The organism is Natrialba magadii ATCC 43099 (assembly GCF_000025625.1).
Taxonomy (GTDB): Archaea; Halobacteriota; Halobacteria; order Halobacteriales; family Natrialbaceae; genus Natrialba; species Natrialba magadii.
Map to the genome: position 1 here is coordinate 567,586 of NC_013922.1, position 112,597 is coordinate 680,182.

Sequence of the window (112,597 nt, forward strand, 5' to 3'; positions counted from 1 at the left end):
GGAAAATGGCGACGCCGTCGACCGTGAGAATCGGGCCGAGAAAATCCGGACCATCCCCGTGATGATCGATTTCTCGGCGGACCTGTGGGCGGTCGGTACTATCGCCCTCCTCGACGTACGCCCGATTCTGTGCATCCCGTCTGGGTTGTGTCCAGTCTGTGAGTTCGTCGGACTCGAGTGCAACGCCTTCCAGTTCGGTTTCGCCGTCACTGTTGCTGGGGGCACGTAGGTAAGAGCTACAGCCGCTAACTAGTGTCGCGCCGGCTGTTGCGAGGACCAATCGCCGTTTCATAGCCCTGTATTCTTCCTGACTATGAATATGTTTTACCACTATATTGAACGAATATAGTGGTGTTCGAATTGTTGACTACCGCTATTTCCGTAGTCCCGTCGATAGATATAAGTCACTACCAGTCAACAATTAGAGCGGAAGACATCACTGGACGCGAAAGTGTCCCGGGTGCTAGAGACACCCGAAACGTGGCTTCCAACTTGCGGCGCTCGAAGCCATGATTGCGTACATTCTCACGGGATATAAACATCCCGCACGACTGACGCATTGCCCAATACAACCAGCAGCAGCGCTCTCCTGCCGAGCCACGAACTCACGGCGGTGCCACCCCGCATGAGCCACGACAGTGATCCAGAGCCAGCGTCTGCGACTGGCTCCACTGGCGACTCCGCACTCGAGTTACCCCCGTGCCCGCGCTGTGGCACCCCGGTCACCCGCACCACCGTCATCGGCCCCACCGACGCTATCGCCGGCCCCTGTGGCTGTCGCGTTGCACCTGGGATTACCAAGCGGGGCCGCGATGGGAACCACGGCAACGACCACGACCGTGACCGTGAGCGTGAGCACGAGCACGACACCAGCGACAACGGGGACAATCGGGACAACGGGGACAACCGGGACAACCGGGACAATCGGGACAACAGGGACACCAACACCTAACCCCTCAAACGGAACGGCGTACTCGAGTACCCTACAATCCCATCACCCATCTCGACGCGCCACGTCGGACTGTCGTGGTCTGGGAGGTGGCGGGAAGGGAGGGCTGCGGGAAACCCACAGCCCCATTCCCATTCCCATTCCTACTCCCACTCTCACCCCCGACACCACAACAACCAGCGCACTCGAGTACCGGGCCAGCCGACGGGGGACTGGGACACGTCTCTCGCACTACTCACAGCAGCGCCGATACGTCGGCACCCGTACTCGAGGTCGTGTTCGAATGTGGGGTTGGCTGGATTCAAATCCGAGTCGGACTCCGACTCCGAGGTCGAGTCTATCCCGACACCGTGGTCAAACATCCACACTCTCAACTCGACAAATCCGGCAAACTCGACCAACTCGACCAACCCACCCTACCAACCAACTCGAACCACTGCCAGATCGTACTCGAGGACACTCGAACGTGTGGATGAAAATTGTGAGTCACAACACAGCCGTTCGAATCGCCTTACCGACCGACAACTGAGCCTCCGGTATGATTTTCTACCACGGGTGAGAGTGTCACCCATAATGAACGATATCGGCCACCAGGGGAACGACCTCCCCGAGAATCCCGAAGCGTGCCTGCGGTCGACAACCGACGACCGAGTACCGCCGTCGGGAGAGGGTGAGGGCGAGGGCGAGGGCGAGGGCGAGGTGACAGTCGTAGACTCAGCACCCGAGTCAGCGACTGCCAGTACCGACATTGGCGAGTCGATTACCCGGACAGATCCCGACGTCGTCGCGGTGGAACTCGACGACCTTCGCTACGAGGAACTCGTCGGAGAGACGGACACTGACGTCGATCGCGAGGATGTCGTGAGCGGGACGACGTCGGCGCAGTTACTCGGACACTGGCTGCTCTCTGGGGCGCGAACACGACTCGAGAACCGGTCCGACACTAATTCGGATACCCACAGTGCGGAGGCGGTATCGGCTGCGGAGGCTCGAGACCGACCCGTCGCACTCGTGGATCGGCCGGTCGAGGACACCGTCGCGGATCTCTGGGGGCGACTTTCGCGACGAGCGAAGCTGGCAACCGGAGGTGCTCTCGCCGCCGAGTTCGGCGGGCCGCTGAAAGCCGGCCTCGGGCTGGGGGTGTTCTGGGGGCTGTTGATCGGGGCAACCCTCCGTCTCGTACAGGACCCTCTGCTCGTCCCTGTCGATGCGCTCTCGAGCGACGGCTCCGGGACCGTCGGCGCATTTCTGGGACCGCTGCTATCGGTTCTCGACGCGGTTCTCCTGATCGTCCTGCTGGGCCTCGCGTTCGGCGTGCCGCTCTGGCTGTTGCTGGCGCGAGCGACTCGGTGGTTCGAGAACGGTGACGCTGACCGGGTAGCCGCCCAAGACGCCGTTGGAACACTGATCGCGGACCACAGTCCGTCGGTGACTGACGCCGACGCACTTGCCGAACGTCGCGATGGAGTGACTGCGCGACGGCTACTCGCATTGCGCGAGGCGGGGTACGACGTCCTCGCAGTCGTCAGCGCCGGTCGTCGACCACGAATCGAACGGTTCCTCGAGGAGCCGGCGTCGGTCCCGCCGACCGCCGTCGAGGAGCCGTCCGGATCCAGTCGGCTTCGATCGGTCCTCTACCGGGTCGTCGGCTACGCCTTTACGATCGGGTTCCTCTCACTGTTCGGTCTGATGGCCCTTGGCGGCGCACAGGACTGGTTCGTGGTGCAGCTGTTTGCGGCGTGGTTCCTCGTGAACTTCGTCGCTGCGGCGGGCGTCGCCTGGCTCGCGGGGGCTCACTGGACCAGCGCTGGCGCTGGCGGTGCGGTTGCCTGGCTCACCAGCGTCAACCCCATTATTACGCCAGGGTTGTTCATCGCCTACGTCGAACTGCAGTACACGAGTGTCAAGCTTGCCGATATCTTCCGAATCAAAGACACGCTCGCGAAACGAGAACGAGGGCTGCTCGAACGACTGCGCGGACTTCACGCCGAGGTGGGACTCTTTCGGCTGCTGGCGATCATGACGGTCGCAAACCTCGCAAGCTTCATCGCGAGCGTGCTGTTCGTCGTCGCCGTCCTCCCGTATCTCGCCGCCGATATCGGCGGCCTCGAGGGGGTCGGCGAGACGCTACTCGAGGGCATTCGTGAGGGGATCCGCATCGTCGAAACCGTCAGCCCGCTGTTCGTCCGCTGAATTCGGGCGGGACGGGACGACAGGACGAGACCAACCACCCGAAGCGACAATCGAGCCTATTCGTCTCCACGAGCCGCTTCGAACATGTCGAGCGCCGCCTCGCGGCGCGCCGCGTGATCGACGATCGGGTCCGGATACTCGGGTGCAACGCTCGCCCGCTCATCGGGTTCGAGAGCAACCCACTCGTGGATCGTCTCGGCGGGAACGTCCGCGAGTTCCGGGACGTAGGTTCGAATGTACTCGGCGTCGGGGTCGTGGCGCTCTCCCTGGGTCATCGGGTTGAAGATCCGGAAGTACGGTTGTGCGTCGGTACCGGTTCCGGACGCCCACTGCCAGCCGCCGACGTCGCTTGCGGTGTCGTGATCCGCGAGCTTCTCGCGGAACCAGGCGTACCCCTCGCGCCAGTCGAGCATGAGGTCCTTCGTCAGGAACGACGCGACGATCATGCGCAGGCGATTGTGCATGAACGCCTCGGCTCGAAGCTGACGCATGCCAGCGTCGACGATCGGATAGCCCGTTTTCCCGTCCTTCCAGGCCTGGAGTGCAGCAGCATCGGTCTGCCACTGAATCGGGTTCTCGTAGGATCGGTAGTTCGCCGTGACGGTGTGTGGATTCGTGTCGAGTACGTGGGCGTAGAACGCTCGCCAGGCGAGTTGGGATTCGAACTCCTCGCAGGAGTCGGCCGCTGCCTCGTCCGGAGCCTCCGATTTCGCACGGTCGAGCGCCTCGTACACCGTGCGGATGCCGATGGTTCCCCACTTGAGGTGCGGTGAGAGACCGGAAGTGGCGTCGGCCGCAGGGTCGTCTCGCTGGTCTGCGTACCGATAGATAGGGTCAGCACAGAACGTCTCGAGCCGACGGCGTGCTGCCTCCATCCCGGCGTCGGGAATCGTCGCCTCTGGGTCGTCGAATCCGAGGGCTTCCTGAGACGGAAGCGAGTCCCCGGAGACTGACGCCAGTTGCTCGCCGTCCGGTGCCGAGACGGGAGACTCCTTCTCGCGATCACGCCACTTCTTCCAGAAGTACGAGTAAACGGCGTACGTCTCGCCTTGCTGGGTGGTAATCGAGCCTGGTTCGAACAGAAGCGCATCGTCGACGGACGTGGCCTCGATTCCGGCATCAGTCAGCGCCTCACGGACCTCCTCGTCTCGCTTGCTCGCAAGCCCGGAGTAGTCTCGATTCCACGAGACGCGCTCTGCGCCGTGCTCACGGGCGATCCGCGGCAGTTCCTCTCGAGGGTCACCCGTGGCAACCACGAGATCGCCGCCGCGCTCGCGATACCAGGCCCGGAGTTCCGAGAGCGACTCGAGCATGAACGCCACCCTGGGCGGCGAGGCGAACTCGAGGACCGCCGGGTCGAAAATGAATGCGGGTATCACCGAGCCCGTTTCCGCCGCGGCGGAAAGTGAGTGGTTGTCCGTGGCTCGAAGATCTCGGCGGTGCCAATGAACGTGAACGCTCATAACGCGGTAAGGCTGCCGTTCGGGATCGTAGTCCTCTCGATAATCGTCCCACCGGGGTTCGATCGTATACCCACAGACCGGGCTGTGTGTCGATGGCTCATAGTGTGACGTCTCCTGCTCACGAGTTATCGATTGCCCCTAACAATCCACTTCTCTAACGAGACGACAGCCGCTCCACGGTCAAATCCGCCTATCGCAAGCGACTACGTGGGGGGCGACGATAGAGCGTCGCACACACCGAATTGTTTTTGACAACTCGAACACACGGCTAGGGCATGTCAGATGGGTCCGCGGCAGAACGTATCAGGGAGCGTCGACGGAACGCGATCGACCCCGAAGCGTTTCTCCTCGACATCGACGCGATTGAGCCGACCGACGAGGACGAAGGACTCCAGTTCACACCTGCGTTCACCGACCGCGTCGAGGAGCATCTCGAGAAGCTCCAGACCGACGGTGTTGAACCAACCGATATTGGCGCTATCTTCGCCGTTTCAGACGACAACGTTTCCAAAGCTGACCGGTCGTTCCCGGCCTACAAGACTGGTAGCACCGTCCGAAGCTGGCCCTCCGAGGGGGCAGTCCAGCTCGACGTTGCCGTCGACAAGAGCATCCGCGAGGTGACCGACGAGTGGAATGACGTCCCCTCCAGGCAGCGTTACCGCATCCTCCAGTCGCTTCGATCCTTCCAGGAGGAGTGTCTGTTCTGTTCGGGAGCAATCTCGATCAGCGACCAGACGGTCGAATCATGCTGTAGCAACGTTGAGGTCGTAACGGTCTCGTGTACCGGCTGCGAGCGACGATTTCTGGAGTTCACACCGGGTTCGGTCCCGGGAATGTGACTCTCCAGCACAACAGTTATCGATGGCCAAGCGACTAGGTGACCGGGTGACCGGGTGACCGGGTGGCCGAGTGACCGAGTGACCAGGTGAGCAACACTCTTATCGATTCGAACACAAATCGGGAGCGATGGCGTTTCCTGGGCCGATCGACCGGCTTCACCAGCCCGAGTACACCGGTGAAAACCGCTGTCTCCCATGCACTGCCGGTAACATCGTTCTCGCAGTTCTTCTCAGTGCCACAGCGGCCGCACTAGCGTGGTTCGGTGCCGGTCCGGTGGTCGCACTGGGTGTTGGAATCGGTATCCTCTCGTGCTCAGTCGGTGCGATTGCCATCCGCGGCTACCTCGTTCCGGGAACGCCCGAACTCACGAAACAGTACCTCCCTGATCGGCTTCGCCAACGATTCCACGACCGCGAGCCGGGACTCGACGACGGTGCGGATCTCGACCTGGCGATGAAAGGAATCGGAACCATACAAACGCAATCCGACGAACGAAGCGACGGCGACGAGTCCGAGACAGCGGACGAGACCAATACGAACTAGTCACGTTCGAGCGCAAGCACTGCCAGGACTGGCGACTACAGTCCGGAGCCAGAAGTACGAAACCCGGAGTACGGAACCTGGAATCGGAGCCTACTACTCCTGAACGACGGTCCCGTCGTACTCTTCGCTGGCCCGAGTCGGCTCGAGTGCCTCATCAACGTAGCGTTCGTCGTGCAACAGACACGCGATTTCGTGTGTCGGTGAGTGCTCGATGTAGTCCGGCACTGTCGACTCACACGGTGAGACGAACGCGTCCTCGAGTGTCGCTGCACACGCATCCGGTCCCTGCTCCCGGAGTTCAGTAATCGCGTTCGTGACCACTGATTCGGCTGCAGTATCCGACAGCGTGGGCGGGAGACCGAACTCATCGCGGATGAGCTCGTCCAGCCGCTCGTGCGAGAGCTTCGACTGGTCGTCGCGAACGTCCTTATCCGACTTGGTCAGCGTCACAAGCTGTGTAACCTCCTCCGCTTCGCGCACCTGTAACTTGAACGTCAGGAGCGATCGCCACTCTGCCTGCTCGAGATCGAACTCTGCCGGCGGAATCACACGGGGGCACCGTGTGTGGAACTGACAACCCGATGGCGGATTGATCGGCGACGGGACCTGACCCTCGAGGAATATCTGGTCCCCCTCCCAGAGTGGATCCGGCTCCGGAATTGCCGAGAGCAACGCCTCAGTGTAGGGGTGGTGTGGCTCGGAGAAAATCTCCTCAGTTGTCCCGACCTCGGCGAACTCGCCGAGATACATTACGGCGATCCGATCCGAGATGTGTTCGACGACGCTCAGGTCGTGTGCGATAAAGATGTAGGCCAGATTGAACTCCTCCTGGAGATCCTCGAGCAGGTTGAGAATCTGGGCCTGGACACTCACGTCGAGTGCTGACACCGGCTCGTCACAGACGATCACTTCCGGATCGACCGCCAGCGCCCTGGCAATACCGATCCGCTGTCGCTGCCCGCCGGAGAACTCGTGTGGATATCGGTGCGCGTGGCTCGGGTTCAGGCCAACGGTGTCGAGAAGCTCGTTCACTCGATCAATGCGTTCCTCACCGTCAGCGATGCCATGGATATCGAGCGGTTCGCCGATGATATCACCGACGGTAAGCCGCGGATTCAGACTCGAGAACGGATCCTGGAAGATATACTGCAGGTCCGTCCGGAGGTCTCGAAGCCGACTACTCGAGAGGCCTGTCAGTTCGATTGCTTCGCGCTCGGCGTTCGGGCTGTCGTCTAGCTGCTGTCTATAGTAAGCACTACCCTCGGTCGGTTCGATGAGTCGCAAGAGCGCCCGTCCGAGCGTCGTCTTTCCGCACCCACTTTCACCGACGACGCCGAGCGTTTCGCCCGGATACAGTTCGAGGTTGATGTCGTTGACCGCTTTCACGGTTTGCTTTCGACCGAGGAGGTTATCGATGAACCCTCCTTCCGTCGTGTAGTGTTTCGTCAGGCCGTCGGTCCAGAGGATTGGCTCTTCGTTGTTACTCATGCTTCTCACCTCGCACTCGCTCGCTCAGATCGTCGTCAATCGTGACGTCGAATCCGAGTCCGTGCTGCAGATCGTTGGTGTACTCCAGACACCGCGCCGACTGTTGGGCGCCGTTGGATCCGTCGCCAGTGGTGATCATGCCCGGCTCCGTTCGGGTACAGGCTTCCTCCGCGTACGGACAGCGGGGATGGAAACTACACCCGGTCGGTGTATCGATCAGGTCGGGCATTGCTCCCGGAATTGTCCGCAACCGGTCGCTGTCATCCCCGACGCGCGGGATCGAACTCATGAGTCCGACGGTGTAGGGGTGTTTTGGATCGTAGTACAGATCCTCGACGGGTGCTTTTTCGACGGCCTGACCGGCGTACATGACCATCACGCGGTCACAGAGTTCGGCGACGACGCCGAGGTCGTGTGTGATGAGCTGAATCGCCGTATCGAACTCGTCGGTGAGATCCTCGAGCAGGTCGAGAATTTTCGCTTCGGTCGTTACGTCGAGTGCGGTCGTTGGTTCGTCTGCGATCAGTACGTCGGGATCGCACGACAGCGCCATTGCGATCACCGCTCGCTGTTGCATCCCACCGGAGAACTCGTGAGGGTAGTCAGAGTAGCGGTTCTCGGCGTCCGGAATGCCGACCTGGTCGAGCAGTTCGATGCTGCGCTCTCGTGCGTCTTCCTCGTCGTAATCGAGGTGGTGCCTGATCGCTTCGGCGATCTGCTCACCGACCGTGTACACGGGGTTGAGCGCGGTTTGGGCATCCTGGAAGATCATTCCGATCCGGTTCCCGCGGACCTGACGGATCTCCTCATCGTTCATCTGCAAGAGGTCTTCACCGTCGAGCAGGATCTCACCGCTCTCGATCTCGCCTGGGCTCTCGATGAGTCGCAGTAGCGAGAGGGCAGTGACGCTCTTTCCAGCACCGCTCTCTCCGACGACGCCGAACTTCTCGCCGCGTTCGATCGTGTAGGAGAGGTCGTCGACGGCGGTGACGACTCCTTCCGCCGTGTAGAACGACACCGTCAGGTCGTTGACTTCGAGGAGTGCCATTATCCACCACCTCCGATGTCGTCGACCTGCGCATCGAGTGCGTCGTTGACTGCGTCACCGATGATGTTCATCGACATAACGAACAGGAAGATCATCAGCCCCGGGAAGACGGTCGCCCACCAGAACCACGTGCCACCGTCACCCGTCGCAAGCGTGTCAGATTCGGCGTCGAGGATCGTCCCCCACTCGGGCGTCCCGGGATCGAATCCGAGCCCGAGGAAACCGAGTGCTGCAACACCGATAACGACGGTCCCGATACTGAGCGTTGCCTGCACGATAACCGGCGCAATGGCGTTCGGAATCACGTGGCGGAAGATAACCGACCGGTCTCGAGCGCCAAGGGCTTTCGCTGCCATTACGTACTCGTTTTGCTTCACCTTCAGAATCTCACCGCGAATGATACGCGCGTAGGTTGCCCAGCCGACGAGCGCGAACGCGCCGACCAGTGGCCAGAAACCGCCGCCGAAGAGGGCGACGAGGATAAGTGCCAGCACGAGTCCAGGGAACGCGAAGACAACGTCGAGAATCCGCATGAGCACTTCGTCGACCCGACCGCCGAAGTAGCCGGAGACACTACCGTAGATGACGCCGAACGTTGCCGCAAGTGCGGTGACGACGAGACCGATCGAAATACTGTAACGGCCGCCAGCGACCACTCGAGAGAACATGTCTCGTCCGAGCCGGTCAGTACCCATCGGATGCGATATCGATGGCGAGGCGTATCGTGCGCCGACACCCGTCGCGGTTGGATCGTACGGGACGATCGAGAACGGCTGAACGGTGACTCCACCCACCGAAATCGGCTGGGAAAGCAACGCAGCGACTGTCATCACGCAAATGACTGCAAAGCCACCCAGCGCGAGCCGGTCATGAACAATGTTCGATACGATCTTTCGCCACCGGCTCTCTAACTCGTCAGCCTCCTCCTCGCTCCAGGTATCCAGTGAGTCCTGCTCCTCGATACCATCGGTATCGAAGCCCGAAATCTGTATTCGTCCTCTTTCTGTTGACATTGTTGTGATCAGTATTCGTCTCTAATTCGTGGGTCGAGCAGTGCGTAGACGATGTCCGCGAGCAGGTTTGCGAGCACGATGAAGAAGCCAGTAAACAGGGTGATCGCCAGAATGAGGTTGATCTCCCTGAGGTGGACTGCATCGATGAGTTCTCGTCCGAGACCGGGCCATCCGAACACCGTCTCGACGACGACCGAACCGGCGACAATACTCGCAGTTAGGAACGCGGCGACCGTCGTGACCGAGATGAGCGAGTTCCGCAGCACGTGCTTGAGAATAACGGTGCGCTCCGGGAGTCCCTTTGCACGAGCGGCGGTGACGTACTCTTTGTTCAACTCCTCGGCCATCGACGTACGCATAATTCGCATCATGTTCGCTGCAGCTGCCGTCCCGATCGTGACACCGGGTAGGATCAGCCACCAGAGCATCGATGGAGAGAGCAACGATGTCTGCGGATCAAGCGTTGGGAACCAATCGAGCTGAACGGCGAACACTGCCATCAGCATCAGTCCCAGCCAGAAGTTCGGGATCGAAATGCCCGAGAGGGCGACGAATCGGCTGACGTCGTCACCGAGCTGGTCCTTGTTGACCGCGGCGTAGATCCCGCCTGGGATAGCGATCAGGAGTGCAAACACCCAGCCGAACAGACCGAGTGCAATCGTCTCGGGAAGCCGAGCCAGCACGACGGCACTAACGTCGCGACTGGTCGAGTACACCTCGCCAAAGTCGCCAGTCAATACCCCCTGCATCCAATCGAGATACTGCACCCAGACCGGTTGGTCGAGACCGAACTCGCGTCGAAGACGAGCCGCCTCATGTGATGGCACGTTGGGATTCGCCGCAACCAGCTGGTCGACGATGTCTCCCGGTGTGATGTGCATAAGCGCGAACGTAACTACTGAAACACCGAACAGTACCGGGACCGAGGCGAGTATCCGTTTAAGAATGAACTTTTGTAAACTCATACCTTGTACGTGTGGAAATGGGTTGAAGGTGGTCGGGTGGTCGGTTAGTTAGTCGCGATCCAGATAGATGATCTGCTCGTCAGCAGGTGCGTACACTGCATAGCTCAGGATCGCCTGCGTCTGTGGGTGGACGTTGAAACCGACCACGTCGTCGTTGGTCGTCCCGGTGTTCAGCGAGTAGTCGACGATGGTGTTTGCCGACAGTTCGGTCAGTTCGGGCCACAGCTCATCGTAGCGCTCTCTGCGAGTGTCTTCGTCCTCAGCGACGTCCGTCGCGAAGCGACAGCTCCGGAGCAGGTCGACGAAGTCATCCGGCAGTGCTCCTTCCGGGAAGAAGAAGTTACAGCAGCCGTTCCAGTTGTCCGGATCGTGAATCGTCTCCGGGAAGCCGTGTGGTTCCGGCGTGCCGGCGAGACCGATGACAGCCGCAGCGTTGTCTTCTGCAAATTCCTCACGGGCACCGTCGGAGTAGAGATCAGGCGTCCAGTCACCGAGTGCGGCCGGCGTCTCGAGTTCAGCCTCGAAGAGACCGCTCTGGTTCAACTGGTCGACAGTGAGCTGCATCTTGTCGATACGCTCGTCGTCGTCGGAGTTCGTCCGGATAATAATCTCGACCGGTGCCTCCTGGCTTGACTCCTCGATAAGCTGTTCGGCCAGTTCCTCATCGGGCTCGGCCGGGTAGGACCAATCCTCTTCGAACAGATCTTCGTAGTCGTCGGCGGTCGTTGCCAGGTCGGCGGCTGGTTCCGGGAACGGAACTCGTGCCGGGTCACCCCAGCCCTGTTCGATGAGGTCGACGATCTGCTGGCGCGGGATCAGCGCGCTGACTGCCCGGCGGATCTCTGGTTCGGAGAAGGCACCGCCAGTGTCGGTCTCCTCGACAGGGAACTGCATAAACTTGAAGCCGAACGCCTCCGTCGCGGAGACGACGAAGTTGTCCGACTCGTAGAAACTGTTCCGTGCGTCAGACGGCAGTTCGTACGCGATGTCGACGTCGCCGTCCTCGAGTGCAGAACTCCGCTGGACGGACTCGTCGACGAATCGGATGTTGATTTCGTCGATAACCGGACCCTCGGGGAACTCGTCGGGACCATCCCACCACGGAATGTTGTCGAGACCGACTTCCTCGACCCAGTAGTTTTCGTTTCGGGAGAGAAGCAACTGCGAGCCTTCCTCGAACTCTTCGACCTGGTATGGGCCCGTACCGATCGGGACCATGTCTTCGTCGTCCCGTGGATCGAGCTCTCCCGCCGGAACGTCGGCGTGCTCGGCCGGGTAGACATACGGGTTCATCTCTACGAACGCTGCGGCGTCAGGTTCCTGCGAGTACAGCGCGTACGTGTAGCCGTCGTCGCCGTCGAGGGCCTCAGCGTACAGGAACGTGTCGAACATCTGACCCTCGTTGTCAGAGCCGACGTATCTGTCGTAGGACCGGACGAGGTCTTCGGCCGTCAGTTCATCGCCGTTGTGGAACTCGATACCTTCGTGCAGACGCCCTTCGACTCTGGTTCCGTAGACGCCGTCATCGACGGCGTCGCCGGCTTCTTCTCGGGTCAACACTCGGACCGTGTCGCCCTCTTCAGCCGGCAGGTCGTCAGGGTGATGCATCAGGACGAGGTTGTTGTCGTCTTCCAGATCAAAGAACGGGAAGCCGTCGTCCGCGTCGTCGGCTTCCATCTCGACCATGTAGTCCTCGTAGTCCGTGACGTCAACATCGTTTGCTTCCTCGGCCTCGTGTTCTGCGGCCATCCACGGCAGATATTCTCCGCTGCTGTCGACCGTAGTCAGACCGTCGTAGACCGCGTCGAACACCACCGAGTCCTCTGCAGCGGTACTCTGTGCCTGGTCGTAGTCGGAGATGCTGTTACGTGGGATTGCGAACTCGAGTCTGCCGCCCTCCTGAATCTCATCGAGGTCGACTTCGTTTCGCTCTAACGCGTCGCTAACGTCGAGAACTTCATCTTCCTCATCGTCACCATTGCCCATGCAACCGGCGATACCGATTGCACCGGTAGCTGCGATACCCTGCAGCAGTCGACGGCGATCAAGACTCGAACTTCGTGATTTCGTTGATTTCGACATTGTATTTAAACCACCATTGCGTTGGATGCGGTCACTCTCCGCCACCAGCGTCGGCGAGACTCATCGACGAGTCCAACGACCTTTGGGTAGGGCAACCACATCCCATTTGCCAACACTACAACCTGTCCATCTAAGTGAGGCCATAAATAGGTTTTGATCACGAATTATAATGACACGGTTGCAGAAGTAATAATTGTAGGTTTAGTCTCTCACTAGGACATATTGCCCTACAACTGGCCAAAGATGTGTTCAACAATGTACGTTCCCACACATTAGATAGCCGACATAGACGCGAACAACTCGTCTTTGAAAACCACCTCGTTTCGAACACCACTAACCGGTCGGATAGGACCGAGATCTATAGTAGCCACTGCAAGTCAGTGCACACCTGATCGCCAGCCTGCTCGGCGAGCAGTGTGTAACTAGTTGCAGTTGTTACTATAGTAGTCACTGTAAGACACTGCGCACCCGTCCCACGACGAACGTGTGGTTCGGAGCAAGCGCGGTCTGCAACGAGCACGGTTCGGAGCAAGCGCGGTTTGCAACGAGCAAAGTGAGTGAGAACCGCGGGAAAGCACGGAGCGCGGGATCGTAGATCCCGCGGCCCATGCGAGCGGGCCGTCGGCCCGCGAGCAGACGGCGAACACCGTGACCCCTGCTGGATCGCGAGCGGAGTGAGTATTCCGACCGCCCGTCAGTAGGCACACGAGAGCTGTTTTCAGACACACCTCCGAAACTGGAACCGGTTCTTGCACCTGAACCCGATCACACACAGACTGGTTGCCAAATAGCCACCCATCAACGCGACCACGCACCTGACTCAGTCGGTCGCAGTCTCGACGGACTCGAGTTCCCCCTTCTGGTCGACCCAGACAGAAACGCCCCAGCAGGTGGTGAACTCGCGGGTTCCTCCCGATCGGCCGCTTCGGCACGGATTTTGTCAAGGTCGCCATCCGTCAGGAGGGTATCACCCTGCTCGGTCTCGTCAGGTTCGAGAGCGAACGTCTCTGTGACTGTCTCGTCCGTATAGCGGCCGATAACTGAGACGTCGATTCACGTCTGCTGTTGGGTTGAGCGGCTGTAACGCTTTTTTGGCGGTTGACTGGACGCTGAAGGAGAACAGCGACGGTCACCGCCCACAACTCACTGCACTGCTGACCGGTACGGCAACTCGAGTGTGTAGGATACTGGAGGGTACAGACACGACGAATGCGGGGGTACACTTACTATCCAGTAGCCACTTATAGAACAGTAATGGAGACATCGGATGGAGGTGACGTCAGAGATCAGTGGGACCAGTTGCTCCGCGTGTTGTCGGCCCAGCCACGCCGGCAGATCATCGTTTCGCTGCTGGATGCACCCGCCGATCAGCGTCTGCCGCTGCCAGCGGCAGCACTCACGTCACACTCCGCAGAAGACTCCGAACGACTTGTGATCGAACTCCAGCACTCTCATCTCCCTGTGCTGGCTAGAGCGGGCTACATTCGCTGGGAACAAGAGCCGCTCTCCGTCCAGCGCGGCCCGCGATTTTCCGAACCGGCCGCAGTAATGGGGCTCTTGCAGGGATCGGCTGACAGACTGCCAGACACGCTAGCACGTGAAGGGCTCGTTGAATCGTATGAGTCGGAGTAACGAAATCATATACAAGGTGGTCGCAGCGCTCGCCGCTGCGGATGGGACTGATCCAGGCTCGTTAGAATATACGCTGGCAGATTACGTCGATCCAACGATGATCGAACGTCTCGTCATGAGTGAGACGACCTCAGAGCTCTCATTTGAAGTTCCCGGTCACAACGTAACGGTGACCGCTGACAGCAACGTCTTCGTCGACGGCGTCAAGTACCGGGCCGGCACCCAGTCACGGGGTGCGTCTGGCGAACAAACGATCGCATCGCCACCAGCACCGGAAAACCCGCTACAACTCCAGCGGTTTTTCGCCAACCTTCCCTGTACGGTCTACCAGTCGCGTAACGAGGAAGGGTGGCCGATCGAGTTTATCAGCGGCAACTGCCGTGATCTGACTGGCTACGAACCGAACGCGTTCGTCATCGGCGGCGTCAACTTTGGCTTCGATCTGATCCATCCGGACGACTGTGACCGTGTGGGTGAGGCGGTTGATGAAGCCATCGAGACCGAATCTCCGTTTTCGGTCATGTACCGGCTACAGCGAGCAGACAGTACGGAACGATGGGTTCTCGAGATCGGGATGCCGCTCTTTGATGGCACTGAACCGCTCTCGATCGTCGGTGCAATCGTTGATTTATCCGAGGTAAATCGGAAGCAGGGGCAGTCGATTTCGTCCCCTGAACAGGCCAATCCGAGCGGGTAAGTTCATTTCACCAGCGGTCCAGGCAGAGACCCTGACCCTTGAGATTGGGTTGTTGACCCGTGTAGATGAACCGTCTCGACTTATTCGTCTGGACTGATGTGAACGGTCGTTTCGGCGGTCAGTCCCTTCTCCTCGGCGTTGGGAACGTTAATCTGGACGGAGATCGTGTGTTCGCCGGTTGCAGCCTCTTCCCACTCGCTGTCAGAAACTTTGAACAGCTGATGCCATACCTTTCGGAACCGCTTGCGTTCGCCGCGCTGGAAGTTGAACTCGCCGCTCTTGTCTGGTGGGTCGTAGCGTGCAACGTGTGTCGCTTCCGTGACGCCGTCGATATCCCAGGTCCACAGCAGGGGTGACTCCGTCGACAGCGTGACTGGAAGTGGAAGCGAGTTGCGCATCGTGACGGTGAACGGTATCGGTTCGCCCGCTGAGAACGTCGTTTGAGGAGTTACAATGTCGACCGAAATTGCCCGTTGGCGAAGCCCCGTCGGAACGAAGAGTTTGCTTAGCGTCGACGAATTTACGGAGCGAAAGGACTGGACCGTCGTAGACGACTCTCTCTCGTGAGGAGTAAACGGCTCGTCGTCGCGTTCGATGGCATCCGACTCGTAGATCCGACGCATAGCCGTCGTGAAGCACTGACTCGCCTAAAGCGTTCGGGTGCCCCGTGGAAGAGTACCAGCTGCAACCAGTTTCACACTGATCGTACAGCCCACACAGGTTACTGTGCTTTCCGCGGTTCTCACTCACTTTGCTCGTTCCGAACCGTGTTCGTTCCGAACCGTGCTCGTTCCGGACCGCGCTTGCTCCGAACCGCGCTTGCTCCGAACCGTGCTCGTTCCGAACCGCGCGTTCGTCGTGCGACGGATGCACAGTGACTTGCAGTTGCTACGATAGTGTCGCGAGAGACAATTGGTCCTCCCCGGTCGTGTTCACACTTGACTCCGCTTTCCGCATGTACCCGAGAACAGGCACGTCTCGCGCTGTTCGATAACGCTCTCGTTCAGAAACTCAGCGGTTCACGAACGCAACGACTCAGTGCACAATCAGGACGCATCACGTTCCCGAAGCTGCTCGAGTACCTCGCGAGCGTTCTCGAGTGCCTGCTCTTTTTTCGCCGGATAGGCCTCGACCTTCGCGCGGAGCATGATGCCGTCACCGACACGGATCGTGCCTTCGAAGGCGGCCTGTTTGTCCAGGCTGAGGAACAGTTCGGTGTTCTCGGTCACGCGGTCGTCGAGTTCGTCGAGTAGCGTGTCGAACGACTCGAGATCGGTAAGCCGCGAGAGCACGTGTCGAACGTCGTCTGCGTTCTCGGCGCGGGCCGAGAGGACGAGGATGCGGTCGCCGTAGTGGCCTTCGGATTCGACGCGGTCGAGTTCGAACTCCTCGGGGAGGAAGGTTCGAAGGGCCTCCTCGACGCGCTTTTCGTCCTCTGTGGCGTAGCAGAACGTTCGGATGTCGACGTAGTGAAGCGGAATCTGTGGCATCTGTGGTGTCGTATACGGCCGCCGAACTCTCACATAGGTGGCCCCGGTTTCGGGGAGCGCCTGTCAGTCGGTGTCGGAAGGTGCCGCTCGTTGTGGGTGTCGTTAGTTTTCGGTTTCGGTTTCGGCTTCGTTTTCGTCTTCGTCGTCCCCATCCTCGTCGACGTCAGCCGCCTCGAGGTCTTCCTCCGGAATGCCCGTCTCTTGGCCGTCCTCGAAGCTCACGGTGTAGGTCACGTCGCCGAACATCGATTCCATGGTCTGGGTGACTGTCCCGACTTCGCCGTTGAACTCGCTGTGCTTGTCCGTCAGGACAACCTTGTCGTCTTCCTCGAAGCTCATAGTCGCAGTTCCCCGCCATCGCGTAAAAAGGGACTGATTCACCGGTCTCCTGAATGGTTCCTCGGTGCTCGAGTGGCATCTTCGGTCATGGTTCTCTTCGCCTGAACGAGGTGCCTGAACGAGGCGCCTGTACGAGGATCCCCAACAAGACACCTGATCGAGGGTCGGTCAGACTGACTCGCCACGTCAGTTGTCTGAATCGCCGCTCCCTGTGGTCGACCGGTCTGTTCCTGTGTGACCGTCGATAGCACCAACAGTCGCTCGTCGAGCACGAAGCCATTCGTACCCAGCACCGACGCTGACCGCGATTCCGTAACACCCCCCGAGGAACGGGAGCCAGTAGACCCAGAACTCGAACCGCGGCGCAATAGCGTTTCCAATAGCCGTCCCGATGCTGTAGATGACGTATCCCGGCAACGCCAGCGGCGAGAACAGTTCCGTCCGGAGCCACCCCAGCGCGAACGGCACGACCAAGACGATTGCAGTCGCCACCGTCACTGGACTCGTAAGCGCTCGCCGACCAATCTCGGACCATCTCACAGACTGGCCCGTCAACGCCGATTCGGTCTTCGAACCTGTGTCAGGTCGAGTTCCGGTCATTCGCTCTTGTCACCTCTTGATTCGGTCTCTGTCTCGGTTTCGGTCTCAATCTCCGCTTCAGTCTCCCGCCCCACCGCTCCCGCACCTGCCACACCAATGCCCGTGTCGTACTCGAGTACCCCATGAGCCGCGAGGACGTGTGCGATCACGAGCCGAGACTGTGCAGTCATGGTCGCGTGGTCCAGGAGGAACTCGGTGGTCTCGAAGAGGTAGGCGGTCGCGTCGAGTTCGGCGGCGGCCTTCTGGAAGAGCAACGGGCCGCCAGCGGTGCTCTCCTGGGGTGTGAACCGGTGGAACGGCAGGTACCAGGGAACGGTGTCCGCGGTGAGCGCGTCGGCGATTGCAGGGCCATGGGAGTCCATGGAGTGAAAGAGAGCCTGTCCGACGTACTCCCGGTGGAAGCCGTAGATCCCAAGCGAGCGATGGAGGTCGAGAACGACAGCCGGCTCGTACCGTTCGACGGCATCCCAGATGCCGCGTGCGAGTTCGCTGGTTGGCTCCTGGTTGGCCGGGAAGTGGCGGTTCAGGTCGCCGTCGATCCCACCGCGTTCGTCGTTCTCCACGGCGACGCGGTCGGTCTCTGGGACGACGACAAGTCGGCCAGCATCGGGTGCCCACTCGGTGGCGTCGCGGGCGGCTTCGATACCGCTGTATTCGTCGCCGTGGACGCCGCCGAAGACCATCACCGTCGGGCCCGAGTCGGGAGCCGAAATCTCGTACAGCGTCGTTTCGTGGACTGTCTCGGGGAGCAGTTGTACTGTCTCGCGGGTGACCGCGTCGGTACCCGCTCGCGCTACCGTGAGCAGTTGGTCGTTTCCGTCCGGTCGACTCGCGACGCCTGCGATAGCTGTCCCTGCGAGTGTTGCCATCGCGGCGAGCGCACTCCGACGCCTCATCGGTTGATGTGACTAGATCCGCCTTCAAACACCTTCCCATTGAAGCCGCGAATGTCATCGAAAGTGGCTGTTCCGTCATTTCTCGATTTCCGCCAAGTCACGGACAGACGTGTTCGCTTCTGGCATGCCAGCCAGCACCTGTTGCGAGTCTAACCCGTGGTCCACTTCACCAATGATGATCAATAGTTTTGGATGATGGAAGAATAGTTCCGAGTACGTAAATGCGTGGGCCACCTACCGATTGTATGGAACGCCGAGATCCGATTACGAACGTCCCGATCGACGACGGTGATGTCCCTGTGTACCTGCCCGGAACGCCCACGCTCTCGTTCGTCCGAACGATCGAACGAGTGATCGACATGGTTCGTCGGTAAGCAGCCGGCTGGCTGAACACATACCTCCCACCTCTCAGACATTTCCTCCCTTTCCCCTGATCTTACATGTCCGAGACACCGAGTTCATCGAGCAGCGTCTCCGCCGCCGCACTCGAGGACCCAGGTCCGCGAGCGGTGAGGAGATCGCCATCGACAGTGACGCTCGTGTCCTGATCGAGTTCGGCGTCCCAGTTGCCGCCGGCGGCCTCGACCTCGTCTTCGACCCAGTAGGGAAGCTTGCGGCCGGTCGGCATGACGTCGTTCTCGTCGACGATTTCTTCTTCCCACTCGTTCGGGAAGCCGGTCACGTCGCGACCCTCGACGATGAAGCCACCGTCGCTGTCACGGGCGAACGCGAGCAGGCCGACCGCGTGACAGACGACCAGCGCCTTGCCGTCACCCTCGACTGCGTCTCGCAGGAGTCGGCGAGCATCGCTGTCCTGATTTACGTCCCATTCAGTGCCGTGCCCACCGGGGAAGACGACAGCGTCGTACTCCGCGGCGTCTGCTTCGGCTGTCGGAATCGGATCGTTGAGCCGCTCATCGTTTTCGTGGACCTCACGGACGTGCTCGGCGGTCTCCTCGCCGACCTCGTCCGGATCCGCCGACGTCTCATCGAGTTCCGGCGGCCCGCCCGAGGGCGTTGTGACTGTGATTTCGACGCCCGCATCCGAGAGCGTCTCGAGTGGCTCGATGCATTCTTCTCCCCAGTAGCCTTCCTCGCTGACGACGAATAGTGCGCGCGTCATGGAGACAGACCTACGCTGAGCAGCCTCAAAACTCCCTCACCACCCGAGGGTGCTGCCGCGACCGTGTGACCTTTTCCGGTTTCGGTTGGCGATGTTGTCGCCGGTACTGTTCTGGCTGCTCGGTGCTATTGCTATTGCTATTGCTATTGCTATTGCGACTGCTGTCGGTGTTGGTAGTGCTGTGTCGGCTACGTGAACTCGAGTCACTGCTGTGCGTTGTTCCATTCCCTACGGCCGGCGCTACCATGCCACAACACGTTATCGTCACTGACGGTCAGACGGACCTGAAGTGGCCTTTTTCGGTATCGATAGCGTACGTCGTACTGACTATGTCAGACAGATCGAGTCCGTTCGACGGCATTGAGGAACTGCTCGACAAGCTCAACCGGCAACTCGAGACGGCTGCTCGATCCTGGGAGCAGAGCGTGGACGGGGGAGGTCAGGGCCGAGACCGACGCCAATTCAATTTCTCGATGGATGTGGGGAGCGGTTCGACCAGCCTCGATATCGCAGACGAGGACGAGGAGTTCATCGTCACTGTCGACGTTCCAGGCTACGAGGCTGACGACCTCGATATTCGACTGGCTGGCGAGTTGCTCACGATCGAGGGCGAGCGCGAGCACGCGGAGGGCCACGACGACGAGGAACGCGGCGTCTACATCCGACGGGAGCGAGAGGTACAGTCGTTTAGTCGCAAGGTGACGCTGCCGGCTGCTGTCGATTCTGACGGCGTCGATGCGACGATTAACAACGGGATTCTGACGATTCGGCTTCCAAAGCGTGAACCGGACAGTGAATCCCACCGGATCGATATCGACTGAGTTCCAGTCGATCACAGTCACGCCAGTTTACCGTCTTCTGTGCTTCCCACTCTGGACCCTGCGCCCAACACCTTGCACTCTGCACCCTGCGCCCAACACCTTGCACTCTGCACCCTACGCCCAACACCTTGCACTCTGCACCCTGCGCCCAACACCTTGCACTCTGCACCCTACTCCTCACACCCTCGCCGTTAGTCGTCGAGATTCAGCGCCTCGAAAAAACGACTCGAAATTCGGCCACTGACGAAGTCCAGAAGCTGTTCCGCGTCGCCTGCCTCGTCCGCGAAAATGCCGAGTTCGATGTGACCACCGGCCATATCGTGGTGGCCGCCCGCCGATCCCAGATCACCGAATCCATCGTCGAGCGTTTCGCCCATGTTGATCCGCGGATCGATCGAGCGACCACTGATTCGAATCGCGTCGCCGACGATGCCGTAGACGAGTACCGTATCGACGCCCTCGAGATTGAGCAGGTAATCTGCCGCCTGAGGTAGTGCGTCCGTCTCAGCCGTTTTACCGACATTCGCGACCATCGAGGACGCCCGGCGCTCGCGGGTGTCGATTGCCCGGCCAATTGCGTCGAGCGTGCCCGGCGAAAACGCACTTCCATACAACTGTTCGAGAACCTCGAGTTCGGCGTCAGCGTAGACCGAAAGTGCAGCCTCATACTCTCGTCGCGTCGGCTCGCGGACGAAATCGAGGCGCTCACGATGGAGTGCAAACAACAGTGCCGAGGCGAGTCGGCTCGTCAACTCGATGTCGAGTTCCCCGAGGTACTCGACGAAGATGGTCGCTGTCGCGCCGTACTCGGTCCGGATATCTGTGAATTCCGCCCCGTCATCACCGCCGGGGTGATGATCAACGACGATATCCGGTTCGATCTCCGTATCGAGTGACGTGTTCTGTCCACTCGTGTGATCGACGAATGCGAGACAGTCGAACTCCTCGAACGTCACGCCGTCGAGTGGGACGACAGTGAGTGCGAGCATGTTGACGAACGCTCGATTCTGCTGGTGTGAAATATCACCGCCGTACGTGATCACCACCTCCTCGACATCGTGTTCACCTGCGATCGTCTCGAGTGCGAGTGCGCTGGCCAGACAGTCGGGGTCCGGATTGTCGTGACAGACGACGACGAGCGAGGAGGCGGACTCGAGAACCGAGACGAGGTCGGCCGCGCGTGACATGTCGTCATCCAGTACGAGAAACAGCCGTTTGAACCCAGTGACGGTACGGAGTGCCATCGCCGACCGTCTCGCGACCCAATGACTCGTTGACCGGGGGTACTCGAGTCGGTTGGCATCGGTGCGATATGGTATGGTGCTGGTATGGTGCTGTATGATGCCGTATACTGTCGTATGGTGTCGATATGTGATGAGATCATGTCGTCCGTTCCCGTATGGTTCCAGTACCGCTCGGGACAGTCGTCGTACGGATGATCGAATCGATGGTCGTTTCTGCAACCGAAAATCGTCGTCGCCACGCGTAGCCCCGTCTCGAGTAGTCTGATAACAGCCGAGGAATCGCCGGGAGAGCTGTCAGTACTGATGCCATGCGAACCATTGACGAAATCTATTTCATACCGGGCACTCCGTTCACGAGTATGCGAGATGCCTACCTCGTCGGTGCGGGGCAGTCGGCCTACGGGGCTTTTCCATCCGAGAGCTACCGCTCATTGTTCCGAACGGCGTTCGAAGACGCAGTAGCGAGCGTTCCGAACGGAGTCGAGACGGACGACGTCGACGAAGCCTTCATCGGCACGCTCGGCGTCGGTGGCCGCCAGCTCGGACTCTCGGGGCCGGCAGTAACCGAACACGTCGGTCTCGATGGCGTTCCGTGCACGCGCGTCGAAAACGCCTGCGCAGCGAGTGGCTTTGCGACTCGCCAGGCCGTCCAGGCAGTCAAGTCCGGCATGGCGGACGTCGTCCTCGCGGGCGGCTTCGAGATCATGACTGACATGAGTTCGGACGCGACGAAATACTGGCTCGGCGTCTCCGGTGAAACCGAGTGGGAGCGCCTCTCTGGCACCACCTTTTCCGGGGTGTACGCCCAGATGGCAAGCGCCCACATGGAGGAGTACGGCACCACGCGCGAACAGCTCTCGCGCGTCGCCGTCAAGAACCACGCCAACGGCGCGAAGAACCCGCACGCGCAACTGGGATTCGAGTGTTCACTCGAGGACGCCCAGTCGGCACCGGTCGTCGCGGATCCGCTCAATCTCTATCACTGCTGTCCGACCTCCGACGGCGCGGCCTGTGCACTGATCGTCAGCGAGGATGTCGTCGACGACTATACGGACGATCCGATCCGCGTCGCCGGCGTCGGTGCTGGCAGCGACAGTGTTGGCCTCTTCCAGCGCGATTCCTACACGGGCGTCCCGGCGAGCCAGCGTGCCGCCGAGACGGCCTACGAGATGGCCGACATCGGCCCCGAGGAACTCGATTTCGCGGAGGTCCACGACTGCTTTGCAATCGCCGAACTGCTGGCCTACGAGGATCTCGGCTTCTGTGAGAAGGGCGAGGCTGGCGAGTTCATTGAATCCGGCGCGACCGAACTCGGCGGTGATCTCCCCGTCAATACATCGGGCGGGCTCAAGTCGAAGGGCCACCCGATCGGCGCAACCGGTTCCGGTCAGGTCGTCGAGGCGTTCAAACAGCTCTCGGGCAAGGCCGGCGATCGACAGGTCGAGAACCCCACCCGTGGGCTCACCCACAACGTTGGGGGCAGCGGCGGTGCATCTGTCATTCATATTTTCGAGAAGGAAACGGAGGTGAGCGCCTGATGGTCGCTATTACTGCTGTCGGCGCGTACGCACCGCGATTCCGTATTATGGCCGAAGAATTCGCAGACGCCTGGGGTCACTTCCAGGCCTCCGGTATCTCCGAGAAGGCCGTTCCCGCAGCCGACGAGGATGCTCTGACGATGGGCTACGAGGCCGCGACGCGTGCACTCGAGTCAGCCGACCTTACTGGCGAGGCTATCGACTGGCTCGGCTTCGCATCCTCTCGCCCACCGCTCGCAGAGGAGGACTTGACGGCCCGTCTGGGCGCGATGCTCGCCGTCAGCGAGGCGGCTACCCGTCACGTCTTCACCGGCAGCACGCGAGCCGGCACCCGCGCGCTCTGGGCCGGCATAGACGCCGTCGCTGCTGACGAGACCACGACGGGGCTCGTCGTCGCCGCCGACGCACCGGTCGGTGAACCCGACAGCGAACTCGACCACGCCGCCGGCGCAGGCAGCGCTGCGTTCGTCCTCGAATCGAGCGGTCCCGCCAACATCGTCGACCGCGCCGAGTACTCCCGCCCCTACCCCGGCACCCGCTTCCGGAACACCGGCGAGGAGGAGACTCAGGGCCTCGGCGTCACCCAGTACGACCGCCAGGCGTTCACCGAAACCATCGCTGGCGCTGTGGCTGCACTCGAGTCCAATTCCAACGACGACCTCGAGCCAGCGGCCGCTGCTATCCAGGCACCGAACGGGAAACTCCCCTACCGCGCCGCCGGCGCGGCCGGCGTGGGCACCGACGAGATCCAGGCCGCTGCAACGGTTCACGACCTTGGCGACCTCGGTGCCGCGAGCGTCCCCGTCTCGCTCGCCAGCGCGCTCGCAGAGGGTCACGAGTCGATTCTGGGCGTCTCATTCGGTAGTGGAGCCGGTGCTGACGCGCTGGTACTCGAGTGCAGTGGGAGCGTTCCGGCACAGGTTGACTTGGATGGAGATAGCGAAGACGACGAGCAGACACTCTCGTACGCCGAGTACCTCCGCCAGCGCAGCGTCGTCACGGCAGGACCACCGTCGGGCGGCGGTGCGTACGTCAGCGTTCCGTCGTGGCGGCGGTCGATCCCACAGCGGTACCGACTCGAGGCGGGCCGCTGTCCGGAGTGTGGCGCGCTCGCGTTCCCGCCGGAGGGTGCCTGTGATGAGTGTGGGTCGCTTGCCGAGTACGAGGCAGTCGAACTCGCAGATACGGGTCGAATTGAGGCTGTGACGACGATTTCACAGGGTGGTGCGCCGCCGGAGTTCGCGCCACAGCAGTCGCAAGCGGGAGATTACGCGGCGGCGATCGTCGAACTTCCGGTTGCAGAGAGTTCGAGAACGGAGACAGGTGAGGGGACCGTGAGCCTCCCTGCGATGGGGACCGACGCTGCACCTGACGCCTTTGCAGTCGACGATGAAATCGAGACGACAATTCGGCGAATCTACACGCAGGAGGGCGTGACGCGGTACGGATTCAAAGTTCGACCAGCCACGTAACGAAGGCTGTCAGCGTTAGCACCTCGCGTTGTGAATGAACGCGAACGCTTTTGTCCAGGGGTCAAACGGCTATTACGAACTCCGTGCGGAAAGCGGTCGAAAAACCGACTGAGCCGGAGTTTGAACGGGCTAAACCATGATTCGACGATCGATCACCGGGGCCCGTTACACCGATCCGTATACGTCGTGATTCGGGGTCGACAGCTCAGTTTGCTTGCGCAGGTGTCTCCGCTTCGATGGCTGCCGGACCGTCCGGCGTGAGCAACACCTCGAACGCCCGATCTTCCAGATCTGCCGGCGGTTCGAGGTAGCCGGTCGCAAACGCCGTGTACGGTGTCGCGAGTTCGAGGGTGACGTCTACGGCGGCGACGACCGTCTCCTGATCGCCCGCCGGGGAGATTTCGAGTGTGTAATCGCCAGCAGGTACGGCAATGTAATCAGACGCCTCGCCGAAGGCGACGTTCTCGAAAAGCGGCTGGCCGGCAGCGCTGACGTCGACAGCCGGGGCGTCCGGTGACGCGTGGACGAGCCGTACCACAGCGGAGCCGGCGTCGGTCAATACGAGGACCTCGAACGTGTTGGCCTCGAGTTCACCGATGGCGGCGAGCGTATAGAAGGCGTCCTCGACGCTCACCTGCTCGTCGTAGACGATCGCGTCCGGATCGTCAGCTGCCGTAATCTGGACGCGATAGGTGCCCGGCTCGAGCTCGAGATACGGCGAAATATCGCCGTAAGGGACGTCTGCGAGTACCCGTTGGTCGTCGACGAATACGTCTACGTTCGGCGCGTCCGGAGAGAGGTGAGCGACGCGGACACCGCCTGTTGGCGGTTCCATCGGTGGCTCGTCGTTTTTCTTCTTCTCGTCTGGTTTCTCGTTCCGTTTCTTCTCGCGTTCGTCGTCTTCGTGCTCGCCGCGTGCATACACCGTCCCAGGGATCGCTGCGAGACCACTTGCGACACCAACACTTTTGATCGCCGTTCGTCTGGTCGGAGACATTGCACCTGCAGGCTCGAGAAAGACGGATAAATAGGGTGTAGTCAGTACGACTGATTGAATTCGAGGTTGTACAGCTCGGCGAGTCGTAGCTGACGCCTACCGACTGTCCAGATTGCTGTAACTCTGTATCGGTGCAATGCAGAACGATCGCGGTATTGCAGCAGAAACGGAAAACGGTTCGTACGCACAGTGAATCAAAGATGGTCCCCTGGCCAGCGTCCCCCTCAAACCATAGTAACAACTGAAACTGTTTGCACACCAATCGCACTTCCGCGGTTCTCACTCGTTCCACTCGCTCCGAACCGCGCTGCCTCCGTGCGGCTTGGTGTGCACTGACTGTCAGTGGTTACCATAGCTTACCCATTTCCATACAGCTATCCCTGACAGCTCTCGTCCCTGCGAGTAACGTTGTTTCCGTCAGGACGCAACGCTCAGGAGGACGCTATCAGCTGCTGTGCGTCCGCTTTTGTCGTCTGTGGGTAGTGACCGCTGACACTGACTGCCCGCAGTGTGGTAGAAGGGAGGGGGTGGGAGTGAATTCCAACTCGAGATTTGAGGAGAGAAAGGGAGAGAAAGAGAAGGAGAAGGAAAGTGACTGGAGTGAACGACTAGTCCGCGTTGAGCGGTGGCTTGGCGGAACGGGCTTCATCGGAGGCGTCGGCCGGCGTGTTGACGAACATCGCGTGGCCGATGATCCCCATCGCGGTGAATGCGCCGATCGGGACGGCTGCGGTCAACGAAACGCCGACGAACGTCAGGGCTGCGGTGATTCCAAGCAGTGCGACTGGGATGAGGCCAAGAACAATGTCGTAATATCCAGTCATAATCTATCCAATAGTACGTGAAATGCGTATATAAGTGTTTCCCATAATCGCTTGATATTGGACCGGTTTCTAATCCATATTTGGGGTGCTGGATACTCATAACTTATGAGTTGCTTATCAGAGAGCAGATATGGATAAGAATAATCATGCGATAGCAGAGAGATTCTTCGGTGAGGCACTGAAACGAGATATCACGACGAAAAAACGCACGAGGAGAGGACTGTGTTTAGTGTTGGCACTAGTCATAGAAACGATTGAAGGGATAGTTCAGAATATGAGACTGCTACCAGCGCCAGAATAGTGTTTACCATCTATGATATGTTTGATGCCGGAGATGACAGAGGATCGAAACGCTATCGTCGGGTGATCACAGCATACCCGACACGCCAGCCGACGAGGGCGACCAGTCCGAAACCGGTGATGACAAGGCCGAACGGCCAGGCAGCCGAGCCATCGAGAAACGGCGATACACGGAGTGACAGTCCGATATTCGCCGCTGCGATCCAGGTCAGTGCCGTCAGTCGCGCCGTTCCGATCACCGACGCCGTACTGTTACGAGTGTACAACCCCGACAACGCCGTCATCGCGACCCAGCCGAGCAGGAACGGGGCCAACGCCTCGAGCAGGGCGGGAATGCCGTCGACCAGCCCGTGTGAGTACTGACCGTACAGGATCAACGCCGTCAACAGAGCAATGTCGACGGTACCGACCAGCAGCGTTTCGCGATCGAAGACCGATGTGCGCTCATCCGCCTGCACTGCAGTGTCCATACGCGCTGGTCGGGACCGTATCCCTATTGGTGTCCCGATTTCAGCCGCAGCATCGGCTCGTCACGAAGCCGGCTCGACGCAGGAATTGACAGGGGAGGAGGAACCCGGCGACTGGCATCGCCGAGTTGCCGCATGTCGTCCCAACGGACGAAGCGTCTCCGTGCGAGGGCGTCCTCGCACGTCTCCTCGAACACACGAATGGAGCTTTGTTATCGGGTCCATTCACTGACCGCCCATCGGTTCGGAAACCTACCTGTCCGGTATATGCTGTCCATACCGACTCGAGTGCCTGCCGTATGGAGTCCCAAACCGGGACACTGCGTGATCAACTGGCCTCTTGTTCAGGTACCGTCCCAGCTGCTACCGCACAGCCATATACATTACCGTGCTCTTGATCCACTACTGCCGTCCTCACGACGCAAGTACCCGATCGTCCCTGGATCGAAGTAATAGCGCGAGCCGCAGTTTCCACAGTCCGCAGACAGGGCCTGGCCGTGCTGGTGGAGTTTCCAGAGTTTCGTTTGATTGCGTTCGATATCGAGTGTCACCGACTGGTCACAGTTCGGCACGGTACACGGGAACCGGACGTACCAGTTCGGCACCGAGAGCGCGCCGAGCGGGGCGAGTTCGCTCCGGAGTCGACACAGCAGATTGAAAATCGTCACCGAGGGGTTCTCGCGGTCGATCACGACGCCTTCGACATCGCTGATGAAGCCACCACGGCGACACTCGTCATCGTACAGCGGCAACACGGGGATTCCCTTCGCGAGGGCGTAACCGATCTCCTGGTTGATCCACTGGCTGGTCGTCGCTCGCTTGGTGAGCACCGCGACGACCACGTCGCTGTTCGCCAATCGGCCCTCGAGACGCGCTCGTGAGCCGCCGGATTCGACCTCCTCGAGCGCGATGTGGACACCAAAGGGGAAGTTCTTCACCGTCGAGAACAGATCCTGGACGAGCTCGAGATCACCTGGCGCGTGCGAGACGAAGACCTGTTCTCCGGACATACGTTCTCGTCGAGATGATGGTTCGTGAGCTATTATGAAGGTACCTACTCTCGACAGGAGCACACGGCGGCCGCTGCAGACGCTATGCCTGCGAAATCGTCTCGAGTACCCGCTGTGAGAATTCGACCTGCGAGAGGTCGTCCGAGAGCCGCTCGAACCACGCAGCTTCGACGTGCCAGCTTCCACGACGAACTCCATCAGTCGTCAGCGACGTCACCTCGAGTCGTCCCGGCTGCCACTCGCGCTCCTCGGCGACCGCCAGCAGTGTCCGGAGTACTGCACCGACCTCGTTGCTCGTCACACCCGGTGCCTCCGAGACGGTTTCGTACTCGAGTACGATCGGAGCCAGTTGCTCGTCGCCGGTGGTCTCGCTCTCGTGTCGGTTTCCGTCCACGTTCGCGTCTCCGTCCCCATCCTCATCCTCAGCCTCATCCCCATCTCTGTCCCCCTGTTCGAGTTCGAACGCCGTCACGTAGATGCCGTGGCTCATGAGCCGATTCTCGAGTGCGACAGCCACGGGCCGCTCGTCGCTCATACGAGATGTGTTGTCGTGTTGTGAGAAAAGGTGTTTGGTCGGGTGTCTACTGTGCCGGCATTGTGAACACCCGTGGTGAGAAATCGCGGGAACGGCCGAGCAAAAGCCCGCTCAGAGCGGGTCGACCAGATCCTCAAGTGCAGCCGTCGGATCGTCAGCCTTCGCGACGCCGCTTGCGAGCAGGACGCCCTCGGAGCCGAGGTCGCTGGCAGCGACCACGTCGTCGCCCGTGCTGATACCCGCACCGCAGAGCACGGACACATCGTTATCGACGCTCTCGGCTGCATCCACGGCGTCCTCGACGATATCCGGATCAGCCTGGCTGACCGGCGTTCCCGTCCCGATCAGTGCTGGCGGTTCGACGGCGACGGCATCCGGTCCGAGCGCCGCGGCCGCGCCGATCTGTGCTGGGTTGTTCGCACAGACGACCGTCTCGAGTCCGGCGCGCTCCGCTGCCTGCACCGAGCCGTCGATATCGGCGAGTTTCAGGCGCTGCTCGGAGTGGTTGATCAGGGTGCCGACTGCACCTGCGTTGGCGACGGACTCCGCAAGCGTGTGTCCGGTGTTGCTCCCGTGTTCGATCGGATCGACGTGCTGTGCCCAGGTCTCTGCGCCGGTGTCGGCGACGCGTTCGAGGTGTGCTGCCTGCGGCGCGACGGCGAGGCGAGCGTCGGTAGTCTCGTTAACATCGCGGACGGCCTCCGCGACGGCGACTGGATCACACGGATACGTCTTCAGGTTGACGAGGACGAACATCGCTATAGGAGAGAGGCCCGTCCCGCGAAAGAAATAGCTTGCGAGTCAGCGCGCCATGTCGTGCCACGACCGCCACGTGGGATGCGGGGGCAGACAGCGGCTCGTACTCGAGTGGCACAGACGACGCGCTCGCATCGCAATCGGGTGTGTCTCCCGTTGCTCCCAGCTTACTTCGACGCGAGCGGCGCTCAGTCCTTGCGCTTGACGACGTCACCGAGCGTGTAACTGCCCGACGAGGAGCCGCCGGACCACTCGGAGTCGTCGCCCGAACTTCCCTCTGCGCTCAGGTCGATCTCGAGGAAGCGCTCGAGTTTCGACTGGACGCGATCGCTCGGCAGGGTATCGCCGCGTTCGATCTTTCGGATGAGACTCGACTTCTCGTTGAGCTCGTTGGCCAGATCGGACTGGCTGAGGCCCTTGTTTTCGCGTGCGGACCGGACGAGGTCGTCGTAATCGGGTGCGAGTTCGTCCATATCGTCGAACATATCGTTCCGACGTTGGGTACTCGAACTCGACGAAGACGAGCTACTTGCCCCACTCGAGCCGGCCGATTGGCCGCTCGAACTCGACGATGAGGACGAGGAACCGGTCGAGTACTTGGTGGACGTGCTCGAACTCGACGGCTGTCTGACTTCGGTGCCGAAGTCGGTACAGTTCGAACACACGTCTAACTTCGCGCCCTCGACCTTGATGGTCTTCGGAGACGACGTCTCGGCGCCACACATCTCGCACTGAACCATGCACGAATCTATATCGCGGCGAGTCATAAACCATGCGGCGCGTTGCTGTTCCGAAGACAGTCCCACACCAGCCTGAGACCGCTACTCGAGTGCCGACCAGGAGTAGAAAAAGCGCTGAAGCGCCGTCAGGTGACCGACGACGGCGAGGAAGACCAGTAGCCATCCGATCAGCGTTAGACCGGCGACCTCGCCCGAAACAGGATAGGCCAGAAAGCCGACGACACCGATGATGGCCAGCCGGTCCGCACGACCGACGAGACCGCCGTAGACCCGGTCGAGGCCGACAGCCTGGGCCTGGGTTCCGAGGTAGGAGGTCATCACGACGCCCGTAACGGCGAGGAAGCCGAGCAGGTAATCACCGATGCCGGCCGCCAGACCCGCGATGATGACGATGTCGGCGTACCGGTCGAGCACGTGGTCGAGCAGGTCGCCGCCCGCCGACGCAACCTCCTGCTCTCGCGCGAGTGCGCCGTCGACGATATCGAGCCAGCCGTTCAGGAAGACTAACGCGGCGGCGACGGCGTACCAGACGGGTGCTGCTCTCCCCCCGAGGAAGAACGCCCCTGCGGCCAGCACCGCCATCCCGAACGCGACGATACTCACGCCGTCGGGGCTCATCCCGATGCGGTCGAATCCCTTTACGAACGGATCCAGAAAGCGCGAGATGTATGGTCTGAACTTATCGAGTGTCATAGCAGGTACTCCGTAAAGTCGACCTCGCCAGCACTCGGCTCGCGCTCACCCGCAACGACGGCTGCGAGTTCGTCCGCGACAGCTTCTGGCTCGCGATCGGTCGTGTCGATTTCGTAGACGGACTCGAGTCCGTGCTGGTCGACGGCTTCGGAGAGGATTACGTCGAGGGCCTCGCTCTCAGCATTTTCGGCCGCCTTTCCTTCGGTTTCGCCGCGTTCGCGGAGTCGATCCGCAAGCTCTTCGGGGGCACACCGGAGGACGGCGACGCGGTCAGCGTCGAAGTGGTGTGCGAGGTGGGAGTCGACGACGAGGGTATCGGCGTCGTGGCCGTCGAGCCACGCTGCGAGCCCGTCCAGGTCGGCGACCTTGCTCTCGCGGTCGGGGTCGACCTCGGTGTAGAGGCCTTCTTCGGCGAGCACGTCGTTGAGGTGGACGACTTCGACCTCGCCGTGGTCGATGTCTTCACCGTCAGCGTTCGCGTCTTCGCTGTCCGCTTCACTCTCACCCTCATGCTCTCTGGCGAGCCGATCAGCCAGCAGTTCGGTCGCGGTCGTCTTCCCCGTTCCAGGGGTCCCGGTGACCGCGATTCTCACGTGTCGGACACCTCACGTTCGTGGTCGGCTGCGGGACCGGAATCAGAATTGGGATTGGGTTCGGAATCGGAATCGGAATCGGAATCGGAATCGAGATCCAGACCGAGATCCGCGAGCACCTCGTTGAGCGTCTCGATCGCGCGCTCGGTTTCGGCCTCGGTGCCGCAGGTGATGCGGATACAGCCGGGTAGCCCGAAGCTCGTACAGTCCCGGACGATGACGCCACGTTCCTGCATCGTCTCGGCGACCGTACTGGCGTCGCCCACAGCTGCGAGGGCGAAGTTCCCCTCGCTCTCCCAGACGTGCGCATCGATATCCTCACGCATGGCCGTGCGGGACTTGCGTGCCGTCTCGACGGTCCGCTCGACGTGTTTGTCGTCGCCGAAGGCGGCCAGCCCGGCCCGGCAGGCGAGTTCGCTCGCGGCGAAGGGCGTGTTCACGCGCGTGTAGGCGTCTGCCCACTCGTCGGGAACCACGGCGTAGCCGAGTCGGAGGCCGGCGAGGCCGTAGGCCTTCGAGAACGTCCGCAAGACGGCGATATCGTCCCGCGAATCGAAGCCGTCTCGGCCCTCGATAAGTGCGATGGCGCTCTCGACGTCGGCGAACTCGCCGTAGGCCTCGTCGACGACGACGAGCGTCTCCTCGTCGGTTTCGTCTGCCAGGCGCTCGATTTCGGCGAGGTCGATCGTCGACCCCGACGGGTTGTGCGGGCTGGTGAGATAGACGATCCGTTCGCCGTCGTAGTCCTCGAGAACTGCCTGTGCGGTCTGGGCGAATCCATCCTCGCGGTCGAGGCTGTACTCACTGACCTCGCCGTGGTGGAAGCGGGCGCTCATACCGTAGTAGGCGAATCCGGGCGTCGGAACGAGCACCTCGTCGCCGGGTTCGATGACGGCCCGTGAGAGGTAATCGAGTGCCCCGTCGCCACCGTTTGCCAGCCAGACCTGTGCGGGTGAGATGTCCCAGTGGTCGGCGACGGCTTCGGTGAGGTCAGTGTGTGTTGATTTCGGGTAGGAACTGACGGTCGAGGCTGCCTCGCGGATAGTCTCGACGGCGGCCGGCGAGGGTCCGTGCGGGTTCTCGTTCGAGGCGAGTTTGACGAACTCCGAGGGATCGCGCCCGAGTTCGCGGGCGACTTCCTCGATGCCCCGACCCGCCTCGTAGGCGACGTGATCGGACAGATCGCGCGGTTGCATACGCGAAGCCTGTTCGCCGTGGCTCTTAAGCGTGCTCACCTACCGTCGCCACGCCGCGTCTGTGTCACCCGCGCTAACTGCAGAAGCTGTAGGGTGCTACGATTCGAACAGCGTCTCGAGTCGCTCGAGCGTCTCCGCTCCCGCAGTATCCTTGTCGTATCGTACACCCAGGAATCGCGGGAATCGCAGTGCATAGCCCGACGAGTACGTCGGCGACGTCTGGATCTCCTCGTAGCCAACCTCGAAAACGACGGCCGGCTCGAGTTCGACCGCCGTTCCGTCCTCCGCGACGATGTGGGGTTCCAGCAGTTCCGTCAATTCCTCGAGTTTCTCGTCCGTGATGCCCGTCGCGACCTTGCCGACCGTTTCCAGGTCGTCGCCGTCGCGAACCGAGAGCTCGAACGTCCCGAGGAACGTCGCCCGCCGTCCCTCGCCCCACTCCGCACCGGTGACGACGCAGTCGAGCGTCTCGACGTCCGGTTTGCGCTTCTGCCAGTTCTTTCCGCGCCGGCCCGGCGAGTACGCTGAATCGGGGTTCTTGAGCATTATCCCCTCGTGGCCGGCCTCGAGTGCGTCCGCGTCGACGGCCTCGATTTCGTCAGGGTTGTCGGTGACCCACAGCAGCGAGAAGCCGTCGATCTCTTCGGGTTCTTGCTGGGGGCCCATCGCGAGCACCGACTCGAGTTGGTTGTGTCGCTCGACCAGTGGCTCCTCGAGGAGGTCGTCGCCGTCGGCGTGGAGACAGTCGAAGAAGACTGGGCGAACAGAGACGTTTTCGCGGGCTTTCGCCACGTCGTGCTTGCGCCGGAAGCGCTTGAGCACCTCCTGAAACGGCAAGGGGTTGCCATCGTCGTCAATCGCGACGACCTCGCCGTCCAGAATCGCGGGGCCGTCGAGGTGTTCGTCGGCAAACTCGACGACCTCCGGGAGTGCGTCGGTGACCGCTTCCATGTTCCGGGAGAAAACGTGCGTCTCGCCGTTGCTGTCGCCGTCTGGACCGCCAGGGCCTGCTGGATCGTAGTGTAACTGGATTCGCGCCCCGTCGTACTTCCACTCGACCGCAGCCTCGTCCCACTCCTCGAGTGCATCCGTAACCGTCCCCGCCTGCGCGAGCATGGCCTGGACTGGGCGACCGATCTCGAGGTCGATCTCGTCGAGTCCGTCGACGCCGTCCTCGCGGGCGGTTTCCGCGACCTGGCCGTAGTCGTTCGAGACCTGGAGTGCGCGTTCGACCGGCTCTTGGGGAACCTCGAAGGCCTCGGCGATGGCGTCCCGGACGGTACCCTCGCCGACGCCGATGCGCATTTCGGAGAGGACGAGGCGAGCGAGGTAGCGCGCTTCGTCGCTCGAGCAGCGGTTGAACAGCCCGAAGAGGAGGTCGACCTTCCGGTCTTGGCTGCCCGAGCCTTCGGCGGCCGCGAGGTCGGTAAGGGTGTCGTTTATTTCGCGGACGGTGAGGTCGCCGGTGCCGTTGCTGCTGTTGCTGTCGTTGCTGCTGTTGCTGTCGTTGCCGCTGTTGCTGCCGTTGCCGCCGTTGTTGCGGTCGTCCTGGTCGTCATTGTTGTCGACAGCACCACCAGCGCCACTGCCACCGCCGCTCATGAACGCACCCAACCCCTGCTGGCCGCCGAAGTCGTAGCTCGCCGCCACCGCACCGATTTCGCCGCGGTCGGCGAGTCGCTCCTCCACGTCGTCTGCGTCGACGTTCGTCCCCGCTGCACGGGCGATAGCCTCGTAGCAGGTGTTTGGCCCGATATCGAGCGTGGTCGAGTCCCAGGCTGGGAAGACCCGGCCCTGGACGAACCGGGCGACGATTGGGAGATCGTCGCCGGCCTCTGCGAGCAGGTCGCGGACGTGGGCAACGATCTCGAGATCCGCGGATTCGGCCTCGATCGTGGCGGCGCGGTCTGCGAACGTGGCGAACTCCATCGGCGGTGTCTATCGCCGGGGAGGCTAAAACGGTTCTGAGACCGGGCGACTGAGACAGCTTTCTGGAAGAGCTATCGCTCGAGTGCGTGTAACGTGCCGTCGAAACTACCGACGACAACCAGTTCGTCACTAATCGCTGGCGTCGACCCGACCTCGTCGTCGGTCTGGTATGACCAGCGTTCGCTTCCGTCAGCCGCGTCGACTGCGTATAGCGAGTTGTCAGCGGATCCGACGTAGACGATTCCGTCGGCGGACGAGGGCGAGAAGACGAGTCCATCTGTGTCGAACGTCCACTCCTCGGTTCCGTCGCTGGCATCGACGGCATATAGTTTGCCATCGCCACTGCCGACGTACACCGTCCCGTCAGCGACAGTGGGATTTGAATTGGTACCCCCGTTCGTCTCGAACGACCACAATTCTTCACCGTGGGTATCGACCGCGGAGAGGACGCCGTCGGAATTCGCGATATAGATCGTTCCATTGACGACGGTCGGATCAGAGACAATTGAGCTCTCGGTTTCGAACGCCCACTCTTCAGTCCCATCTGCAGCGTTGAGGGCGTATAGCGAGTTATCACGACTGCCGGCGTAGACTGTCCCGTCGTCGACTGCGGGAGAGGTCTGGACGCTGTCTCCCGTTTCGAACGCCCACTCTTCCGTTCCGTCTCGGGAATCAAGTGCGTACACGAACGAGTCGTTACAACCGACGTATACGGTCTCTGCTGCGAGTGCTGGTGAGGAGAGAACGGGTAACTGTGGAATATTTGGACGGAATGACCAGTTCTTGGTTCCGTCCAGATGAAACCCATAGACTGTGTCCAACACGCCGGTCTGACCAGTACTTCCAATGTACAAACCGTCGTCGCTTACCGCCGGTGTCACCCGGACCACGTCGTCCATTTGTGGTCCAGTGTTCCATACTCTTTCGCCAGTATTTAACTCAAATACGTGGACACCACCCCCTTGGCTTCCGACATATATTCGTTCATCCGAAACTATTGGGAAAATCCTGATATCGGATCCTAATTGGCTTGTCCATCGTATGCGACCGCTATTTATTAACCCAGTACACCCAGATAAAGTGATAGTTATAATGGCCGATGATAAGTAGGTCCTGCGATCATATTTCATTGTATAATTTTATGGGCGTGGCAAATAAATATCTTATGATTCGGCCATAAGGTAAAGTATGCTACCTATGTTCCATTTGTGTGTGGGTCCTAAACATCAACTGATTGATAAGCACCAGTCCGATCAATCAGGTCAGTTGTGGACCATTTTGCAATAGTTGACGAATGCTCACAAGGGCATGCTTCATCATAATACTCTAAGTGCCCCCACTCAAATCGTGCGCGGGTCCTAACTTCTCTATAATATCCATGTCCAGCATGGTTATCAACGGTGATCCTAGCAGAAGCTACATCATCTGGGTGGGCTGGGAAATAATTACTTCCTGTATTATCACTGGCGTAACTATCGAGCGGGATATCCCAATACCATTCTTGCTCGTCACCAGACCCTTCTTCTGAAACATCTGGTCCAGAGCTACTTCCAGACCCGTCTGCAATCGCATAATCAATTACTGTGCTCCCGATTGAACCCCATTTACCCCCAACTGTTCCAGCAATATCTAACACAGTACCTAGGAAATTTGGATCCGGATCCTCACTAGAATCCTTTGGTCTGGGATGGCGAAATTCTAACTCATTAAGTTCGGAGTCATTATCATCAGAATGACCGGCCCAGAACTCAACATTCGTCTGATATGGAACACCTTCATCTTGGTCGCAAGATTCAACATAAGGATCCGGTGTGTCTTCGAAATATAATTGCATATACCAGCGTTTAGTATTGGCAAAAGCGATTTCATGCTCTGATGTTAGTAAGTCCCCATCAGAATCATATCGACGATCTGCAAGGGTTGCATACTGACATTCCCATTCCATTGTACGACTACTTTCATCGCACCGTGAGGGATATGCATGTAAGTCAGATGACTCAGGTGAGAGGTTCCGCATGACAACTCCCGCTTCTGAGTCTGCATCTGTTACCCTAGAACCTGAATCAATGGAGCGATTATACTCCTTTTCCGATTCCATATCCCTTGTCGGAATGTTCCGGATACTATTACTAGTTGGAACCCCTGTATTTGGGACAGTAATTTCAGAAAATCCTGTAACAATTTCACGACGTGTTTCTGGTTTTAGCGCGCTTTCGACGTCATCTGCGGAAACCCCTTCTGATACAGGGTTCAAAGAAAATGCTAATGGTCCGTACTCTGCAGAGGGCCGTCTTAGCGTACCCGTGATACGATTATTGATGATGTCAATCCTTCCTTTTAATGGAAGTTCCACATCATCATGAGTAACAGTATATTGTGGATCAGTCTTTGAGAACGTGTATACATCAACTGAATCATTGTTGCTGTCACTAGATAGCCGGTTGTCAGAGCCTACCTCAATCGTGAACCCTGCAGCGGAGAGAGTCCCCTTAATCCCGTCAGAGTTAATATATAGAGTTGCGGTTGCATCATCCTGCACTTTGTCTGTAACTGGGTCATACGTTTTCCCGACAAACTGAAGGGAACCATCAGCGGCAACAGTTCCGATGCCAGTGACCGTTGCGGAGCTACTAGCCGCAAAAACGCTCCCAAGAACGCTTCGTCTACTGAAATTAGAGGTTTTATCCTCGTTGTCAGGCTGTTTCATAGCCAACTGATAATTCGACCAAGAGTTATTAAAACTTTTTGATAGTTCTAGATACTAATATAACCTCCGAAGATTATAGTATATTTTCATGGTACAATATCATAGACGATCTATAAAGAAGCAAAATGCCATGTATATTTTCTAACGGGCAGAAAGGTTCAAAGAGGACCTTTAAACCAGTCGCGCACCCACACCGACGTATGCCATCAGGGGACCTCGCAGCGCGGGTCACAGACGTGTTGTCGGTCGACGCCGACGGCTACCGCGAGCACGCCGAGGCCGACGCCGAAGTCATCAAAGACGCCATCGAGGACGGCGTCTTCGACAATCCACAGGCCATCGTCGGACTCGAGTACGAGTTCTACGCGATCAAGGACGACGACGCCACGCTGCGGCGGGTGCCGCGGCGGCTACTCGAGTTGATCGGTTTCGAGAAGGAACTCGGGCTGCACAACGCGGAGATGACGACGAGTCCGCAGCCGCTGAACGGCCACGGGCTGGCGGCCCAGGAGTCGGAGGTCAAAGCGCGTCTGCAGACGGCGCTGAACGTGACCCAGTCTGAACGCATGCGACTGGTCAGCGACGGACTCTGGACGATTCCCCCGGAGGGCGAGGACGCGACGACGTACCTCACGGACAGCGTCGAGCGCACCGTGGAGGACGAGGCTGCGGAGGGCGGCGAGCGATCCGTTCGCGTCGCAACGAACATGAGCGACTCGGCGCGCTATCATGCGATGGCCAACACGGATAGAGCCGACGTGGCCGGTATGCGAGTCGAGGCACCGAACGTCTCCTTGCAGGCCGATACGGTCATGCCCGAGAGTCTGATCACGTCGATTCAGCCCCACTATCAGGTGGCCCACGCCCCTGATCTGCCGACGTACTTCAACTACGCCGTCCGGACCGCTGCCCCGCTGCTCGCGCTCGGGGTGAACTCGCCGTTCTTCCCCGCCGACCTCTACGACGACGAGGCGACGGCCGAGGACGTGCTCGCGGATGGGTGGATGGAACACCGGATCAGCGTCTTCGAAACCGTGCTGAACGACCCGAACACGGGCGAGGGGAAGGTTCGATTCCCGCAGGATCTCGACTCCGTCGAGGAGGCCGTCGACCGCATTGCCACCGACGATACGATGGTTCCGATGCCCGTCGAGGCGGGCGAGCGCTTCGACGACCAGTTTCCCCACTTCCGTCGCAAGCACGGCACCTACTGGCGGTGGGTTCGGCCCGTGTTCGGCGGGCCGACGCGCTCGGCCGCGAACGCGCGCATCGAGTTTCGGCCGATTCCCGCCCAGCCAACCGTCCGGGACTCCGTCTCGTTCCTCGCGGCGTTCGCCGGCCTCCTCGAGAGTCTGGTTCGGCTCGAGCACCCTGTCCACGAACTCGACTGGCAGACTGCCCGCGAGAACTTCTACGCGGCCATGCGCGACGGGCTCGAGGCGGATATCGTCTGGATCACCAACGACGGCAAGGAGACGACGGACACGCTGGCGCTCTACGAGGATCTGCTGGCCCACGCCGAGGACGGGCTCACGAGTCGTGGTCTGACCGAGGAGCAGGCCGCGAAGTACCTCTACCCGCTGCGCCGGCGTGTGCGCCAGCAGTTGACGCCGGGCCGATGGAAGCGCGAACAGGTCCGTTCGGCAGTCGACGACGGCGCGGACCTGGAAACGGCGATCGAGACCATGCAACGAGCGTACGTTCGCCGCCAGCGCGAGACGCTGCTGGAAGGGAGTTTCGCTGACTGGATCGGCGACTGAGCGGCGTTTTCACAACTCAACGGTCACTGTCTCGCTTGCCGCTTCCCCCACGTCCGTGTACCGTCTCCCCGTAGCCCGTCCTATGTCGTCACAGTCACCACAACTCCCGCAACCGGGTCTCGGCACCTCCGGCCACGAAGGCGAGTCGTGTACCGACGCCGTCGTCACCGCACTCGAGTCCGGCTACCGTCACATCGACACCGCACAGATGTACGACAACGAGGAAGCCGTCGGTCGCGCGCTCGAACAGGCCGACATCGACCGCGAGGACGTCTTCCTCGCGACGAAGGTTCACCCGTCGAATCTGGCTGCGGAGGACGTACTCGAGTCCACCCGTGAAAGTCTCGACCGACTCGGCGTCGACACGGTCGACCTGCTCTACGTCCACTGGCCGATGGGGGAGTACGACGCCGAGGAGACGCTGCCGGCGTTCGACGAGGCCGTCGAGGTGGGACTGACGCGCCACGTTGGCGTGAGTAACTTCACGCCGGACCTTCTCGAGGAGGCCGTCTCCATGCTCGATGCTCCGGTCGTGGCTCACCAGATCGAACTCCATCCCGAACTGCAGCAGGACGAACTCGTTTCGCTCGGCCGCGAGCACGACATTCAGACGGTCGCGTACTGCCCGATCGCCAAGGCTGATGTCGCAGAGATCGGCGTTCTGCAAGAGATCGCCGACGACCATGACGCGACGCCGATTCAGGTCGCGCTGGCGTGGCACTACGACCGCGAGAGTGTCGTTCCGATTCCGAAGGGGACGGGCGAGCACATCCACGAGAACTACGAGGCGCGCGAGATCGAGTTGACGGACGACGACCGCGACCGGATCGACGACCTCGATGCGGGTGAGCGACTGGTCGATCCGGACGACGCGGCCTGGAATCGGTAGCGGCAGCGAGCGATCCGCTTTCTCGGAACGGACGGCCCACTAGTCTGGTAGCTCGTTCGCTGTTTCTGACAATTCGTGCGGTGTGGTACCACTCTCTGGGCCACAAGTGATTAAGTATTCTCAGGCGAGAGTCTGGAATATGGTTACCTTCCTCTCCGGGGGCACCGGGACGCCGAAGCTGTTAGACGGTGCTGGCGCCGCGTTCTCACCGGAGGAGACCACAATTGTCGCCAACACGGGCGACGATATCGAACTCGGCGGACTGTTCGTCTCGCCGGACGTCGATACGGTACTCTTTCAGGGTGGTGGGATCCTCGATCGTGACACGTGGTGGGGCATCGCAGGCGACACGCACCGAACGAACTCGGCGCTGATGGATATCGCGGCAGCAGCTGATCTCCCCGAGGGGCCACAGTATCTCCCCGCGGAGAAACAGACCGCCGGCCGTGAGCTCGCCAACTGGCGTCGCTTTTCGGGCGTCGCCGAATTCATGACGATCGGTGACCGCGACAGAGCTGTCCATCTCACGCGGACCAGCCTCCTCGATCAGGGCGAGACGCTGAGCGAGGCGATCGCCACACTCGCCGACGCGTTCGGACTCTCGGTCGATCTTCTCCCGATGAGCGACGACCCCGTCGCGACCCTGATTCACACGCCGGACGGAATGATGCACTTCCAGGAGTACTGGGTCGGCCACCGGGGCGAACCGACCGTCGAAACCGTCGAGTTCCGCGGCTCGTCCATGGCACAGCCGGCCCCCGGCGTGCTCGAGGCACTCGAGGACACCGTCGTTATCGGCCCCTCGAATCCGGTCACCAGTATCGGCCCGATGCTCGCGCTGCCGGGCTTTGCGGACGCACTCGCCCAGACGACGGTCGTGGCCGTCTCGCCGTTCCTCGGCGACGAGGCGTTCTCCGGTCCTGCGGGCGACCTGATGGAAGCGGTCAACGCCGAGCCGAGCACCGAGGGGCTCGCAGCCGCCTACCCGTTCGCAGACGCCTACGTCATCGACACGGACGACGACGCGGAGTTCGACCGGCCGACGATCCAGACCGATATCCGGATCGACGGCGAGGCCGATGCCGAACGAGTTATCCGCGCCATCGCCGAAGCGATCGATATCGTCAGCTAGGATGTTCTCCCCACCGCTCGCCCTCGCCAGTTTGAGCGGCGAATCCGACGCCGACTGGGCCCGTTCCGGTGCCGACTACGCCGGCTGTGCTTTCCTCGGCGGGATCGCCATCGACGACCGATCGAGAGCCGCCGCGCGCGAACTCGTCGCCCGCGACCGAACCGAGTTCCTCCCCGACGACCCCCTCACGTTCGTCGACCGCCAGCTTCAGGCACTCGAACCCGAGTCCACCCCGATCCAGCCGGCGGTCAACGTCCGCAGCGCGACCCGGGAACCGATCCGCGACGTGGCTCAGGTCTGTCACGAGCATGACGCACTGCTCGAAATCAACGCCCACTGCCGACAGGACGAACTGTGCGCCGTCGGCTGCGGTGAGACGCTCCTCGCGGACACGGATCGCCTGGCGGGCTACGTCGAAACGGCAGCCAGCACCAGCGCAGCCGTCGGTGTGAAGGTCCGCGCCGAAGTCCCCGGTGTCGAGTTGCCTGTGTTGGCGGGTGTACTCGAGTCTGCCGGTGCGTCGTTCGTCCACGTCGACGCGATGGATACGGAGTCGGTCATCGCCGAGATTGCGGACGCCACGGACCTCTTCGTAATCGCGAACAACGGCGTCCGTGACGAGGAGACGGTTCGGGAGTACGTCGAGTACGGTGCGGATGCGGTGAGTGTGGGTCGGCCGAGTGACAATCCTGTTGTACTCGAGCGGGTCCACGATGCGGTGGTGGCGCAGTTGGAGTCGTGATGGAACTCGGCTCTATCGCGGAGTGAGCACACGGTTTCTCGCCTCTGTCTATGTCCTCTTCTGTCTGCGCTCGGTTCCGTCTGTGTGCTCTCCTATCTGCTTCGATTTCGCCTGTGTGCTCTCGCATCACCCACATCTACAGCGAAACCACGAAAGGACTTTCCAGCAGGCACACCTCCACCCCGCTATGACCCTCGACGAACTCTCCGAGGAGATGCAGGAATCGTACAGCGAGGTTGGGGAGGAACTCACCGTCTCGCTCGACCGCGAGACGCGAAACGAACTCGCCATGCTCGAGACGGCACTCGAGCCGGACGAAACCGACGAACTCGTTCGCCGAGCGATTCACATGCTCTTTCAGTCGACCGTCGAGACGGGAACGATGGACTTCCACCTGCGCTCGGGCTTCGACGTAACCTACGACGAATATCTCTCGGGGATGACGTTCGACGAGATGACGGGTGCGAATCAGTATCCGACGATGGACGACGAGCGCCGGTATCAGTTCTGAGGGCGTTGCTGTTCCGTCGCTGACGAACTGCCACTTTCTGCCCTGGCGGCTGTTGCTGTTCTCCCTCTGACGGCCGTCACTGTCCCGACTGTCACCGCAACTCAGACGGTAACTAGTACGACTCGACGTTCCACGCCAGGAGAGAGACGGGTGATATTGACTATCGTATGTGTTATAATGTCACCTTATTCTTAGATCTAAATAATAGGTGCGCTTATTGCCCTCGACCACTCGGCTGTAGACATGGCAATCAGTCAGAGCGCGTCCGAAACGGCGTACCGCTGTCCAACGTGTACAGGCGACCTCGCCGTCCGATACGACTCCTTCGAGTGTACAGACTGCGGGTTCACGCCGCGTCACGGCTCGGACTAACTCGTCCTTTCATAGAACTCGTACCGACTCTAACATCTTTCAAACCCTGCCACGGGTGAGGCCGTGATTTTCCGCTGCAGTACGCCCGCAGAGTCGTCTTTGTATAGAATCGGTCTGCATTGGGAGAGTTGTCGCAATCGGCCGGTCAACCCTCGGTGACCAGTGAGTATAAGACTGTTAGTAGTAGGCGCACAGACAGTATACATGGGGTTAACTGCTGAATTCCGATTATTCTCAGAACACGATCCGCTGATTCAACTCGCCCGTGCGGTACCGGAGTGTACGATCACCGTTGAACACGACGAACAGACCGCTGCCGGACCGATCGTATTCGTCCTCCGCGTGGTCTGTCGATCGTTCGAGACGTTCGAGGAAACGCTCGAAAGCAAGCCTGCGGTCCTAGAATTCACCCCCATCAGCGAGGAGAGTTCGGTGCGTATCTACCACACTGTTTTCGAGAACCAATACTCCGAAGAGATCGATGAACTCCTGTTCAACAAAACGCTCATCGAGCGATGGTGGGTGACGAGCGATGGAGAACATCTCAAACAGCAGTTCGCCGATCGTGACGAACTTGCAGCCTATCGTGACAGTTGCCGGAAACTGGCCATGGATTTCCGACTCGACCGACTGTATGAATCGAGCGGCGACAACGATCGTCTCCCCGGCGTCTCCGAGAAGCAACATGAAGCACTCCGTGCAGCCTACGAGACGGGCTACTTCGATGTTCCTCGACAGGCATCGCTCAGGGACGTTGCTGACTCGCTCGATATCTCCCGATCAGCGCTTGCCGAACGACTCCACCGTGGCCAGGCACACGTTCTTGAGCACTATTTCTCAGACAACCCAGTTTAAAACCCGGACTATGTGGGTCTCCAGTGATCTGCACCCATCCCCTCAGTTCAGGTACACGCGATGGACGAATCAACGACGAATGAGTCTATTTCACAAGATCTTACGACAACGGGTACACCCTCGCAGAGTCAGTCGATTAACGTAACCGATGGTCAGTTGTTCAAGCCGCTGTTAGTCCTCTCAGCACCGATCGTTCTCGCAGAGGGGCTCGATATCGTCTATTTCCTGGTCGACCTCTACTGGATTGGTCATCTCGGAACCAATGCAGTGACGGCGATGTCCTACTCGTGGCCGATCGTCTACCTCGGAATGAGCATCGGACTCGGAGTAGTGACAGCGGGGACAGTTCTCGTCGCACGGCACAAAGGCGGCGGTCAATTACGTGCGGTCCGTTCGGTAGCTGGGGGAACCATCTCGTTCGTAACGATCCTTGCGCTGGTGCTTGCGGTCATCGGATACATCCTCGCGCCGCGGTTGCTCACGCTTGTCGGTGCAACTCCCGGTACGGAGCCATACACGCAGGCCGTCGGATACACGCGAATCACGTTTCTCGGTTTGGTCCCCATGTTCTGGTTCTTCGTCTTCAACGCGCTCTCTCGAGGATGGGGCGATACGAAAACCCCGCTGAAACTGATGGGGATCAGCGCATTCGTCAACATCCTCATCGATCCGTTCGTGATCCACGGATTCTCGGCGAACCCGCTCTTCGAGTGGGCCGGACGCCACTCGCTCGAGCACTCGCTGTACGCCTGGACCGGGTTCGCTGGCTACGGCATCGAGGGCGCTGCCATCGCAACGATCTTTGCCCGATCGATCGCCGCTGCATTCGGCCTGTATATCCTCTTCTCTGGCCGAATCGGGTTCGAGCTGACACTGGCATCGCTCCGACCGCGTCGCTCGACACTCGTCGAAATCCTCACGATCGCCTCACCGACAGCAATCGAGATGGGCGTTCGCGCCGGTGGCGTCGCAATCCTGACGGCAGTTCTCGCGATCGAAGGTGATGCTGCCGTCGCGGCGTACGGCATCTCTGAGTACCTCGTCGCGATCCTGTTTGTCATCTCGCTCGGGCTTGCGCGCGGGGTGGAGACGACCGTCGGACAGAATCTCGGTGCCGGCCAGCAACCCCGTGCCAAACGCGCAGTATACCTCTCTGCGGGGATGGCTAGTGTCCTGTTTGTCTGTATCGTCGCCGCTGCCTACCCGTTTGCCGAATCGATCGTGGGCGTGTTCCTGGGTGTCGAAGGCGGTGGCGTGGCTGCCGATACGATCAGAGAGAGCGGTGCATCCTTTGTCAGGATCGTCGGACCAGCACTGGTCTTCTTCGCCGTGTTCCAGGTAACTCTCGGCGCGTTCCGCGGAAGCGGAAACACGACACTCGCGATGCTCCTGGCCACGCTAGAGCTGTTCGTATTCCGCATCCCGTTGAGTTACGCCGCACTCGTCTGGTTTGGGGCCGGCATCACTGGCGTATGGTATGCGATTGCGTTGTCTTACATCATCTCGTCGGTGATCGCCGTCGTGTGGCTCGTCCGCGGAACGTGGATCCCGTCATCCTCACTGCCAACACAGCACTGACGCTATTATCAACAAATTTCCACCCCCTCAAAATGATTGACTCCTCTGTGTCAGGTGTGGCTGTGCAACTGTCGGAACGACAAAACGACACAGGAATAGTACCAACCGTTGCCTCGGCTGCTCTCAAGTAGCGTCGGTGTGTCCACTCAGTCAGTCGTCGATCGGCGCCGCACTCGAGAGCGCCTCGTCGATTTCAGCGTCTTCCATTTTGTCGACCAGAGCGTCGATGACCTCCTCGCGCTTGCCCTTCACGAACTTGATCGAGCCAACGACGAGGTGGCCGCCGCCGGAGACGCCGCCGCCGGGCACTTCCTCCTCGAGTTCGGAGACCATCTGTGGGATGTCGAGGCGAACGCCGTCGGAGCGGAGCACGGCGAAGTCAGGGCCGTAGCCGACCGTGATGACGGGATCGCCGGTTTCCTCGATTTTGCGGTCGTGGATCTCGCCCGTCGTCTTGCCCGGTGCGGGGTAGGTAAAGCGGTGGGCATAGTTCTCGACGTCGATCCGGTAGAGGTGGGCATCGTTATCCAGGTCCTCGTGCTCGAGGTGGGCCATCGCGGCGTCGAGTTGCTCGTCAACCTCCTCGCGGGCGCGGTCGGCGAAGAACGAGACGAGGTCGCGGTGGCGCTCCTCCTCGTCGCTGTTAATCTGGAGCAGGTCCTGAATGAGCTGATCGCCGGAGTTGTAGCGCAGCCAGAAGGCCGCGTAGTCTAACGCCTCGCTGACGTCCTGCAGGCGGTCCTCGTCATAGCCTTCCTCGACGGCGAGGTCGATGTAGTCGTCCATCGCGTCGGCCTTCGAGCGGTCCGAAATGCCGGCGACGGCGGGGACGTGACGGAGTTCGTCCGTGATGTCCGGGTAGATCATCCGCGCGAGTTCGACACAGAGCATGCCCGTCGTGATCCGGTAGTCCTCGTCGTGGAGGTACGGATTGACGTGGGCGTCGAGCAGGTCACCGACTGCGTCGGGATCCGGATGGTGGTGATCGATCGCGACGATCGGAATGTCGTAGTGTGCCAGCGTCTCGTAGGCCGGGACGTCCTCGGCCGTCGAACCGTTGTCCAGCATCAGCAAGAGGGGCAGCTGCTGGCCGTGTTTCTCGCGGTCCTCGAGTGCGAAGTTCAGGTCGCGCGTCGCGTCCTCCATCTCGTAGAACGGAGCCTTCGCGGGCAGGCGCTTGATGAGGTGCTGTGGTGCATCATCGTCCTCGTGCACCTCGGCGATGAAGCGCTCGAGTGCGATCTGGACCGGGACTGCGGCACACATCCCGTCGCCGTCCGCGTGGTGGCGAACGCGAATCGGGCGGCCCTCGAGTACGGTTCGGCGCAGCAGGGTCGCGACTTCCTGGAGGTCGTCGCGGAGCTTTTCGAACGCGGGCCAGTCGATTAGCGGCGCGACATCGTGTGGCTCGGCGCGCGATTCGAGTGCGTCCTCGAGTCGATCGCGGGCTTCCTCGGCGGTCTCGCCCTCGAGTTTCGAGAGGCCGTCGACTTCGATCTGGACGGAGCCCTCGCGGTGTTCGGGGGTGCCGGTGACGCGGACGACGTCGCCGACCTCGACGGACGGGTAGGCGCGGACGCCGGCCTCTTCGAAGGCGGCACAGGGGACGACGCCGGATTCGTCGGTGACGTGGAAAATCGTCGGGCCGCCGGTCTGTTTGACCTGCACGACTTCGCCTTCGAGGTGGATCTGTTCGCCGACGGTTCCCTCGAGACGGTCAGTGCCGGTCAGGGAGTAGTCGTGGGTGACGGCTTCGACGGTCGTCCCGTCGTCGAGATCGACCTCGGCCGGTTCGAACGCCATGTCACCGTTGTCGCGAACGGTTTCGAGTTCGACGACGAGTTCGTCGCCGACGGCGAAGGTGCCTTCGAGAACAGACTCGTGGACGAGTCCGGAGACGGATTCGGAGAGATCGACGAAGACGCCGTAGTCGACGATACCGTTGATTTCAGCGAGGTAGGGTTGGTTCTGCTCGACATCCTCTGCGGTACAATCTGCATCGAGATCGTAGACGACGGAATCCCCGTCGTCTTCGCCGGGGACCCCGGCGGACTCACGTGTCATCTTGAGTGTCCGGTTAGTGACGGCTGCGTATAACCCTTGTCAAGAAGGGATGTCAGTCGTCGATCCCAAAACTGCAGGCAGTGGCGGGGCTGGCGTCGCGACGGCTATGTTGGTTGGTGAGACACGGCGGTTGGATTGGCGGCACGATGGTTGAACTGGTGATCTGATGGATGGATTGGCGGCACGGCGATTGATTCGCCGCAACACATCAGGAACACTGCTCGCCACGCGACCATCGGAACGTTTAGCAACCGCACCCTCCGATGATGGTGTATGGGGCTGCTCGACGCGCTGTTTCGCTCGAACGAAATCCTCGGCATCGCCGAGGAGACACTCGAGTTCGCGATCGAATCTTCGGAGGCGTCCCACCCCAACGAGTACATGGGGTTTCTGCGGGGGACCGAGGCGTCTCGACTGGGACTCGAACAAGAGGGGCTCGTCATCACGGACGTGCTGGTGGTGCCGGGAACGGAAGCAAACAGCGTGAGCGCGACGGTTAAGACGAGCCAGATTCCGAACGACGTGAAGGCGCTCGGGAGCGTTCACTCCCATCCAAACGGCGTGATCAGTCCGAGCAGTGCGGATCTGGAGACGTTCGGCCGCGGGAGTGTGCATATCATTATCGGCGCACCGTACCGCCGTCGCGACTGGAAGGCGTTCGACTCGCAGGGCAAGCGCACGACCCTGAACGTGATCGACGTCGACCTGCCCGAAACCGAGGACTTCTTCGATTTCACGCAGGCAGATATCGACGAGGAACTGTATTGAGACGGGAAACTGTGTGAGCGTGAGAGACATGCTGACGCTGACACAGCGGCTGACGCAGACACCGAAACCGAAACCAACGTGAGACCGACACTGGAATCCACACGATGATTCAGCAGACGAGCACGAAACGCCAGCAACAACGGCGACAGATCTCGATTTCGAGGACGGAACTGAGGACGAATCTATGACGAACGACAACCCACGGACGGTGATCGCACAGGGAACCTTCGATCTGTTACACCCCGGTCACGTCCACTATCTCGAGGAGGCCGCCGCAATGGGTGACGAATTATACGTAATCGTCGCACGGAAATCGAACGTCGATCACAAGAAAGCGCCCATCTGTTCGGCCGCACAGCGGCGGGACGTCGTCGATGCGCTCGAAGTCGTGGACGAAGCTATCCTTGGTCACGAGGAGGATATCTTCGTCCCGATCGAGCGAATTGATCCCGACGTGATTGCACTCGGTCACGACCAGCACCACGACGCGGATGCCATCGAGGATGAACTCGAGCGCCGCGGGATCGACTGTGTCGTCGACCGTGCGAGCGGTCGCGAGTCGACACGCGAGGACGAGGTACTTTCGACCAGATTGATCATCGACCGAATTCTCGAGCGGCGTGATAGATAGACAGATTGCTACGTGACTTCCTCCTGTAGTACTCTAAGTCGCCGTTCACAACCGTATAACGGCTCCCAAGCGAAACAGCATACCCCTCGACTCAGAAAGAGGCAATAGTTGCCGAGAGAAGTGACGAGGACCCAGCCGAACAGTGGTTTGATGCTCGAATGCGGCCCCTGGTCAGCACACCCGATCGAAGCCGCGTCAATTCTTTCCCCTATCTCACCAAAAACGCCATAATTGCCAGGTAGAGGCCCTGAAACCGCAAACTTTTGAATGTGGAGAACAGAGGAAACGACCATGCAGACTGATCCAACTCGCAGGACGTTCCTGGCGGGCAGTGCGACTGCAGGTATCGTTGCAGTCGCCGGCTGTGCCAGCGACGGGGATGGCAACGGTGGCGAAGATGGGGCTGAAAACGGCGACGAAAACGGAGACGCCGAGGAGTTCGACTACACCGTCGACGCCGAACTCGAGGAGGGTGATGGCTCCTACGAACTCTGGGCGCTCGACCAGGGTCGCGACGACATCTTCACGTACGAACCAGCCCCCGAGGGCGACGACGAATTCGCGCTGACGAACCACATCGATCTGAACGAACTCGAGGACCTCCCAGCGGAGGGCATCGTTCCGCACATGATCGACTTCAGTTCGGACTACGAGTACGCCGCCATCGCCTGTACGGCCGGCGCGCGAACGCTCGTCTTCCGAACCGACGACCACGAACTCGTCGCCGACATCGACACGGGCGAGGGATCGCACATGGCCGCGTTCACCCCCGAGGACGACTATATCCACGTCGACGCGATCGGTGAGGGTGCAATCGTCCGCGTCGAGGCCGACCTCGACAGCGAATCGTTCGAGGTCGTCGACGAAATCGTCGTCCTGGAGGACGACACCGTCCAGGACGCCGGCATCGAAAGCGGCTCGCCGATCTGTCACCAGTACGCCCACGACGGGCGCTCGCTGCACACGCTCGGTCCGAGCTACCACGACGGTGCGCTCGTGATCGTCGACCACGAGGAGTTCACCGTCGACACGGCAATCTCCGGCGACACGCTGCCGACGAACTGTGGCACGATGCCACACCCGACCGAGGAGAAGTTCTACCTCACCGCTGGCCTGCCATCCAGCGACAGTGAGGGCGTCGGTGACTACTACGTCTACAACACCGCTGAGGACGAGGTCATCGTCGACGGCGAGTCGACCGAGGGAATCGACGCACACGGCTTTTGGTTCACGCCAGACGGCGAGGAGCTGTGGGTGCTGAACCGTGAAACCAACGACGGTGTCATCGTCGACCCCGAGACCGACGAGGTCAAGGAGACCATCGACGCCTACGGTCCCGCTCAGGACGACGATCCTGCTGAGAGCGACGCACCCGACATCATGTGGACCTCGCCCGACGGCGAGTACATGTTCGTCACCCTACGCGGCCCAGCACCGCTCTCTGGCGACCCACACGCTGCAACCGGTGTGACGCCCGGCGTCTCGGTTATCAGCGTCGAGGACCGTGAGCACGTCGACGTACTCGAGCCGTTCCCAATTGAGGAGTTCGACGACGAACACATCGAACTCGCCCAGGACGACGAGGAAGACGGTCCACGAACGCCTGACTTCCACGGCCTCGGCGTTCGTCCGATCGAGACGTTCGAGACAGAAATTACGAACTCGCCGCCGTTCTGAGACGCGTCTCGACGGCCGCAGTCATTGACTATTTGATCGTTTTGGGCGACAGTCTTCCCCGGTAGGAAGGAGCCAGCAGTAGCTGTGTCGCAGTTGAGTTCGAGTCGGGTGTGAGTCTGTCTGGAATTGAACTTGCGACGACTAGCAGCTGTCGCTCAATTCATTCGAATAACCGGCGGCGGCAATCGGAACGAGTCGACTGTATGGCCGGTCTCGACGAAGTGCTCGATCGCTTCTTTCGAAACGTCTGCCTCGGACCGCCCTTCCCCGGTGCTGCACTGCCACTCACACTCCAGACAGTACTTATACATCTACGTTGTCGTCCGGTGTACCACTGGGAAAGTCTCGTGCAGGACATAGAAGGCGCGAACAAACACGGACGTTGGTTCTCGGAGGCCAAATACCGTCGTCGATCAGTCGCTCAGTACTCGCCCGAATCCGACTCGCGCGTTAGGCCCGGATTCGTCACCGCACCGTTCGACGCGGAGTCGAAGTCACGGCCGTACTTCGCCAGCACGCCACTGTCGTACGCTGGCGCGGGTTGCTCCCACTCCTCGCGGCGAGCGTCGAGTTCGGCGTCATCGAGGTCGACCGCGAGTTCGCGCTCCGGAATATCAACCGTGATCTCGTCGCCGTCCTCCAGCAGTCCAATCGGACCGCCGACGAACGCCTCGGGGGCGACGTGGCCGATCATTGGCCCGCGGGTACCACCGGAGAACCGACCGTCAGTGATGAGCGCCACGTCGTCCTCGTGGCCGGCACCGACGACTGCGGCAGTGACGCCGAGCATCTCGCGCATCCCGGGGCCACCCTTCGGCCCCTCGTTGCGGATGACAATCACGTCGCCGCTCTCGATGTGACCCTCCTGAACGTACTCCATGGCAGCCTCCTCGTCCTCGAAGACGCGGGCCGGCCCCTGGTGGTAGAACTCGTCGTCACCGGTGACCTTGAGCACCGCGCCGTCGGGTGCGAGAGAGCCCGAGAGGATCTTGATCGCGCCCTCGTCCTCCTTTGGATCATCCACGGAGTAGAGGAAGTCCGCCTCAATCTCGTCGTCAGCCGGCAGGTCGAGGCGCTCGAGTTCCTCCTCGACTGTCCGGCCAGTGACGGTCATCGCATCGCTGTGATAGAGATCGGACTCGAGTAGCCGACGGATGACGATTGGGACGCCCCCGATCTCGTGGAGGTCGTTCATCACGCGGTCGCCGCCGGGAGCGAGGTCGGCGATCTTCGGCGTGCGCCGGGAGATTTCGTCGAAGTCCTCGATTTCGAGGTCGATGCCGGCCTCGCGGGCGAGCGCGAGCAGGTGAAGCACGCCGTTGGTCGAGCCGCCAATCGCGGTCTGGAGCGCGATGGCGTTCTCGAAGGACTTTCGGGTGAGGATGTCGGAGGGGCGTCGATTCTCTTCGACGACTTCGACGGCGAGTTCGCCGGCGCGGCGGGCGACTTCGTAGCGCTCTTCGTCCTCTGCGGGTGGAGACGCGCTGCCGAGCGGTGCGAGGCCCAGTGCTTCGGAGACGGAGGCCATCGTGTTCGCGGTGAACATGCCGCCACAGGAGCCTGCGCCGGGGCAGGCGCTGCGCTCTAGGTCGTCCAGTTCCTCGGCGTCCATCTCGCCGGTGCCGTAGGTGCCGACGCCCTCGAAGACGCTGACGATGGTCACGTCTCGGCCCTCGTGCTGGCCCGGCATGATCGAGCCGCCGTAGAGGAAGACCGAGGGGAGGTCCGTCCGGATCGCGGCCATCATCATCCCGGGCAGGTTCTTGTCACAGCCCGCGACGGTGACGAGGCCGTCGATGCGCTCGCCGAACGTCACGAGTTCGACGCTGTCGGCGATGAGTTCTCGCGAAATAAGCGAGGCTTTCATCCCCTCAGTTCCCATCGAAATCGCATCCGAGATGGTGATCGTGCCGAACTCGATCGGCATCCCGCCGGCCTCGTCCGCGCCCTCGAGTGCGGACTCGGCGACGTCGTCGAGGTGAACGTTACAGGGAGTGATGTCAGCTGCCGGGTTCGGCACGCCGATCATCGGCGAGGAGAGATCGTCGTCGTCGAAGCCCATTGCGCGGAACATCGCCCGGTGGGGTGCCTTCTCCGCCCCTTCGGTGACCTCGCGGCTCCGGAGGCGTTCGTCTTTGCCGTAGTCGAACTCGTCGCTGCTCATGCTCGGACCTTGCGTCGGGAGACCATAAGTCACCGTTTGTCGGTCGTTCTTTCCATGACCGGTGGGACCGGCCGCGGGCGTGTCAGTGACCACCCGTCGTTTCTCTATTTCGAGTGATGGTCACGGATTCTTACCAATTTTCGAGGAAGAAAGTTTATACCCTCCCGTTTATCTCATCGAAGCATGGCACGCGACGATCCGGTACAACAGAACTCGGATGCACAGTCAGCCAACCAACTCCCGAATCTCGTGACGATTGTCGGTCGCGGGGTTCCCTCACGATTCGAAATCGCCGTCGACGGCGAGATCGAGATGGTCGCAGACGATCCCGTTTCCGAGGGTGTCGTGGTTTCTGAGAAGGTCGCAGAGGGGACGATCGACGTGGGCGTCCAGCGATTCCGATTCGCCGGCGAGATGGCGAACGTCCACGTGGTCGACTGGAACGGCGTTCCCGCGCCGGAATCTGCGAGTACACCGACGGTCCACGTCGAGTACGGCGCACCGACCCGGTAACCGCTGCGTATAACGCACCTATTCTGCGGTCTGCTGTCTGTCGTCTACCGCTACGGCTACTGGTTCATAGCGACTGTTCCATAGAGATTGTCCCACAGAGACTGTCGTCAGGCGTTGCCAGCGTCGAAACCCCCTTCCCGAGACCGACCCTACAGCGCGTACACAGACACATGCCGAACGCGAGCGAGTCGGACGCTGGACCGCCCTCACCAGCTGACAGGGAACGCGGCGTGACCGTCAGCGCCGGTGCTCGCCTCCACGTCGGCTTCCAGAACCTCTCGCTCGCTCGCGAACGACTCTACGGCGGCATCGGAATCGGGCTCGAGACACCACGCGTCACCGTTACAGCAGCCCGCGCCGACGAGATCGCCGCCGCAGACCCGCTCGTCCGTGACTATGCCGTTCGGGCGGTCGACGTGCTCGACGTTCCCGGGATCCAAATCAATATCGAGGAACGGCTACCGCGACACGTCGGCCTCGGGAGCGGAACCCAACTCGCACTTGCCGTTCTCGCGGCGACGGCTCACGCCTACGACCTGGAGCCGCGGGTCAGGACGAACGCCCCTGCGATGGGGCGGGGCGGCCGCAGCGGTATCGGCGTCGCCACCTTCGAGAACGGCGGCTTCGTCGTCGACGCTGGACATCCGACGAATCGCTTTACGACCGCGCCGCCGGACGAAGGCGACTGGACAGTCCCACCCGTCGTCGCCCGCCACGACCTGCCCGATGACTGGCGCTTCCTCGTCGTCGTCCCCGACGCCGACCCCGGCCGCAGCGGCACGAACGAGGACGCCAGTATGCGCACCGTCGTCGAACGCGCAGACCCCGCCATCGCGGACGAACTCGCCGGCGTCGTCACCCGGAAACTACTCCCCGCCGCGGCCGCAGGCCGACTCGAGGCCTTCGGCGAGGCGATCCGCGAAATCGGCCGGAAGAACGGTGCGTGGTACACCGACGCCCAGGGCGGCGTCTTCCGCCCGCCCGCCGGTGAACTGGTGGAGGCACTCGAGTCCTGTCCAGTTCTCTCGGGGATCGGGCAGTCCTCGTGGGGGCCAGTCGTCTACGGCGTGACGGACCGCGGCCATGCCGAGGAAGCGGTCGCCGCGGCCGAGGATGCACTCGCAGAACGTGGGCTGTCGGGTGAGGTACTCGTGTCGTGTGCGGCAACGACCGGTGCAACGGTCAAGAAGCACCACCTGCGCCGATAGTGCCAGCCAGCGCGACAGTCGTCGCGATCACGGAAACGGTTCTAAGCCGCTTCTAGGTGGAGACCCGCTATGCGTCGACGACGCTACCTTGCGGCGGGTCTGGGATTCGGGGGCATGGAACTGGCGGGAAGTACACTGTACTCGAGTACCAGTGTCAGTGCACGGCAGGATACCGACCAGACAGCGGAATCGGAATTAATTACGTTCACCGATGCTGGCTCGACAGTCACCGACGAGTTCGAACTCGAAGATGGCGTCACGATCGTCGAAAGTAGCCACGACGGCGACTCGAACTTCATCGTGGATCTCGTTCCCGCCACCGGCGATCGGGCTGAGTTGCTCGTCAATGCGATCGGTGCGTACACCGGTGCGACAGGGCTCATCGCTGCGGAGGGACAGTACCTGCTGGACATCGATGCAGATGGGAATTGGGAGATCGAGATCCAGCAGCCACAGGCCACGGACGACGATGCCGAGTCGTTGCCCGCCACACTTGCGGGCGATACTCCGGACTGGGCGGGGCCGTTTCAGTTCGATGGTCTCGGCGAGGCTCGTGGCGTTCACGAGGGACAGGGGAACTTCATCGTCGAAATCCTTCCGCAGGAGGCGTCCGTTTTTGGACTCACATTCCCCGAACTCGTGTTCAACGAGATCGACCAGTTCGAGGGAGAGACGACGTTCTCACTCGACGGAATTGGATACGTCATCGTCGACGCTGCTGGCCCCTGGGAGGTCGAACTCCTGTCGCACTGACGGCGTCCCACACGGGCGGTAATGACGACGTATTTTTTGCACAGCCGACCGTACAGTCGGGGTATGCAGTTCTGTGACGACTGCGGCTCGATGATGATGGCTGAGGACGACCGGATGGTCTGTACGAACTGTGGTGCGGCGAGCGAGCGCGACCGCGAGCGCGAAGACGAGTTCGTCACCACCGAATCCCAGACCGACGACGAGGTCATCGAGTCCGACGAGAACGCGAACTTCGAAGGCAAGCCGAAGGCGACCGACGTCGTCTGCGACGAGTGTGGCACCCAGGAAGCCTGGTACACACTAAAACAGACCGCCTCCGCGGACGAGCCGCCGACACGATTCTTCAAGTGTACGGAGTGTGGCCATCGCTGGCGGGGCTACAACTGAGTCGGGCCGGGACTTCACCCGGCACCGCCACACCGGACGCAACGTTCACAACGCCCCTCCCATACCTCTAGACGAACACACTGGGACAAACCCAGACACAACGCACACAGCAACCGACATAGACACACAACCAATGCCCAACGGGCCACAACTCCCCGGCGTCGAAACCGAGGACACCGCAGACCGGATCGTCCTCCACGTCGACGCCGACTGCTTCTACGCCGCCTGCGAGCGACTCCGCGAGCCCGAACTCCGCGGCGACCCCGTCGTCGTCGGCATGGGCTACGAACCCGGCGACACCATCGGCGCCGTCGCCACCGCCAGCTACGAAGCCCGCGAGTTCGGCGTCGAAAGCGCCCAGGCAATCTCGACCGCACTCGAGTCCCTGCCGCGGCGCGCCGCCCTTTCACCAGACGCAGACGACCACGATCCAGACCTGACTGAGGACGAGACCGGCTACTACCGCCCCGTCGACATGGACTTCTACGAGTCCGTCGCGGCCGACGTTCGGGAGATCCTCCACGACTGTTCGGACACCGTCCGTGAGGTGAGCATCGACGAGGCCTACCTCGACGTGACCGAGCGCACCGCCTGGGAGGTCGCAGACGGCTTCGCCCGACACGTCAAGGACCGTATTCGGCGCGAGGTCGGCGTCGTCGTCAGTATCGGCGTCGCGCCGACCATGAGCGCGGCCAAGATCGCGAGCGACTTCGACAAGCCGGACGGGCTGACCGTCGTCGAACCCGGAGAAGTGCGGGAGTTTCTCGCCCCGCTGGACGTCGAGTTGCTCCACGGCGTCGGTCCCGTGACGGCGCGCGAACTTCGGGAGATGGGACTCGAGACGGCCGCCGACGTGGCCGCGGCCGATCCCGAGCCGCTGGTCGAGCGCTTCGGCGAGCGCGGTCAGGAACTCTACGACCGCGCCCGTGGTGACGACGACCGTCGCGTCGAACCGAAGGGCGACCCCAAGAGTTTTTCGCGCGAGTCGGCCTTCGCTGAGCCCGTTTCCGATCCGGAGCCCAAGTACGAGCAGATTGAGACCCTCGCTGCGGCCGTCGCCGACCGCGCCCAGCGTGAGGGCGCGCTGTACAGAACCGTCGGTGTCAAGGCCGTCCTGCCGCCGTTCGATGTCAACACCAGAGCGCGGTCGCTTCCCGGCCCGGTCGACGATCCCGACCTCGTCGAGCGGATCACCCGCGACCTGTTCGCCGAGTTCGAGACGGAGCCGGTTCGAAAGCTCGGTGTTCGTGTCGCCAATCTCGAGTTCGCGACGGCGGACCAGACGAGTCTGGACGGGTGGGATGGCGCGGCGACGGCCTCCGGTGGATCTGAAGGCGTGACAACGGATGTGCGGGAAAGAGAGGGGGAACCGGAGTCTGGCACCGGTCCGGAATTGGACTCCGAGACAGATGCCGTTGCTCTCTACGAGTTCGAAGCCGAGTCCGAATCTGAACCCGAACCCGGCTCCGAATCCAAACACGAAACCGGGTCCGGGTCCGAGTCCGAGTCCGAGTCCGAGTCCGAGTCCGAAACCGGACCCGGAACCAGCCCCAGTATGAGCGGCGACGGACAGGAAGCGCTGACAGCGTTCACGGCTAGCTCCGAACCCAATAGCGACACAGCTACAGCTACTGCCGAGAAGAGCGACCCCGTCAGGAACAACGATGAAACCGACGCTGAATCTACCTCGCCTACAACCGAGTCGGCTCCGACAACGCATCGGATACCCGAGGGTCAGACAGTATTGGCCGATTTCACATAGCTCCAAGCGGACAGTGCCACCGGCTACCTCGTCTCGTTCGCCTTTGAAACGGCCGTTCTCGCACTAATCCTCGTTCCAACGTGCTGGAACAACGAGAACACTGATATTATAACAGTTCCCGCACAACGGCAGCGTAGACAGTACGCTCTCGATCGTTTATGACTGAGGATTTCTACGACCTTCTCGAGCTTCCATCCGACGCCTCCCAGGAGGAGATCAAAGATGCCTATCGGGAGAAGGTCCGCGTCTACCACCCAGATCTGAACGACGACGACCGCGCACAAGCGCAGTTCGTCGCCGTCAAGAAAGCCTACGAAATCCTCAGCGAACCGGTCGAGCGCCAGGCCTACGACCGACTCGGGCACAAAGATTACGTCGCGAAGCGAACCAGCGGCATCCCTGACCCCGAAGTCTGGGCGAGTTCGGACGACGACTCGAGTACGAGCGGGGACTCGAGTTCGAGTACGGTTTCGAGTACGGGTTCGAGTACGAGTTCCGATTCGGGTTCGCGCTCCAGTTCCAGTTCCAGTTCTGACACGGACTCAGACGCATACTCGAGTAGCAGGCAGACGACGAAGACGGAGTCAAAGACGACGTCCGGGCGGTCTTCGACGTCGACAGCACGGTCGACATCGACGAGTGGGAGCAAAAGCGGAGGAAGCAAGCGGAGTAGTAGCAGCCGAAACCGAACGAAGCGCGGCTCGTCGAGTTCCAGCCGGAGCTCTCGCTCCAGTTCTGCCTCCAGTACAGACTCGACGAGTGGCTCCGGCTCCAGTCGGGACTCGAGTTCGTCGTCACGTTCGGGCTCTCGTTCCCGTTCCCGTTCCCGTTCACGAACCGGTTCCAGCACCAGTTCGACTGGTTCCAACTCGAGTTCGAGTTCGAGTTCGAGTTCGAGTTCGTCATCGTCATCGCGTTCGCGTTCCCGTTCCCGTTCCCGTTCCCGGGCGAAGACAGAGACAGCGTCAACCAGCACCTCGAGCGGGACAGCGACCAACCGGAACTCGAGGACACGCACACAGCAGGGATCGAGTACAGCTACTGGGAGGAGTAAGGGCGGAGCGGCGAGCGCGACTGGCACCGCCGACTCGAGGACAGCCACCGATTCCGATACCGGCACTGACTCCGACACCGACGACTCGACCACCCGATTCGCCTGGCTCCGAACCAACCCCCTCGCCCGCTGGTGGCGTCGCCAGCGTTTCGGTCTCGCCTTGCTCTGGCTCTCGGTGCTCGTCTACCTCGCCGGCCTCGCCGACTTCGCGCTCGGCAACGAGACGGGACTCGAGTCACTTCGCACCGAACTGGCCGCCGTCGGAACCGACCCCGCCGCGATCTGGGGGGTACTCGAGAGCGGCCGGTACGGCATCGACACAGGCGCGGCGTTCGTCGAGCGGTCGGAAATCGTAACTCCGCCGGTCGCGCCGATGGAGTGGTACGCTGCGCTGGGCGGGTTCGTCGCGCTCGTGCTCGGTGCGATCCTCGTCGTCAGACTCGTGTGGCGCGAGGAGACCTGGCGACCGCTCTCGATCGACGAGACCATCCTGCTCGCGATTGCGCTCGGCGTTTCGACGACGCTGATCGGCGGGCCGCTGCTCGCCGGTGCGGTCCTGATGCCGTTCCTGTTCACCGTCATCGTCGCGCACACACGCCGGGGGCCGGGATGGAAACCCTCGTATGCGTACGTCCTTCCGGTGTTGGCCCCGCTGTGTGGATTCGCTGCCGGGTTCGCGGGCTACGCGACGCTGCCGGTCGATCTGGTGTTGTTCGTCGTCCTGCCACTGCTCGGCGCGCTCGGGCTCCCGTTGCGGGCGACGATCAGAAAGCACCTCGGTCGCTGAGATGTTGGTGACAGACGCGCTGAGACGTTGCTTCAACAGTAGTTCCTACCCAATCCGCGTCGCCACACCCTTCGTCTGCCGATAATCGCTCGCCAGAATCTCACGTAGCGTCTCGAGAATCGCCTCGCGGTCGCCGTCGTCCCACTCGGTTGGATTTCGAATCGGGACGACCATGAACCCGCGACCGCGGATCTCGGTGGCGTGAAGGTCGACCATATTCAGGTCGATCCGGCGGCGTTGGGTCGTGTACTCCCGGAGGACGTGATCCGTCGCCTGCTCGCCGACCGGCAGCAGAATGTGGGCGTTAATCGCCCGGAGTTCGGCGTCGAAGTAGCGCTCGAGTTCCGCGTAGTCGCTCGCGGTCGGCTGGTGGCCGTCCGGGAGACTGCACATATGGACGTAGCTCAGATAGCAGTTCTCGAGTACGGGCTGGTCTCGAGGACCGCTCGCGAAGTCAATGTCGGGGTCGCGGAGAACGTCCTGGATGGCGTTCCCGTTCTCGATTTCGGTGAAGGGGACGCCGGTTCGCTTCCCGCCGTGGACGCCGGGATGGTCGCCGATGACGTGGAAGTCGGCGTTGGCGTCACCGTAGCCGAAGACGGCGGTCCGTTCGTCGGGGCCGCTCCGGTCGAACGGTGGTCTGAGTCCGAACGGGTTGCTCGTCCTGTCGGTGACGTTTTGCACGTTCGTCAGAAGGGGTGGCTGGCCCATAACGGCCGCGGTTGTGGCCCGTCACGACTCGTTCGATCCGTCCGTCTGGAGTTCAGGACCGTCGTTTTCGTCTGCGGCGTCGGACGCTGTCGTGTCTGGTTCGTCTGCAGTGTCTGCGTCGTCGTCTTCGACTGTTGACGTCGATTCGTCGTTGTACTCGTATTCGCACCCGGGCTCGTGCTCGTATTCGTACTCATACTCATCCCGGCCCTCCGCTCCCTTTCTCGATGGCCTTTCTGACTCGTTGCCTCGCTCTTTAGCCGTCCTTCCATCTTCACCGCTATTCTCACTCACACTTCTCTCTCCACCCCCACCAACACTCGAACCGCGACTCGGTGCACTCGTACTCGAGCGCCCCGAGTCCTCGCCCTGGGTGTGGTGTGGATCGATCGCCAGCGTCGAGCCGATCAGCGTCGAGAGGCCGCGCCGGAGTCGCTGAGAGACGGCAGAGTCGGAGATGCCGAGTTCGTGTCCGAGTTCCACGAGCGTTGTCTCTCGTGGGATGTCGAAGTAGCCGGCCTCGTAGGCAGCGACGATCAACTCGCGCTGGGCAGTCGTAAGGCCAAAGCGCTGGTCGTCGCCTGCGCTGACGGCTTCGTGGAGCTGGAGCAGTTCGATCGGGATTTCGCGATCGACACAGGCGGTGTAGAACGTTGATAGTGAGTCGTAGGAGGGGAAGCGAAGGCGGAACGTCCACTGTTCGGCAGTCCCCGTGGCGTTCGTCACGAGCACGTCACTCTCCTGGATCGATTTGAGAATCCCGTTGACGCTCGTTGCCCACTCGATTTCGACGAGGACGGTGTCGTCGAACTCGTCGATGATCGAGACACCGGCGACCATCGACCGGGACTCGAGTGTCGTGATGATGGAAGGGGCGATGTCAGCGGGGACCCAGAGGTAGGGAAGCACCCCTTCGCTCGTCGGGATTGTCGTTTCGATGGAGACGGTCGTATCGTGTGCGCCAGCAGAGTCCAAGACGGATCCAAGCGGGAACGCTGTTGCCGGGACGGCGATGGTGGCGATAACGCTCATCTGTCGGCGGTGGTATCGACAGCGGTCGGCTGGAGGCGCGGGCTCTCGCTCACGGGGGGCTCTCTCGGACGGGTTCGTTCAGTGGTCACTTGGCTATGCATACTACCGATCTTCGCTGATACTTTCCCACGGACTTACAAGTAAGCCCTCGTTAGATATCGAAGCCATTTATCACTGTCTTCGTATTCGATCCAGTGTATCTATACTATTTCTGCTGCTATTCCAACAACTCTGTCGAACGAAATTACCGTTGTCTTTCTGACGGTCTTCGAACAGCCAGAGCGACCAGTGCCATCCGTCTCGCGGAGGGTTTATCATTGGCCGCTGCCTCTCTGGCCACAAATGTATCAGGTCGGCCACTATGGGGCTGCCCTGCTGGTCTACGCGCCGCTTGGCACCGCCGTCGCCGTGGGGGGAGACGAAGGGCTCGCAATCGTCGGTGGGCTCGTCGCTGTTAGCCTCTCAACGCTTCCCGATTTCGACCAGCGAGTGCCGATGCTCGAGCATCGCGGACCGACGCACACGGTCGGGTTTGCACTGCTGGTCGGGGTACTGGTTGCGATGGCTGCTGCCGTGGTAGTCGGACAATCGACGCCGTTCGTCGGGCTTGAACTGCTCGTGTTCGCGTTCGCTGTGGGGACGCTCGCGATCGTCTCACACCTCCTTGCGGACGTGATCACGCCGATGGGAATCCGCCCGTTCTGGCCGCTTTCGAGTCGTCACTACACGTTCGACGTGACTCGGGCGGCAAACCCCATCGCGAATTACGCACTGTTCGGGCTTGGTGTCAGTGCTGTCGTCGTCGCGGTTGGAGTCGTCACGGCCGTCGGGTGACGGTTCTGGTTATCAAGCACAGGCGTAACCCGGCTCCAGGGACCCGGTGACCGGAGAGGAAAACGATCTACTACTGGCGGCTTCGATAAATCGCGACGCCGAACGCGAGCAAGAGCACGCCGGCAAGGATGAGATAGAGCTGATCGAGTGCCGGATTGAGCGTCATTACTGCACGACGGCCAAGATAGGTCACAGCGAGCGTGAGGACGGCCGTCCCGGCGAGCAAACCGAAGAGTGTCTGATCCTGTTTTCGCCAGTTGGTCACCATGGTGGCAACGATGACGGACGCGAGCAACGAGAGGGTGACGCCGTACTGGAGCAACTGTACCGTCGGAGAGTAGTCCGAGACGAGCCCCAGATCAGTCGGGCTAAGCGCGACGTGGAGTGGCAGTGAGACCAACCCAAGCGCCAGCACTGCAGGGATGTGAGCGGACCGAAGGCGTGGTTTCCAGACGAGTGCCGTCGCGACGACGAACATCGCGAAGATGAGAATGGCAGTCCAGAAGTGCAGCGAGAGGATTTCCATCTCGTAGCTCAGAACCGTCTCGCGGCCGAGGTAGACCTGAATTGGCGTCAGGACCATCCCGAGAACGACCAGCGCGGCAACGCGGCGGTCGATGTCAGGACTACGCCACGCCGAGACTGCAGAGCCGACGATGGCAAAGCCGGCAAACATGGCGACGAAGCGGTGGAACCACTCGTAGAAACTCGGCAGATTAGCGGGCAGCAGATTGAACGGTCCAGCGTCACACTGTGGCCAGTTCGCTTCACAGGCGAGTCCCGACCCGGTTGCCTTCGCGGCGACGCCGAGCAAAATCGTTCCGGCGACGAGCACGAGCGTCGTCGCGAGCAGGTGCGGCACACCGAACCTGGCGATCAGCGAGCGAAGTCCCCCATCGGCGGTCTGGCTATCTGACGACACGGATACGCGAGGGTTAGGACCAGCCGTACTTACATTGCCCGAGTCGGACCCAGTCAAAGGTCGCCGAACACGTACAGGATTCAGCAACGACACTGCTGTCGAATCAGTGGTCCGTCGGATTCAAGACGCCGCCACGCCAGCACCCGGCATGGACAAACGCGAGCGACTGGACGACTACCTCGAGCGCAACGAACTCGAGTCGGTCTGGTTCGCCCGGCCGAACGCCTTCGCCTGGCTGACCGGTGGCAACAGCGTCGTCGACCGGGAGACGCCAACCGGCGTGGCCGTTGCCGGCTACGATGGCGACGACGTGCGAATCGTGACGACGAATAACGAAGCGAACCGAATCGAGGACGAGGAGCTACCGGACCTCGACACGGACGCCGTCTCCGTCGAGCAGTTCGGCTGGCAAACCGACTCACTCGCCAAGGCAGTCGCCGCTCGCGTCGGTAAGGACGAGCGCGCCGCTGCCGACATCGACGTACCCGGACTCGAGCGAGTGGATCCGACGCCGCTCCGGCAGCCACTGACCGAACAGGACCAGGAGCGCTACCGCCGTCTCGGTCGCGAAACCGCCGCTGCCGTCGAGTCCGTCTGCCGAGAGTTGCGGACGGGCGATAGCGAACACGAGGTCGCCTCCGCCCTGCGCGTGGCGCTCTCGGCGCGGAACATCGAAGCCCCCGTCATCCTCGTCGGCGGCTCCGAGCGCGCACAGCGCTATCGCCACTACACACCGACCGACGCCGAACTCGGTGACTACGCGCTCGTCTCGGTGACGACCGAGCGGGCCGGTCTCCACGCAAGTTGTACCCGGACTGTCGCGTTCGACGCACCCGAGTGGCTGACCGAGCGCCACGAGGCCGCTGCACGCGTCGAGACAACCGCGCTCGCCGCGACGCGGAAGGCCGCTTCGACGGGCGGCACGGCCGGCGACGTGTTTACCGCGATTCAGGACGCCTACGACGAGGTCGGCTATCCCGATGAATGGATGGAACATCACCAGGGCGGCGCTGCCGGCTTCTCCGGCCGCGAGTGGATTGCAACGCCCGGCCACGAGGCGAGCGTCGTAGAGCCCATGGCCTACGCCTGGAATCCGACGATCGAGGGCGCGAAAAGCGAAGATACTGTGTTGCTCGCTGATGGCGAGTTCGAGGTACTGACCGCGACCGATAACTGGCCGACGACGACGGTGGAAGCTGTTGCGTCCGCTGGCGACGCAGCGCTCGGAAATGGAACTGGGGACGAATACTCCCTCGAACTCGAACTCGAACTCGAACGTCCAGCCGTACTCGAGTTAGACTGACCGAACGAAGGAGAGTAGAGGTAGTAGCGAGGGGTCGAACAGTGGATTGCAGACGTGCTATCTGTCGTGGGTGTCGGTCGCCTCGGACGAGCTAGTGGTAGTGTCGGTGTCAGGGGTGGAATCCGCGTCGGCTGCTGGGTCGTCGACGGTCGTATTCGTATTCGTGTTCGTGCCCGTGCCCGTGTTTGCGGTGGTACTCGAGTCCGGGTCCGTCTCTGTGCTTGTGTTCGATTCTGTTCCCGTAATCGTGTCCTCGCCTGCGTCAGTGTCGATGTCGGTATCGTCGCTATCGACCGTGATCGTCACCGGGTCGAAGCCGTGCGTCTGGGAACCGTCGGTGTTTCCGTCTGCCGAGCGATCGAGCACGCGGTCGAGGGTGAAGATGGTGTTTAGCTCCTGCTGGACCTGGTCGACGACGCCGCCGACGAGGTCGCTTGGCTGGATCGCGGTGTACTCGTAGGGGTTGTTTCCTGCGCCTTCGCTAGCACGTTTCTGGCGTGTGACGCGCTCTTCGTCGTGGAGTTCGGCGAGCGCTTCGCGGACGGTACTCGGGTAGAGACCGGTTCCCTTCGCGACCTCCTCTGAGGTGCTCGCGGGGTGGGCGAGCAGGTGGACGTAGATTTTCGCGCGGGTTTCGGTGTCGAGGATCCACGAGAGCAGGTCGACGATACGCTGGTCGACTTCTTCGGCGGCGGCTGTTCGCATGCCGTCGCTGGTGTCGTCGTTCTCGGTTGTCTCACTCGCCTCACCCGGTTCGGTCGCCTCGTTGGGGCCGTCAGTGCGACGGTTGCGCTCACTCCCAGCGTTGGCGTCAACCGCTGTCGAATCGGGAACGCTCCGGCCGTCTGCGTCCGTCTCAGCGTTAGACTGGGCAGTCGGCCGGCTGTCGTCCGTGGTGTCATCCACCTGTCGCTCGGTTGTATCGTCTGGATCCATGTGTTCTCTTGCTCGAGACAAAGTTTCGCTGCTGGTTAAACCTTTGTGAGCGTCTGTATCTGGGGAAATATCGACGGACGAACCGACTGCGTCCGACCGACTGACGGCTGGGTGGCCAGCATTGCCCAGCCCAGTATCACTTTCACTCCGGTAGCACACACCTTTTAGCCTCCCCGTTAGTACAAGGGGATGATGACGTCGTTCCAGTCGACACTCGGTGAGGAATCGGGGATCGCCGAGGAGCTGGCAGAGAGCCAGCAAGCGATCTCCATCGCCGAGTTCTTCGAGAAGAACAAGCATATGCTCGGCTTCGACAGCGGTGCTCGAGGCCTCGTCACGGCCGTCAAGGAGGCCGTCGACAACGCGCTTGACGCCGCCGAGGAAGCCGGTATTCTCCCGGATATCTACGTCGAGATACAGGAGGAAGGCGACTACTACCGCCTGATCGTCGAGGACAACGGACCGGGACTCACCAAGGAATCGCTGCCAAAGGTTTTCGGGAAGCTCCTCTATGGTTCTCGCTTCCACGCCCGCGAACAGTCCCGCGGACAGCAGGGGATCGGTATCTCCGCCGCCGTGCTCTACTCACAGCTCACGAGCGGCAAACCCGCGAAGATCACTAGCCGGACCGAAGGCACGGACGAGGCACAGTACTTCGAACTCATCGTCGACACGGACGACAACGAACCTGAGATTAGCGTCGAAGAGACGACGACCTGGGACCGCCCACATGGGACGCGCATCGAACTCGAGATGGAGGCGAATATGCGCGCCCGCCAGCAGCTTCACAACTACATCAAGCACACGGCGGTCGTCAATCCCCACGCCCGACTCGAGCTTCGCGAACCCAAGGCGCACTTCAAGTTCGAGCGAGCGACGGATCAACTGCCAGAGGAGACTGAGGAGATCCGTCCACACCCACACGGCGTCGAACTCGGGACCGTGATCAAGATGCTCGCGGCGACCGACTCCCAGACTGTCTCCGGCTTCTTACAGGAGGAGTTCACCCGCGTCGGGAAGAAGACCGCCGAGTCGGTCATCGACGCGTTCCGCGACCGTCACTACGGCCGCGAGATGCGCTGGCGGCCGCCTGCGAGCCACGAGTCGGTCGATCTCGACGCAGCGGTCACCGACGCCACCGCGAACAAGGGAGCCGACGCGACGGCTGCGTTCGCTGGGGCGATCGAAGACGAAGTCGCCGACTTCGACCGGATCGCCCACTACGAACTGCGCGATGTCGTCGATTCGGCTGCTGACGATGTCGAAGACGAACACGGGACGACGTTCGGCGACACCGTCCGCGAGAACGCCGTCGAAGCAGTCTGGCTCGAACTCATCGACGCCGTACCGGTGGACGATGACGAAGCAGCCGACCCAGCGGCCGACGACGCTATCGAGAGCGAGTCCCGCCTCGTCGCAGACCTCTACGACCTCGCCGACGATGCCACGAGCACCCGCAAGGACGACGAGGTCATCCAGGCCTTCGCCGTCCGGCTCGCTGGCACCTTCGAAGACGAGACCGACGACGACCCGCGCCACCGACTCACCCACAAGACGCTGCGGGAGTACGTCGACCGCGCGGCCGAACTCACCGAGGAATACGACGACGTGGCGTTCGGCGACACCGCCCGCGAGAACGTCGTCGAGGCGATCTGGGACGTGATGGCCACCGTCCCCGACGACCCGCCGCTCGTGCGCGAACTCGAGGGCGACCGTGACGCGACGAGCGATCTGGTCGACGGGATGCGTGCGACCGACATCATGGCCCCGCCAACACGGTGTCTCTCGCCCATTTCTGACGACCTCATTCAGGCCGGTCTGGAGAAAGAGTTCGACGCGGAGTTCTACGCCTCGGCAACGCGAGACGCCGAGGTCCACGGCGGCGATCCGTTCGTCGTCGAAGCCGGCATCGCCTACGGCGGCGAACTGCCGGCCGAGGGCAGCGCGAACGTGATGCGATTCGCCAACCGCGTCCCGCTCGTCTACCAGCGCGGCGCGTGTGCGACGACCGACGTGGTCAAATCCATCGGCTGGCGCAACTACGGACTCGACCAACCCGGCGGCTCCGGGCTTCCCAACGGCCCCGTCGTCATCATGATCCACGTTGCCTCGACGAACGTGCCGTTCACCAGCGAGTCGAAAGACGCCGTCGCGAACGTCCCCGAAATCGAAGACGAGATCGAACTCGCAATCCGGGAAGCCGCTCGCGACCTCAAAAGCTTCCTCAACAAGCGCCGCTCGATGCAAAAGCGCCGGAAGAAACAGAACGTCCTCGGCACTATCCTGCCCGAAATGGCAACGAAGGTCGCCGAGGTCACCGGTCGCGACGAACCCGACATCGACGACGCCATCGCCCGCATCATGAACAACGTGCTCGTCGAGCGCGAACTCGAACAGAACGGCGACGGCCAGGCCGTCTCCGTCATCGTCGAGAACAACTCGAGTACGAACGAGACGCTCGAGATCACCGACATCGTCTCGGCCGAACCGCGCAGCCTCTCCGACGGCGCCACCGTCGTCGAAATGGACGGCGAGTGGTTCGTCAAGTGGGAGGCCGACGTGTCGAGCGGCGACGACGCGGTACTCGAGTACGAGGTCGCAGACGATGCGAGCTTCGATCTGGACGTGAAGGGTGTCGAAACTGAGAAACTGACGGTGAAACAGTAATATGAGTGCAGACAACGAGCAAGCCAGAGAGCAGTTGATCGATCTCGCGGCACAGTTCTACGACCAGTTCGAACTGGGCGAGATCCCCCACATGTCCGTCCCAACGCGGACGAAGAACAACATCGAGTACGACGAGGACAAGGATGTCTGGGTCTATGGCGACCGTGAATCGACCCGCTCGGCCAACTCTGTTCGCGGCGCGCGCAAACTGTTGAAAGCCGTCTACACCATCGAGTTCCTCGCGGACCAGTTAGAAGAGGATCGCTCGTCGACCCTGCGTGAACTCTACTACCTCTCCGAAAGCTGGGACAACAAGGAGGCCCAGTTCAACGATCAGGACGAGTCTAACGGGCTGATCGAGGACCTGGAAATCGTCTCCGGCGTCACCCGTGAGGACTTCCACATGCGCCCGGAGGAATCCGGTGCAACCCTCATGGGCCCGCTGCACCTGCGCGAGCAGACCCGCCGCGGTGAGCGCGAGATCCACTGCCAGGAAGACGTTGGCGAGGGTGGGTACCAGATTCCGAACAACCCAGACACGATCGAGTTCCTGGGCACTGACGCAGACTTCATCCTCGCAGTGGAGACTGGTGGTATGCGTGACCGCCTCGTCGAGAACGGCTTCGACGAAGAGTACAACGCGCTGATCGTTCACCTGAAGGGCCAGCCCGCCCGGGCGACGCGCCGGATTACGAAGCGCCTGCACGACGAACTCGACCTGCCGGTCACGGTCTTCGCTGACGGTGACCCGTGGTCGTACCGGATCTACGGCTCGGTCGCCTACGGTTCGATCAAGTCGGCACACCTCTCGGAGTACCTCGCGACGCCCGAGGCCAAGTACATCGGCATCCAGCCTGCCGACATCGTCGAGTACGATCTGCCGACCGACCCGCTGTCGGATTCGGACATCAACGCGCTGGAGAGTGAACTCGAGGATCCGCGCTTCCAGACGGAGTACTGGGAGGAGCAGATCGAGTTGCAGTTAGAGATCGAGAAGAAGTCCGAACAGCAGTCGCTCGCGTCCCACGGTCTGGACTTCGTGACGGATACGTATCTGCCGGAGCGCCTCGATGCGATGGGGATTATCTAACCACTCCAACTACTCAACTCATCGACGACTGGTCCGGGCGTTGATCCTGTCTCAACTGACCACATACCACCCCCAGCCGCGTTCGCGCAGCGACGTTCGACGGACACAGCCACATCTTACTGATCCACCCTCTCCTACGGATCGGTGTCCTGGTTTTCCGGTACTCGCCCCCGAGAGCCAGCATTGTGCGCTGTGGAGACGTACTGTCATGGGCTGGCCGCTCACTACTGGAGCAATCCAATCGCGTACGCAGTTGTCAAAACTGATTCCAACGTGGTACCAGCTACCGGTCGAAGCCACGAACGAGAAAGCCTATACCGAGACACTAGACAACAGAAGGTGGAACTGGAATGAACGAGAATCGAAACGTCATGGATATTCTCACACAGGTACGAGAGTCACGCCGGCGGAAGCGCTGTCCCGACTGCGATGGCGTCGTTTCGATCCGGGGGTTCAGAGGCGAGTACCGCTGGGAGTGTTTGGACTGCGATGCGCTCGGAATCGGATACCCATCCCGTTCGGCCGCGTTGGACGGGATCCAACAGCGGCGTCGGTGAGTCTCTCGCAGAGAATTGACTTCTCCGCACACCTTCAGTCTCGTCCAGCGTCGTCGATATGCCGGATGGGATGTCGCGACGAAGCGCTGCTGGTTGTGGCCGCCGACTCGGGGGGAGTGAGGTGGATCGACCAGTCATGAGGGATGGACCTGCGGCAGACCACGTTGTGCTTTCTTCTCGGGACCGAGCGTGAAAGTCATGGTGAGTTGGTGGTACGGTGGGGATTTATATCGGTGTTAGTGGGACAGCGAGGCGGGTTCATGCCTATTGAAAGCCTTGCCAGAAGCGATGTCGTAACGGCACACGAAGATGAGTCCGTTCAGGAACTCGCAACACGCATGGATGAGTCCCACGTCGGCAGTGTTGTGATCACTGACGGTGACGAACCGATCGGGATCGTTACCGACCGCGACCTCGCAACGCGCGTACTCGGCGACGGGATGGATCCCGCAGAAACGACAGCTAGTGATGTTATGTCCGACAATATCACAACTGTCGATCAGACGGCCGGATTCTACGAGGCAACCGAACTGATGAGTGAGCATGGTATCCGTCGGCTCCCTGTTTGTGACGATAGTAACGAACTGGTCGGAATCATCACTGCTGATGACCTCAACGAACTCCTCGCCGACGAGCACCTGCAGCTTTCGGATGTCATTCAGGCCCAACGGCCGGAGTACTGACTCCACAGTCGAATAGATTTCCAGCGATCACTCCGTGATCCGGCCTGGTTTTACGACACTCCCGACACAAATTCTTCACTGGAATCTCCGCAGTTGTGGGTGGTACTCGAGTGGTCCGTAACTGTACAGGATCAGTATGGGACAGAACACCCAACGCTATTATCCAACCGACACGTATGAGAAACAATGGCCAGCGATTCGGACCGAATTTTCGGCTATTCACGCAAGACAGTACTCCTTGAGGCATCACGAATCGCCTATGCAATAGCGATTACCGGAATGGTAACACTTCTGGTCGGGTTTAGTCTTTACTGGGTTGATACAGAACTACTGGGAAGAGCAGAACCAGTTGTCGGAGTGCTATTACTAATTCTCCCACTGGTGCTTGTCCCCGGCCTGTACAGTTACGACCGCAGACACGAACGAGACCTGATTATCGCGGATGCGGTAATGAAAGTGATCCGCCCTATCGTCGCATTGATCCGTCTTTTCCGGGGTGTAGGACCGTAGCACCCATCCGCTACAGTGCTGTTTCCAAATTTCAGAGGGAAGACTCTCGACAAAAGTGAGAACGAGGAAGTATTGGTTTCTTTAATTCGTACTCACGATCATAAATCCAGCCAAACTCCGTGGGCTGCAATAGCAAGGATTACTTCGGGTGCAGTCTAATTAAACGAACGAATGGCAGACTCGTTCTGGTATCCGTCAGTGGGCGACGTTCTCGCCATCCACGACGATATCGTATCTGAGTATTCTGATACGCACGCTGGCGTCCAGAATCGTGGCGATGTCGAGTTTGCCCTGAACTACATCGAGAGTGGGAGTTTCGGAACGGCACCCGAAACGATTCACGAGAAAGCGTTTCACCTCATTCGGCTATTGGTGGCAAACCACCCGTTCGTCGACGCAAACAAACGTACTGCACTCAATACGACGGTCGTGTTCTACTTTCTCAACGGGTATCGGTTCGTGTACGATAACGAAATCAGGACGGTCCTCAAGCAGTTCGGCACGGATCAGGCAACCGTCGACGAAACGGAAACCCTCGAATACCTTCGATCTCACACCGAAGAAATCGACCTCGCAGGTGAGATCGAACAGTGGCGCGACGATCTCATCCGGTACGGATTGGACGAACTAACCGGCGATTCGTCTAACCCGAACGATTAACCGCAGTCGAGACGATACAACAACCATGGCGACCAAGGAAAGTTCAGAGTCCGAAACCCCATTCGATGAAGTGATGGAGGATATCCGGGGTGAACTCGTCCGTCGGGTAGCAGCAGCTGACCGGGACGCAAATCGAGACATCTACGACGCACTCGAAAACGAGTAACGCGCTACGACTCCTGCTTTATCAGTTGGTACTCACGATCTTGATTACCATCTCTGGGTACACACAGTGTACACAACATGTAAACTCCATTTTGGCCTTCGCGGTCACTACACGTGCGTATTGATCGTTGAAATTCCTGCCAATCAGCGTATCTCTTTCAAAGGTAGTAATCAATTCAGGGTGCAGATCTTGCACGCCGGTTCGGTCTGTTTGAACAACTGAGAGGGCACAATAGAGACAATTCAATTATTAACCCCCTATCCTCTCTCCCGATTCATCTCAACTTTTATCAAGTTTAGGTTTTTATCCTAAACCAGTGAAATCGTTCACACGACGAGAAGCCCTCCAGTTTAGCGGCGTATGCCTTGCTTTAGGGACCGCTGGATGTACATCGCTTGGATTCGATTCGGATGAGAACCGAGAGTATTCGATTGCAGTGTATAATCACTCCGACACTCTCAGGACTTTCCGCATACATATCGGGGAACGACCAGGCAAATCCTTCCATACTGAAGAGGTTGAACTCAAAGCGAATTCCGCTAATGAAACGATCCCATTTGACGGCGTCCCAGGAGGTTTGGCTATTACTGTCGATGAGGGCAATCAGTGGGACAACCTGATATTCCCGTGGCCTGTCCAACATGGTGGCGAAGTGCCCGCATCGGAAGCACAGATCCAGTTTTGGCCGGACAGCCAACAGGGAATCGTTGTATTGCCGGGTTCGGGGAGTTAAATCCTGAGGGATACGTAATCCATTCAAAGGCTAAGCAAACTCACGAGTTATTGGAATTCACCGTGAAACAAACGGGCTATACTGCTGAACTGAACCTCTCCGTCTTGCACGCGAAATTCTAACAGAGGATAGAGAGATTACAATCCGTTGCGCTACATCCTTCACCTGTACTGATCACCGCGCCCGCCTAAAACGCAGAGTCTTATTTGTTACAATAGAGTCAGTTAGTAGATACGATCTTGATAACATCCCCTTCTGTGAGCTCGTAGTCTTCACCCACGTCCCGGCCCGACTTCGCGTCGACCGCGTGGAGATAGCCGTCGCCAATATCGGAGTGCACTGTATACGCGAGATCGACCGGCGTCGCACCGTCTGGCAACAAGAATGCGTCCGGAAGCACGTTCCCACTCCCATCGGACCACTTCGCTGCGTCTTCGACCGGATAGGCCGTCAGATGATCGAGCAAGTCGTAGACCGCGTAGTCCAGCGCCGACTGGACACCCGTCCCGTCCCACTCGGCCATCGTGTCAGCGAGGCCCTCGAGTGCCTCCCGCTGTGCGTCACTCACTCCGTCGCCGATCTCGAGTGCCTCGTCGCCAGGGTCGTAGTCGACGAGGTCGTTGTCGGCGGCGCGACGGAGTGCGAGTTCACCTTCGGCCGTGGTCGGGATGACGGGCTTGTCGAGTTCGAGCAACTCCTCGACGTTTTCCTGGGGAGCCACGTCGATCTTGTTCGCCGCGACGACGATCGGCTTGGTTCGCTGGCGGACGTCACGGGCGAGCGCCTCGCGGTGCTCGTCCTCCCACTGAATCGGATCTTCGGGGTAGTCCAGATCCCGGAGGACCGTCGCGATCTGTGTTGGCGAGGCACCGAAGCCCGAGAGCATGTCTGCGAGTGCCTCGTCGATGTCGAAATCGGGCGAGCGGGATTTTCGCTCGACGGATTCCCAATTTCGCGCGACGATGTCCGCGAGCCAGAGGTCCATCTCCTCCTCGACGAAGTCGATGTCCTCGAGTGGGTCGTGCTCGCCGATGTCGACGGGTTCGCCCTTTGCGTTGGTGCCGCCGGAGGCATCGATCACGTTGATGATCACGTCGGCGTTGGTGAGTTCGTCGAGGAATTGGTTCCCGAGGCCCTTGCCCTCGTGTGCGCCGGGGACGAGGCCGGCGACGTCGATGAGTTCGATGGGGACGTACCGTTTGCCGTCCTCGCAGTCGTCGGCGTTGCAGCGCTCGTCGCGCTCGAGGCAGGGGCAGTCGGTGCGGACGTAGCTCACACCGCGGTTGGCGTCGATGGTCGTGAACGGGTAGTTAGCGACGTCGACTTCGGCCATTGTCGCCGCGGTGTAGAACGTGGACTTGCCGGCGTTTGGCTTTCCGGCAAGCGCGATCGAAAGCATGGGAACCAGTAGCTCCGTCCGCTCAAATTGTCTTTCGGTTCTGGCACACGATTCTGCAGGGACTGCGCGATGAAACGAGCCACCGGCTGGAGACACTGTACGACGTAAACAGGGCGTATAGCGCGCTATACCGTCAGTTTGTAATTCGTCCCACCTACCTTTCAGCTGAAGGGCTCAGTCTCAATTGCAGTGGAACGGAAGAGCGGACTATGCAGTACGATGACTTCATCGGCGAGGTCCAACACGGCGCACAGCTCGACTCACGAGAGGCCGCACTGAGCATCTCGCGGGCGACGCTGACGACACTTTCGGAGCGCATTCAGCCGGGCGAGGCCGAGAATCTGGGTGCCCAGCTTCCGGCAGAGCTCGGCCGATTCCTCGAGGACGTCGACGACGTCGAACGCTTCGAGTTCGAGGAGTTCATCACCCGGGTCAGCGAGCGCTCGCAAGTCGGCGAGGGCGACCCGGCCGACGCCACGTTCCACGCCCAGATTGTCATGGAAGTCGTGACTGAGGCCGTCGATCCAGGCGCAATCGACGACGTTCGCGACCAGTTGCCGGCCGACGAGGGGTACGCCGACCTGTTCGAGCTGGCCGAACAGGAGGAGAGTCCGCGCTGACTGCTGACGGCGAGCCACTACCCGGTAACCGCTGGCACTACCCGCTTACTCTCGGGGTACTCGTCTACTCTACTCGAGTAGCATGGTTTGAGTCCGAGACTGAGACTGAGACTAAGACCGAGACCGAGACCAGGCCGAGACCGATTCCAAGGCCACAATCGAAATCGGGCTAACGGCTGAGCTGAAGCCGAAACTGGGCCCACCCTACGCCGACGGGGTAACAACCGCTGGTCCCAACTGCCTGATTGCTGACCGTCGGACCGGGAGAGAGGCCTACAGTTCGATTGCCATCATGACCTCGTCCACGTAGTGACCGTTGAGCTTGTAATGGTCCTCTCGAACAGCCTCCGTCTCCCAGTCGTGTGCCTCGAGGAACGCAATCGCCTCCTCGTTGCTCGAGGGAACACTCTGGTAGACCTTCTCGTACCCGTTCGAACCTGCCCACTCGAGTCCACGTGCGAGCAGGTGCGAACCGATGCCGTGCCCGCGGTAGCCTTCCACGACGCCGACGGTGAGTTCGGCTGTGTGGCCCAACTTCTCGAGTTCCGGTGCGTAGAGGTGGACCCAGCCGACGACCTCGTCTTCGACGGTTGCGACGAAGAACATCCGGGACTCGAGTTCGTTGTGTCTGAGCAGGGCTTGCTCGTGGTCGATTTCGTCGGCGACGCTCTCGCCTTCGATGTAGGTTTTCTCCTCTGCAACCTGCCGAATCGCACCGACGATGCCGGCCAGGTCTTCCTGTCTGGCTGGCCGGATGTGGAACGAGACCTCACCGGCGGCGTACTCCTCTTCGGCGCCGGCGTCGATCGTGACGTGGAGCTCGCTGTCGGTCTCCTCAAGCTGGCCGTCCCGTTTCAGGATTGCGACGTGGTGGCGAAAGCCACCAGGGTCGATCCCGAGTCGGTCCTGGACTTCCGCAGGTGAGACAGTGCCGTGGCGCTCGACGTACTCGTAGATGGCTTTTCGGTCGGCGTGGCCGAACTCGAGCGTATCTCGTAGTGCCATGTCATACCACACCATTCGATAACACTTAATCGTTGGCGCGCCGCGTTCATCCTGACTTAAAGCACTCATCGATACAGCCGGGGGGCTTTGTCTGTCGACGCTAACCACTTTGGTGGTGGGATGGCTGGACGAACGATATCACGGCGATGGGACGTCTCTACCGGGTGGTTCCCGTCCAAACGATGAGTGAAAGTATGGTGACTGTGGCCCTGAGTGGTGGGGCGCTGGCGGTTGCGGTCGCTGTTGGCCTGCTGGCACACGAGTGGATGCACGCACTCGTCCTCCGCGTTGCGCGAATCGACTACAGACTCACGTACTTCCCGGGGAGCGCTACGGGATTCGCAGGCATACTCGCCGGGCGTCCGTGGGCGGTCGTGCGTCCACAACCACGCGGGCACGAACCCGCGTGGATACTTCGGGTCGCGGCGCTCGCACCGCTTTCGCTTGCAGTCCCCGTCTTCGCCGTTGGTGCCGGGTTCGTCTCGCCCGTTGCAGTTCCCGTTGACATCAACACGACGGTCGCGACAGCGTTCGCGATCGGCTGGCTCGCCTGTGCGATTCCGAGTCCACAGGATTTTTCGGTCGCGTTCTACGCGCATCGCGCACTCGAGCCGGTAGCCGACTCCCCGTCGGTGGGTACTCATTCCCGCGCTGATTGACGGTCGCCGGAAACTCACCGCTGGGGTGGCTGTTACGTTCGTATTCGCCTTCTTGTCTGCTCGTCTGTTCGTCTTCTCAGACCAGTCGTGTCTCTAGACTGATTCGGATCCACGTCCGCGTTCGGGTTCGGGTTCGGGTTCGGGTTCGGGTTCGGGTTCGGGTTCGGGTTCGGGTTCGGGTTCGGGTTCGGGTTCACATCCACGTTCACACCCGCCTTCATCGACCAGAGTGTAGAGTACAGCACACGATCGACACACAGCCTGTCGTCTCGAGTGCGTATCGCATCACAAAAGGTGTGTCTGGAAGGTGGCGGCGGACATACAGCCACGAATGACCGCCGCCGACGATTGAGCAGAGTGTTCCACCGGCACTCGCAGTTGTCAGTCGGTAGCCGATGCGTCACGGGGTCGGCGGAAGCCGACAGGAGAACTAACGAACCGTCCACTAATCAATCTAGTTGTTGTGGCTAATATGCCCATATCTCGGCCATATCTGGACATTCAGACCTTAAATGTTCTGTGGACGTTTGAATGGTCGGAACCCGCCGGCAACATCGAGTCAAAGTATCTGTTCGTCTCGTTTCGTCCAGTTACAGACGTTCTGGTCGCCCGTTCTCACAGCACGCAAGGCAGAGGTGCATATACGTATCTCGCCGTGATAGTCATGATTGCCGGACAAAGTCCGGTACCAGGGACGAACCACAGGAACGACTGCTGGTGCAGTCGTTGCCGCCCACCATACACCGCACGACGGGGCTACGGCGTGTGACGAACCCCGACTGTGTGTTTGTGTATCCACATCTGTGTCCGTGCCTCACCACGGCGGATCACGCTCTACAGGGGGCATGATCCGTCTCATCCCCGCACAGCAGCCTCACAGCCGTTGTATCTGTCACATGGGAGACGGCACTGTCACGCGCTCGTCCGCATCCCATTCCAGCCCCCCAATCCCAACACTACCCCACCCCCGCCCCCGCCCCACCCTCATCCCCACTCCCATCATCCACCGTTTTTCACTCGACTCCACGCACAGACGACTAGTAGTCTCCACTCCGACCACACTCCAACACGACATAGTACCCTCCTCAGTCGGCGGCCATCCACAACGGCACGTCAAAATCAAAGGCGCTGCCCAGAGACCAGCAACGGAGCGGCGACCGAAATACTGGCCGTGCAGTCAGAGTGAACGCCGGTAGCCACAGTGTGGACAGGACAACAGCCCATCCGACACCAGCATATAACTGCGCTCACAGTGCGTACACGGCGCCCCGATCGAGATATTCGCCGCGTGTGCAACCCCCACGAGCGCGTTCTGCAACTGAACGAGTTGCTGTCTGGGGACCGTGACGAACGCCGACTCCTCGGCTTCTGATTCCGTTTGCTCGGTACTCGAGTCCCCGTTACGAGTAGACCGTGGCGTGTGGGGGTCCTGATTGCGATGTCGCTGTGCGTTCCTGCGAACGCGATGTGTGTGAACTGCACGTCGTGCAGCGGCTCGGTCGTCTGTTGCTGTGCAGTCGCTGTGTTCGGTGTTGGTTTCGTTTTCCTCGTCACCGGTATCGGTATCGGTCTCAGCGTCAGCAGCAGGATCATCAGCACCAGCAGTATCATCGGTATCCTCGCTCTCGTCAGTGAGTCTGGTACGACGTGCACCGGTGTCATTGTGTGTCGCCTCGTCGTTGTGATCGCGGCGCCCAGTGTGCGTGTCTCGAGGGATCTGACTGGACGTAACACCAGGCGCGGAATACTGGGAACGTCCGTTTCTGGCCTGGGCCTGTGGGAACTCTTGACGAGGACTGCGTCGCCGCCTTTTTGGATCGAGCTTACGCTCGCCGTCCGGTGGTACTGGGGGTGTCATCGGTACTAGTAGACGCAGGTCAGCTAAAACACCGCCGTCTCTCAGCGAACGAGACGGTCTGTTCGGACAGAATCGCCGTTCTGTGGGGTTGTGGTATGTTTTGGCAACGCTTGCCCGCAGATAATAGATTATTATGGTCTGTTTTCAATATCGGACTGGTCTCGTACCGGGTTACTCCCCCTACTGCGAGGCTAGCATTCCAACACGTCTGCAACACGTGTATTTCGTCAGTCAGGGATGACTACCCTGACACTCTCTTCGATGACGGCTCCTGATGAGACGTCTCTCTCGGTTGCAGACCGCTGAGAAACATCGAGCCATCTGGTCGCTCACGGCAGTATCGAGGATTGGAGATGAAGCGGGATTTGAACCGCGGTCGCAGCGGAGTTGCTCCCTGATTCGAATCCCCTCGCTTGTCCATTACGCACCGCTCACGAAGTTGTTCGCGGTGAGGAAATGGGGTCGGAGGGATTTGAACCCCCGATCGACTGATATCTCCGGTGCGCCTCGGAACTCCAGAGGGTCATCACACGGACACTGATCAGGTGCCCGATCAGTATATCAGTCTGGAGTGTCGTCCCGGGCGCGGTGCCTCTGGAGTCAGTCGCCATCCCTGACTTGGCCACGACCCCTCGATATCTCGTTGGGGGATGGTGCCTAAAGTGGTTTCGATTCGGACTACAGCCACGGGGCGCGTCCTTCAGTTTCGGTGGTGTCGTCACCGGGGTACGGTCCGTTGTCGTCGTCGTTCTGGTTCGTCGACTGCTCGCGTCCGTGGTTCTGGGTCTGGACCGGTGCCTGTTCGTGTTCGTGCTCGTGCTCCTGTTCCTGTTCGTGCTCACGTTCACGCTCGCGTTCGCTTTCGGCTGTCGTCGCATCTGCAGCCGCCGTCGAACTCGAGTCGGCAGCCGTAGCAGACCCAACGGTCGTTGGCTCGTCGGTACTATCCTCGCTACCATCGGCGAGTGGTCCGGTTCCAACGGCCGGGACGAACGACGACGGAGTTGGTGACGAGTTCGACGATGCCGTTGGAGTCGGCGATGGCGTGCCGGCGCTCGTGGCTGCCGACGCGGTCGTGGGAACCGGTGACGAGCCGTCGGATGGGCCGTCCGAGCCGGTCGACTCCGAGTCGCGCTCGAACGGGAACTCGATCGCGAAGAGGGCCGCCACGACGAGAGCGGCCAGTGGTGCCTGTCCGAAGGCCATACCGAGCAGCGACAGCGGGAGCAGTCCGAGTGCGACGGCGCTTCCGAAACGGAAGCGGTCAATGTCCATGTACTCGCGCAGGTACGGACCGCTGATTGCAATCGCGAGTGCGAACGCGACGCCGGACACTGCGGCGAGCGTCGCGTTCATGACGAGTGCGGGGTCGTCCATCAGGGTGAACGCAGCGCCGCTCGGGTCGATGCTCGCGACTAGCCCGAGTCCGATGATGACGCCCGGACTCGGCAGATACTCGCCGATAGTCGCACTCGCAGTCTTCGCAGCGATTGCGAGGATGACGACTGCAGCGAAGCGCTTGATGGTCTCTTCGTTCAGGACCGTCTCGATTGCCGGAGCGAGCGCGGCCTGCACGGCGGCAAGCAGTATGAGCGGGATGCCGACGAGCAGGACGATCGCGACCTGTTCACGGGGCGTCCCGTTCATTTCGGCGAGCATGACGGCGACGGTTGCACTGCCGCCGAAAATGAGGAGACCGACCTGAATGGCGCTCCATGGGTCGTCGATCGCACCCGCCAGGATGAGCGCCGGGAAGACGCCATCGATCAGCGGGAGCATCATCACGAGTGCCAACAGCTTGGCGTCACCACCGACTAACCGCTCGAGACGGAGTGCGACCGGATGCTGAGATGCGCTCATCGCTTACGAACGATGGCCATGACCCGAGGCCGATGGGTGATATGATAACCGGTCACGCACGGACAGGCCCGATACCCGCCAGTTCGTCCGGATACGACCTCGTGCTGTGAGTTTGAAAGGAAGTGTAAATTTCCCGAACATATTTTTGGCGACGGAGACGACGTTCGTCCGGCCAACGGTTCGGGTCTCGCTGGAACTCACAGCGTTCATACACGAGTGGAACACCGGCCTATCAATAAACGTTGCGTGAGATACGGTTACACAACTCGGCATACTTTCGCCGCCAACGCGCAGATCCTGACAAAGGTGCACTTATCTGCCCGGCAGGTGGTATCCCTCAACCTGGATCGCATAAACGGTGGACGCCGGACCAGACAGTTCGGTACTTGTCCGACCGCGGTATGTGCGTGTTGTACTCCTCGGTTGTTTTCTCGTTGTCTGCATTCATCACTCCCGTCAGCAGTTCGCATTCGGTACGTATCTCGCAACGCTTTTTGCCCGGGCGTTCGGACAGTTTACATGGCGAACGACGTTCCTGAGCACGAGCCGTACTCTTCGAAACTCACCGTACCAGAGGCGCTTACGTTCGACGACGTCCTCCTTCGACCCAAGGAGAGCCGCGTCGAACCGGACGACGCGGACCTCACATCGAACGTATCGACCACCGTCGAGCTCTCAGTTCCAATTCTCTCTGCCGCAATGGACACCGTCACCGAGAGCGACATGGCAATCGCGATGGCCCGACACGGCGGCCTCGGCGTCCTCCATCGCAACATGAACATCGACGAGATGGTCGAAGAAATCGATCGCGTCAAGAGCGCAGACGAACTCGTCATTCCCTTCGACTCCGTCGTCACCGCAGATCCCGAAATGTCCGTCCGCGAAGTCGACGACCTGATGGCCCGACAGGGCGTCGGCGGCGCACCCGTCGTCAACACCAACGGCGAGGTGCTCGGGATCATCTCGAGTACAGACATCCGGCCACATCTCGAGGTCAACGAGGACGACCCGGTGACAGAAGCGATGACCGACGAGGTCATCACGGCTCCAGAAGATATCAACGCCCGCGATGCGTTCGATCTGATGTACGAGCACAAGATCGAACGTATTCCGGTCGTCGACGACGAGAACCTCCTCGTTGGCCTGGTGACGATGCAGGGGATTCTCCAGCGCCGCGAGTACAAGGAAGCCGTTCGCGACGAGGACGGTCGCCTGCGCTGTGGCGTCGCAGTCAGCCCATTCGAGCAGGAACGCGCCGAAGCCGCAGACGAAGCCGGCGCGGACATTCTCTTTATCGACACCGCACACGCGCACAACCTGAACGTCATCGACGGAGCGCGTGAGATCAAAGAGAGCGTCGACGCCGATGTCGTGGTAGGCAACATCGGCACTCGTGAGGCGGCCGAAGAGCTCGTCGAGTTCGCAGACGGTCTCAAAGTCGGCATTGGACCTGGATCGATCTGTACGACCCGCGTCGTCTCGGGGTCGGGTATGCCACAGATCACGGCCGTCGCGCAGGTCGCAGACGTCGCGAGCGAGCACGACGTCCCCGTCATCGCAGACGGTGGCATTCGGTACTCCGGCGACGCGATCAAAGCGGTCGCCGCCGGTGCGGACGCCGTTATGCTCGGTTCGTACTTCGCCGGCACCGACGAGGCACCCGGCCGCGTCGTCACGATGAACGGCAAGAAGTACAAGCAGTATCGCGGCATGGGCAGCGTCGGCGCGATGAAATCTGGGGACAGCGACCGGTACCTCAAAGAAGAACCCGACGAGGAGGAAGACTACGTCCCAGAGGGTGTCGAGGCAGCGACGCCGTACAAGGGCTCGCTCCAGTCCGAACTCCACCAGCTCGCCGGCGGAATGCAGTCCGGGATGGGCTACGTCGGTGCAGCGACGATTCCGGCGTTCAAAGAGCGTTCGGAGTTCGTTCGGGTCTCCTCAGCCGGACAGGCTGAGAGTCACGCCCACGACGTGGTTATCACGGACGAAGCGCCGAACTACTCGCCAGACGGCGACTGAGCCTCCCGGTTAACCGGTCTCCGACGTTGTGGATCTGGGACGAGCGTCGACTTACTCGAGTACGAACGCGTTCTCACAGTCCGTACAGGTGAGTTCGAACTGACCCTCGTCAGTGAGCGCCAGTCCGTGCCCCTGTTCGGTTTCGCAGACGCGACAGTAGACCAGCGACTCGATCTGGTCCCACTCGTGCTGTGCGCCTGGTGCACCGAACGCGAAGCCGACGACCCGTTCGTCGGCGTCTTCGGGGTTGTATCCCTGCTGGAACTCCCCCGGTCCAAAGCGGATTACCTCGTCCGCCTCGACCGTCACCGGCCCGTCCTCGGTATCAAACACCGCCGTACCCGCCTGGACGTAGAAGACTTCTTCCTGATCGTGGTGGGTGTGGTAGCCGCCCGAAAACGACTCGCCAGGCTCGAGTTCGAAGTAGTTCATCGCGAAGTCAGAGAAGCCGAGCGCCGCCGAGATCGGTCGGCGAACCGAGTGGACACCCATCGGATTCTGTTCGTTGTCGACCTCTTCGATCGAGACTTTCTCCATGGCTTGCCATTCGCGCTCGACAGTAAAATGGTTGGGAATGGGTACCACACAGGGGAAGACGGAGAAAGGTAACACATACGTTTGCTCGGTCCTGAATCGCGTGTGTGAACCGCCGTACGGCACTCCGATCCGCAGGTGTCCTCGCTACCGTCGGCCTCGCGGGCTGTGTCGATGCCGTTGAGGAGCACTTCCAGGGAACCTTCCAGGGCATCATTCCCATAGAAATACACAGTGAGGCCGAGCGGTCGCACAACATTACGATCGAAGCGTACGACCAGCAGGCAGGTCGCCAGACCTATGACGAGAGCTACACCGTTACGCCGGACCAGACAGTGAGTCCGCCCCACCTCGAGGCGACCACACAGAGCGTCCGGTTCGTACGATTCGATGGCACAGACGAAGAACAAGCGGATGTCAGAGAGGTCTCTGTCACTCCAAACACCCTGCTCGTCTCGGCCCGAATCTACGACGACGATCTCGTACTCGAGGTCCAGCGACGCGAATCCGACGGTGAGGAGACGGAGAACGAGACGATCGAGAACGAGACGGCAGGGGAACTCGAAGACGAGTCAGAACTTCCGGACGATCCGACAGAATCTGACTCTGACACCGATTCTGATTCCGATTCCGATTCCGATTCCGATTCCGATTCCAGTTCCAGTTCCGACTCTAACTCCAGTTCTGACTCCGGCTCGTAACACCCCTCACAAAGCCCAGTATTTGCTACATAGCGACTCGAGGAACCCTCCGTCGGACCGTAATATCGAACCGAGTGTCCGAGCTCTGTTGGTCGTTGCAGACGAGTCACGCGGTTCAGGGATACGGATGATACGCCCGCTCCAGTTGCGGCTTGAATCCAAGCTCCTCCGGGACACGTCGTGCTCGCTCGCCAAAGAACGGCTCGCCGGTAAACAGCGGCTGGGCACCCGGAACAACGACTCGCACCGCCTCGAAGCCCGCTGCAGCCACGTCTCGCGTCGTGAGACGCGCCGCGTACGGCGTCAGCCCAGCATCCTGCACTCGGTCGACAACCGACTCGAGTTCGTCGCGTCCGCTAGGTAGCCCGCCGTCCGCGTTCGTCGGCCCGACGCTGGCGGCAGGCACCGTCTGTTCGACATCGATGAACGAGCGCGCGGCGTCCGAGAGTGGCGCGGCAGCGTACTCGCCAATCGCACCCGACGCTGTGGCCGCTTCGTCCGGGCCGATGTTCCGTAACTCCATCCAGTTCTGGAGGGCCTCCTCGAGTGCCGACACGGCAGCGGCGCTCGCATCGAGGGCAGCGGCGGAGCCGGTGGCGAAGACGGGCCAGGCGTCGTCTTCGGACCCGTCGGGTACGTCGTCACGATGCACCGCAACTGCAACGACTGGCACGTCGATGTCCTGGGTGACGAGCAGCGGTGTCACGGTGAGTCCCTCGCTTCGCGCGCGGCGCTCGAGCACGTCGAACGTCGGGTCGTCGACGGCAAGTCCGAGCGGGTCGAACGTCGAGTACCACGCGAGCATGGTGGCGTCGCGCTCGACGACCTCCGTTAGGCCGGACAGAAGCGCGTCGACGGTCGACGAACCGAGTCCGAGTCCGGTCGTAATACCAGGAACCAGCGACTCGCCTGGCTGTGGGAACTGGACCGCGGCGGCTGGGAGATGCACCTGCTCGCCGGTCGCGAGGTTCTCGCCGGGCACCCAGCGGTGCTCAGCCGCCGGGTCGTACGCGGGCGCGTCGTCCGGCCGCACGAGTTCGGTCGGCGCTACCGCGTCGTCGAGGGCCTCCTCGCTCGCGTGGACGAACTCGTCGTCCCGGTAAACCCCGGCGCAGTACCGTTCGAGCCCCTCACCAACGGCTTTCATCAGCGCCGCGTTCCAGTCGTCTGCCACACCCGCAGCCTGCGCTGGCGCACTCGCGTCACTAAAGCCACGCGTCTCCGCGCTCGTCGCGAGGTAGTAGGGAACGGGGAACGATTCGATCTCGCCAATCGACTTGACGACTCCGACCCGGTCGTCGATCGCTTGCTCTGCGTGCTCGACCGCTGCGTCGAGTCCGAGCGCGTCGTCGTCCCGCGAGAGCGTCCGGTCGCGCTCGCCCGACGCACACGCACAGCCAGGGACCGGCAGCACCCGGCGGCGGGCGTGGGGTAACTCGAGTACGTGGCCGATCACGGACTGTTCATCGCCCGAGAAGACGCGAATGCACTCCCGGCCGGCGAGCGCGCCGGCGAGACGGGCGGTGGAGCGGTCGGTGCTTGGGCGGCCGCCGGCTGTTTGGGTCGCGTTCGTGTCGGCGTCGGACTCGAGCCCAGCGGCGACACGGGTCCGAAGACAGTCGTAGCAGCCGACGCCGGGGCCGGATGCGGGGGCGAAGCCGGCGATTGCGGCGTCTACGGCGGAGAGGGGGCGACCACCGACGCCGCCGATTTCGACGGCGATCCAGGGCGTATTCCCTGCGAGGGCTGCCTCGTTGGCCTGTTCGAACGTCTGTGCGCCGGCAACGTCGCTGACGACGGCGAATCGTGCGTCGTCGAGGTCTGCGGGGTCGGCGTCCTCGACGGTGATGTCGACGTCTCCGAGCGCGGCGACGAGCGCCGCGCGGACCGGGTCGTCGGCGACGACGTGTACGTGCATACCTGCATCTCACAGGCGGCGGGCAAAAGTGTCGTGCTCGATGCCGTTTGTGAGTGGGCGCGCTGACACCCTACTCCGAGTCGGCGTCGCCATCCTGGCGCGTCTTTGCAATGTCGATCGTCTCACCCGTCTCTGCGCCCATATCCTCACCCTCTTTGATCGCCTGGGCCTCCTGCTCCATCGCTTCGACGTCCATCTCGGCTTCCTCGTCGATCTCACCGATGATCTCGCTGATGTCGTCGAGGCCGATCAGTTCGCGGGTCTCGTCGTCAAACGAGAGGCTCTCGAGTTGGCCGTCCTGTTGCTCGATGTCGCTTCCCGAGAGGTGCTTGCCGTAGCGCCCGACCAACGAGGAAAGCTCCTGTGGGAGGACGAACGTCGTCGACTCACCCTGGCCGATCTCTGCGAGCGTTTGCATTCCTTTCTCGATGACAGCGCGTTCGCCCATCGATTCAGCGGAGCGAGCGCGCAGGACGGTCGAAATCGCATCACCCTGTGCTTCGAGGATCTGACTCTGCTTTTCACCCTGTGCGCGGATGATGTTCGACTGCTTGTCTCCCTCTGCTTTCTCGACGGCACTGCGCCGTTCACCCTGTGCCTCGAGGATCATGGCACGGCGTTTACGCTCTGCGGAGGTCTGTTGCTCCATCGCGCGCTGGACATCCGGCGAGGGGTTAACCTCGCGGACCTCCACGCTCTCGACGCGGATCCCCCACTCGTCGGTTGGTTCGTCGAGTTCTTCGCGGATCCGCTCGTTGATCATCTCGCGGCGACTGAGCGTGTCGTCGAGTTCCATATCGCCGATGACGGCGCGCAGCGTCGTCTGTGCGAGGTTGGAGACCGCCTTCTCGTAGTTATCGACCTCGAGAAACGCCCGCGTGGCGTCCATCACTCTGATGTAGATGACGGCATCGGCCGTAACGGGCGAGTTGTCGCGGGTGATCGCCTCTTGGCTCGGGACGTCGATCGTCTGCGTTCGCATGTCGAACGTGTAGACACGCGAGACGAACGGCGGCACGATGTTCAATCCAGGCTCCAGGAGCTTCCGGTACTCACCGAAGATCGTGAGTGCTGCCCGGTCGTAAGCGTCGACGATTTCGACCATCGACCAGACGGTAACCACCACGAGCACGAGCACCAGCGCTCCCGCCAACACCAGCGGGTCCTCGAGTTGCACCTGCAGCGGTTCGAGGACGGTCAGGTTTTGTGAAATGATACCAGGTGACAACATATCCAGTGTTACACGTAGGGCCGCTGGCCGAATAACTCTTGGCGTGATGATGCGACCGGGACTGATGCTGCAGTCGGTGTCAGAACGCGGTGGAAGTGGTGGACGCTACTGAAACGATATTGAAACGGTACTGAACGGGACTGAAACGATATTGAAACGGTACTGAACGGGACTGAAACGAACAGAAACAGCCACCACAGCGTCGGGAGGGAACGGCTGGACAGCCGCTGTCACATCCGGGGCGCTACGCGGACTGGTCGCTTGCCACGTCGTCACTACTGTCGGCGTCTGCGTCGCCTGCAGAGTCGGCTTCAGCTTCGGCTTCGGCTGCGTCGTCCTCGTCGGTCGCCAACTCGCCGTTCGAGACCGTCACCTGCGCGTTCTGGATGACCTTCTCACCCATCTCGTAGCCGGGTGTATAGACGTCCGCAATGGTTCCCTCTGGCTGCTCGCTGTCGACCTGCATCATCACCTCGTGGCGCTGCGGATCCGTTTCTTTCCCTGGATCCGGATCGATCTCGGTCACGTTCTCGTCCTCGAGAATACGGTCGAACTCGCGCAGCGTCATCTCGACGCCGTCACGGAGGCCGTCAACATCGTCGCTGCCCTCCTCCAGCGCTCGCTTCAGGTTGTCACGGACGCCGATGAGGCGCTCGACGAGGTCCTCCGTCGCGCGGTCTTTGATCTGATCCTGGCGCTTTTTCGCGCGTTTCTTGTAGTTCTGGAAGTCCGCTTGCTTGCGCTTGAGACGACTCTTGAGGTCCTCGACTTCCTCCTCTTTCGTCGCGAGTTCCTCCTCGCGCGCGTCGAGTTCGTTCTGCAGATCACCGATCGTCTCGGCCTGGGCCTCGACGCGCTCGGTCAGGTCCTCGAGTTCAGCGCGCTGGTGTTCGACGGTACTCGAGAGCTCCCGCGCCTGGCTGACGACGGTGTCGATGGTCTGTGCGAGGTCCTCGTCGTATTCGGCGAGGCGGTCGACGAGTTGCTGGGCGTCGGAAGGTGGGTCCTGATCTGAGTCGGTATCTGGTGTGGGTTCAGACTCTGCTTCGGACGCTGGCGCAGAATCCGTCTCTGATTCTGACTCTGACTCTGGTTCTTGCTCTTGTTCTGGTTCTGCGCCCCTGGTCTCTGCCCCTGAATCGGCTGCGTCCGCCGCGTCTGTGTCCTGTGGCGTCGCTGTGTCTGGATCCGAGTCGGCAGCTCCTGTCTCCGAATCCACGGCCGAATCCGACGGCTCGGATTCATCGGCCGGTGTGTCCGGTTCCTCGTCTGGCTCCGGTTCCGACTCCGAGTCCGGCGCTGCTTCCGAGTCTGAGTCCGCCTCCGCCGCTGTCGCTGCCGACTCAGTGTCGGCTTCAGCTTCAGCTTCCGCTTCCGCGACGGCTGACGCAACATCGTCGTCAGCTGCCGTCTCGGCAGACTCGTCCTCAGACGGGACACCCTGGGCAGGTGTGTTCGTGCCCTCGTCGTCACTCATATTCGGGTCAACGAACAGCGATACTAAAAGGGTTGAGGTCGCCGCCTGACTCGATAGGTTATTGGGTTGTGACGTGACGCGGTCCTCACTACACACCCCGAATAGCGCCAATTGGCCACGCAAGCAGCCTCTTCCCATCCAACAGTATATGTATCTCTCTCCCCGAACACCGTCCGTGAGTCGACCCTCGGACTCCACACCGATCACACTCCGGTACGAGGACGGAACGATTCGACTCGACGCACGCGAGAACACGTTCGTCGAGTCGCTTCGAGATGATGTCGCAGAGCGCGCGCTCAACTCGGACCTCGAACTCGAGTTCAAGTACGATCGACGAACGGACACCATCCGCACACCAGCATTTCGGTACGCCGCGATCCGGCGTACGCTGCGTGCAGCTTCGCCCGCACACGATGTCGCTACTATCGACATCGACGACCGAGCACTCGACCTCCCGGACCTCCCCACTGGCCTGCACTCGGCGTACGAACTCCGGCCGTACCAGCGGGAGGCACTCGAGTCCTGGCTAGCAACGGACCGGTGGGCTGACCTTGACCTCAGAGCGCCGACCTCCACTGGAGAGCGCGCGCCGGCCGGCGTCCTCGAACTCCCCACCGGCAGCGGCAAGACAGTCATTGCGCTGAAGGCGATCGAACGCCTCGGCGTCCCGACGCTCGTCGTCGTCCCCACCATCGACTTACTCGAGCAGTGGCAGCGCGAACTCGAGTCCGAGTTCGACTGCGCGGTCGGTCGGTTCGGCGGTGGCGAGCAGCGCCGCGAACCAATCACGGTCTCGACGTACGACTCGGCGTATCTGAAGGCCGATTCCGTCGGCGACCGGTTTGGGCTCGTTGTTTTCGACGAGGTCCACCACCTCGGCGGCGAGGGCTACCGCGAGATTGCCCGCTTGCTCGCCGCACCCGCGCGCCTCGGACTGACCGCAACGTTCGAACGGCCGGACGAGGCCCACGAGATCATCGAGGAAATCGTCGGCCCGCTCGTCCACCGCGTCGACGTCGACGAACTCGCGGGGGACCACCTCGCAGCGTACGACGTCAAGCGACTCGAGGTGTCGCTCACGGCGGCCGAGCGCGAGGAGTACGAGGCGAAACAGGGGGTGTTCTCGGACTACCTCGCCCGCTCGAACATCCGCATGCAAAGCGGTTCTGACTACCAGGAACTCGTCAAGCGCTCCGGGAACGACCCGGCGGCTCGCGAGGCGCTGCTGGCCCGCCAGCGCGCCCGCGAAATCGCCCGCGGCAGCGAGGCGAAACTCGACGCCCTGCAGGATATTCTCGACCACCACCGCGAGGACCGGATCATCGTCTTCACCGCGTCCAACGACCTCGCGTACGACGTGAGCGAGCGGTTCCTGATCCCGACGATCACTCACCAGACGGGCGCTGCCGAGCGCCGAGCGCTACTCGAGTCCTTCCGCGATGGAACCTACGCACGCATCGCGACCTCAAACGTCCTCGACGAGGGCGTCGACGTCCCCGACGCCAACGTCGCGGTCGTTCTCTCGGGCAGCGGCAGCGAACGGGAATTCACCCAGCGACTTGGTCGGATCTTGCGGCCGAAAACTGGTGGTGCAGGAGGTTCTGGTAGCACTGACAGCGGACTGGACTCGAGTACGGACCAGTCTGCAGACGACATCTCTGCGGCCCGTGCCGGCCGTGCGATTCTCTACGAGGTTGTCAGTGCGGACACGTCAGAGGTGAACGCCGCCGAACGCCGATCCTGATGTGGTTACCGGTTACCGGTTACCGGTTACCCTATTTTGACGAACTTCGCAGTCCCGTCCTGTTCGACCGTGATCCGGTACAACGTGTAGCTAAACTCGACTGTCATCTGTGCCTCCGGCGACGGCGGCTGTGCGAAGAGATTGTCGAGCATGCCGTCCACACAGTCGTACATCGTCGGCAGACTCATCGGGTCGGTGTTCTCGAGTTCGGCAACGATTTCTACGATCTGCACCGCTGGATTGTCTCGGCTCTCATCCAGCGTTCGACGGATGATTTCGCTCTCCGCTTGGTCGGTCATCGTGACACGGGCTGATGTGAATTGGGAGTATAGGTATTGGTCGGATACACGCCAGATTCACCCGATTACTGAACGGTTGGTGTGTCGTTGTACACAGTTGTCGTTTACCGCCGGATCGAACAGAGGAGTGAATAAGCCGGTGGCAGGGGTAGTCGTCCGTCGGCCTTGGGAGCCTACAATTCTGCAATTCTGCAATTCTGTAATTCTGTAATTCTGTAATTCTGTTACGCCGCCGTCGTCTTGGCCTGCTCGTCGACCGTCACTGACCCCGTCAGCTGCGAATGCGGGTACGGCATGTCGATCCCCTCCGCATCGAGTCGCTCCTTGCCGGCCTCGATGTAGGCCGTTCGTGCGGCGGCAGGGCGGTGTTCTGCAGGATCGATCCAGAACCGGCCAGTGAGGACGACCGCGGAGTCACCGAGGTCGGTGACGGCAACCGATGGCTCGGGCTCTGTGAGTGCACCTGGCACCTGTTCGGCCTCCTCGATGAGCGCTGCTCTCGCCTGACCGATGTCGTCGTCGTAGCCGATGCCGAAGTCGTAGGAGACGCGAAGCAGCCCGTTTCTGGACGGATTCACGACGACCGAGTCGGCAAGTTCGGAGTTCGGCACCGTCACGAGTTCGTTATCGTACGTCTCGAGCTGTGTCACCCGGAGCTGGATGTCACGGACGACGCCCTGATTGTCGTCCCATTCGACGATGTCGCCGATCGTGAACGGCTCGTCCTTGACGATGAAGATGCCGGCAACGAAGTTGGCGATGAGGTCCTGTGCGGCAAACCCGACTGCCAACACGACGGCACCACCGAGTGCGGACAGCGCCACGAGAATCGTGCCGAAGCCAGCGACCGTCGCCGCGATTGCGACCGACCCGAGCAGGATGAGCGCCGTGGCGATGCTTCGTGCAAGTGAGACAACCCCCTCGTTGAAGCCGCGGCTCTCGAGTGACCGTTCGGTGAGACTGAGCAAGAGTGCCTTTCCGGCCCAGTAGAGCACCACGAACGCGATGACGAAGGTGGCGGCGGTCACCACCACGTCGATGACTGCTGGCACGTATTCGTCAACTGACGGTACACTATTCACCGAACCGACTGGCAGCTGCTGTGCTATCACGTCTCGCCAATGGAAGGTCACCTAAAAGACTCTTTTTGAGCCGACGAAACACGATGGACCGGTCGCGTGACTTTTGCCCCCGTCGCTCCCAGTAGCGGGTAGCTAGCAATGCTGACGAAGGACTTGCTGCGCGTCTCCCGCGCTGGCGGTGGCTTCCATCCCCAGTTCGCCGCGCGCGAGCACCGCCCGCTCGCCGCCCGCGTCATCGGCACCTACCAGGGACACGTCGGCCAGCAGCGCGGCGACCTCGAGGACGCCCTCACCGACCTCGAACGGGACGCGGACGACTTCAAACTCGTTCGCGGCCTCTCGGCGCTGCTCGAACGCGAATCCACCTTCGAAACGGACGCCGAAATCGACCCCGAACGCGCTCGCCGCGCGGTCTTCGAGGCTGCAGACGCCGTCGGCGTCGTCACCGACGACGAGCGCACGATGGCACTCATTCGGGCCGGCGAATCGCTCGGCGTGTCGGCGGATGAACTCGAGTCCACGCTCTACGCAGACTTAGACGAGCGCCAGGTCCTCACCGAAGTCACCTCGCGCTGGGATCCCGACGACCTGCTCGCGCAGTACAACCTCTCGCTGGCCCAGACGGCGCTGTTCGACGCGACGGAGCTGCGGGTCAGATCGAGCGACCCGAAGGCGCTCGTCTCAGCGATCAAACGGCTGCGATTGATGTACGAGATCCGGAATCCGGATGCGGCGGCTGGATCGACCGGCAGTCTCGCGAGCGACCGCGAGGTCGTCGTCACCGGACCGACACACCTCTTCCGGGCGACGCGACGGTACGGTACCCGCTTTGCGCGCCTCCTGCGGACAGTCGCGGGCGCCGAGGCCTGGCACCTCGAGGCGACCATCGACGACCGCGGTACCGAGCGGACGCTCTCGCTCTCCCACGAGGATCCAGTGTCGGTTCCAGACGCCGAGCCGGTCGCCGACGTAACCTTCGATAGCGGCGTCGAGTCCGACTTCGCCGCCCGCTTCACGCAACTCGACCTCGACTGGGACCTCGTGCGTGAACCCGAACCGCTCGCAACGGGCACGCAGGTGATGATTCCAGACTTCACGTTCGAGTACGCCCACGGCGAGTACCGGCTCTACTTCGAAATTATGGGTTTCTGGACGCCCGAGTACGTCCGGAAGAAACTCGACCAACTCGAGTCCCTCGAAGACGTCGACCTCCTCGTCGCGGTCGACGACTCGCTTGGCGTCGGCGAGGCGATCGAGACGCGAGACCACCGCGCGATTCCCTATTCCGGGACCGTCCGCGTCAAAGACGTTGTCGACGTGCTCCGGGAGTACGAGGCTGACCTGATCCAGCAGAGCGCGGCCGAGTTGCCGGCCGAACTCACCCCCGACGACGACGTCGTGGCACTCGAGTCCCTCGCCAGTCGTCACGGGGTCAGCGTGGATGCCCTCACGGAGACGGAGTTCCCCGACCACGACCGCGTCGGCCGCACGCTCGTTCGCCCACGGGTACTCGAGTCCGTCGGCGACGAGATCGAGGTCGGCATGACTCTCCAGGAAGCTGAATCCGTTCTCGAGGAGTCCGATCTGACGGATGCAAGCGCGGTGTTGGCCGAACTTGGCTACCGCGTAGAGTGGGAGGGTCTGAGCGGTGGAACGGTCGTCGAGCGCTGAGGTGCGTCAATTGCCTGCCCGACTGTTGCCGCTGACGCAAACTGCTATTACCGTTCGCATGCACCCACAAATATGGCATACGAGCGACAGGCAGCCAGCGGCTTCCGAGAAATCGACCGCTGGGAGGACGGCGTCGGCTGGCTGGCTCACCCTGATGAACTCGGTCAGCGGGCGAGTCACGCCGTCGTCGGCGAGGCCGGCGTCTGGCTCCTCGATCCGCTCTGGGCACCCGGGGTCGACGATCTGATCGATGACCTCTCCGAGGAACACGATACCGCAGTCGCTGGCGTCGCAATCTGTTCGTGCTGGCACACGCGCGATGCAGAGCAGTTCGCGCGGCGGTACGATGTTCCCATCACCATCCCGGAGTGGATGGGCCGCGTCGACGACCGAACGACGGCCCCGATCGAGCGCTACGCTGACTCCTTCGACCCCGCCGTCGAGGTCGTCCGCCGCCAGCCGATCCCGCTCTGGGACGAGGCGATTCTCTACTGGGACAATCACCAGACGCTATACACCCCCGAATCGATCGGCACGGCGGCCCCGTACCTCGTCGACGACGAACGCCTCGGCCTCGAACTCTTCTTCCGACTCGACCCGCCACACTCGCTGCGCGAGTACGAACCCGACCGCGTCATCGTCGGCCACGGTGCCGGCGTCCTCGACGATGCGACGCGGGCACTCGAGTACGCCCTGGCTGGCGCTCGGCGTCGGTTTCCGCGGGCGGTGCTCGAGAACGGGCCGGGGACGGCGCGGTCGCTGGTGGGCGCACTCCGGTAGCGGGGGCGACGGGTCCGTGTCCCGCATTCTTCGGAAGCGTGTCCAGCGTACAAGTGAGCCATCGACGACCATCGCAAGGATTCTGTCAGGGTCGAAGACCCCGATCCGATCACCAAAAGTAATATTTCAATCCGCTGTGAGAATGGCTGTATCTGATGAGACGAGAATTCCAGTTCGTCGCTGCCGGCACGGCGGTTGCACTCGTTGGCTTTCTGCCGGAGCTCTACCTCTTTGTTCGATCTGCGCGAGCATTCCTGCTGGCGCTCGGCCTCGTGATCGCCTCTTACGGACTGTTCGAGTTGGTGCGACACTACGCGAAGTTCGATCTGGCGTGAGGCTAACCGGGCCTAGAGTGAAACCAACCGTTCGAATACAGCGACCGACTCGAACGGAAACTACAACTCTCGCTGTCGTCCCTTCGGCACCATCGAACGCAACTCGCCGTGGACGTACAGCCCAATTCCGAGCGGTTCGCGCTCGCCCACAACGGTGTGAGCCGCGATCAAGTATCCCCAATCGCCGTCCCACTCGAGTTCCTGGTCCTCGCCGGCGGCGAACCGGCGGGCGGCCTCGCGGTCGAGGTCGATCACGCACTCGCTGGCGTGTGCGCCAAAGCGCTGGACGAAGTCCGTTGTTGGCTTCCAGTGCTCCTGGCGGGTTCGCAGACAGGTCATGCCGATGGCCTCGATTTCCAGCGGGGAGTCGGCCTCGCCGCTGTAGAGCCAGATCTTGCCCGCGCCTTTCTCCCAGAAGGTGTAGTCGTCGAAGGTCCCGGGCGGGATGGCAAAGCGATCCTCGAAGTAGTCGACGACGGCAGCGCGGCTGACACGGCCCTCGACGGTTCGGTCGGCGTCGGTTTCTGGGAGACGCCCGAACTGCTGGCCGTCGTTTTTGCGCAGGTCGGCACTCGAGTCGTCGCTCATCAGGCAGTCACCTCCAGTTTCGCCACGAAGAAGCCGCCGGTGTCGTTGTGGTGTGGGTAGATCCGCGCGGCCTGCTCGAGTGTGGAATCGAACGCCTCGTCTCGCCACTCTGTGAGGCCGGGTGCGTGTTCCATCTCGAGGTCGAAGTCCACGACACGACAGTCCTCCTCGTCGATGGCGTGTTGGACGACGGCCTCGTTCTCCTCCGGCGCGAAGGTACACGTCGAGTAGACGACGGTGCCGCCCTCGCGGGTCGTCTGGATCGCTCGGCGGAGGATGCCTTTCTGGATGCCCGCGATCGTGTCGATGTGGCCCTCCGACCAGTTGTCGAGCGCGTCGGGATTCTTCCGAATCGTTCCCTCGCAGGAGCAGGGCGCGTCCACGAGCGTCCGGTCGAACTCGTCGAACGGGAACCGCTTCATGGAGTAGTTGCGTGCGTCGTCGTTCGTCACCGCGAGGCTGGTCGCACCGAGGCGCTCGGCGTTGAACCGCAGCGCAGAGATACGCCCGAGGTTGTTGTCGTTCGCGACGACAGTCCCACGGTCGTCCATCAGCGCGGCGATCTGGGTCGCCTTCCCGCCGGGGGCCGCACAACAGTCCCAGACGCGCTCGCCGGGTTGGGGATCGAGAACGACCGGCGGGACCGCCGAGACCTCCTCCTGGCCGTGCGTGAAGCCGTGGAACGAGGTCCACGTCGACCCCGGTGAGTCCGTCTCGAGGCGCAACACGCGCGGGTTCCACTCGGCCTGCTCGTACGCGACGTCGTCCTCCTCGAGTGCGGCGGTCGCGCGCTCGGGGGAGGCCTTGATCGTGTTCACGCGCACGGCGTTGCCGAGCGGTCGCTCACAGGCGGCGAGAAAGGCCTCGAAGTCGTCGATAATCGGTCGGTACCGCTCGAATGGCTCCATTAGCCTTCGATTTGGCTGCCTGGCGTTTGTGGGTTTCGAAGGTCGGCCCGTCCCTGCCCCATCCACGTCTCCTTCCACACTCCCCGCCACGACCCGACCTCCCCGTTCGGATCCGTCCTATCAGTCCTGCCTCGCCCCACCCCGTCCTGACCCGTCCTATCAGTCCTGCCTCGCCCCACCCCGTCCTGACCCGTCCTGATCTGTCCTATCCGTCCTGTCTCCTCCCACCCCGTCCGCTTCGGCCGCTGACAGCGTCGTCGTTTTTATGCCGGCACGGAGTGTCTGCCACCACATGGCACGAATCAGTCTGCAGGGACCGGAAGCCGATCTCGAGGACCCCACTTTTGTCGAGGGCTTCCCAGGAATCGGACTCGTCGGCAAGATTGCGACTGACCATCTCGTCGACGAATTCGATATGCGCTACTACGCGAGCGTCCACTGCCAGGGGCTGCCTCGAATTGGCGTCTACCGAGGTGGTGACCGAACCGCTCGGCCACCTGTCCGGCTCTATACCAGCGAGGAGCACGACTTACTCGCGCTACAGAGCGACGCGCCGATCCGACCGGAGGCGCTCGACAACGTCGCCGAGTGCGTGACGAGCTGGCTCATCGACCACGATGCGACGCCGCTGTACCTGAGTGGGCTGCCAGCCGATCGAGACACCGGCGAGCGGCCAGATCTCTACGGCGTCGGAACGGGGAGCGCACCCGATCTCCTCGACGATCGTGAGATCGACGTTCCACCGGAGGACGGCGTCGTCACCGGTCCGACAGGCGCGCTCATCAACCACGCGGCACAGGCCGGCTACGACAGCCTCGGACTCGTCATCGAGTGCAACCCGCAGTTCCCCGACCCTGAAGCGGCGAGCGTGCTTCTCGAGGACGCTATCGCGCCGCTGGCTGACCTCTCGGTCGACGTACAGGAACTCCTCGACCACGCCGAGGAGATCCGTGAGAAACGCGAGCAGCTTGCACAACAGATGCAGGCCGCCGGACAGGAACAGAGCACGCAGGCACAGCCGCTTCGGATGTATCAATAACTCGGACTCTACCGCCCTAGTAGCACCTGAAGCGGCGACTTCGTCTCCGGAGAAGGCGATGATCCGCGCAATCCCGTCGTTCCGGCGGCGTCAAAACACTTCCCACGTATTTTTAGTTCCCGATACCATTCAACGAGAATAGAGATGACTTCGGCTACCGAGGCCTACGATATCGTGGTCGTCGGCGGGGGAACTGCCGGCTGCTTCGCTGCGACGACCGCTGCCAAGGAGGGGCTCGACGTCGTCCTCCTCGAGCGCAAAACCGAGGAGGAAGGGGGCTACATCGCCTGTGGGGACGGCATCAAGGGGAAGAGCTCTTTCCCCGACGTGCTCGATCGTGAACGACTCAAAGACGAGGCGTTCACCAACCAGGGGATCGAACGCGCCATCTTCGAAAACCCACAGACCAACGAGCGCCTCGACATCCCGTTCAACGAGACCGGCGGCGTTGTCGACCGCTGGAAGTACGGCCAGATCCTCCTGGAGGAAACCGACCGCGCCGGCGTCGACATCCACTACAACACCGTCGTCAACGACGTTATCCAGCCCAACGGCACCGTCGAGGGTGTGACTGCGATTCGGGACGGCGAGGCACTCGAGTACCGATCTGAAATCGTCATCGACGGTGCGGGTGCGCTCTCGGTGTTGCAGGATAAGGCGGACCTCTCGGCGTCGTCGTTCGACACCAACGTCAACTACTCGCAGTTCTGCTCGGCCTACCGCGAGGTACTCGAGGTGCCAGAGCCGGTCGAGTGGGACGACGCGCTCGTCTTCAAGCCGACCGAGGAACTGGGCTATCTCTGGTACTTCCCGCGCTCGGCAACGGAGATCAACGCGGGACTGGGCTTCCAGATGAGCCAGGAGCCGATGGAACTGGTCGATGTGCTCAAAGACGACATCGCCAACCGGGCGGAGTTCCAGGACGCGACGGTGAAGAACAAACTCGGTGCCGCCCTCCCGACCCGCCGGCCGTACGACTCGGCGGTTCACCCCGGCTACGTGGCCGTCGGCGACGCGGCGGGGCACGTCAACCCCTGTACCGGCGGTGGTATTCCGGGTGCCGCAAAAGGTGGCCACTGGGCGGCGAAGATCGCTGTCGACGCGATTTCCGACGGCGACGTGAGCGAGGCGGCCCTCTGGGAGTACAACCAGCGCGTCCAGACGGACTTTGGGAAGCGCTTCGCGGCGATGGACCTCTACAACATCTTCGGCACCGCACAGGAACTGGACGACCTCGTCTCGATCCTCACGGCGATGCCGGGCCAACAGCTCGTCGACGCGATCGGCAAGAAGGGGACTGCCGATATGAGCCTCGGCCTCAAGCTCAAGACGCTGATCAAGACCTTCGGTCACTGGGATACGCTCTACGACCTCTACAAGGTCCAGCGGGCCGCCGGCTCGCTCAAGGGCGTCTACGACAGCTATCCGGACAGCCCCGACCACTTCGACGCCTGGCGCTCGGAGCGCGATAGCGTGCTGGATCGAGTGTACGATATCAGCGGCGCTGAGCCGAAGTACTAACGCGAAACTGCTTCTCTCGACTTACAGCACCGTTATCGGAGCCGCCGGTACGCACGCAACAGCAGCGAGGCAGCCGTCCCGACGCCCGGAATTCGCGAGGAGAGAGCGGCAGCCCCGAGGAGGAAGAGCCCGCCTGCTCGTCGGCCGCGCATGAATTCCATCATCGCGTCGATCACCGTCGTCGCTGTGCTCGCCTTCGAGAGCGTGTCGACTCGAGTGTTTGTCGTTGTCATCGGTTCAGCGAACGGGCCCCGCGGCCAAACGCGAGTAGCCTGCACGTGCCGAGTGGGTGGCTGTTAGTGCGTTACAACGGTTGGCAACACCGAGCTATCATCGGAACGCGACAGCCAGACCGCGCCGTGGCATGTCACCCCGCGGACGATAGATTCAGGTTCCTTCTCCGAGACGACTCGATAGACACCACTCACAGATGCCCACACACCACACAGATTCGTTCAACGTTCTCGAGACCAGCGTCGCAGCCGTTCACGACGCGATGGCCGACGGCGCGGTCACCGCCGAGGAACTCGTCGAGCACTACCTGGCACGAATCGACGCCTACGACGACGAGCTGAACGCGATCCTGACGGTGAACGACCGGGCTCGCGACCGTGCGCGCGACCTCGACGCACAGTTCGATCGCGACGGGTTCGTCGGGCCGCTCCACGGCGTTCCGACGATCATTAAGGACAACCACGACACCCACGACATGCCGACCACCGCGGGCTCGACGACGCTCGCAGACTCTCAGCCGTCGCGGGACGCGTTCATCGTCGACCAGCTTCGGGAGGCCGGTGCGATCATCATTGCGAAGGCGAACCTGCAGGAACTCTCCTTCGGTGTCGACACGATCAGTTCGCTCGGCGGCGCGACGCGAAACGCCTACGATCTCGAGCACCGGCCGTCCGGCTCGAGTGGCGGCACAGCCGCGGCTATCGCCGCGAACCTGGGCCTCATCGGAACCGGCACCGACACCTGCTCGTCGAATCGCTCACCGCCCGCGTTCAACGATCTCGTCGGCGTTCGACCGACCAGAGGCCTGTGCAGCCGAACCGGGCTCGTCCCCCTCTGCGAAACGCAGGACACGCCCGGCCCCATCGCACGAACCGTCGACGACGCCGCACGACTGCTCGAGGTCATGGCCGGCTACGATTCCGAGGACCCGGTCACGGCCAGAGGCGTCGGACAGGTTCCCGACGACGGCTACACCGCCCACCTCGATGCGGACGGGCTCGACGATGCCAGAATCGGGATCGCCCGGCAGTTCTTCGGACTCCAGGGCGATGCTGACGAGTACGACGCCGTCTCCGAGGACGACGCGGCTGCCGTGACGAGCGTTCTCGAGGACGCCATCGACGACCTCGAAGCAGCCGGCGCGACGATCGTCGATCCGGTCGACGTCGTCGACACGAACTGGCTCCTGAGCGCTCGCGTGCTCGCATACGAGTTTGCGCGGGACTTCGACGGGTATCTCGAGACGCTCGGCGATGCTTCCCCACAGGAGTCGCTCGCGGCCGTCGTCGACTCCGGGGAACTTGCGCCGTCGATCGAGGCCCGATTCGAGGGTGGCGACATCCTCGGAACCGACCAGGACTCGCTCGACGACAACACGGGCTACCTCCGCCGACTCGAACGTCGCAGAGAACTCCGCGATACGGTTCTGGCGACGCTCGCGGAGCACGACCTCGACGCCTTGCTATACCCGCCCTCGACGGTTCCGCCGATCACCGTCGACGACCACCAGCCGTTCGAAGAGATGAACTGCGAGCTTTCGGCACACACTGGCTTGCCCGCCATCGTCACCCCTGCCGGGTTCACCGACGACGGGCTCCCGGTTGGACTCGAGTTACTCGGCCGGGCGTTCGCCGAGCCGCGGCTGTTCGAACTCGCGTACGCGTTCGAGCAGGCGACGGACAATCGGATGCCGCCAGCGCGATTCGGGGCACTCGAACTCGAGTAGGCGATCCGTTCGACGAACCCAACGAGCCCGACGAGCCCGACGGGCCGAGCAAACGTATATTCCAGTTCGTGAGACAATACGGGTATGTCACGCGAGCGCTACGAAACGGCTGGGATCGGCGAGGCGGCACTCACGCGGCTGTCGGCGACCGAACTCGCGAGTCGCATTAGGGAGGGTGAGGTAACCGCCACCGAGGCAGTCGAGGCACACCTCGACCAAGTCGACGCGCGCGACGACGAGATCAACGCCTTCGTCACCGTCTGCGCTGACGAGGCGCGCGAGGCAGCCGCCGAAGCGGACCGGGTACTCGAGTCCGCCGAGGCTGACGCCCCGGATGGGTGCGACGACAGCGACGGCGGAAACGGCGACGACGGCGACGAACAGATCGGCCCCCTCCACGGCGTCCCAATCGCGCTCAAGGACCTCGGCTCGCTGAAGGAGAGCCTGCCCTACACCTTCGGCTCGGCACTGTTTTCCGACTTCGTGGCACCCAAAACGGCCGTCACCGTCGCGCGACTCGAGGAGGCCGGTGCGATCGTGCTCGGGACGACGAACACGCCCGAGTTCGGCCACAAGGGGACGACGACCAACGACGTGATCGGGGCGACGGCGTCGCCGATCGACACCGAACTGAACGCGGGCGGCTCTTCCGGCGGCTCCGCGGCGGCGGTCGCAGCGGGGATGACACCTGTCGCGACCGGTAGTGACGCGGGCGGTTCGCTTCGCATTCCGGCAGCCGCCTGCGGCGTCTACGGCTTCAAGCCGACGTTCGGTCTCGTGCCCTCGGTCAGCAGACCCAATGGCTTCGGCCGGGCGCGCCACCACGTCACGAAGGGGCCGCTCTCGCGCACGGTTGCCGACTCTGCCGCGCTCCTCTCAGAGATGGCTGGCCACCATCCGGACGACCCCGAGAGCGTTCCCGTCGATATCGCGTTTCGGGACGCTGTGCAGGAGCCCTCAACCGACCTGCGGATCGCCTACAGCCCGGCTCTCGACGTCTTCCCGGTCACGGACGCGGTTCGCACAGTCGTCGACGACGCGGTGGCGTCGCTCGAGGACGCAGGTGCCACCGTCGAGGAGGTTGCTGTCGATCACGGCTACGAACTGGACGAACTCATCGAGGCGGTGATCCCGACGTTCACGACCTCGATGCTCGAGAGCGCTACCGTCACCGCGGAGTCTCACGGGATCGACCTGCGCGAGCACCCCGAGACAGTTACTGACAGCCTGCTCCGGATGCTCGAACTGGGCGAGCAGTACGGCCCCGCCGACATCGCCCGCTCGGATATCGCCCGGACAGCCATCTTCGACGCCGTACAGGAGGTGCTGTCCGAGTACGACCTGCTCGCGACGCCAACCCTCTCGCGCGCCGACGTTGGCCTCCACGAAGACCTCGACGCAGAAGCCTGGGAGTGGCCGCTCACCTGGCCGTTCAACTGGACCGGCCACCCCGCCGCCTCCGCACCTGCCGGGCTCACGGAGGCAGGACACCCCGTCGGACTCCAGCTCGTCGGCCCCCGCTTCGGAGACGATACCGTGCTCGCCGGGAGCACGGTACTCGAGTCCCAGCGTCCCTGGGACCACCTGTACGACTGACGCTGGGGCGACAGTACTGTGCGAAAAGCCGGTGGCACGCGCTCACACACTGTCTTTGCACGCCGCCGCAACCCCAATCCATTTTCGCATCCCGTTCCTCCCGTCGGATATGGCAGCCGACAACGCCGACCAAATCGCACCAGAGACGTGTCCGACCGCAGCCGGCATGCCGATGCTCGGCCTGGGAACCTGGCAGAACGACTCGCCCGAGGAGTGCGCCGAAAGCGTTCGCACCGCACTCGAGATGGGCTACCGTCATATCGACACCGCCCAGGCCTACGACAACGAGGAAGCCGTCGGCGAGGGAATCGCCACAGCCGACGTCGACCGCGAGGATGTCTTCCTCGCGACCAAGGTCTGGCTCTCGAATCTCGCGTCCGACGACGTACTCGAGACGGCCCGCGAGAGCATCGACCGTCTCGGCGTCGACTACGTCGACCTGCTGTACGTCCACTGGCCGGCCCGAACGTACGACCCGGCGGAGACGCTGGACGCGTTCTCGGAACTCTACGAGGAGGGGCTCATCGAGAACGTCGGCGTGAGTAACTTCCTGCCCGAGCAACTCGACGAGGCCGTCGAGCGCTGTGACGCCCCGATTCACGCAAATCAGGTGGAACTGCACCCGCTGCTTCCTCAAGCGGACATTCGCGACGCCTGCGCAGAGCACGATATCGAAGTCGTCGCCTACTCGCCGATCGCTCGCGGCGACGTCTTCGACCAGCCCGAGATTCAGGAGATTGCTGACAAACACGACGTCAGCGAGGCGCAGGTCAGCCTCGCCTGGCTACGCGAGACGGGCGTTACCGCCATTCCGAAAGCGACCGGCGAGGAACACATCCGAGACAACTGGGAGTCGCTCGTACTCGAGTTAGACCAGGAGGACATCGAGACGATTGACGCAATCGACGAGACGGACCGAAAGGTCGATCCAGACTTCGGTCCCTGGAACTGAGTCGCCGGGTAGTCAGGCTGAGTGTATATGTACTACTATGCTGACATATACATGGAGCGGAAAAACAGGAAAGGAGGAAAGTTTACGGTACGTCAGTTTTTTGGCTCAGGTATGTCCACCCGCACGCAACGTGGTGGCGGTGGCGGGATCGTCGGCGCGATCAGAGCCGACCTCGATCAGTTACACGGTGCCTGGATGGAACTCGTCTTTCCACGACAGCGTGGTCGCGGCCACTCCGTGATGGGGAAGTGGCGTCCCGAGACGCTTCCACAGAAGATCGCCTACTACGCCTGGAGCGCCTTCGGCACGCTCGGGCTGTTGATCCTGTACCCGCTTACCGTCATCGGCTTTGCTACCCGCTACTATGCGGCGAAACTCGACTCGACGCGAACCCGCCTCGGCATCGTCGGCGTGACAGCCATCGCGCTGCTCGTCTGGGGGACGCTGACGGTGATCGCACACCTCCAGTTGCCGGTCGAAGAGACCATCGCGATCGGTGCCGCAAGCGCCGTCGCGACGATTTCGACCGCGCTCGCGGCCGGCACGTCCAAGGTCGGCGGCCGACCCGTCTCCGTGCTGTTTGCCTACCCGTTCGCGATGACGGCGCTGTTTCTGCCGCCGGTCGTCGCCGCGCTCGTCACGCCGTCACTCGAGGGCGTCGTGCTCGAACCGAGCTACGACTTCGCGGCCTGGGCGCTCGATAACGTCCTCCACGTCGGTGGACTCAACGAGTTCCTGCGCGCGAACTACGAACTCGAAGGGGCTGCCTACGCGGCGATGTGGGTGGGGATCTCCTTCCCGCTTGGCTGGTTCCTCGGAATCGTCGTCGCACTGGCGAACCTGGTGCGCCCGTCCGAGTAGTCGGCGCGAGCGCTTGCGGTTTCTTCTCGTTCAACGAACAGTCTGTTTCGATAGCGTTACGCTGTTTCAGTCCCAAGTATCGGGTATGGAACTCGACCTGCCGAAGACGATCGCCGCGTTCGTCCTGATCATCGCGCTCGGAACGGCCGGGTTGATGACGATGCCGATGGGGATGGCCCCAGACACGATTCTGATGATGGTCATGCCCTCGATGGTGATCTTTGGCGCGATCATGCTCGTACTCGGAATCAAGCACGGCGAGTACCGCGCGACGAACTGAGCCTGCACTGTCACTGAGGCCGCCGTCGTTCGCACGGAACGCAGTTTTCGCGCTTATTGATATTGAAGTACACCGCCCGAGAGCGGGCGGCTCCTTGATGGGACTCGAAAGTCGAGGACGACGCAAAAGGAACAGATCGCTCACCCGGTCGTCATTTCACCTACATCACATGTAGCCGAGGTCGCGCAGCCGCTCCATTAGATCCTCCTTGTCCTGGGCGCGGCCCGCGCGTTCGGTCGTTTCCTCTAGGTCCTGCAGCCAGGCCGGTTCTTCGTCGCTCTTCTCTGTACTCACTTCGCTCCCGAGCGAGCGGAAGCCGGCGAAGTACTTCGGCGACACCGGGATGTCGTCCTGCGTGAGGTCGTTCGGCAGGTCCGTATCACTCTGTGGCACGTAGCCCTCGTCCGGGAACTCCGAGACGGTGTCTGGCACGACGAAGTTCCAGAACGCCTCCCACACCGCCGCCTCGTCGAACTGCAGGATGGGCTGGACGCGGTCGTGTGGCGGATAGATGTCCGGATCGTGACGCGGCGAGAAGAACGTCTCGTCGGCGCGCGCCTCCTGTTCGTCCCAGCGGACGCCCGAGATGACGCCGTCGACGTCGTGCTCTTCCAGCGCGTTGTTCAGCGCCACCGTCTTCAGCAGGTGGTTGCCCACATAGGTGTCGAGCAGGAACGGGAACGTCTCCTCCTCGTACTCGAGTATGTTCTCGACGTGGTGCTGGTTGTGCTCGGAGAGCCCCGAGATGTCGATGTCGTCGCCGGGTTCGAGGCCGTGCTCGTCGACGTACTCGCCGACGTCCTCGTTGCGGGCGTAGATGACGTCGAGGTCCCACTCGTCCGCCCAGTGGTCGACGAAGCCGTGGATTTCGTCGAAGTGCTGGTAGTGGTCGATGAAGATTGCAGGCGGGACTTCGAGGTCGTAGCGCTCTGCGACCTGGCTGACGAAGTAGAGGACGAGCGTGGAGTCCTTGCCGCCGGTCCACATGACCGCGGGGTTCTCGTACTGCTCGAGTCCCTGGCGGGTGACCTCGATCGCCTTCTCGATCTTGTCGTTGATGTGTGGATAGTCGACGGGGTCCTCGCTGGAGCCGTCGTCGTAGTCGACGCTGACGTAGTCGGGGAAGTTCTCGCTCATCTCGTAATTAGATATAATTACCACGGTAAAACGCTTTGGGGGACCGGAAACCTCTGTCGGGATCTCGGGCCATCCTATGCACTGGTTAACGGCGGTGCTTCGAGCTGTTCTTCCGGTTCGCTGTCGGCAAGGTGTTGCTGAAGCAGGCTGATGATCCGCTGTCCTGCCATCCCGTCGCCGTACGGTCGCGGAGTCGACTTCGGTTCCCAATCCGTCGTGAGCGCCTCGCGAATCGCAGCCGTCTCCGGACCGACGAGTCGGTTCCAGCCACACTCGACCGTTTCGACCCACTCGGTCTCCTCGCGTAGCGTCACACAGCGCGTCTCGAGGAAGAATGCCTCCTTCTGGACGCCGCCCGAATCTGTCGCCACTCGTTCTGCGGTGTCGAGCAGTCGGACGAAATCGAGGTAGCCGAGTGGCTCGATCAACTCGAGTTCGCTTGTCGCGCGCTCCCAGAGGCCGTGTTCTTGCAGCCGGTTGACGGTGCGCGGGTGGGCCGGGAAGACGACCGGCAGGGGTGCGTCGGTGAGACCGTCGAGTATTGCCGCAAGGTTCTCGGGATCGTCGGTGTTGCTCGCTCGGTGGACCGTCGCGAGGACGAACTCGTCGGGTTGTACACCGAGGTCGTCGAGGATGGTCGACTGATCAGCCGAGCGCTCGCGGGCGTCGAGGATGGCGTCGTACATCACGTCGCCGGTCCAGTAGACGTCGTCAGTAATGCCCTCGTCCGTCAGGTTTCGAATCGCGTCCCTGCTCGGGGCGAAACAAAGATCCGAGGCGTGGTCCGTCAGGATGCGGTTTATCTCCTCGGGCATCGACCGGTTGTTGCTCCGGAGTCCGGCCTCGACGTGTGCCACGGCGACATCGCGTTTCGAGCCGACGATTGCACCCGCGAGTGTCGAGTTCGTGTCGCCGTAGAGCAGGATCACGTCCGGGTCGGTCTCCTCGATGACGGGCTCGATCGCCGCGACCATCCGCGCAGTCTGTCGGCCGTGGGTGTCCGACTCGATGCCGAGGTTGTACTCCGGTTTGGGGATCTCGAGTTCGTCGAAGAAGACGTCGGACATCTCCTCGTCGTAGTGCTGGCCGGTGTGGACGAGGACCTCCTCGGCGACCTCGCGAAGCGTTCGGGAGACGACAGCGGCCTTGATGAACTGGGGTCTGGCCCCGACGATGGAACAGACGCGCATCAGTCCGCACGCACCCCCGTTACCTCGGCCGTCGCTGGATGTGCGCTCGGCTCGCTGTAGGACTCTGCGATGGACGTGATGATCTCGGTCAGGTTGACCATCTCCTCCGTGTAGCTGTCGCGTCGCTTCGCCCACGTCTCGGCCGTTGACTCGTCCGTAAGCAACTCCTGTGCGCGGGCGAGGACAGTCTCGAACTCGCTGCAGTTGTCGATGAGTCCGTGCTTCTCGAGTTCGAGGAAGTTCCCCATGTCGTCCTCGCCGACGAAGGAGTTCGAGCGGATCGCGGGCGTGCCGAGCAGGGCGGCCTCGGTGACCATCGTCTGTGTATCGGCAACGAATAGTTCTGCCTCCGCCAGCGCGTCGTGAATTCGGGCGGGATGGAGGTCGTACGGACGCACGTCGAGATCGTCGAGATCGTCGAGTTCCAGATCCCCGCCCTCGTCCGAGACGAAGACGGTCGCGTGGTCGGCGAGCGCCGACAGCAGCTGCCGGCGCTGCTCGACAGAGAACCCGCGCTTGCCGACGTCGTGGTGACCGTTAAACGCGTTGAGCCTGACGATGACGTACGGTTCGTCCGCGTCGACGCCGAGGTCTGCTCTGACCGATTCGTCCGCCTCGAAGACGTCGGGGTGGAGGTACGCCGATTCTTTGAAGCCCCGGAACCGGTAGTGTTTCGAGCCGAGATCCTTTCGGAACGCCTCGGGTGTCAAAATTGCGCGCACGAAGGGCTTCGAAACCACGTGGTCGAGCGAGGGCTCGGAGTCGAGAACGGCGACCGCTGGCGCGCGCGTAATCGTGCCCGTGTAGGCAGCGTAGGGTCCAATTCCGAAGACGACGTCTGGATCGAACTGCCGTGCCCGGCGAGCAATCATCGAGAGGTGCGCCGGCACCTCCCAGAGCAGCGACTGGAGCGAGTCGCTGCGGTCGCCGTAGGTTTCGTAGGGCACGTCGTGATACGAGAGCAACGCTTCGGTACACTCGTCTCCCCGCGCGAGCACGAGCACCTCGTGACCCGCATCCTCGAGCCGTGACACGGTGTGTTTGTACAGGTGGACGTGTGCCGGCGTGTTGTTAAAGAAGAGACAGCGCACGACGGATCACCTCGTGAATCATGCACTCTCGGCTTCTCGTAGCGACCCTATCGTTATCAGCGCGCTACCGAGAAGAAGCACGTGACTGGCCTGAAAGTCTTGTTTTCGAATACATCAGGCCAAAATACGACGAGGGTAACTGTGACCAGTCGGTCACCGTGCGTGAGAGAAAACGCGTCGAAAGAACTGACTACCGCGTTTGCACGGACTGTTCAGGATGCGTAACCGACTGAAAGGGCGAACCATCACCGTACTCCACAGGTCCGTTTCGGAAACTGCGACTGGTAGTCGACTGCTGGCGTCTGACCGACGCAGTGATACGGCGTGCTTACAGACGGAAAACGACGACTACCGACACTCGCCCCCTGATAGCGCTCCAACGGCAGCACTGCTATTCACCGCCTCGACTGCAAGTGTCGGTTCGGTCTTATCTCCCTGATTGGACGGATTGACCCACCCCGATGCTCGGGTCCACCCAGTCTCGTGAGCCCGGTCCGCTGACGAGGGAGGAACTCGAGTAGCAGGCAAATAGCGAACCACTCAGCAGATGGGAGATACTGGACGCGAACAGCGAAGTGGCGCATTTTGGACGCCAGACGGAAAGTTATTTTAGCAAACTAGTATTCATCATCGAATAGTATGGTCCCCGATCCTCCCTCGCTTACCCGCCGGCAACTCCTCGCAGGTGCCGCTGGGGGCGTCGGGCTTACCGGCAGCGCGGTCGTCGCACTCGGTGCAACGCGGCCGACGGCGTTGCCGAACAGTCTGGTCGATGTCGCGACGAACTACTATCCAAAGCCCCCCGCACCGAGTGAGCTCTGGCAGCCGACAGTAACCGAGGCGCACGCGCGTATGGCGGTCGAGTTACTCGCAGAGACTGAGGCGGAATCACTCGAGCGCTGGGACGAGATCGATGCCGACGAGCGGCGGATGCGAAGTTCAGGCGGCTGGCTCGGGACTGCAGAGGACTCACTCGCAGACGGTGAGTACAACGAGGCACTGTCGAACGCCAGGTATGGGATGCAACTCGCCGGGGAACACCTGGGAGAGGCACGGGCAAAACAGGATGCTGTTACACTCGAGGAACTCGCCGAGCGGTCGTTCGAACTTCTCGATCGTATCGATGCAGTCATCGCCGATATCGACGGCTATCCGGTCCTCAACCCGGAGCGTGATCTCGCCTGGTACGTCCAGATCGAGTCCGAACTGCAGGTGGGACGAGGACGAGCAGGATGGACTGATCTCGAGGCGTTCGATGAGTCTGGTACTGAGAGCGGTGATGGTGACGGTGATGAGAAAGGTGGAGGTAGTGGCAGTGAGAATGGGAGTGATCAATCTGGAGACGCTGATGAGACCGACAACACGCCCGACATCGACGACTACGACCCCGGCCACGTTGGCGACATTACCGCCGGCCTCCTGCAGGCCGAAATCCACGTCGAAACCGCCGAACGCTACCGCGACCGCCTGTGGGACGACGTTGGCGTCGATGGCGGCGACGCTGCCGAGGCCAGCCCGCATGCCGACCACCTCGAAACCGTTCGTGATGAGTTGTCCGAGGAACTCGAGTCCATGCCTACACGCGACGAGGTGCAGTCGTCGTATCTCGAGGACGATGCGGAGGGGAAGCGCTACGGCCCCTACGAGTTCGCACACGACCGCCTCGCCCGGTGGGTGTTTCCAGCCGGAACGCCGGTTCCGTGGCGCGGGTCGGTCGACGACGACTTTCTGTTGGTGCAGGTACTCGGGCTGAGCCGAGGCCTGGCCGACTGGCGAGCCCACGAATTCGCAGTCGAAAACCTCGTCATCGAACCAGCCGACGACGATTTTGATCCCGGTCACCTGCTGGACGAACAACGGAGAGCGCGCTCGACGTACGAGTCAACCATCGAAGCAAATCAGACGCCGTTTCTGGTTGTCTTCTCCGAGCAGGGGATTGGAGACCTCCGAGTGACAGATGTGAGTCGGAGTTCGTGGGACGGATACGAGGATGAAGAGGGAGCGTGGACGCCCTGGAACGAGCGTATACAGAACTATCTGCACGCACTTCTGGGTCGAGCGAGGCTGCGCGAGTACCCCGAGCTGTACGATCGACTTGTCGCTGGTGAGTGAGCAGGTGGTGCAGATGGCCGACTACCAGAGGTGTGAGCGACGAGGGAGCATCGCCACTCGATGACGAGGAATCAGCGGGAGAACTGTCCGTGACCCGTTAGTCGCTGATGAACTTGTTGTCGCGCCAGTTGACACCGGACTCGCCGGAGCCGTGGTCGCGTGGTCCCTCGACGACTTCGATGTCCGCCGGTCGCGTCTCGCCGTCGACAATTCGGGTTGCTTCGAGCTCGCCGTCGCGCTCCGAAATCGCCGTCAGCGTCCCCTTCTCGGCCGCCGATGCGATCTCACAGAGCACGAGGAACATCTCGTACTGCAACAGCGAGTTCTGGAGCACCGTCTCGCGGTCGCCCTTGAACGCAGCGTACTCGACGAGTTCGGACTCGATCTCCTCTTCTTCCTCCTCGTCCCAGCTAAAGGACTTCTGGCGGCGCTCGTCCGGATCCTCCTCGTAGACCCGGTTCTCCGTGACGCTCGCTTTCAACTGGGCCGTTGGCGTGTACTTGCTGACCGACTGATCCTCGGCGACCGCCTTGAGGATCAGCGTATTGTTGCGTCGCGTGATCTCTACATCGTCAATGCCGTCCGGGTAGGCGGCCTCGTCGATGTGGTCGCGGAGATCTTCGAGTGGCAGTTCGAGCGTCGAGTGGAGCCGATAAACGTGTCTGGATTCCTCTGTTGACATAGTGGGAAGGTGTGAAGCGACAGTCGTTGAGTGATACTACGGGCGCGGGGCTTATATGACCTGCCATTGCGACCGTGAGTGACAGGTCCGCCTGGCCGGTCGTCAGCCAGTCGGTTGCTCGGTAGAGAGCTGTGAATCGGACCGCCGGCGATTACGCCGAGTTCAGCGTCTCTGCAAGCTCGCCGCGCTCCTCGAGTTCCGCGAGAATGTCCGACCCGCCGACGAACTCACCGTCGACGTACGTCTGCGGAATGGTCTCCCAGCCGCTGTGCTCGTTGAGCGCGACGCGGTACTCGTCGAGGGACTCGAGTACGTCGACGGTTTCGAAGTCCTCGCGGTGCTCGGAGATGAGGCCGAGCGCGCGACGGGAGTAGCCACACTGGGGCATGAGTTCGGTGCCCTTCATGAAGAGGACGACATCGTTGTCGGCGATGGTTTCCTCGACCTGTTCGGTGACTTCCTCCTGATCGAGACCCTGGTTTGGTGGAAAGTCCATTGTCGAGTAGCAGTATGTTCGTGAGTGGGATAGACCTTGCGTCCACGGGTGGCTTCTGTGACGAGTGAGTGGACGTCGGTGTGAGTAGACGTGGGCGTGAGTGGACGTGGGTGGACGAGTGGAAAAGCCACCACCAGTTCCAGTCAGTACAGCGGCGACTCAGTCCGCGGCCGTCGCCGGTGCGTCGCTCTCTGCGCTCGCAGAGCGCCAGTAGCCCTGAATGTACGCGCCGACGAACATGCCGGCGATGCCGTAGAGGATGGTGATGTTACCGACGCCGAGGCTGGCGTAGGCCGCGCCGGGACAGATACCCGACAGGCCCCAGCCGACGCCGAAGATGCCGCCGCCGATGACGACGTTCCTGTCGAGGGTCTTCAGCCGGCGGCCGTAGACAGCACCCGTCAGCGGAGCCGTGCTGCGGAACTGCTTGATCCCGAAGAACGTGATGCCGGTGACGACGGCGGCACCGAACATCACGAATAGGAGCCCGAAGTCCTCAAACTGGAGGAAGTTGAGGACGACTTCCGGCTGGGCCATGTGGCTAAAGCCGAGGCCGAAACCGAAGATCAGTCCGCCGACGAAGACCAGCGGCAGAAACAGCGAATGCTGTTCGTGCTCGGCGCTCATTATGGGTTCACCCCCAGCGCCGCAACGAGCTGTGCGACGCCGATCGCGATCAACAGGAACGTCGCGACCCCGACGAACGAGGCACTCGAGGCGGAGCCGACGCCACAGACGCCGTGGCCGGAGGTACAGCCTTTACCCAGGCGGGTCCCGATACCGATGAGAACCCCGCCGAGGAACAGCCGCCAGGGCTGAACTTCGGTGAGCCACAGGGTCAGACCGCCGACCTCCAGGAACTCACCCGTGGTCGCGGGCTGGTGGAGCGAACTCGAGACGAGTCCGGACTGGAACGTTGCGGCGTAGACGAACGCGCCGGCGACGATGCCGAGGGTGAAGACGACGCGCCAGTCGCGCGACGGACGATACTGCTGGAAGCGCGAGAGACCCGAGGCGTACGATAGCGTCGACTCGAGGAACGTGCTCGCGCCGGCCGGAATTGCGGTGCCGAGGTAGATCACGGCGACACCGAGCCCGACGAAGAGGCCGCCGAGCGCGTAGTGTTCGATCCCGTTCGGAAACAGGTCGCCGAACGCGAGTGCGAGGAATGAGAGTGAGAGTGAGAGTGAGATGCTCATCACTCGCGGGAAGGGCACCGCTGCGTATAAATGCTACAGACGCAGGGAAAATTGTAGGCGTCGATGACGCCGAGAGCGGCGTCCGATGTGGCGACCGATGAGAGCGTCAGTCAGCGATCGGCTGTGTAGTCAAGATATCGAGCTTCTCTGCCGTGTACCCGAAGACGTCCTCGTAGCCGTTCGAGGACATGAGAATCGGGTAGAACGCCTCGTCAGCGATTTGCGTTTCGCCATCGGCGGCCGCGAAGGGATCGCCCGCTGGGACTTTGGTGAAGTTGTCGACGAAGACCTCGTAGGTGTCTGCCTGCTCCTTCTGAATGACATCGGTGAGCCGGAATACCGGCAGGTCACGTTGAACGGTGTCTCCCGGCAGCGCACCCACAGCGGTCAGGAACGCTCGTGTGAGTCGGTCTGCGTTTTCCGCTGCGGTCTCTGTCCCCTGGAGTCCACACTCGACTTCGATCGTCTGGGCAGCGGAAAAGAGCCGTCCCTCTGCGAACATGCTCGTCTCGACCATCGCGGCTACCGGTAACTGCGGACACAGCTCCGTTGCCCGCTCCGTAATCTCGTTGACAATCGCGAACGGTTCCGCATGGCTCTGGGTCGAGTGCATCGAGAACGCCAGACAGTCGTCGAGTTCGTTCACCAGTTCGCTTGCAAGTTCGGCTTCATGGGTTTTGGCGTCTGGGTCGCCCGGGAACGCACGATTCAGATCTTCATCGACGAAGCGGACCTGACGCTCGAGTGCCTTCTCGTTTGCCACGATCAATTTGACCGGCCGCTTGACCGCAGGTCGCTCGTCGAGTAATCGTTCGACCGCCCGAACACCACAGGGTTCGTCGCCGTGAACGCCGGCCACGACCGCAATCTCCGGCGTTCCCGACCCGAGCTGTGCAACTTTCATTACGGTATGATTTGTGCTTCGACCCCAAAGGAGATTCGATCTCCGAAGGTGATTTCGGTGCGTTGACACGCCGTTCCTCCCGAAGCGGCTGATTGAACAGCGCTGCAGGCTCGAGAGTGATCGTCGTCGCAGACGGATCGTTGTGACGTTTTGTCGAAGACCGCTCGGCCGGGGAAGCGATTACCGGTACCAAATCACAACAGACCATCTCACTCCTCGAGTGCCGCCACGTACTCGTAGTCAGCGGGCCCCGCAATCGGTCGCTCGCCGTCAATCGGAATCCGCCAGTCATCGACTCGGGTCGGGTTCTCGAGTGCGTTCGTGAGCATGGTCCGGACTTCGAGCAGATCGACGCCGTAGAAGTCTCGCGGAACGCCCTGGAGATACTGGAGCGCGGTACGAAAGAGCGAGCGCAACCCCTCGTCGTTGCCGAAGTCGACCCGTTTGTAGACGCCGGCGGCGACCTGGACCATGCCGTGGCAGAACTGGCTCTCCGTGGAACCGCGGCCGTAGTTGTACCACTCGAGTTCGAAGCAGTCGTGGCTCTCGTGGTAGGCCCCGTCGTTGAAGAGTCGGACGCCGTGGCAGGTTGCGCGGCGGAGCGTGGCGTGTTCCCAGTGGCCGCCGTCGGTATCCGGACCTGTCCCAGCCTCACTCGTAGCCGGTACCCATCCAGTTGGCTCGTTCGCCGGCGGCCCGACCGACGGATCGTTCGTGTGCTCGTCCATGGGACTCGAGTGCACCTCCGAGTTCGAGCGAGTTAGTGGTGACTCCCGATGTAGCCCGATCCGCAGCCGCAGATACGTCAGGAGTTGGTCACTCACGCGATGGACGGCCTACCGCTCTCCGCGCTGAGCCACAAATACCCGGCTACAGCGCATCTGACGACCACTCCAGAGGCGGTGTCAGACACAGGTAAGCGAAGTGTTTATTTCGGTTGCGTCCAACGTCCGGATAGATGATCCATTCCTACGGACGGTGTCAGTGCTGTGGTGAGCGCCTTTACGAGAACGTCAGCGGCGGCTACCGCTGTCCGAACTGCCGAACCGACTACGCAGCCGATGTTCTCGAGTCCCGGCTCCCATAGCAGTGGCATGTGCTGAGTTGCGCTGGATGGGATTGGGGGGACTCGAGTAGGCGCCCCAGACGCTGTGTGCCGAATCGAGGTTAGACCCGACACGCAATCGCACGCCGCGTTCGCTGTGTCGCCGCGCCGGCCGTGATCGCACGGACGAGCGTCGTGGTGGGGCGGTAGGTGTGGCGCTCGTCCGAGTCACGGGTGACGAAGAGCT

The 112,597-nt window shown here is 61.6% G+C and carries 108 protein-coding genes, 1 tRNA gene and 1 pseudogene (2 of these 110 running past the window's edge); 53 read left to right on the forward strand and 57 right to left on the reverse strand.

Annotation, left to right across the window (positions count from 1 at the left end):
• On the reverse strand, positions 1-292 hold the 5' end (the start) of the coding sequence (locus NMAG_RS02690) for an outer membrane protein assembly factor BamB family protein (RefSeq protein WP_004214173.1). It extends 905 nt beyond the left edge of the window; only the first 292 of its 1,197 coding nucleotides appear in the window; the start codon lies at positions 290-292; its stop codon lies off the left edge, out of view.
• Between the two features lie 333 nt (positions 293-625).
• Between NMAG_RS02690 and NMAG_RS02695 the strand changes: the two genes are divergently transcribed.
• Positions 626-952, forward strand: a complete 327-nt coding sequence (locus NMAG_RS02695) for a hypothetical protein (protein ID WP_004214175.1) — start codon at positions 626-628, stop codon at positions 950-952.
• 570 nt (positions 953-1,522) lie between these two features.
• A complete protein-coding gene (locus tag NMAG_RS02705; RefSeq protein ID WP_004214178.1) occupies positions 1,523-3,142 on the forward strand; it encodes a hypothetical protein in 1,620 nt (539 codons plus the stop codon).
• Between the two features lie 56 nt (positions 3,143-3,198).
• Here the strand turns inward: NMAG_RS02705 and NMAG_RS02710 are convergent, their stop codons facing one another.
• Complete coding sequence (locus NMAG_RS02710; RefSeq protein WP_004214180.1) at positions 3,199-4,605, reverse strand: cryptochrome/photolyase family protein; 1,407 nt, start codon at positions 4,603-4,605, stop codon at positions 3,199-3,201.
• A gap of 275 nt (positions 4,606-4,880) precedes the next feature.
• Between NMAG_RS02710 and NMAG_RS02715 the strand changes: the two genes are divergently transcribed.
• Both NMAG_RS02715 and NMAG_RS02720 read left to right on the forward strand, forming a co-directional pair.
• Positions 4,881-5,444: a hypothetical protein gene (locus NMAG_RS02715; RefSeq protein ID WP_004214182.1), complete on the forward strand. Its 564-nt coding sequence runs from the start codon at positions 4,881-4,883 to the stop codon at positions 5,442-5,444.
• A gap of 127 nt (positions 5,445-5,571) precedes the next feature.
• On the forward strand, positions 5,572-5,988 hold the full coding sequence (locus tag NMAG_RS02720) for a hypothetical protein (protein ID WP_004214184.1): 417 nt from the start codon (positions 5,572-5,574) through the stop codon (positions 5,986-5,988).
• Between the two features lie 93 nt (positions 5,989-6,081).
• On the opposite strand, the gene NMAG_RS02725 is transcribed toward NMAG_RS02720, so the two are convergent.
• From NMAG_RS02725 to NMAG_RS02745, 5 genes are read right to left on the reverse strand one after another with little or no spacing between them, the layout of a single operon-like run.
• Positions 6,082-7,476, reverse strand: coding sequence for an ABC transporter ATP-binding protein (locus NMAG_RS02725; RefSeq protein ID WP_004214186.1), 1,395 nt, complete (start codon positions 7,474-7,476; stop codon positions 6,082-6,084).
• Positions 7,469-8,524, reverse strand: a complete 1,056-nt coding sequence (locus tag NMAG_RS02730) for an ABC transporter ATP-binding protein (RefSeq protein ID WP_004214187.1) — start codon at positions 8,522-8,524, stop codon at positions 7,469-7,471. Before NMAG_RS02730 ends, NMAG_RS02725 begins: the two co-directional genes overlap by 8 nt.
• Positions 8,524-9,537 carry an ABC transporter permease gene (locus NMAG_RS02735; protein WP_004214188.1) on the reverse strand — a complete coding sequence of 338 codons (1,014 nt, stop codon included), beginning with the start codon at positions 9,535-9,537 and terminating at the stop codon, positions 8,524-8,526. The genes NMAG_RS02730 and NMAG_RS02735 overlap by 1 nt, the downstream gene beginning before the upstream one ends.
• Before the next feature lie 8 nt (positions 9,538-9,545).
• Entirely contained in the window at positions 9,546-10,502 is a 957-nt protein-coding gene (locus tag NMAG_RS02740; protein WP_012996375.1) for an ABC transporter permease, read from the reverse strand.
• 48 nt (positions 10,503-10,550) lie between these two features.
• Positions 10,551-12,584, reverse strand: a complete 2,034-nt coding sequence (locus NMAG_RS02745) for an ABC transporter substrate-binding protein (RefSeq protein WP_191219368.1) — start codon at positions 12,582-12,584, stop codon at positions 10,551-10,553.
• Positions 12,585-13,838: 1,254 nt separating this feature from the next.
• Here NMAG_RS02745 and NMAG_RS02750 point away from each other — a divergent pair.
• Positions 13,839-14,216, forward strand: coding sequence for a hypothetical protein (locus NMAG_RS02750; RefSeq protein WP_004214191.1), 378 nt, complete (start codon positions 13,839-13,841; stop codon positions 14,214-14,216).
• Positions 14,203-14,913 (forward strand): PAS domain-containing protein, encoded by a 711-nt coding sequence (locus tag NMAG_RS02755; RefSeq protein ID WP_004214192.1) that lies wholly within the window; start codon positions 14,203-14,205, stop codon positions 14,911-14,913. Before NMAG_RS02750 ends, NMAG_RS02755 begins: the two co-directional genes overlap by 14 nt.
• Before the next feature lie 80 nt (positions 14,914-14,993).
• Here NMAG_RS02755 and NMAG_RS02760 read toward each other — a convergent pair whose 3' ends face one another.
• The 5 genes from NMAG_RS02760 to NMAG_RS02780 form a co-directional block, all read right to left on the reverse strand.
• Positions 14,994-15,536 carry a hypothetical protein gene (locus tag NMAG_RS02760; protein WP_004214193.1) on the reverse strand — a complete coding sequence of 181 codons (543 nt, stop codon included), beginning with the start codon at positions 15,534-15,536 and terminating at the stop codon, positions 14,994-14,996.
• 423 nt (positions 15,537-15,959) lie between these two features.
• The gene (locus NMAG_RS02765) at positions 15,960-16,403 is read right to left on the reverse strand and encodes an RNA-binding protein (protein ID WP_004214194.1); all 444 of its coding nucleotides are present in this window, start codon (positions 16,401-16,403) and stop codon (positions 15,960-15,962) included.
• 102 nt (positions 16,404-16,505) lie between these two features.
• Positions 16,506-16,742, reverse strand: coding sequence for a hypothetical protein (locus NMAG_RS02770; protein WP_004214196.1), 237 nt, complete (start codon positions 16,740-16,742; stop codon positions 16,506-16,508).
• 186 nt (positions 16,743-16,928) lie between these two features.
• Positions 16,929-17,342, reverse strand: coding sequence for a hypothetical protein (locus tag NMAG_RS02775; RefSeq protein ID WP_012996377.1), 414 nt, complete (start codon positions 17,340-17,342; stop codon positions 16,929-16,931).
• The gene (locus NMAG_RS02780) at positions 17,339-18,238 is read right to left on the reverse strand and encodes a succinylglutamate desuccinylase/aspartoacylase family protein (protein WP_012996378.1); all 900 of its coding nucleotides are present in this window, start codon (positions 18,236-18,238) and stop codon (positions 17,339-17,341) included. The genes NMAG_RS02775 and NMAG_RS02780 overlap by 4 nt, the downstream gene beginning before the upstream one ends.
• A 245-nt stretch (positions 18,239-18,483) precedes the next feature.
• On the opposite strand from NMAG_RS02780, the gene NMAG_RS22610 reads away from it, so the two are divergent.
• Positions 18,484-18,612, forward strand: coding sequence for a hypothetical protein (locus NMAG_RS22610; protein ID WP_004214199.1), 129 nt, complete (start codon positions 18,484-18,486; stop codon positions 18,610-18,612).
• 62 nt (positions 18,613-18,674) lie between these two features.
• Here NMAG_RS22610 and NMAG_RS02785 read toward each other — a convergent pair whose 3' ends face one another.
• A complete protein-coding gene (locus NMAG_RS02785) occupies positions 18,675-19,361 on the reverse strand; it encodes a DJ-1/PfpI family protein (protein ID WP_004214200.1) in 687 nt (228 codons plus the stop codon).
• 329 nt (positions 19,362-19,690) lie between these two features.
• Here NMAG_RS02785 and NMAG_RS02790 point away from each other — a divergent pair, with 329 nt between their 5' ends.
• Positions 19,691-20,182: an Hsp20/alpha crystallin family protein gene (locus tag NMAG_RS02790; protein ID WP_004214201.1), complete on the forward strand. Its 492-nt coding sequence runs from the start codon at positions 19,691-19,693 to the stop codon at positions 20,180-20,182.
• 191 nt (positions 20,183-20,373) lie between these two features.
• Here the strand turns inward: NMAG_RS02790 and NMAG_RS02795 are convergent, their stop codons facing one another.
• Complete coding sequence (locus NMAG_RS02795; RefSeq protein ID WP_004214202.1) at positions 20,374-21,426, reverse strand: DHH family phosphoesterase; 1,053 nt, start codon at positions 21,424-21,426, stop codon at positions 20,374-20,376.
• A 359-nt stretch (positions 21,427-21,785) separates the two neighbouring features.
• Here NMAG_RS02795 and NMAG_RS02800 point away from each other — a divergent pair, with 359 nt between their 5' ends.
• Entirely contained in the window at positions 21,786-22,964 is a 1,179-nt protein-coding gene (locus tag NMAG_RS02800; protein ID WP_012996381.1) for a thiolase domain-containing protein, read from the forward strand.
• Positions 22,964-24,436, forward strand: coding sequence for a zinc ribbon domain-containing protein (locus tag NMAG_RS02805; protein WP_012996382.1), 1,473 nt, complete (start codon positions 22,964-22,966; stop codon positions 24,434-24,436). The genes NMAG_RS02800 and NMAG_RS02805 overlap by 1 nt, the downstream gene beginning before the upstream one ends.
• A 205-nt stretch (positions 24,437-24,641) precedes the next feature.
• On the opposite strand, the gene NMAG_RS02810 is transcribed toward NMAG_RS02805, so the two are convergent.
• From NMAG_RS02810 to NMAG_RS21435, 13 genes are all read right to left on the reverse strand, one after another.
• The gene (locus NMAG_RS02810; protein WP_004216335.1) at positions 24,642-25,433 is read right to left on the reverse strand and encodes a DUF4397 domain-containing protein; all 792 of its coding nucleotides are present in this window, start codon (positions 25,431-25,433) and stop codon (positions 24,642-24,644) included.
• Between the two features lie 608 nt (positions 25,434-26,041).
• Complete coding sequence (locus NMAG_RS02815) at positions 26,042-26,257, reverse strand: hypothetical protein (protein ID WP_004216336.1); 216 nt, start codon at positions 26,255-26,257, stop codon at positions 26,042-26,044.
• 353 nt (positions 26,258-26,610) lie between these two features.
• Entirely contained in the window at positions 26,611-27,027 is a 417-nt protein-coding gene (locus tag NMAG_RS02820) for a DUF3054 domain-containing protein (RefSeq protein WP_004216337.1), read from the reverse strand.
• Between the two features lie 380 nt (positions 27,028-27,407).
• Positions 27,408-28,034, reverse strand: a complete 627-nt coding sequence (locus tag NMAG_RS02825) for a toll/interleukin-1 receptor domain-containing protein (protein ID WP_004216338.1) — start codon at positions 28,032-28,034, stop codon at positions 27,408-27,410.
• A gap of 82 nt (positions 28,035-28,116) precedes the next feature.
• On the reverse strand, positions 28,117-28,569 hold the full coding sequence (locus NMAG_RS02830; protein WP_004216339.1) for a hypothetical protein: 453 nt from the start codon (positions 28,567-28,569) through the stop codon (positions 28,117-28,119).
• Positions 28,570-28,680: 111 nt separating this feature from the next.
• Entirely contained in the window at positions 28,681-29,325 is a 645-nt protein-coding gene (gene tpiA / locus NMAG_RS02835) for a triose-phosphate isomerase (RefSeq protein WP_004216340.1), read from the reverse strand.
• 188 nt (positions 29,326-29,513) lie between these two features.
• Positions 29,514-30,065, reverse strand: a complete 552-nt coding sequence (locus NMAG_RS20790; protein WP_012996383.1) for a multiprotein bridging factor aMBF1 — start codon at positions 30,063-30,065, stop codon at positions 29,514-29,516.
• Positions 30,066-30,146: 81 nt separating this feature from the next.
• Positions 30,147-30,758, reverse strand: a complete 612-nt coding sequence (locus NMAG_RS02845) for a CDP-alcohol phosphatidyltransferase family protein (RefSeq protein ID WP_004216342.1) — start codon at positions 30,756-30,758, stop codon at positions 30,147-30,149.
• The gene (locus tag NMAG_RS02850) at positions 30,755-31,351 is read right to left on the reverse strand and encodes an adenylate kinase family protein (RefSeq protein WP_004216343.1); all 597 of its coding nucleotides are present in this window, start codon (positions 31,349-31,351) and stop codon (positions 30,755-30,757) included. Before NMAG_RS02850 ends, NMAG_RS02845 begins: the two co-directional genes overlap by 4 nt.
• Positions 31,348-32,547 carry a histidinol-phosphate transaminase gene (gene hisC / locus NMAG_RS02855; RefSeq protein ID WP_004216344.1) on the reverse strand — a complete coding sequence of 400 codons (1,200 nt, stop codon included), beginning with the start codon at positions 32,545-32,547 and terminating at the stop codon, positions 31,348-31,350. Before hisC ends, NMAG_RS02850 begins: the two co-directional genes overlap by 4 nt.
• A 96-nt stretch (positions 32,548-32,643) precedes the next feature.
• Positions 32,644-34,476, reverse strand: a complete 1,833-nt coding sequence (locus tag NMAG_RS02860; RefSeq protein WP_004216345.1) for an ATP-dependent DNA ligase — start codon at positions 34,474-34,476, stop codon at positions 32,644-32,646.
• 71 nt (positions 34,477-34,547) lie between these two features.
• Positions 34,548-35,606 (reverse strand): outer membrane protein assembly factor BamB family protein, encoded by a 1,059-nt coding sequence (locus NMAG_RS22615; RefSeq protein ID WP_012996384.1) that lies wholly within the window; start codon positions 35,604-35,606, stop codon positions 34,548-34,550.
• Positions 35,607-35,695: 89 nt separating this feature from the next.
• On the reverse strand, positions 35,696-37,183 hold the full coding sequence (locus NMAG_RS21435) for a hypothetical protein (protein WP_012996385.1): 1,488 nt from the start codon (positions 37,181-37,183) through the stop codon (positions 35,696-35,698).
• A gap of 200 nt (positions 37,184-37,383) precedes the next feature.
• Between NMAG_RS21435 and NMAG_RS02870 the strand changes: the two genes are divergently transcribed.
• The 8 genes from NMAG_RS02870 (at position 37,384) to NMAG_RS02900 (ending at position 45,022) form a co-directional block, all read left to right on the forward strand.
• Positions 37,384-38,943 (forward strand): hypothetical protein, encoded by a 1,560-nt coding sequence (locus tag NMAG_RS02870; RefSeq protein ID WP_004216347.1) that lies wholly within the window; start codon positions 37,384-37,386, stop codon positions 38,941-38,943.
• Between the two features lie 82 nt (positions 38,944-39,025).
• Positions 39,026-39,832 carry an aldo/keto reductase gene (locus NMAG_RS02875; protein WP_004216348.1) on the forward strand — a complete coding sequence of 269 codons (807 nt, stop codon included), beginning with the start codon at positions 39,026-39,028 and terminating at the stop codon, positions 39,830-39,832.
• A 139-nt stretch (positions 39,833-39,971) separates the two neighbouring features.
• Positions 39,972-40,964: a 2-phospho-L-lactate transferase gene (cofD, locus tag NMAG_RS02880; protein ID WP_004216349.1), complete on the forward strand. Its 993-nt coding sequence runs from the start codon at positions 39,972-39,974 to the stop codon at positions 40,962-40,964.
• Position 40,965: 1 nt separating this feature from the next.
• Entirely contained in the window at positions 40,966-41,706 is a 741-nt protein-coding gene (locus NMAG_RS02885; RefSeq protein WP_004216350.1) for a tRNA-dihydrouridine synthase, read from the forward strand.
• Positions 41,707-41,893: 187 nt separating this feature from the next.
• Positions 41,894-42,217: a hypothetical protein gene (locus NMAG_RS02890; RefSeq protein ID WP_004216351.1), complete on the forward strand. Its 324-nt coding sequence runs from the start codon at positions 41,894-41,896 to the stop codon at positions 42,215-42,217.
• Between the two features lie 243 nt (positions 42,218-42,460).
• Positions 42,461-42,589: a hypothetical protein gene (locus tag NMAG_RS22620; protein WP_004216352.1), complete on the forward strand. Its 129-nt coding sequence runs from the start codon at positions 42,461-42,463 to the stop codon at positions 42,587-42,589.
• A gap of 204 nt (positions 42,590-42,793) precedes the next feature.
• Positions 42,794-43,444 carry a helix-turn-helix domain-containing protein gene (locus NMAG_RS02895; RefSeq protein WP_004216353.1) on the forward strand — a complete coding sequence of 217 codons (651 nt, stop codon included), beginning with the start codon at positions 42,794-42,796 and terminating at the stop codon, positions 43,442-43,444.
• A gap of 60 nt (positions 43,445-43,504) precedes the next feature.
• Positions 43,505-45,022, forward strand: coding sequence for an MATE family efflux transporter (locus NMAG_RS02900; protein ID WP_004216355.1), 1,518 nt, complete (start codon positions 43,505-43,507; stop codon positions 45,020-45,022).
• 150 nt (positions 45,023-45,172) lie between these two features.
• Here the strand turns inward: NMAG_RS02900 and NMAG_RS02905 are convergent, their stop codons facing one another.
• Complete coding sequence (locus NMAG_RS02905) at positions 45,173-47,086, reverse strand: DHH family phosphoesterase (RefSeq protein WP_004216356.1); 1,914 nt, start codon at positions 47,084-47,086, stop codon at positions 45,173-45,175.
• Between the two features lie 273 nt (positions 47,087-47,359).
• Here NMAG_RS02905 and NMAG_RS02910 point away from each other — a divergent pair, with 273 nt between their 5' ends.
• The 3 genes from NMAG_RS02910 (at position 47,360) to NMAG_RS02920 (ending at position 50,162) form a co-directional block, all read left to right on the forward strand.
• Complete coding sequence (locus NMAG_RS02910) at positions 47,360-47,854, forward strand: Mov34/MPN/PAD-1 family protein (RefSeq protein ID WP_004216357.1); 495 nt, start codon at positions 47,360-47,362, stop codon at positions 47,852-47,854.
• A 184-nt stretch (positions 47,855-48,038) separates the two neighbouring features.
• A complete protein-coding gene (locus tag NMAG_RS02915) occupies positions 48,039-48,485 on the forward strand; it encodes an adenylyltransferase/cytidyltransferase family protein (protein WP_004216359.1) in 447 nt (148 codons plus the stop codon).
• 291 nt (positions 48,486-48,776) lie between these two features.
• Entirely contained in the window at positions 48,777-50,162 is a 1,386-nt protein-coding gene (locus NMAG_RS02920) for a YncE family protein (protein ID WP_012996386.1), read from the forward strand.
• Positions 50,163-50,583: 421 nt separating this feature from the next.
• Here the strand turns inward: NMAG_RS02920 and ilvD are convergent, their stop codons facing one another.
• Positions 50,584-52,326, reverse strand: coding sequence for a dihydroxy-acid dehydratase (ilvD, locus tag NMAG_RS02925; protein ID WP_004216361.1), 1,743 nt, complete (start codon positions 52,324-52,326; stop codon positions 50,584-50,586).
• A gap of 183 nt (positions 52,327-52,509) precedes the next feature.
• On the opposite strand from ilvD, the gene NMAG_RS02930 reads away from it, so the two are divergent.
• From NMAG_RS02930 to NMAG_RS22375, 6 genes and pseudogenes are all read left to right on the forward strand, one after another.
• Positions 52,510-52,839 (forward strand): hypothetical protein, encoded by a 330-nt coding sequence (locus tag NMAG_RS02930; protein WP_004216362.1) that lies wholly within the window; start codon positions 52,510-52,512, stop codon positions 52,837-52,839.
• Between the two features lie 170 nt (positions 52,840-53,009).
• Positions 53,010-54,047, forward strand: coding sequence for a beta-ribofuranosylaminobenzene 5'-phosphate synthase family protein (locus NMAG_RS02935; protein WP_004216363.1), 1,038 nt, complete (start codon positions 53,010-53,012; stop codon positions 54,045-54,047).
• A gap of 69 nt (positions 54,048-54,116) precedes the next feature.
• Positions 54,117-54,800 carry a hypothetical protein gene (locus NMAG_RS02940; RefSeq protein WP_012996387.1) on the forward strand — a complete coding sequence of 228 codons (684 nt, stop codon included), beginning with the start codon at positions 54,117-54,119 and terminating at the stop codon, positions 54,798-54,800.
• Positions 54,801-54,863: 63 nt separating this feature from the next.
• Positions 54,864-55,187 (forward strand): transcription factor S, encoded by a 324-nt coding sequence (locus NMAG_RS02945; protein WP_004216366.1) that lies wholly within the window; start codon positions 54,864-54,866, stop codon positions 55,185-55,187.
• A gap of 133 nt (positions 55,188-55,320) precedes the next feature.
• Positions 55,321-56,949 carry a DNA polymerase Y family protein gene (locus NMAG_RS02950; protein WP_004216367.1) on the forward strand — a complete coding sequence of 543 codons (1,629 nt, stop codon included), beginning with the start codon at positions 55,321-55,323 and terminating at the stop codon, positions 56,947-56,949.
• Between the two features lie 158 nt (positions 56,950-57,107).
• Positions 57,108-57,242 (forward strand): annotated as a pseudogene (locus tag NMAG_RS22375) (DnaJ domain-containing protein); the annotation flags it as partial.
• Between the two features lie 77 nt (positions 57,243-57,319).
• Here the strand turns inward: NMAG_RS22375 and NMAG_RS22380 are convergent.
• The gene (locus tag NMAG_RS22380; protein WP_237076834.1) at positions 57,320-58,069 is read right to left on the reverse strand and encodes a hypothetical protein; all 750 of its coding nucleotides are present in this window, start codon (positions 58,067-58,069) and stop codon (positions 57,320-57,322) included.
• Positions 58,070-58,178: 109 nt separating this feature from the next.
• On the opposite strand from NMAG_RS22380, the gene NMAG_RS21445 reads away from it, so the two are divergent.
• On the forward strand, positions 58,179-58,790 hold the full coding sequence (locus NMAG_RS21445; protein ID WP_012996389.1) for a hypothetical protein: 612 nt from the start codon (positions 58,179-58,181) through the stop codon (positions 58,788-58,790).
• Positions 58,791-58,835: 45 nt separating this feature from the next.
• Here NMAG_RS21445 and NMAG_RS02970 read toward each other — a convergent pair whose 3' ends face one another.
• Both NMAG_RS02970 and NMAG_RS02975 read right to left on the reverse strand, forming a co-directional pair.
• Entirely contained in the window at positions 58,836-59,501 is a 666-nt protein-coding gene (locus tag NMAG_RS02970; RefSeq protein WP_004216372.1) for a uracil-DNA glycosylase family protein, read from the reverse strand.
• A 21-nt stretch (positions 59,502-59,522) separates the two neighbouring features.
• Positions 59,523-60,533: a helix-turn-helix domain-containing protein gene (locus tag NMAG_RS02975; protein WP_004216373.1), complete on the reverse strand. Its 1,011-nt coding sequence runs from the start codon at positions 60,531-60,533 to the stop codon at positions 59,523-59,525.
• A gap of 342 nt (positions 60,534-60,875) precedes the next feature.
• On the opposite strand from NMAG_RS02975, the gene NMAG_RS02980 reads away from it, so the two are divergent.
• Positions 60,876-61,367, forward strand: a complete 492-nt coding sequence (locus NMAG_RS02980; RefSeq protein WP_004216374.1) for a metal-dependent hydrolase — start codon at positions 60,876-60,878, stop codon at positions 61,365-61,367.
• A gap of 70 nt (positions 61,368-61,437) precedes the next feature.
• On the opposite strand, the gene NMAG_RS02985 is transcribed toward NMAG_RS02980, so the two are convergent.
• Positions 61,438-62,289, reverse strand: coding sequence for a COX15/CtaA family protein (locus tag NMAG_RS02985; protein WP_004216375.1), 852 nt, complete (start codon positions 62,287-62,289; stop codon positions 61,438-61,440).
• Between the two features lie 148 nt (positions 62,290-62,437).
• Between NMAG_RS02985 and NMAG_RS02990 the strand changes: the two genes are divergently transcribed.
• Complete coding sequence (locus tag NMAG_RS02990; protein WP_004216376.1) at positions 62,438-63,592, forward strand: M24 family metallopeptidase; 1,155 nt, start codon at positions 62,438-62,440, stop codon at positions 63,590-63,592.
• 57 nt (positions 63,593-63,649) lie between these two features.
• On the opposite strand, the gene NMAG_RS02995 is transcribed toward NMAG_RS02990, so the two are convergent.
• Positions 63,650-64,528: a helix-turn-helix domain-containing protein gene (locus NMAG_RS02995; protein ID WP_004216377.1), complete on the reverse strand. Its 879-nt coding sequence runs from the start codon at positions 64,526-64,528 to the stop codon at positions 63,650-63,652.
• 192 nt (positions 64,529-64,720) lie between these two features.
• Between NMAG_RS02995 and NMAG_RS03000 the strand changes: the two genes are divergently transcribed.
• The 6 genes from NMAG_RS03000 (at position 64,721) to NMAG_RS21920 (ending at position 70,861) form a co-directional block, all read left to right on the forward strand.
• The gene (locus tag NMAG_RS03000) at positions 64,721-67,195 is read left to right on the forward strand and encodes a DNA topoisomerase VI subunit B (protein ID WP_004216379.1); all 2,475 of its coding nucleotides are present in this window, start codon (positions 64,721-64,723) and stop codon (positions 67,193-67,195) included.
• A gap of 1 nt (position 67,196) precedes the next feature.
• Positions 67,197-68,285, forward strand: a complete 1,089-nt coding sequence (locus NMAG_RS03005) for a DNA topoisomerase IV subunit A (RefSeq protein ID WP_004216380.1) — start codon at positions 67,197-67,199, stop codon at positions 68,283-68,285.
• A gap of 817 nt (positions 68,286-69,102) precedes the next feature.
• Positions 69,103-69,525 carry a CBS domain-containing protein gene (locus tag NMAG_RS03010; RefSeq protein ID WP_004216381.1) on the forward strand — a complete coding sequence of 141 codons (423 nt, stop codon included), beginning with the start codon at positions 69,103-69,105 and terminating at the stop codon, positions 69,523-69,525.
• Between the two features lie 186 nt (positions 69,526-69,711).
• The gene (locus NMAG_RS03015; RefSeq protein ID WP_004216382.1) at positions 69,712-70,035 is read left to right on the forward strand and encodes a hypothetical protein; all 324 of its coding nucleotides are present in this window, start codon (positions 69,712-69,714) and stop codon (positions 70,033-70,035) included.
• Positions 70,036-70,206: 171 nt separating this feature from the next.
• Positions 70,207-70,695: a type II toxin-antitoxin system death-on-curing family toxin gene (locus NMAG_RS03020; protein WP_004216383.1), complete on the forward strand. Its 489-nt coding sequence runs from the start codon at positions 70,207-70,209 to the stop codon at positions 70,693-70,695.
• 25 nt (positions 70,696-70,720) lie between these two features.
• A complete protein-coding gene (locus NMAG_RS21920) occupies positions 70,721-70,861 on the forward strand; it encodes a hypothetical protein (protein ID WP_004216384.1) in 141 nt (46 codons plus the stop codon).
• Positions 70,862-71,814: 953 nt separating this feature from the next.
• Here NMAG_RS21920 and NMAG_RS03030 read toward each other — a convergent pair.
• Complete coding sequence (locus NMAG_RS03030) at positions 71,815-72,993, reverse strand: redox-regulated ATPase YchF (protein WP_004216385.1); 1,179 nt, start codon at positions 72,991-72,993, stop codon at positions 71,815-71,817.
• 209 nt (positions 72,994-73,202) lie between these two features.
• Between NMAG_RS03030 and NMAG_RS03035 the strand changes: the two genes are divergently transcribed.
• On the forward strand, positions 73,203-73,613 hold the full coding sequence (locus tag NMAG_RS03035) for a DUF2267 domain-containing protein (protein WP_004216386.1): 411 nt from the start codon (positions 73,203-73,205) through the stop codon (positions 73,611-73,613).
• A 273-nt stretch (positions 73,614-73,886) separates the two neighbouring features.
• Here the strand turns inward: NMAG_RS03035 and NMAG_RS03040 are convergent, their stop codons facing one another.
• Complete coding sequence (locus NMAG_RS03040; protein WP_004216388.1) at positions 73,887-74,618, reverse strand: helix-turn-helix domain-containing GNAT family N-acetyltransferase; 732 nt, start codon at positions 74,616-74,618, stop codon at positions 73,887-73,889.
• Between the two features lie 194 nt (positions 74,619-74,812).
• On the opposite strand from NMAG_RS03040, the gene NMAG_RS03045 reads away from it, so the two are divergent.
• Positions 74,813-75,277 (forward strand): hypothetical protein, encoded by a 465-nt coding sequence (locus tag NMAG_RS03045; RefSeq protein ID WP_004216389.1) that lies wholly within the window; start codon positions 74,813-74,815, stop codon positions 75,275-75,277.
• A gap of 2,315 nt (positions 75,278-77,592) precedes the next feature.
• Here the strand turns inward: NMAG_RS03045 and NMAG_RS21455 are convergent.
• Both NMAG_RS21455 and NMAG_RS03055 read right to left on the reverse strand, forming a co-directional pair.
• Positions 77,593-77,767: transfer RNA gene (locus NMAG_RS21455), tRNA-Trp, on the reverse strand.
• A gap of 46 nt (positions 77,768-77,813) precedes the next feature.
• Complete coding sequence (locus tag NMAG_RS03055) at positions 77,814-78,995, reverse strand: DUF5794 domain-containing protein (protein WP_004216392.1); 1,182 nt, start codon at positions 78,993-78,995, stop codon at positions 77,814-77,816.
• Between the two features lie 519 nt (positions 78,996-79,514).
• Between NMAG_RS03055 and guaB the strand changes: the two genes are divergently transcribed.
• The gene (gene guaB / locus NMAG_RS03060; protein WP_004216393.1) at positions 79,515-81,017 is read left to right on the forward strand and encodes an IMP dehydrogenase; all 1,503 of its coding nucleotides are present in this window, start codon (positions 79,515-79,517) and stop codon (positions 81,015-81,017) included.
• 51 nt (positions 81,018-81,068) lie between these two features.
• Here guaB and NMAG_RS03065 read toward each other — a convergent pair whose 3' ends face one another.
• The gene (locus NMAG_RS03065; RefSeq protein ID WP_004216394.1) at positions 81,069-81,554 is read right to left on the reverse strand and encodes a cupin domain-containing protein; all 486 of its coding nucleotides are present in this window, start codon (positions 81,552-81,554) and stop codon (positions 81,069-81,071) included.
• Between the two features lie 104 nt (positions 81,555-81,658).
• Between NMAG_RS03065 and NMAG_RS03070 the strand changes: the two genes are divergently transcribed.
• Positions 81,659-82,252, forward strand: coding sequence for a hypothetical protein (locus NMAG_RS03070; RefSeq protein ID WP_004216396.1), 594 nt, complete (start codon positions 81,659-81,661; stop codon positions 82,250-82,252).
• Positions 82,253-82,367: 115 nt separating this feature from the next.
• Here the strand turns inward: NMAG_RS03070 and NMAG_RS03075 are convergent, their stop codons facing one another.
• From NMAG_RS03075 to grpE, 3 genes are all read right to left on the reverse strand, one after another.
• The gene (locus tag NMAG_RS03075) at positions 82,368-84,170 is read right to left on the reverse strand and encodes a YcaO-like family protein (protein WP_004216398.1); all 1,803 of its coding nucleotides are present in this window, start codon (positions 84,168-84,170) and stop codon (positions 82,368-82,370) included.
• Between the two features lie 70 nt (positions 84,171-84,240).
• Positions 84,241-85,401, reverse strand: a complete 1,161-nt coding sequence (locus NMAG_RS03080) for an SPFH domain-containing protein (RefSeq protein ID WP_004216399.1) — start codon at positions 85,399-85,401, stop codon at positions 84,241-84,243.
• Between the two features lie 244 nt (positions 85,402-85,645).
• Positions 85,646-86,878, reverse strand: coding sequence for a nucleotide exchange factor GrpE (gene grpE / locus NMAG_RS03085; protein ID WP_004216400.1), 1,233 nt, complete (start codon positions 86,876-86,878; stop codon positions 85,646-85,648).
• 148 nt (positions 86,879-87,026) lie between these two features.
• Here grpE and NMAG_RS03090 point away from each other — a divergent pair, with 148 nt between their 5' ends.
• Positions 87,027-88,622 (forward strand): DEAD/DEAH box helicase, encoded by a 1,596-nt coding sequence (locus NMAG_RS03090; protein WP_004216401.1) that lies wholly within the window; start codon positions 87,027-87,029, stop codon positions 88,620-88,622.
• Between the two features lie 26 nt (positions 88,623-88,648).
• On the opposite strand, the gene NMAG_RS03095 is transcribed toward NMAG_RS03090, so the two are convergent.
• A complete protein-coding gene (locus NMAG_RS03095; protein WP_004216402.1) occupies positions 88,649-88,921 on the reverse strand; it encodes a HalOD1 output domain-containing protein in 273 nt (90 codons plus the stop codon).
• A gap of 224 nt (positions 88,922-89,145) precedes the next feature.
• A complete protein-coding gene (locus NMAG_RS03100; RefSeq protein WP_012996394.1) occupies positions 89,146-90,033 on the reverse strand; it encodes a mechanosensitive ion channel family protein in 888 nt (295 codons plus the stop codon).
• Between the two features lie 108 nt (positions 90,034-90,141).
• Between NMAG_RS03100 and NMAG_RS03105 the strand changes: the two genes are divergently transcribed.
• The 3 genes from NMAG_RS03105 (at position 90,142) to NMAG_RS03115 (ending at position 92,789) form a co-directional block, all read left to right on the forward strand.
• Positions 90,142-91,674: a DUF790 family protein gene (locus NMAG_RS03105; protein WP_004216404.1), complete on the forward strand. Its 1,533-nt coding sequence runs from the start codon at positions 90,142-90,144 to the stop codon at positions 91,672-91,674.
• A 72-nt stretch (positions 91,675-91,746) separates the two neighbouring features.
• Positions 91,747-92,454, forward strand: a complete 708-nt coding sequence (locus NMAG_RS03110) for a hypothetical protein (protein ID WP_004216406.1) — start codon at positions 91,747-91,749, stop codon at positions 92,452-92,454.
• 155 nt (positions 92,455-92,609) lie between these two features.
• A complete protein-coding gene (locus NMAG_RS03115; protein WP_004216407.1) occupies positions 92,610-92,789 on the forward strand; it encodes a hypothetical protein in 180 nt (59 codons plus the stop codon).
• A gap of 60 nt (positions 92,790-92,849) precedes the next feature.
• Here NMAG_RS03115 and NMAG_RS03120 read toward each other — a convergent pair whose 3' ends face one another.
• Positions 92,850-93,377: a DUF7122 family protein gene (locus NMAG_RS03120; protein WP_004216408.1), complete on the reverse strand. Its 528-nt coding sequence runs from the start codon at positions 93,375-93,377 to the stop codon at positions 92,850-92,852.
• Positions 93,377-94,285 (reverse strand): RsmB/NOP family class I SAM-dependent RNA methyltransferase, encoded by a 909-nt coding sequence (locus tag NMAG_RS03125; RefSeq protein ID WP_004216409.1) that lies wholly within the window; start codon positions 94,283-94,285, stop codon positions 93,377-93,379. Before NMAG_RS03125 ends, NMAG_RS03120 begins: the two co-directional genes overlap by 1 nt.
• Before the next feature lie 292 nt (positions 94,286-94,577).
• On the opposite strand from NMAG_RS03125, the gene NMAG_RS03130 reads away from it, so the two are divergent.
• Positions 94,578-95,324: a proteasome assembly chaperone family protein gene (locus tag NMAG_RS03130; protein WP_004216410.1), complete on the forward strand. Its 747-nt coding sequence runs from the start codon at positions 94,578-94,580 to the stop codon at positions 95,322-95,324.
• A gap of 144 nt (positions 95,325-95,468) precedes the next feature.
• A complete protein-coding gene (locus NMAG_RS03135) occupies positions 95,469-96,845 on the forward strand; it encodes a geranylgeranyl reductase family protein (RefSeq protein ID WP_004216411.1) in 1,377 nt (458 codons plus the stop codon).
• A gap of 32 nt (positions 96,846-96,877) precedes the next feature.
• Here the strand turns inward: NMAG_RS03135 and NMAG_RS03140 are convergent, their stop codons facing one another.
• Positions 96,878-97,078 (reverse strand): hypothetical protein, encoded by a 201-nt coding sequence (locus NMAG_RS03140; protein ID WP_004216412.1) that lies wholly within the window; start codon positions 97,076-97,078, stop codon positions 96,878-96,880.
• Positions 97,079-97,275: 197 nt separating this feature from the next.
• Here NMAG_RS03140 and NMAG_RS03145 point away from each other — a divergent pair, with 197 nt between their 5' ends.
• The 5 genes from NMAG_RS03145 to NMAG_RS03165 all read left to right on the forward strand — a co-directional run bounded on the left by NMAG_RS03145 (position 97,276) and on the right by NMAG_RS03165 (position 102,494).
• Entirely contained in the window at positions 97,276-98,805 is a 1,530-nt protein-coding gene (locus NMAG_RS03145; RefSeq protein ID WP_004216413.1) for an amidase, read from the forward strand.
• Between the two features lie 84 nt (positions 98,806-98,889).
• Positions 98,890-100,401, forward strand: coding sequence for an amidase (locus NMAG_RS03150; protein ID WP_004216414.1), 1,512 nt, complete (start codon positions 98,890-98,892; stop codon positions 100,399-100,401).
• A 109-nt stretch (positions 100,402-100,510) separates the two neighbouring features.
• Positions 100,511-101,353 carry an aldo/keto reductase gene (locus NMAG_RS03155; RefSeq protein WP_004216415.1) on the forward strand — a complete coding sequence of 281 codons (843 nt, stop codon included), beginning with the start codon at positions 100,511-100,513 and terminating at the stop codon, positions 101,351-101,353.
• A 111-nt stretch (positions 101,354-101,464) separates the two neighbouring features.
• A complete protein-coding gene (locus NMAG_RS03160) occupies positions 101,465-102,214 on the forward strand; it encodes a hypothetical protein (protein ID WP_004216416.1) in 750 nt (249 codons plus the stop codon).
• Positions 102,215-102,299: 85 nt separating this feature from the next.
• The gene (locus NMAG_RS03165) at positions 102,300-102,494 is read left to right on the forward strand and encodes a DUF7333 family protein (protein WP_004216417.1); all 195 of its coding nucleotides are present in this window, start codon (positions 102,300-102,302) and stop codon (positions 102,492-102,494) included.
• 165 nt (positions 102,495-102,659) lie between these two features.
• Here the strand turns inward: NMAG_RS03165 and NMAG_RS03170 are convergent, their stop codons facing one another.
• The 3 genes from NMAG_RS03170 to NMAG_RS03180 form a co-directional block, all read right to left on the reverse strand.
• Positions 102,660-103,631: a phosphoadenosine phosphosulfate reductase family protein gene (locus tag NMAG_RS03170; RefSeq protein WP_004216418.1), complete on the reverse strand. Its 972-nt coding sequence runs from the start codon at positions 103,629-103,631 to the stop codon at positions 102,660-102,662.
• 74 nt (positions 103,632-103,705) lie between these two features.
• Entirely contained in the window at positions 103,706-104,821 is a 1,116-nt protein-coding gene (wecB, locus tag NMAG_RS03175) for a non-hydrolyzing UDP-N-acetylglucosamine 2-epimerase (RefSeq protein ID WP_004216419.1), read from the reverse strand.
• Entirely contained in the window at positions 104,821-105,912 is a 1,092-nt protein-coding gene (locus NMAG_RS03180) for a DUF354 domain-containing protein (protein WP_004216420.1), read from the reverse strand. The genes wecB and NMAG_RS03180 overlap by 1 nt, the downstream gene beginning before the upstream one ends.
• Positions 105,913-106,551: 639 nt before the next feature.
• Here NMAG_RS03180 and NMAG_RS03185 point away from each other — a divergent pair.
• Complete coding sequence (locus NMAG_RS03185) at positions 106,552-108,024, forward strand: hypothetical protein (RefSeq protein ID WP_004216421.1); 1,473 nt, start codon at positions 106,552-106,554, stop codon at positions 108,022-108,024.
• A gap of 97 nt (positions 108,025-108,121) precedes the next feature.
• Here NMAG_RS03185 and NMAG_RS03190 read toward each other — a convergent pair whose 3' ends face one another.
• From NMAG_RS03190 to NMAG_RS03215, 6 genes are all read right to left on the reverse strand, one after another.
• Complete coding sequence (locus tag NMAG_RS03190) at positions 108,122-108,706, reverse strand: DUF7110 family protein (protein WP_004216422.1); 585 nt, start codon at positions 108,704-108,706, stop codon at positions 108,122-108,124.
• 151 nt (positions 108,707-108,857) lie between these two features.
• On the reverse strand, positions 108,858-109,202 hold the full coding sequence (locus NMAG_RS03195) for a glutaredoxin family protein (RefSeq protein WP_004216423.1): 345 nt from the start codon (positions 109,200-109,202) through the stop codon (positions 108,858-108,860).
• A 159-nt stretch (positions 109,203-109,361) separates the two neighbouring features.
• Positions 109,362-109,829, reverse strand: a complete 468-nt coding sequence (locus tag NMAG_RS03200) for a DUF6691 family protein (protein ID WP_004216425.1) — start codon at positions 109,827-109,829, stop codon at positions 109,362-109,364.
• On the reverse strand, positions 109,829-110,401 hold the full coding sequence (locus NMAG_RS03205; RefSeq protein ID WP_004216427.1) for a YeeE/YedE family protein: 573 nt from the start codon (positions 110,399-110,401) through the stop codon (positions 109,829-109,831). Before NMAG_RS03205 ends, NMAG_RS03200 begins: the two co-directional genes overlap by 1 nt.
• 106 nt (positions 110,402-110,507) lie before the next feature.
• Entirely contained in the window at positions 110,508-111,305 is a 798-nt protein-coding gene (locus tag NMAG_RS03210; RefSeq protein WP_004216428.1) for a M14 family metallopeptidase, read from the reverse strand.
• A gap of 209 nt (positions 111,306-111,514) precedes the next feature.
• Positions 111,515-112,033, reverse strand: a complete 519-nt coding sequence (locus NMAG_RS03215) for a DUF309 domain-containing protein (RefSeq protein ID WP_004216430.1) — start codon at positions 112,031-112,033, stop codon at positions 111,515-111,517.
• Positions 112,034-112,263: 230 nt separating this feature from the next.
• Here NMAG_RS03215 and NMAG_RS22385 point away from each other — a divergent pair, with 230 nt between their 5' ends.
• The gene (locus NMAG_RS22385; protein WP_012996396.1) at positions 112,264-112,392 is read left to right on the forward strand and encodes a hypothetical protein; all 129 of its coding nucleotides are present in this window, start codon (positions 112,264-112,266) and stop codon (positions 112,390-112,392) included.
• 80 nt (positions 112,393-112,472) lie between these two features.
• On the opposite strand, the gene NMAG_RS03220 is transcribed toward NMAG_RS22385, so the two are convergent.
• Positions 112,473-112,597, reverse strand: the 3' portion of a protein-coding gene (locus NMAG_RS03220) for a peptidase associated/transthyretin-like domain-containing protein (protein WP_004216432.1). Its footprint extends 199 nt past the window's final position; only the last 125 of its 324 coding nucleotides appear in the window; its start codon lies beyond the right edge, outside the window; the stop codon is at positions 112,473-112,475.

Bases quoted from the DNA above. Each gene is read 5' to 3' on its own strand.
- NMAG_RS02695 (WP_004214175.1), top strand. From the start codon at position 626: ATGAGCCACGACAGTGATCCAGAGCCAGCGTCTGCGACTGGCTCCACT.
- NMAG_RS02705 (WP_004214178.1), top strand. From the start codon at position 1,523: ATGAACGATATCGGCCACCAGGGGAACGACCTCCCCGAGAATCCCGAA.
- NMAG_RS02710 (WP_004214180.1), bottom strand. From the start codon at position 4,605: ATGAGCGTTCACGTTCATTGGCACCGCCGAGATCTTCGAGCCACGGAC.
- NMAG_RS02715 (WP_004214182.1), top strand. From the start codon at position 4,881: ATGTCAGATGGGTCCGCGGCAGAACGTATCAGGGAGCGTCGACGGAAC.
- NMAG_RS02720 (WP_004214184.1), top strand. From the start codon at position 5,572: ATGGCGTTTCCTGGGCCGATCGACCGGCTTCACCAGCCCGAGTACACC.
- NMAG_RS02725 (WP_004214186.1), bottom strand. From the start codon at position 7,476: ATGAGTAACAACGAAGAGCCAATCCTCTGGACCGACGGCCTGACGAAA.
- NMAG_RS02730 (WP_004214187.1), bottom strand. From the start codon at position 8,524: ATGGCACTCCTCGAAGTCAACGACCTGACGGTGTCGTTCTACACGGCG.
- NMAG_RS02735 (WP_004214188.1), bottom strand. From the start codon at position 9,537: ATGTCAACAGAAAGAGGACGAATACAGATTTCGGGCTTCGATACCGAT.
- NMAG_RS02740 (WP_012996375.1), bottom strand. From the start codon at position 10,502: ATGAGTTTACAAAAGTTCATTCTTAAACGGATACTCGCCTCGGTCCCG.
- NMAG_RS02745 (WP_191219368.1), bottom strand. From the start codon at position 12,584: ATGTCGAAATCAACGAAATCACGAAGTTCGAGTCTTGATCGCCGTCGA.
- NMAG_RS02750 (WP_004214191.1), top strand. From the start codon at position 13,839: ATGGAGACATCGGATGGAGGTGACGTCAGAGATCAGTGGGACCAGTTG.
- NMAG_RS02755 (WP_004214192.1), top strand. From the start codon at position 14,203: ATGAGTCGGAGTAACGAAATCATATACAAGGTGGTCGCAGCGCTCGCC.
- NMAG_RS02760 (WP_004214193.1), bottom strand. From the start codon at position 15,536: ATGCGTCGGATCTACGAGTCGGATGCCATCGAACGCGACGACGAGCCG.
- NMAG_RS02765 (WP_004214194.1), bottom strand. From the start codon at position 16,403: ATGCCACAGATTCCGCTTCACTACGTCGACATCCGAACGTTCTGCTAC.
- NMAG_RS02770 (WP_004214196.1), bottom strand. From the start codon at position 16,742: ATGAGCTTCGAGGAAGACGACAAGGTTGTCCTGACGGACAAGCACAGC.
- NMAG_RS02775 (WP_012996377.1), bottom strand. From the start codon at position 17,342: ATGACCGGAACTCGACCTGACACAGGTTCGAAGACCGAATCGGCGTTG.
- NMAG_RS02780 (WP_012996378.1), bottom strand. From the start codon at position 18,238: ATGAGGCGTCGGAGTGCGCTCGCCGCGATGGCAACACTCGCAGGGACA.
- NMAG_RS22610 (WP_004214199.1), top strand. From the start codon at position 18,484: ATGGAACGCCGAGATCCGATTACGAACGTCCCGATCGACGACGGTGAT.
- NMAG_RS02785 (WP_004214200.1), bottom strand. From the start codon at position 19,361: ATGACGCGCGCACTATTCGTCGTCAGCGAGGAAGGCTACTGGGGAGAA.
- NMAG_RS02790 (WP_004214201.1), top strand. From the start codon at position 19,691: ATGTCAGACAGATCGAGTCCGTTCGACGGCATTGAGGAACTGCTCGAC.
- NMAG_RS02795 (WP_004214202.1), bottom strand. From the start codon at position 21,426: ATGGCACTCCGTACCGTCACTGGGTTCAAACGGCTGTTTCTCGTACTG.
- NMAG_RS02800 (WP_012996381.1), top strand. From the start codon at position 21,786: ATGCGAGATGCCTACCTCGTCGGTGCGGGGCAGTCGGCCTACGGGGCT.
- NMAG_RS02805 (WP_012996382.1), top strand. From the start codon at position 22,964: ATGGTCGCTATTACTGCTGTCGGCGCGTACGCACCGCGATTCCGTATT.
- NMAG_RS02810 (WP_004216335.1), bottom strand. From the start codon at position 25,433: ATGTCTCCGACCAGACGAACGGCGATCAAAAGTGTTGGTGTCGCAAGT.
- NMAG_RS02815 (WP_004216336.1), bottom strand. From the start codon at position 26,257: ATGACTGGATATTACGACATTGTTCTTGGCCTCATCCCAGTCGCACTG.
- NMAG_RS02820 (WP_004216337.1), bottom strand. From the start codon at position 27,027: ATGGACACTGCAGTGCAGGCGGATGAGCGCACATCGGTCTTCGATCGC.
- NMAG_RS02825 (WP_004216338.1), bottom strand. From the start codon at position 28,034: ATGTCCGGAGAACAGGTCTTCGTCTCGCACGCGCCAGGTGATCTCGAG.
- NMAG_RS02830 (WP_004216339.1), bottom strand. From the start codon at position 28,569: ATGAGCGACGAGCGGCCCGTGGCTGTCGCACTCGAGAATCGGCTCATG.
- tpiA (WP_004216340.1), bottom strand. From the start codon at position 29,325: ATGTTCGTCCTCGTCAACCTGAAGACGTATCCGTGTGATCCAGTCGCC.
- NMAG_RS20790 (WP_012996383.1), bottom strand. From the start codon at position 30,065: ATGGTTCAGTGCGAGATGTGTGGCGCCGAGACGTCGTCTCCGAAGACC.
- NMAG_RS02845 (WP_004216342.1), bottom strand. From the start codon at position 30,758: ATGACACTCGATAAGTTCAGACCATACATCTCGCGCTTTCTGGATCCG.
- hisC (WP_004216344.1), bottom strand. From the start codon at position 32,547: ATGCAACCGCGCGATCTGTCCGATCACGTCGCCTACGAGGCGGGTCGG.
- NMAG_RS02860 (WP_004216345.1), bottom strand. From the start codon at position 34,476: ATGGAGTTCGCCACGTTCGCAGACCGCGCCGCCACGATCGAGGCCGAA.
- NMAG_RS22615 (WP_012996384.1), bottom strand. From the start codon at position 35,606: ATGAAATATGATCGCAGGACCTACTTATCATCGGCCATTATAACTATC.
- NMAG_RS21435 (WP_012996385.1), bottom strand. From the start codon at position 37,183: ATGAAACAGCCTGACAACGAGGATAAAACCTCTAATTTCAGTAGACGA.
- NMAG_RS02870 (WP_004216347.1), top strand. From the start codon at position 37,384: ATGCCATCAGGGGACCTCGCAGCGCGGGTCACAGACGTGTTGTCGGTC.
- NMAG_RS02875 (WP_004216348.1), top strand. From the start codon at position 39,026: ATGTCGTCACAGTCACCACAACTCCCGCAACCGGGTCTCGGCACCTCC.
- cofD (WP_004216349.1), top strand. From the start codon at position 39,972: ATGGTTACCTTCCTCTCCGGGGGCACCGGGACGCCGAAGCTGTTAGAC.
- NMAG_RS02885 (WP_004216350.1), top strand. From the start codon at position 40,966: ATGTTCTCCCCACCGCTCGCCCTCGCCAGTTTGAGCGGCGAATCCGAC.
- NMAG_RS02890 (WP_004216351.1), top strand. From the start codon at position 41,894: ATGACCCTCGACGAACTCTCCGAGGAGATGCAGGAATCGTACAGCGAG.
- NMAG_RS22620 (WP_004216352.1), top strand. From the start codon at position 42,461: ATGGCAATCAGTCAGAGCGCGTCCGAAACGGCGTACCGCTGTCCAACG.
- NMAG_RS02895 (WP_004216353.1), top strand. From the start codon at position 42,794: ATGGGGTTAACTGCTGAATTCCGATTATTCTCAGAACACGATCCGCTG.
- NMAG_RS02900 (WP_004216355.1), top strand. From the start codon at position 43,505: ATGGACGAATCAACGACGAATGAGTCTATTTCACAAGATCTTACGACA.
- NMAG_RS02905 (WP_004216356.1), bottom strand. From the start codon at position 47,086: ATGACACGTGAGTCCGCCGGGGTCCCCGGCGAAGACGACGGGGATTCC.
- NMAG_RS02910 (WP_004216357.1), top strand. From the start codon at position 47,360: ATGGGGCTGCTCGACGCGCTGTTTCGCTCGAACGAAATCCTCGGCATC.
- NMAG_RS02915 (WP_004216359.1), top strand. From the start codon at position 48,039: ATGACGAACGACAACCCACGGACGGTGATCGCACAGGGAACCTTCGAT.
- NMAG_RS02920 (WP_012996386.1), top strand. From the start codon at position 48,777: ATGCAGACTGATCCAACTCGCAGGACGTTCCTGGCGGGCAGTGCGACT.
- ilvD (WP_004216361.1), bottom strand. From the start codon at position 52,326: ATGAGCAGCGACGAGTTCGACTACGGCAAAGACGAACGCCTCCGGAGC.
- NMAG_RS02930 (WP_004216362.1), top strand. From the start codon at position 52,510: ATGGCACGCGACGATCCGGTACAACAGAACTCGGATGCACAGTCAGCC.
- NMAG_RS02935 (WP_004216363.1), top strand. From the start codon at position 53,010: ATGCCGAACGCGAGCGAGTCGGACGCTGGACCGCCCTCACCAGCTGAC.
- NMAG_RS02940 (WP_012996387.1), top strand. From the start codon at position 54,117: ATGCGTCGACGACGCTACCTTGCGGCGGGTCTGGGATTCGGGGGCATG.
- NMAG_RS02945 (WP_004216366.1), top strand. From the start codon at position 54,864: ATGCAGTTCTGTGACGACTGCGGCTCGATGATGATGGCTGAGGACGAC.
- NMAG_RS02950 (WP_004216367.1), top strand. From the start codon at position 55,321: ATGCCCAACGGGCCACAACTCCCCGGCGTCGAAACCGAGGACACCGCA.
- NMAG_RS02970 (WP_004216372.1), bottom strand. From the start codon at position 59,501: ATGGGCCAGCCACCCCTTCTGACGAACGTGCAAAACGTCACCGACAGG.
- NMAG_RS02975 (WP_004216373.1), bottom strand. From the start codon at position 60,533: ATGAGCGTTATCGCCACCATCGCCGTCCCGGCAACAGCGTTCCCGCTT.
- NMAG_RS02980 (WP_004216374.1), top strand. From the start codon at position 60,876: ATGTATCAGGTCGGCCACTATGGGGCTGCCCTGCTGGTCTACGCGCCG.
- NMAG_RS02990 (WP_004216376.1), top strand. From the start codon at position 62,438: ATGGACAAACGCGAGCGACTGGACGACTACCTCGAGCGCAACGAACTC.
- NMAG_RS02995 (WP_004216377.1), bottom strand. From the start codon at position 64,528: ATGGATCCAGACGATACAACCGAGCGACAGGTGGATGACACCACGGAC.
- NMAG_RS03000 (WP_004216379.1), top strand. From the start codon at position 64,721: ATGACGTCGTTCCAGTCGACACTCGGTGAGGAATCGGGGATCGCCGAG.
- NMAG_RS03005 (WP_004216380.1), top strand. From the start codon at position 67,197: ATGAGTGCAGACAACGAGCAAGCCAGAGAGCAGTTGATCGATCTCGCG.
- NMAG_RS03010 (WP_004216381.1), top strand. From the start codon at position 69,103: ATGCCTATTGAAAGCCTTGCCAGAAGCGATGTCGTAACGGCACACGAA.
- NMAG_RS03015 (WP_004216382.1), top strand. From the start codon at position 69,712: ATGGCCAGCGATTCGGACCGAATTTTCGGCTATTCACGCAAGACAGTA.
- NMAG_RS03020 (WP_004216383.1), top strand. From the start codon at position 70,207: ATGGCAGACTCGTTCTGGTATCCGTCAGTGGGCGACGTTCTCGCCATC.
- NMAG_RS21920 (WP_004216384.1), top strand. From the start codon at position 70,721: ATGGCGACCAAGGAAAGTTCAGAGTCCGAAACCCCATTCGATGAAGTG.
- NMAG_RS03030 (WP_004216385.1), bottom strand. From the start codon at position 72,993: ATGCTTTCGATCGCGCTTGCCGGAAAGCCAAACGCCGGCAAGTCCACG.
- NMAG_RS03035 (WP_004216386.1), top strand. From the start codon at position 73,203: ATGCAGTACGATGACTTCATCGGCGAGGTCCAACACGGCGCACAGCTC.
- NMAG_RS03040 (WP_004216388.1), bottom strand. From the start codon at position 74,618: ATGGCACTACGAGATACGCTCGAGTTCGGCCACGCCGACCGAAAAGCC.
- NMAG_RS03045 (WP_004216389.1), top strand. From the start codon at position 74,813: ATGGTGACTGTGGCCCTGAGTGGTGGGGCGCTGGCGGTTGCGGTCGCT.
- NMAG_RS03055 (WP_004216392.1), bottom strand. From the start codon at position 78,995: ATGAGCGCATCTCAGCATCCGGTCGCACTCCGTCTCGAGCGGTTAGTC.
- guaB (WP_004216393.1), top strand. From the start codon at position 79,515: ATGGCGAACGACGTTCCTGAGCACGAGCCGTACTCTTCGAAACTCACC.
- NMAG_RS03065 (WP_004216394.1), bottom strand. From the start codon at position 81,554: ATGGAGAAAGTCTCGATCGAAGAGGTCGACAACGAACAGAATCCGATG.
- NMAG_RS03075 (WP_004216398.1), bottom strand. From the start codon at position 84,170: ATGCACGTACACGTCGTCGCCGACGACCCGGTCCGCGCGGCGCTCGTC.
- NMAG_RS03080 (WP_004216399.1), bottom strand. From the start codon at position 85,401: ATGTTGTCACCTGGTATCATTTCACAAAACCTGACCGTCCTCGAACCG.
- grpE (WP_004216400.1), bottom strand. From the start codon at position 86,878: ATGAGTGACGACGAGGGCACGAACACACCTGCCCAGGGTGTCCCGTCT.
- NMAG_RS03090 (WP_004216401.1), top strand. From the start codon at position 87,027: ATGTATCTCTCTCCCCGAACACCGTCCGTGAGTCGACCCTCGGACTCC.
- NMAG_RS03095 (WP_004216402.1), bottom strand. From the start codon at position 88,921: ATGACCGACCAAGCGGAGAGCGAAATCATCCGTCGAACGCTGGATGAG.
- NMAG_RS03105 (WP_004216404.1), top strand. From the start codon at position 90,142: ATGCTGACGAAGGACTTGCTGCGCGTCTCCCGCGCTGGCGGTGGCTTC.
- NMAG_RS03110 (WP_004216406.1), top strand. From the start codon at position 91,747: ATGGCATACGAGCGACAGGCAGCCAGCGGCTTCCGAGAAATCGACCGC.
- NMAG_RS03115 (WP_004216407.1), top strand. From the start codon at position 92,610: ATGAGACGAGAATTCCAGTTCGTCGCTGCCGGCACGGCGGTTGCACTC.
- NMAG_RS03120 (WP_004216408.1), bottom strand. From the start codon at position 93,377: ATGAGCGACGACTCGAGTGCCGACCTGCGCAAAAACGACGGCCAGCAG.
- NMAG_RS03125 (WP_004216409.1), bottom strand. From the start codon at position 94,285: ATGGAGCCATTCGAGCGGTACCGACCGATTATCGACGACTTCGAGGCC.
- NMAG_RS03130 (WP_004216410.1), top strand. From the start codon at position 94,578: ATGGCACGAATCAGTCTGCAGGGACCGGAAGCCGATCTCGAGGACCCC.
- NMAG_RS03135 (WP_004216411.1), top strand. From the start codon at position 95,469: ATGACTTCGGCTACCGAGGCCTACGATATCGTGGTCGTCGGCGGGGGA.
- NMAG_RS03140 (WP_004216412.1), bottom strand. From the start codon at position 97,078: ATGACAACGACAAACACTCGAGTCGACACGCTCTCGAAGGCGAGCACA.
- NMAG_RS03145 (WP_004216413.1), top strand. From the start codon at position 97,276: ATGCCCACACACCACACAGATTCGTTCAACGTTCTCGAGACCAGCGTC.
- NMAG_RS03150 (WP_004216414.1), top strand. From the start codon at position 98,890: ATGTCACGCGAGCGCTACGAAACGGCTGGGATCGGCGAGGCGGCACTC.
- NMAG_RS03155 (WP_004216415.1), top strand. From the start codon at position 100,511: ATGGCAGCCGACAACGCCGACCAAATCGCACCAGAGACGTGTCCGACC.
- NMAG_RS03160 (WP_004216416.1), top strand. From the start codon at position 101,465: ATGTCCACCCGCACGCAACGTGGTGGCGGTGGCGGGATCGTCGGCGCG.
- NMAG_RS03165 (WP_004216417.1), top strand. From the start codon at position 102,300: ATGGAACTCGACCTGCCGAAGACGATCGCCGCGTTCGTCCTGATCATC.
- NMAG_RS03170 (WP_004216418.1), bottom strand. From the start codon at position 103,631: ATGAGCGAGAACTTCCCCGACTACGTCAGCGTCGACTACGACGACGGC.
- wecB (WP_004216419.1), bottom strand. From the start codon at position 104,821: ATGCGCGTCTGTTCCATCGTCGGGGCCAGACCCCAGTTCATCAAGGCC.
- NMAG_RS03185 (WP_004216421.1), top strand. From the start codon at position 106,552: ATGGTCCCCGATCCTCCCTCGCTTACCCGCCGGCAACTCCTCGCAGGT.
- NMAG_RS03190 (WP_004216422.1), bottom strand. From the start codon at position 108,706: ATGTCAACAGAGGAATCCAGACACGTTTATCGGCTCCACTCGACGCTC.
- NMAG_RS03195 (WP_004216423.1), bottom strand. From the start codon at position 109,202: ATGGACTTTCCACCAAACCAGGGTCTCGATCAGGAGGAAGTCACCGAA.
- NMAG_RS03200 (WP_004216425.1), bottom strand. From the start codon at position 109,829: ATGAGCGCCGAGCACGAACAGCATTCGCTGTTTCTGCCGCTGGTCTTC.
- NMAG_RS03205 (WP_004216427.1), bottom strand. From the start codon at position 110,401: ATGAGCATCTCACTCTCACTCTCACTCTCATTCCTCGCACTCGCGTTC.
- NMAG_RS03210 (WP_004216428.1), bottom strand. From the start codon at position 111,305: ATGAAAGTTGCACAGCTCGGGTCGGGAACGCCGGAGATTGCGGTCGTG.
- NMAG_RS03215 (WP_004216430.1), bottom strand. From the start codon at position 112,033: ATGGACGAGCACACGAACGATCCGTCGGTCGGGCCGCCGGCGAACGAG.
- NMAG_RS22385 (WP_012996396.1), top strand. From the start codon at position 112,264: ATGATCCATTCCTACGGACGGTGTCAGTGCTGTGGTGAGCGCCTTTAC.